Source organism: Henriciella algicola (assembly GCF_003576245.1).
GTDB lineage: Bacteria > Pseudomonadota > Alphaproteobacteria > Caulobacterales > Hyphomonadaceae > Henriciella > Henriciella algicola.
In genome coordinates, this window is the sequence record NZ_QWGA01000008.1 from 1 (window position 1) to 112578 (window position 112578).

A 112578-nucleotide genomic window follows, 5' to 3' on the forward strand; every position below is an offset into this window, starting at 1 on the left:
ATCACCTCGCAGTTTTCCTGCTCCAGACGGCGCACGGTTGCGGCGCCGACCATCCCGCGATGGCCGGCAACCCACACCCGTTTTCCAGCGAGGTCATACATGATCAGGCGTCCTTCCAGACCGGGTCGCGCTGCATGACTTTGAGGTCCGACTGGACCATCTCACGAGCGAGATCGCGCGGTGAGGTCTCGTGGCTCCAGCCGAGCTGCTTCTTCGCCTTGGCCGGATCGCCGAGCAGGAGCTCAACCTCGGTCGGGCGGAAGTAGCGTGGATCGACCTCGACGAGGCATTTGCCGGTCTCCGAGCAGTAGCCTTTCTCGTCGACGCCCTTGCCCTTCCATTCGAGCTTGATGCCGACATCTTCGAAGGCCCACTCGACGAACTGGCGCACATGGGTCGTCTCACCGGTGGCGAGAACATAGTCGTCCGCCTTGTCCTGCTGCAGCATGAGCCACATGCCGCGGACATATTCACGGGCATGGCCCCAGTCGCGCTGGGCGTCGAGGTTGCCGAGATAGAGCTTTTCCTGACGGCCAAGCTTGATGGCGGCAGCCGCGCGCGTGATCTTGCGGGTCACGAAGGTCTCGCCGCGCAGCGGGCTCTCGTGGTTGAAGAGGATGCCGTTGGAGGCGTGCATGCCATAGGCTTCGCGGTAGTTCACCACGATCCAGTAAGCGTAGAGCTTGGCGGCAGCGTAAGGGCTGCGCGGATAGAAGGGGGTGGTTTCCTTCTGTGGCACTTCCTGAACGAGGCCATAAAGCTCCGAGGTAGACGCTTGGTAGAAGCGGGTCTTGTCTTCCATGCCGAGGATACGGATCGCCTCGAGCAGGCGAAGCGCGCCCACGGCGTCGGCGTTCGCGGTGTACTCAGGCGTCTCGAAGGAGACCTGGACGTGGCTCTGTGCGGCGAGGTTGTAGATCTCGTCTGGCTGGGACTCCTGGACGATCCGGATGAGGTTCGTCGAATCGGTCATGTCGCCATAGTGGAGGATCAGGCGCGGGTCATCGACATGCGGGTCCTGATAGAGATGCTCGATACGTCCGGTGTTGAACGAGGAAGACCGGCGTTTCACGCCATGGACCGTATAGCCCTTCTCCAGCAGGAGTTCGACCAGATACGCCCCATCCTGTCCCGTCACGCCAGTGACCAGCGCTGTCTTGTTTTTCGATGTCATTGAGTCAGTCCCGTAACTAAACTTTTGGGCACAGAATGTGCGCCGCCCCAAAGTCCATTAGCGAAGGGCTCGCGCAGGCTCAACTGCTTCACCCACAAAGTGCATGTTTATTGAGGTTTGGCGCTCTTTTGCCACGCCAGAAGAGGCCTGATCGGGCCCGGGAAGGGCGACTTCCAGTCACCAGCGGCTGATGGCTGGTCCGAAGATGGAGGAACTATCTCTGCCGTGACCAGCGACTCGCTAATATCCCAGCGCTGGACCGGATCGGGATCGCAGAGCGATGCCTCCAGCTCGTACTGGCTGATGTTCAGAAGATGCGGTGGAATGACCGCCGAGACAGTGTGCGTGCCTTCCGCAAATCTGTCAGACCCGTCTCCAGGGGTGTAGCCGACCGTGAAGACGGTTTGCTCATTCCAGCACACTCTGAAGGCGGGCTGGACGCGTTGAGACGCATCGTGGACTGTAAAGGTGAGGTGCAAGTGCAGGGGTTTGTCACAAGCGAAGGGACCGCTGAAATTGCTGGCTCCGTCGGACACGTAGAATTCATCAATGAAGGCAACGGCGGTTTCCTTCTTGCCGATGGAAGTCGGCGGGTTCGCAGTCTTGGCGGCGATGTCGCGGAATTGATCAGCACCTTTCCAGACAAGTGGCGCTTCGCCGGATATAGATCTGCGCACACGGTCAAAGATCTTCCTGTCGAGCGCGAACTTCTTTTCCAGCATTTCAAGTTCAGCGTCCGACAAAGTCGTGACCTGCTCGTCGCGAATCCCAACACGTTCTTTCGGAACCGCTAGCGGCGGCTTGCCGACGCGTTCGGCCAGCAGCGCAATGCTGCTTTCAATATCCTCCGTGAGGCCGACAAAGAAGAAGTTCGACAGGCGCTCCTCAATCTCCTCCTCGTGTTTGATATTCAGCGTCTTTGACAGGCTGAATTCGAATGCGCGTTGAGAAAATTCCGCGAGACTCAGCGTCAGATTGCTGTGACGCATTTGATGATAATAGTAGGAGATGAAGTGACTGACTGGGTCTCTGACGAAGGTGAAGACCTTGACGTCCGGATTGCCTACGACCCTGGAATCTCTGGAAAGCAGCGAGGCATTGGTGCCAGCCAGCCTGCCGCCATAGTGACCGGTCATGCATACGGTTCCAGGACGGGATTTGACCGGCCTGGCTAACTCTCTTTCCAGCACGAACCATTTGTTCAGAACGCGCTTTACGCTCGTTCCCGCAGTTTTGGGGATATGATAGAAAATATACGCCAAACTGACCTGCACTCCCTACATTTCTAGGACAACCCGTGATTGACGGTGCCCGAGGGGTGTTAGCTATTCAGGTGTATTGAGTGAACAAGCTTTGCGCAGTCATACGCTGTGTGTGCGATACTGACAGGCCACTCTAGCGGGCCTGCAGCGGCTTCCACCACCACTCATTCTCGATGAACCAGTCGATGGTTCGGGCTAGCCCTTCCTCAAATGTGACCGAGGATTTCCAAGCGAGCTCGTTCTCAATCTTGCTGGCATCAATGGCGTAGCGAAGATCGTGGCCGGGGCGGTCGGTTACAAATTCGATAAGGTCGCGGCGCGGCTTTTCTGCGGGGCGGCGCGCATCGATGAGGTCGCAGATTGCCTCGACGACCTGAAGGTTCGTGCGTTCTGAATTGCTGCCGATATTATAGGTCTCGCCCGGCGCGCCCTTCAGTGCCACGGTGGCGAGCGCATTGGCGTGATCTTCCACGAAGAGCCAGTCGCGGACGTTCTCGCCCTTGCCGTAGACGGGCAGCGGCTTCATCGCGAGCGCGTTCAGGACGACAAGCGGGATCAGCTTTTCAGGAAAGTGGTAGGGCCCGTAATTGTTCGAGCAGTTCGTCACGATGACCGGCAGGCCATAGGTGCGGCCCCAGGCGCGGGCGAGGTGATCGGATGAGGCTTTCGAAGCCGCATAGGGCGAGGACGGCTCGTAGCGGGAGTCTTCGGTAAAGATGCCCGAATCGAGCGGCAGGTCGCCATAGACTTCATCGGTCGACACATGGACGAAGCGGAAGCTGTCTGACTTGTCCAGGTCTTCGTCCCAATAGCGACGCGCCGCTTGCAGCATGGTGCTGGTGCCGACAATATTGGTCTGGATGAACTCACCCGGCCCTGTGATCGAGCGGTCGACATGGCTTTCGGCGGCAAGGTGAAGGACCGCATCAATCCTGTTCTCGACCAGCAAACGGTAGACGAGCGCCTCGTCGCAGATGTCGCCCTGAACGAAGCGGTAGTTTTCGAGGTCCTCGATTGTCTTCAGCGAGCTGAGATTCGCGGCATAGGTGAGCTTGTCCAGATTGGTCACATCGTGACCGAGGTCGCCAGCCAGATGCCGGCAGACAGCTGAACCAATAAAGCCAGCGCCGCCCGTTACGAGAAAGTTCATGTCGCGTCCGTGTGCAGTCTATCCTCATCGCGCAGGGCTGGCGCCCGGTGGCCAGCTTGACGATGCTCAACGCCCGATGTCATAGAACGCCCCTCAAGTCGAGGCCAGTGCGGCCACAGATGATTGGTAGAGCAGGGGAATTGGTATGAAGGGCATCGTTCTGGCCGGGGGCACCGGGTCTCGCCTGTTCCCGATGACGATGGCAGCCTCTAAACAGCTGCTGCCTGTGTTCGACAAACCAATGGTCTTCTACCCAATCAGCGTCCTCATGCTGGCTGGGATCAAGGACATCATCATCATCACGACACCGCATGACCAGCCCGCCTTCGAGCGGCTGCTGGGTGATGGAAGCCGCTTTGGCGTCAACTTTACCTTCCGCGTCCAGCCAGAACCGAAAGGCATCGCACAGGCCTTCACGATCGCCGAAGACATCATTGATGGTGAGCCGTGCGCCCTCGTTCTGGGTGATAACATCTTCTATGGTGGCGGCCTTGGCGGCCTTCTGCTCAAGGCGGCGGCGATTTCCGATGGCGCGACGGTCTTCTCCTATCCGGTCAGTGATCCGGAACGCTATGGCGTTGTCGAATTTGGCGCTGACGGCCGCGCTGTGTCCATTGAAGAGAAGCCGGAGCAGCCAAAGTCGAACCATGCGGTCACCGGCCTTTATTTCTATGACGCCAGCGTGTGCGAGCGGGCCAAGGCCCTGAAGCCATCGAAGCGCGGCGAGCTCGAGATCACCGACCTCAACCGGACCTATATGGAAGAGGGCAAACTGTCCGTTCAGCCGCTGGGACGCGGCTTTGCCTGGCTCGATACGGGCACGCCTGACAGTCTGCTGGATGCGAGCCAATTTGTGGCGGCCATCGAGAAGCGGCAGGGCATGAAGGTTTGCTGTCCTGAAGAGATCGCCTTGCACCGCGGCTTCATCACGCGGGCTGAGCTGGAGAAGAATGCGGACTTCTACGGCAAGTCTGAATATGCCGCCTATCTGCGCAAGCTGCTTACCCAGAAGGGCTAGGCACTAGGCTGTTCCGAGAAAATTTCGCACGACGCTGGCGCTCATCGGTTGCCATTCGGGCATGGGGCCGAGCAGGCCGTCGGCAAGAGTGACGTCCAGCACCAGACCTCTCGCCCGTTCTGCCGGGGTCGGAAAGGTGCTGCCGGGTACGGGCGTCATCTCAGGCGCTGGGCCGCCGTATTCATCAGACACGTCGAATATCTCGCGGGCCCATCCGTAGCGGCTGACAGGATCGGGCGGGCCAAGGTGGAGGAGTGGCGGCACATTCTCGTTCGCGACCATCAGATCGCTCAGCTTCAGGAGGTGGGCGGCCAGCGCATCAACATGGGTCGGACGGCCATATTCATCATCGACGAGCCGAAGATGATCGCGTTGCGCGGCGACGGCGAGGATCTTGGTGATGAAGTTTTCGCCTTCGCCAGAGAAGAGCCAGCTGACGCGCGCGATAGAGTGGCGTCCGCCTGCTGCGCGGACCGCGAGTTCCCCATCGAGCTTGCTTTGTCCGTAGACAGAGTTGGGCGCAGGCTTTGCCTGTTCGGTCACGGGCTGACCGGGATCGCCTTCGCTGAACACCATGTCCGTCGAGATGTGGATGAGGGGGATGTCTTCTTCGGCGCAGACCTCAGCGATGAGGCCAGCACCTGTCGCATTGATCTCGTGGGCGCGATCAGCCTCAGCCTCTGCACCGTCGACATTGGTATAGGCCGCCGCATTGATGACGAGCACGGGACGCGCTTCTCGAATGGCCTGTGCGATCGAGACCTGGTTCGTTATGTCGAGCAATTCTCGGCCCGGCGCACTGCAGCCGAGGCGGCCAAGCGCCCGGCCCAGCCGCCCTGAGCCGCCCGTGACGAGGATGGCGTTCGCGTCCATCAGTCTGCTTGCGTGAATGGGGATTTCAGCGCGCCGAGGTCTGGCCAGTCATGGTCGCGCTTCGAGAGGGTGACGTGTTCTCTGATCGGCCAGTCGATGGCTGAGCGTTCTCCGTTCCAGAGGAGGCCGCCCTCGGTCTCCGGTGCGTAGTGATCGGTAACCTTGTAGTAGACGAGCGTATCAGGATCGAGCGTCTGGTAGCCATGGGCGAAACCAGCCGGGATGTAGAAGACTTGCGGCTGGTCACTGTTCAACACCAGGCACACCGATTGGCCGTAGGTGGGCGAGCCAGTGCGGATGTCGACGATCGCGTCGAAGATCCTGCCGCGAACGACCTGGATTAGCTTGGCCTGCGCATGGGGAGGGGCCTGAAAATGCAGCCCGCGCGTCGTGCCGATCTCGGCGGAGAAGGCATAATTGTCCTGAACCCAGTTTTCCTGCGGCAGGCCCGCTTCTTTCCAGTCGCGGGCATTCCATGTTTCGCAGAACCAGCCGCGCTCATCGCCTGCGCGTTTCAGGCTAAGCAGCGCTGGCCCGGATATGGAAAAAGTCTCGACAGACGTGATTGGCATGGCGCTTGATTGCCTTCACCGCAGCGAAGGTCAAGCCATCGCTGGTTGCAATCTGGGGTGTGTCACGCCTAAAGGCTTGGGATGCTTGTGGAGGGAAAAGCGTAGATGACGATCTCTATCAAACCGGTGGTGTTGTGCGGGGGGAATGGGACGCGGCTGTGGCCGCTGTCGACGCCGCAACATCCAAAGCAGTTTCTCAACCTGCTCGGTGCCTCATCAATGCTGGAAGTCACGCTGGCGCGGGTTCAGGGGAACCCTGTCGACGGCCTGTCCTTCAGCCAGCCCATGGTGATCGGGGCAGAGCGTCATGGGCAGCTGATGGGCGGTCTTGCTGGCAACGCCGACATCCTGATGGAGCCTGTCGGGAAGAACTCAGCTGCGCCCGTGGCAGCAGCGGCACTTTCAGCAGATGCCGATGATCTCGTCCTCATCCTGCCCGCCGATCATGACATTGCAGATCTCGGCGCATTTCATCGCGCAATCCTTGCCGGTGCGAAAGCCGCTATGGCGGGCAGTGTCGTGACCTTCGGGATTATCGCGGAAACGCCTGCGACCGGCTATGGCTATATCGAAGCAGCCAGTAAGTCCGGCGAGGTTATCGATGTGGTTCGCTTCGTTGAGAAGCCGGACCTTGAGACGGCTAAATCCTATATTGCTTCCGGAAATTTCTTCTGGAATGCCGGTATCTTCCTGTTCCGTGCAGGTGACATGATCGAAGCGTTCAAGGCGCACGCGCCGGACATTCTCGAGGCGGTCAGCGCCGCCATGCCGAAATCGAGGCAGGGCACGGCCGCAAGCTTTGATACGGCCGCCTTCGAGGCCTGCCGCTCTCAGTCGATCGACTATGCCATCATCGAGCATCATGACGATCTGAAAGTCGTGCCCGTCGATATGGGGTGGAGCGATATTGGCGACTTCCAGGCGCTGTGGGAGCGCTCGGAGAAGGATGAGAATGGCAATGTTCTTATCGGCAATGTCAGGGCCATCGACTGCAAGAACTGCTATATCCGCGCGGCGGATACCTCGATTTCGGTGGCTGGCCGCGAGAATACGGTGATTGTTGCAGCGGGCGGCGAGATGCTTGTCTGCGATATGCACACAGTCCAGTCGGTCAAGGAACTGGCGAAGGCCTGAGGTTTAGGCGCCGGCTGTTGGAATGACAAAAGGCGGACCCGTAGGGCCCGCCTTTTTCAATTCTGGTTCTGGAAGATATCAGCGCGTCGGCTGAGAGACTTCCGGATTGATCTCGATCAGATTGACCACATAGACCAGCGACGCGTCTGGCGGCACGAGGTCATCAAGGCCAGCATCGCCATAGGCGAGCGGCGGCGGGAGGTGACCGATCAGGACGTCGCCTTCCTTCATCAGGCTGAGAAGCTGTGCAAAGCCCGGGATGAGGTCGCCTGCGCGAACGACGAGCGGCGTTTGACGGCCCCAGGTCGAGGCGACGAGGGCGCCGTTTTCTGCAAGGCGGGCTTCATAGTCGATGGCGACGAGGTCGTCAGCGCGCGGGTTCGGCCCGTCGCTTTCGCCATCCTCGATCTGGAAATAGGTGAGGCCCGATGGCTGGCGCTGAATGCCTTCGCGCGAGCGGTCCCAAGGCAGGAAGTCTTCCCAGACGGCCGCCGACACGCCTGATGGCGGTGGGAGGCTTGCGACTTCCTCGGCGTTCAGGAAGCCGTCGAGGCGGATCTTGAAGACGAGGTCGGAATTTGGCGGGATGGCCGCGCTTGGTGACGCGCCGCCATAGGCAAGTTCTGCCGGGATGTAGGTCATCCACTCATCGCCGGGCGTCATGCGCTTCAGGATTTCGGTCCAGCCTGCAATGACCTGGTCGATCACGAAGATTGCCGCTTCACCGCGATCATAGGAGCTGTCGAACTTGGCGCCGGTCTCTTCGAGATAGCCTTCATAGGCGACGATGACCGTTGCGCCATCGAGAGGGGGCTCACGATCTTCGGGGCCCTGTGCGATCTCGATCCAGCGAAGGCCTTCTTCAGTGGTCTGCAGGCCTGCGCAATTGGTCGGGAAGGGCGGCTGGAAGGTGCCGGAGCCGCGACCAAAATCAGGGCAGGGCGCGCTGGCCTTGGCGGCGCGCTTTGCGGCAAGAGCCGCTTCGCTGTCAGCCGCTGCGGCCATAGGTGTATCAGTCTGGGACGCCGGGGCGGCGGTCTCACAGGCGGTCAGTACAAAGGCTGCGGCCGCGAGTCCGGTGAGAACTCTGGCAAACTGCCCATGCTTGCGTTGCGGTTGAGCCATTGTGACGCCCCCCTCCAAGTCTATCCGCAGTCTGCCTAGCAAGATTTATTCCGTTGGCAGAACATCAATCAGGTTGACCTCAAAGTTGAGGTCGGAATTTGATGGGATCGCGCCGGGATAGCCGCGCTCACCATAGGCGAGGTCCGAAGGCACATGGATCAGCCAGCGATCGCCCGGCTTCATCAGGGATAGCGCTTCCTGCCAGCCGGGAATGACGCCATTCGCCTGGAACATGATGGGCTGGCCGCGCTGATAGGCGCTGTCGAACACTTCGCCGCTTTCAGCAAACCGGCCTTCGTAAAGGACGACGACCGTATCATTCGGCTCCGGACTGACGCCATTCTCGGCGCCGCTTTCGAGAACAACGTATTCGAGGCCGGAACCGGTCGACTGCACCGCTTCGTTAGATGAGTCCCACGGTGTGTAGGTGCTCCAGGCTTCTTCATCGGCGGGGGTCGGCGCGAAGACCTGCTCCAGCGAAACGCGGAAGATGAGGTCGTCGCCCGGCTTTATGATGCTGTTTGGACGCGGCGTCTGGCCATAGGCGAGCTCGGCCGGGATGTAGAAGACGTATTCGTCGCCTTCCGACATCAGCTGCAGACCCTGCGTCCAGCCGGGGATGACCTGACCCACGCCAAAAATGGCAGGGCGGCCTTCATCAAAATTACCGTCGAAGGTCGTGCCGTCAGTCAGGCGGCCCTCATAGAACACCTGAACGGTCGAGCTGATGGTCGGCGAAGCGCCGTCTTCAGGCCCCTCACGGACGACCACATATTGAAGCCCGGACTCGGTTTCCTGAACGTTTTCTGCCTCTGGGTCCCATGGGAAGAACTCATCAAAGCTCTGCTCCTGTGCATTGCAGGCGGTCAGAAGGACCGCGCAAACGAGGCCAGAGAGAGGTTTCAACATATGGGCAGTCTCCGTCAGAGGCTTTTATCTGTTTGAGTTGAGGAACTTAGGCAAGCTTTGCCTGCCTGTCACCTGCGGCTTGATGGAGCGTTCGCCTGGACCGGTTTCGCTTTCAGCGAAATCGGTCGTCGGTTTGTTTGCGCTCACGCCAGCCCGCTGACGCGGGCGGCTCCGCGGGGGCGGCGCATTCGCGCCGGGCTCGCCTTGCTCGCCTCCGCGTTTCCGCCGGAGTCGGAAACGCTTTAGCTGGAACGGGGCGGATAACCTGCCCGGTCAAGCGCGTCGATAATGTCCTGCGTGTGCTGGGCATCGCGCGTTTCCATCAGGATATCGAACTCTGCGCCCTTGGCTGGCACATCGAGCGCGATCCGATTGTGCGAGACTTCCATGATGTTCGCGCCATTGTCGCCGATGATCTTGGAGACAAGCGCCAGAAGGCCCGGGCGGTCATCCCCGATGATGCGGATACGCGCGAGGCGCTTTTCACGCACAAGCGCCCGCGTCAGCACGGAGGCGAGGAGCCGCGTATCGATATTACCGCCGCAGAGAATGAGGCCGACCTTGCGGCCAGCGAACTTTTCAGGGTGGGCCAGCAGCGCGGCGAGGCCTGCGGCGCCCGCGCCTTCGGCGATCGTCTTCTCGACATCGGCAAACAGGGTGATGGCACGTTCGATATGCGCTTCCTCAACGAGGAGGATTTCATCCACCAGCGCTTCGACGACCTCTTTTGTGAGGTTGCCGGGCGTCTTGACCGAGATGCCTTCAGCAATGGACGCGCCGCCTGTCTTGGCTTCGCGGCCCTGAATGGCAGCCAGCATGCTGGGGTACATGGACGCCTGGACGCCGACGATCCTGGTGTCTGGTGTCAGCGCCTTGGAGACGGTCGCCATGCCGGAGATCAGGCCGCCGCCGCCGATCGGCACGACGAGCACATCAAAGTCCGGACCATCTTCAAGCATTTCAAGTGCAGCTGTGCCCTGGCCCGCCATGATAAGCGGATCATCGAAGGGATGAATCCAGGTCAGCCCTTCGCGTTCACGGACCGTTTCGGCAAAGGCTTTTGCTTCGTCGAAAGTCTGGCCCTCGAGCAGGACGCGGGCGCCAAAGTCGCGGGTATGCTGGACCTTGTTGAAGGGGGTGGTCGTCGGCATCGCAATGGTGACGGGGATGCCAAGGCGGCGGCCATGATAAGCGACGCCCTGTGCATGGTTGCCAGCAGATGCGGCGATCACGCCGGCCTGCTTTTCCTCTTCGCTGAGACGGGCGAGCTTGTTGAGCGCGCCGCGCTCCTTGAAGGCGGCGGTGAATTGCTGGTTCTCAAACTTCACCCAGACTTCCGCGCCCGTAATCGCGCTGAGCGTTTTCGACAGACGCATGGGGGTGCGCTCAATCTGTCCTTCAAGGACGCGGGCGGCGTCGCGTACATCGTCGAGGCTGATCGGAAGTTTCTTGCTCATGGCGTAATGTCCAGTGTCAAACGCGGCGCACCCTATTGAGGGGACTTTGGCCGCGCAAGCTGCCAGAGCCGCTGTGTGTACTTGCCTGTAAATTCCCGTTTGTTTAAGCGCGAGCGCAGACAGAGTGAGGAGCGCCAGAATGAAAACGCTTTCCCTTCCGGGTCATGACATAACCATTGGAGAGGGCCACCCTCTTACCGTCATGGCTGGCATGAATGTTCTCGAGAGCCGGGATCTGGCGATGCGGATCTGCGAGCATCTGAAGACCGTCTGTGAGCGGCTGGAGCTTCCCTACGTCTTCAAGGCGAGCTTCGACAAGGCGAACCGCTCTTCCATCAAGTCCTATCGTGGGCCGGGCCTCGATGAAGGCCTGCGCATCCTGTCCGACGTGAAAGAGGCTTTCGGCGTCCCGGTTGTCACTGATTACCATACGCCAGAGCAGGCCGCCCCCGTGGCAGAGGTCGCTGAGATTATCCAGATCCCGGCTTTCCTCTGCCGTCAGACCGACCTCGTCGTTGCTGGCGCAGAAGCGGTGATGGCAAGCGGCGGCTGGCTGCACGTGAAGAAGGCGCAATTCCTGGCGCCATGGGACTGCAAGAACATCATTACCAAGATCGGCGAAGTGACGGGTGAGGCCCGCAATCCAACCATTCTGTGTGAGCGCGGATCTAGCTTTGGCTACAATAACCTTGTCGTCGACATGCTGGGCATTCCGGCGATGAAGGCGCTGGGTGTGCCAGTCACGATTGATGCGACCCATGCTGTTCAACTGCCGGGGGCTGATCCACGTACATCTGGCGGGTCAACCGGTGGACGCCGCGAAGGCGTCGCGATCATTGCGCAGTCTGCCATTGCAGCGGGTGCGGACGGTGTCTTCCTCGAGTTTCACGAAGACCCTGACAAGGCGCTCTGCGACGGGCCCAGCTGTCTGGATCTGGCCGAGGCCGAAACTCTCCTGTCGAAACTGAAGGCGATCCATTCCATCGCTGCGGGTTCGTAGACTAACTCGTCCCTGACGGAACGAATACAATATTCTTGATAATATAGAGAATATGCACGAACGGTTAGGACTCACCGACTAAGGCTGCCTGCAATTATATTCGGGTGACCTCATGTACCGTGTCCTTTCCTGCCTTCAGGATGACCATGCATTCTTCTATGTCGTGATGGCCGTGCTTGTCTGCACGATGGCGGCTGTCTGCGCGCTGATAGTGTTTCATCGCGGCATGGAGAGCGAAAAACAATCGACGCGGCGCCTGTGGGCCGCGGCGTCAGGTGTTGTGACCGGGCTGGGCGTGTGGGGAACACACTTCGTTGCGATGCTTGGATACCGCCCCGGTTTCGAGGTCGCCTTTGACGGTGTGGTGACAATCGTCTCTGCGCTTGTGGCCGTGTCGGGTTTTGTCGCGACATCGCAGCTTCTCATTACTTCCCTGGACCCGATCCGCCGCGCTCTGAGCGGTTTCATGGCGACGGCCACACTGGCAATCATGCACTTCTACGGTCAGAGCTCTCTCAAGGCGTCGGCGCTATTTGAATATGATGCCGGGTACGTCGCCGCTGCTGTGGCGCTTTGTGGCCTGTTTTTCTCCATCGCTTACTCATACGGGATCAGCGAACACAAGAAATGGCGCAATGTGCTCGGCGTCGTGTCTACGCTACTCGCCGTCGCGTCGGTGCATTTCGTCGGAATGGCAGGCATGACCGTGTATCCGATACGCGGCCTGCAGGAAGTCTCCTGGTCTCTTGCGCCTGGCGAACTGGCGCTGGCGATCGTTTTTGGCGTCGTCGCCATTCTCGTCTTCGCCATGATGGCGGCAGGCTTCGACAGGACGATTGCTGGCCTGCGAAACCGGGAGTCGCGCCGGATTTCCATGCTCGCAAATTCTGCGTCTGAAGGCATCGTGATCGCTGATGCGAAGGGCCAGATTGTCGAAGTGAACCGCGCTGCCGAGGATATGCTGGGCGCTGACCGCAGCTTCCTGGTTGGCGCCGAGGTGCTCCCGATCCTGAGTATGACTGGCCTCGCCTCGAACGCTGAAAGCTATCGCGAGACTGAGATCGTCAGCACTGATGGTGTGTCTATTCCTGTCGAAGTTCGAACGAGGAAGCTGGATAGCGGCACAGACGCCAATGCAGCAGGTGCGACGATCTACTCGATCCGCGACCTGCGTGAACGCCTGCGCCGGGAAGCGGAGATCCGCGAACTGGCCTTCAATGACCAGCTGAGCGGTCTTGCCAACCGTGAATCCTTCCAGCGCGAACTGCTTGCCAGCCTGGCGCGCGGCGGCGGCGAACATACCGCTGTCATCCTGTTCGATCTGGATGAATTCAAAGATGTGAATGACCAGTTCGGCCATGGGGCCGGCGACACTGTGATTGTCGAAACGGCGAAAAGGCTGAAAGCCCTCGCGCCGAAAGGCGGTCTTGCAGCTCGTCTTGGCGGGGATGAATTTGCCTTGCTGACGGGGCCGACCCTGCCAGCGGACCGAATTTTTGAGTTCGCGAGCGAATGCGTGCGCGCGCTTTCCCTGCCTATTCAGCATGATGAGATTGCCATCCGGTGCGGCGCGAGTGCCGGCGCAACCCGTATCACCGAGCAGACTGATGACGCTGGCGAATTGCTCAAGACGGCTGACCGCGCGCTTTACGCCGCCAAATCAGACGGCCGCGGCCGTGCCCGGCTTTACGATAGCGAGCTGCACGAGCGCTTCGAAGCGCGCCGCGATGTCGAAATCGCGCTCTCTCGCGCCGTCGAGAATGACGAGTTTGTCCTTCACTACCAGCCCAAGGTCTGCGCGCAGACGCGGAAGGTACTGTCGTACGAAGCATTGATCCGCTGGGAACGCCCGGGCCACGGCCTCGTCATGCCGAATGATTTTATCGAGATCGCCGAACAGAGCATGATCGTGACCGAGATCGGTCGCTGGTGCATCCGCGAAGCGTGTGAAGCAGCTTCGCGCTGGGAGTCGCATGTCGGCGTGTCGGTGAACCTGTCAGCGCGCCAGTTCCTCGATCCGAAACTCTATGGGGATGTGCGTGAGGCGCTGCGCCGGACCGGTCTTACGCCGAACCGGCTCGAGCTTGAAATCACCGAGACGGCAATCATCCACAATGTGCAGGTTGCGGCAAACCTGCTGGAGAAATTCAAGAAGCTTGGCGTCCAGATCGCACTCGATGATTTCGGGACGGGTTACTCATCCATGCGGTTCGTGCAGCAATTGCCGTTCGACCGTATCAAGATCGATAAGTCATTCGTGCTGGCCATGGAAACTGACCCGAAATCCTTCGCCATTGTCGATGCGATCCTGCGACTGGGCCATAGCCTGTCCATCCCGGTCGTCGCCGAAGGTGTCGAGACAGAAGCGCAAGCGCTGCGTCTGCTGGAAGCAAACTGTCATGAGTTTCAGGGCTTCCTCATCAGCCGTCCGCTGCCGATGCCGGCCTCCCTCAAGGAAATCATCGAAGACAAGACGCGCGGCGCAGCCTGATCGTTCGGCTCAGGCCGCTTCAGTCTTCTTCGCGTAGAGCCCTTCAACGCCCTGATAGGGGTCGTGCTCTGCCACCAGGTGGCCCGGCGCGACTTCGATGAGCTGCGGGTTGTACTGGTCCGCATCCGGATCATCGATCAGGGCCGACTTCATAAAGCGCAGAGGCGCACGGCTATCTAGCGGTGATGGCAGGTCTCCGCGCAGCTTGATGCGCTCCTTGCTGCGCTCAAACTCAGGGTCAGGCGTCGGCACGGCTGAGATAAGCGCCTTGGTGTAGGGGTGGCGCGCGTCTTCATAGATCGCCGTGCGGCCCGCAACTTCGACCACCTTGCCGAGATAGAGCACCATGACGCGGTGGCTGATCTCACGCACGACCGAGAGGTCATGACTGATGAAGATCATGGCGAGGCCGAACTCCTTCTGGAGATCGATGAGCAGGTCGACGACCTGCGCCTGTACCGACACATCGAGTGCAGACACAGCCTCGTCGCAGATGAGCAGCTTTGGACGCAGGATCATGGCGCGGGCAATGCCGACGCGCTGGTTCTGGCCGCCGGACAGCTCATGCGGGTAGCGGTTGATGAGATGGGGCTCCAGCCCGACGCGGGGCAGGAACTCACGCACCATCTTCTCGCGCTCTGCCTTTGACAGCTGCGGCTTGTGAACGGTCAGCGGCTCAGCGATGGACTGACCAATCGTCATGCGCGGGTCGAGCGAGGCGAGCGGGTCCTGGAAGACGATCTGCAGGTCTTCGCGCAAGGCGTTCATTTCCTTGCGGCCAGCCTGAGTGATGTCGCGGCCCATCCAGGCGACCGTTCCGGCAGACTGCGGCACGAGTTTCAGGACAGCGCGGGCAAGGGTAGACTTGCCGCAACCGGACTCGCCGACCACGCCGAGCGTTTCGCCGGCATGCAGGTCGAACGAGACCCCGTCGACAGCTTTCAGCATCTTCGTCTTGCCGAAGAGGCCACCGCCAACATTGACCGGGAATTGGACCTTCAGGTCGCGCGCTTTCACGATCGGCTCTTCAGTCTGTGCAGGTGGCTCACCGAGTTTCGGGCGACCTTCGCGGTTTGGCTGGTCGATGCGGGGCACGGCGTTGAGCAGCATCTTCGTGTATTCGTGCTGCGGCTTGTAGAAGATGTCGTCGCTGGTGCCGGTCTCAACGATTTCGCCGTGGCGCATGACGATGACGCGGTCACACATGCGGGCAACGACGCCCATATCGTGGGTGATGAGCACGATGCCTGTGCCGGTGTCCTTCTTCAGGTCGTACATCAGGTCGAGCACCTGCGCCTGCACCGTCACGTCGAGCGCGGTGGTCGGCTCGTCTGCGAGCAGGAGCTTTGGATTGCACAGCATGGCGATGGCGACCATTACGCGCTGGCGCATGCCGCCGGAAAGCTCATGCGGGAACTGGTCGAGGCGGCGGCGGGCTTCAGGGATGCGGACCTGCTCCAGCCATTCGACACAGCGCTTTGTGGCTTCTTCACCCTTCATGTTCATGTGCAGGGCCAGCACTTCGCGCATCTGTGCGCCCACGGTGAGGTGCGGGGTGAGCGAAGTCAGCGGATCCTGGAAGATCATTGACATCTGCGCGCCGCGGATCTTGCGCAGGGTCTTCGCCTTCGCGCCGACCATTTCCGTACCCTGAAAGTTGATCGAACCGGTGACGGTGCCGTTATCTGCGATCAGGCCCATGGCAGCGAGGGCGGACTGGCTTTTACCGGAGCCGGACTCACCGACAATGCCGAGACATTCGCCCGGCGCGACATCGAAACTGGTGCCTTTCACGGCATGAACAGTGCCATCCGGCGTGTCGAAATCGATTTTCAGGTCGCGAACGGAAAGGATGGGGTTGGTCACGTGGGGGGCAATCCTTCGGGTGGCAGGCGTCTTCGTTTCTCAACGGGCCCGACAGGCGGGTCCAAGTCAACAGGTTGCACCAGTTGGCGGGCGTGTTCCGGGCGCAAAAGCGCGGCGCAGGGGCAGATTGCCGCGAGACTTCTGCTTGCGTGACCGCGCCGGTCCGTCCTACCAGTGGCCGGGACCATACCAGGACAAGAAACTCCGGAGAAAACGCCATGCCCGTAATGACATTCCTGAACACCTGTATTTTCGACCATGGGGCGATCCAGAAGCTCCCCGGCGTCCTGAAGGGCCATGGCGTTTCGAAGCCGTTCATCATCACTGATCCGGGTATCAAGGCGGCTGGCCTGCTGGATACGGTGCTCGGCGCACTTGGCACTGAGCCGGGCGGTATCTTCTCCGACACGGTCGCGAACCCGACTGAAAATCAGGCCATTGAGGTCACTGAGCTTTACAAGTCGGCTGGCGCGGATGGCATCATCGCGCTTGGCGGCGGCTCTTCCATGGACCTCTCCAAGGCGGTTGGCCTGCTGGCGGCGCATGGCGGCCCGCTAGAGAAGTATGCTGCGATGTCGGGTGGGTCGAAACATATCGGCAAGCTTGATCCGCTGATCGCCATTCCGACGACGGCAGGCACCGGCTCAGAGGTTTCCGTCGGCATGATCACGACGTTGAATAATGGCCGCAAGGAAACCTTCGCCTCGCCGAACCTCATTCCACCTGTCGCGATCTGTGACCCGGATCTGACGCTTGGCCTGCCGAAGATGATGACGGCTGCGACCGGCATGGACGCTGTCACGCACTGCATTGAGGCGATCCTCGTGCCAGCCTCAAACCCGCCAGCTGAAGGCATCGGTTATGATGGCCTGACGCGCGCTGTCGGTGATGGCTGGTTGCGCCGCGCGGTGCAGGACGGCTCTGACAAGGAAGCACGCTGGCACATGATGATGGCGTCCTATGAAGGCGCGCTTGCCTTCGTGAAGGGCCTTGGCTCTGTGCACGCTCTGTCGCATGCCGCTGGGCGCCTGCATGAGAAGAAGCTGCACCATGGTACGCTGAACGCGATCTTCCTGCCGCACCTCTTGCGCTTCAATAACGGCTCGGCCGACGGCAAGTATGAGCGCCTGCGCTTTGCGATGGGGCTCAAGCCAGGCGCTGACCTCGCCGAGGCCATTGAGAAGCTGAACGAGGATATCGGCATTCCGTCGACGCTGAAGGAAATTGGCCTTGATGCGTCCGATGGCCCGGGTGTCGTCGAGTATGCGCTGGCTGACCTTGCCCACCGCGGCAATGCGAAGACGGCCACGCAGGCCGATTACGAAAAGATATACGAACTCGCCCTTGGCTAGTCGCTGCGCCTAGCGCTGGCAGTGGCCACAATAGAAGCTTGAACGCCCCGACTGGACGATCCGTCTGATCGGGGCGTCGCAATTCTTGCAGGGCTCACCCTCGCGGTCATAGACGGCGAAAGTGTGCTGGAAATAGCCAAGCTCTCCGCTGGCCGCCTTGAAGTCAGAAATGGATGACCCGCCTGCGGCGATGGCTTCGCGGATGACGTCATTGATGGCGATGGCGAGCCGCCCGCCACGCACGCCCGAGACGGTCGACGCCTTGCGCCGGGGGCTGATGCCTGCCCGCCAGAGTGCCTCGCAGACATAGATATTCCCAAGCCCCGCAATCACGCGCTGATCCAGCAGGACAGACTTGATCGGCCCGGACTTGTTCTTCAGCGCCTCGCTCAGCCAGGCATGTGAAAAGCCATTGGAGAGCGGCTCAGGCCCAAACCCGGCAAGGCGTGGATAGACATCGAGCTGCGAGAGCGGCCAAAGCTCCATGAAGCCAAAGCGGCGCGGATCATTGTAGGTAACCGTCTCGCCGCCCTCCATCTGGAAGACGACATGGTCGTGCTTGGCGTCTGGCGTAATCTCGTGATGGAAGCTGCCCGGGCAGCCTGCACCCGTGATCGTGAAACGGCCTGACATGCCAAGGTGCATGATCAGTGCGTCGCCTGTCTCCAGCTCTGCCACCAGGTATTTGGCGCGCCGTCCCAGCCGCTCGATCCGCTTACCTTGCGTGCGCTCGATAAAGTCGCTCGCAAACGGGAAGCGCAGGTCAGGGCGGCGGAGCTCTGACGTGATGATGCGCCTGCCATCCATGACGGGGGCAAGGCCGCGGCGAACTGTCTCTACTTCGGGCAATTCAGGCATGGAAAGCCGATATAGCGTTTCAGGGATGCTGCAACTATGGTCGCCGCGCATGACAGATGATTTGAAGACAGACAAGACGGTAAGCTTCGGCTTTGAAGAGGTCTCGCCCGAGGAAAAAGTCTCGCGCGTGAAAGGCGTCTTCGCGTCGGTCGCAAGCCGCTATGACGTGATGAATGACCTCATGTCAGCGGGCGTGCACCGGCTATGGAAGCATGACACGATTGCCAAGCTGAACCCGCAGCCGGGTGAGAAGCTGCTCGATGTGGCGGGTGGGACCGGCGATCTCGCAAAGGCCTTTGTCGACCGCGCCGACAAGGCGGGGCGTCGTCGCCAGAATGACGCGCAAGCCAGCGCAATCGTCTGCGATATCAATGAAGCCATGCTGAATGCCGGCCGGGCGCGCCGCGATATGGCGGCTTATCACGATCGCCTCGACTGGGTGTGCGGCGACGCGCAGGCGCTGCCATTCGAGGCACGCAGTTTTGACGCGCTGACCATCGCTTTTGGGATCCGCAATGTTGCTGACCGGGCAGCTGCGCTGTCGGAGTTTCGCCGCGTCCTGAAACCGGGTGGGCGTCTCGCCGTGCTGGAGTTCAGCCACATGACCGCGCCATCGCTGCAGAAGATGTATGACGCCTACAGTTTCAGCGTCATTCCGAAGCTTGGCGAAGTCGTCGCGAGCGATCGGGAGTCCTACCAGTATCTGGTTGAGTCCATCCGCCGCTTTCCAAAGCAGGAAGAGTTCAGAAAAGAATTGGACACAGCCGGTTTCTCGGCTGTGTCCGTGACCAACTTTTCAGGTGGTATCGCCGCACTCCATTATGGATGGGCGGTTTGATAGATCTACTCGTCCGGCGTATCGACGGACATGCCGTCTTCACTGACCGAGATCGACAGGTCGGCATCGCCGCCCGCTGCGCTCGGCTGGCCAGCGAAGTACCAGACGCCGAAACCGATGACGGCCACCAGAAGTGCGCCGACCAGGAAGTAGAGAAAACCGTTACTGGATTGAGTATTATCAGCCATTTGCCAACTCCTTGTTGTGGCGATCAAAACGCCAGTGCACTGAATGCGTTCCCAAATATTGGAGAGACGAGTTGCTGAAAGCACTTGCTGATTATGGCCGGCTGATGCGTGCAGGCACGGCGCTGGTGCGCCATGACGTGATCCTTCCGGGCGAATACCAGACGCGGCTGCCACTGCCTGCACGGATGGCGGGGCGCGTGCTGCGGACGTTTGGAGGGCGCGCGAAGGGGCGTCCGGGTGAGCGGCTGGCGAGCGCACTGGAGAAGCTTGGGCCTGCCTATATCAAGCTCGGCCAGTTTCTGGCCACGCGGCCGGATGTGTTTGGCGCTGAAACGGCGCAGGACCTGTCTCGCCTGAAGGACAAGCTGGAGCCTTTCAGCATGGCGGAGGCGCGCCGTATTCTGGCAGAAGAGTTTGGCCAGGAAGAAGCTGAAAGCCTGTTCGCAGGCCTTGGTGAGCCTGTCGCTGCTGCGTCGCTCGCGCAGGTCCACAGACTGGAGACGTCTGACGGGCCGAAGGCAGTGAAGATCCTGCGGCCGGGCGTCGAGCAGATGATCTATCAGGAATTGCGGGCCATCCGACGCGCGGCGCGAACGGTTGAGCGCGCATCGGTCGAGAGCCGCCGTCTTGAACCGGTCAAGTTTACCGAAACGGTCGCGACCTCGATGGAGAAGGAGCTCGACTTCCGTCTGGAAGCAGGCGGCGCCGACCAGATGCGCGCAATCTCCGAGAAGGAAGACTGGTTTCGCGTGCCAGCCGTCGACTGGGACCGTACCGCCCAGCGCGTGCTGACGATTGACTGGGTTGAGGGTATCCCGCTGACGCGTCCAGAAGCGCTGGAACAGCCGGGTCTGGAGCGGGTGGCACTCGCCAACAAGATCACGCGCGGCTTTCTCTCCCACGCCATTGGGCACGGTGTCTTTCATGCCGACATGCATGAAGGCAACATATTGATCCTGCCGGACAATGAGGTCGGTCTGGTCGATTTCGGCCTGATTGGGCGGATTGGCTTCAATGAGCGCCGCTTCCTTGCTGAAATCCTATGGGGCTTTATCCGGCGCGACTATCAGCGCGTCGCCGAAGTTCACTTCGAGGCGGGCTATGTTCCGGCGAACCAGTCTGTCGGTGAGTTTGCGCAGGCACTGCGCTCCATCGGTGAGCCGATCCACGGCAAGCCCGCTGAAGACGTCTATATGGGCCGCATCCTGCTCCAGCTGATGGACTATACGCGTACCTTTGGCATGCGACTGCGGCCTGAGCTTGTCCTGCTTCAGAAAACCATGGTGCAGGTCGAAGGGGTCGCGCGTTCGATCGACCCGAAGCATGACATCTGGAAAGCGGCAGAGCCGATCGTGAAGGGCTGGATCGCGCAGAATTTCGGGCCCGCCGGGGCGACGAAACTGGCAGCGCGCCAGGCCCGCGAGGTCACTGACAGGTTGAAACGGCTGCCGCACGTCATGGATGCCTTCGAAGACTTTCTGGAGGCCGAACGGGCACGCGGCAAGGAGCCAGTGCGCGGCACGGGGCCGTCTTTCTGGTCTCTCGCAAGTCTCATTGGAATGGCTGTCATCGCAGGGTTCGCGCTCGCGCAATTCGCGTAAAGCGAGAATGTCCTGTGCGGTTGCCGGGTGCGTGATAGGTTAACGGGTACTTAACCTTAACACTGCCCGGACGACCCTGGAGGGCCACCCCATGAAGTATATTGCCGCGACCGCCGCCATCTGTCTTTTCCCTGCATGGCAGGCTGCCTCCGCGCAGGGCTATGGCTGCGCTGAACTGACCGGGGCCAGCTATGCGCACACGTGTGGCGGCTCTACCTCTGCGACGAAGATCATCCGGGTCGAGCGTCAGGCCTATGGCCAGCCGCCATCGCCGAGCAGCCATCACGGGTCGAGCGGCCATGTGAGCGGTGCGCGGGTCGGGCATCATCCGGGCGGGTATGCGCACCATTCCAGCGGCTATTACGGTCATGGCGGATTCCCGGTGCGCCATGCCGACCGCGCGGCTACGAGCTATGGTTTCGAATGGTGGACCTCAGACCGGTATTACGGCCACGGCTATCGCCCGACGACCAGCTATGAGACCCACTATCCCACCCATCACGGGCGCAATATCGGCGTCCATAGCGGCACCCGCAGCTATGTGACGACGCCAGTGAGCCCATGTGGCTACACCGCGCCGCGTGTCACAACGACCTATACCGGCTGTGGTGGCACCGTGTATTCGTCCGCCCCGCGCGTGACGACGTATACAGCGCCAACGACCTATACAGCGCCGGTCACCTATTCCAGCCGGACCAGTTACGACACCTATGACGCACGTAGTGACGCATATGCCTATGAAGAGGCGTATGACTATGACTACACGCCGGTCGTGGCGCGTGCCTCTGGCTATTGCGCGCAGGAAATCACGCCGCTTGGCGAGGATCGCCGCGGGCGTAAGCTCTATGAAGTCTGCTACCGCGACCTCTCGCCGGTGAACGACGCCCAGGCCATCGAAATCCTTTATTCGCGTATTGCGCGAGCGGCTGACGCGGCCTGCGACGCCAATCGCGGCTCGCTTTCCTATCAGCGTGAAGAGCGCCGTTGCGAGGCGAATGCCATCGAGCGGGCAGTCTACGATACGGGCATCGATGCGCTGCAGCGCCATCACCTGATCAGTACGGGGCAGGGCGCGCCGCGCGTCACGGTCGGGCCGCTGCAACGCTACTAGGCGAGGCAGATCGACAGGCGGGCCTCGCATCGCGCAGGCTTGCCGTCGATTTGTAAACCAAATCCGTGCTAGGGAGGGACCGGGCAACCGGACACCCTGTCATGAGCAGCAAGCGTATTCTTCTCATCATTGGCGGCGGCATCGCGGCATACAAGTCGCTGGAGCTGATCCGCACGCTGGCCAAGCGCGGTATTTCCAGCCGCTGTATCCTGACGTCGGGCGGCGCGAATTTTGTGACCCCGCTTTCTGTGTCAGCCCTGTCCGGAGACAAATGCTATAGCGACCTCTTCAGCCTCGATGATGAGGCAGAGATGGGCCATATCGAGCTGTCGCGCTCGGCTGACCTGCTGGTGGTCTGCCCTGCGACGGCGGACCTGCTGGCCAAGGCGGCGAACGGCCATGCCAATGACCTTGCCTCGACCACGCTGCTCGCCACCGACAAGCCGGTCCTGATGGTGCCCGCCATGAATGTGCGCATGTGGGAGCATGCTGCGACGAAGCGCAATGTGGAGACGCTGCGCGGTGACGGTGTCGAGGTGATGGAGCCTGATACGGGCGCCATGGCGTGCGGTGAATTCGGACCGGGACGCCTGCCAGACGTCGAGGCGATTGCCGACCGGATTGACAGCGCACTGGCGCGCCAGTCCGGACCAAAGCCACTTGATGGCAGGCATGTCCTTCTCACGGCAGGGCCGACGCGGGAGCCGCTGGACCCTGTGCGCTATCTCTCCAATCATTCCTCCGGCAAGCAGGGCTATGAGATCGCAGGCGCGCTGGCAGAGCTCGGCGCGCGGGTGACGCTGGTGTCTGGCCCGGTCGCGCTTGCGCCGCCGCGCGGCGTTGATCTTGTTCGCGTCGAAACGGCGGTGGAGATGATGAAGGCCTGTGAGACCGCGCTGCCTGCAGACGTGTTCGTATCGGTGGCAGCGGTGGCAGACTGGCGCCCGTCCACCCCGGCTGACCGCAAGCTGAAGCTCAAGGATGAGGGCAAGGGCCCGCCCGCGCTCGCCCTGTCTGAGAATCCGGACATTCTCGCGGCCATCTCGCGCCTTGAGAAAGGCCGCCCGCAACTTGTCGTCGGCTTCGCAGCCGAGACAGACGCGGTGGAAGAGAATGCCCTTCGCAAGCGGGCAAGGAAGGGCTGCGACTGGATCGTCGCCAATGATGTGTCTGGCGATGTGATGGGCGGCGCAGAAAATGAGATCGCGCTTGTCACAGATGGCGGGGTCGAGAACTGGCCGCGTATGGACAAGGCGGCTGTGGCGCGCCGTTTGGCAGAGCGCATCGCTGATCATCTGTCCGGCAAGGACAAACCGCGCGTCGCTGCCGAATAATTTGTTGCGCCTGCGAAATAGGCACATGCATTGCATCGTGACCGGTTGATTCAACCAGAGAAATCAAATCTCAGCCAACTGCGCACGTGCGGAACGAAATGCATTGACTCTTGTTAGCTAACCGACGTGATAATGAATTGTTGGTGATTGCGTCTCTAAGCTAAAGCGTACAGTAACCCGGACAGGACCATGAAGCTCATTATCGGCTATTTCACTTTGATCGTCGTCCTCCTTGCAGGTCTGTCCATCTTTGCGAATGCGCATGCCGCGAGCGAGGCGAAAGCCGAGGATGTGCCGCCGGCAGCCGAGCTTCAGCAGACGAATGGCGCCCTCCAGCCTGCCGCCTCGTTCGGTGAAGATGTGACCGCCTACGTCATCTAGGCCTTTTCAAGTTGACTCTTGCGGGCGACTCCGTCGCTTTGCCTCTCATGCAAGAGATCAAAGTCGCCATCCGCACGCTGCCCCATTTCGAGGGCCTGCCATATCCTAAATATGAGACCGAAGGTGCTGCGGGCATGGATGTGCGCGCTGCCTATGATGAGGGCGACGCATTCGAGCTGAAGCCTGGTGAGCGCACCATGGTGCCGACCGGCATCAGCGTGGCGATCCCGGAGGGGTATGAGATCCAGATGCGCCCGCGCTCAGGGCTCGCAGCAAAGCATGGCCTGACCTGCCTCAACAGCCCCGGCACGATCGACAGCGATTATCGCGGCGAGCTGAAAGTCATCCTGATCAATCATGGCAGCGAGACGTTCACGATCGCGCGCGGCGAGCGGATCGGCCAGATGGTGCTGGCGCCGGTCACGCGTCTTGTCTGGGAGGAGGTGGACAGCCTGCCTGAGACGATGCGCGGTGAAGGCGGCTTCGGGTCGACCGGGCGCTAGACGCCTGCTCGATAATCGGACCGGGCTGGCCGATTTTTCTTGAATTACGCTCTGGCAATCCTTATTATCGAATTACGATAAGAAAGGAACGCCACATGGAAATCACCAGCCCCTTCACGATGATCGTATTCATTGTGCTCGTTTGCGTCGGTGCCGGCGTGATCAACAATTACATCAAGATGAAGGCTGACCGCGAGAATGGCGCCGCTAATCAGGATGAGCTGGAATCGATGCGCCGTGATATTGCGCGGCTGACAGAGCGGGTACGCGTGCTCGAGACGATCGCGACCGACAAGGATGAACGCCTGCGCGATGAGATCCGCCGTCTGGCCTAATCGCCGGACCTAGATCAGGACGCCGTCTTCCTTGGCGAATTTTGCCAGAAGATAGGCGTCCGTTTCCTCGACCGTCTCGAGCTTGCCAAAGGCGAACGCATTGCGGTCGATGACCATGTCGCGTGGCCGAAGCGTGCGCGATATCTCCAGACCCTCGAGCGTGCGGGCCCGTGAGAAGGCGACATAGGCCTGACCATGGGCGAACATGCCCCTGTCAAAATCGATAAACACCTTGTCCAGCGTCAGGCCCTGCGCCTTATGGATGGTCACGGCGTAGGCGAGGCGCAGCGGCACCTGTTTGAATGTGCCGACAACCTCGCGTGAGACTTTCTTCGTCTCCGGGTCGAGCGTGTATTTGTATTTTTCCCAGGCGGCGGGCTCTATCTCATGGATGTGGCCATCCAGCTCCACCCAGACATTGTCGCCCTTGAAGCCCTCGACCGTGGCGAGTGAGCCGTTCACCCAGCGCCCTTCAGGGTCATTCTTGATGAGCATGACCCGCGCGCCCTTCTTGAGCTCCAGGTCAGCTTCTGTCGGGAAGGACTTCTCGTCGAACTGGCCCTGAACGTTCGCCTCGAACTCATGCGACTTGCCCGGCAGGTCAGCCAGGCGCGCCTGATTGATGCGGAAGGCGTTCGCGTTGTTTGGCGTCAGCACGACATGGGTTTCGCTGGCTTCAACAGCTGTGCGACCGGAAACAGCGCCCTGTAGCAGGCGCTCATCCGTTGGTGCGAGCCGCCCCTGTCGCATCGCGCCGAGCAGCGCGAGGAAACGCGGGTCCTCCTGCCTGAACACATGTTTCAGCGCCAGCAGGGCGAACTCTGCCTGTTTGAAGCCGGGGGCGTTGAAGAAATAGTGCCCGCCATAGCGTTCATTCAGGATTTCGGCTTCTTCACCACGCGCAACGGGCGGCAGCTGGTGCAGGTCGCCGGACAGGATCATACGGACCCCGCCAAACGGGCGCTTGTTGCCGCGATTGAGCTGAAGGCTCTTGTCGATCGCGTCCAGCATGTCGGCGCGGACCATCGAGATCTCGTCGATGATCATCGTCTCGATCGCCTTGATGAGACGTGCACCGCGCAGGCGCTTGATGTCGGCTTCCTCGATCAGGCGCGGCGGGAATTTGAAGAAGGAATGGATGGTCTGGCCGCCAGCATTCATGGCAGCAACGCCCGTCGGCGCGAGCACGACCGTATTCTCGCCAGCTTCGGCCAGGAAACGGCGCAGCATGGTGGTCTTGCCCGTGCCCGCCCGTCCCGTCAGGAAGAGATTGCCCTGCGCACCCGCGCCCCGCGCGACCCATTCGGCGGGCGCGGCATAGACCGTATCAGGCAGGGTATTTGTGTCAGACGTTTGCATTTCACGTAGCCTTAGACGCATCCGCCCTGCTAAGCGAGGGCATGGCACTCACTCCGCAGCAGCTCGACCGTCACAAGCGCCATATCCTGCTCAAGGAGATTGGTGGGCCGGGTGTGCAGAAGCTTATGAATGCGAAAGTGTCCATTATCGGCGCGGGTGCCCTTGGTGGGCCTTGCGCCATGTATCTCGCCGCTGCTGGCGTAGGTGAGATAGAGCTTTGGGACGCCGATACGGTGGACCGGTCGAACCTGCAGAGGCAGGTCCAGTTCACGGAAGACGATATCGGAGAGGCAAAGGTGCGCAGCCTCGCCGCGCGGCTGAAGGCGGCCAATGCCGATTGCCGCGTTAATGCCCAGCCCCGCCGCTGGAGCGTCGCGCAGAAGCTGTCAGGCGATATCCTGATCGATGCGACTGATAATTTCGAGACCCGGTTCGAGCTGAACAGGGCCGCACATGCGAGCGGACGCGTCCTCGTGTCCGGCGCGGCCACACGCTGGTCGGGGCAGGTGTCTGTGTTCGCGTCTGGCGTTAAGGCAGGCACGCCGTGCTATCAGTGTTTTGTGCCTGAAGCGCCGCCTGAGGCAGAAGCCTGCGAAGATGTCGGCGTCGTTGGCCCGGTGACTGGCATCGTCGCCTCGCACATGGCACTTGAGACGCTGAAGCTCGTCACCGGCGCCGGCCAGCCGCTGATTGGCAAGATCATCGTGCTGGACGGATTGGGCGGGGTCACGCGCCAGATTGGATTGCCGCGCGACCCGGCCTGTCCGGTATGTGGAATTGAATCCGGCGCCTAGCTGGAAAGGTCGGTGTAGATGAGCGCGGTAAAACGCTCAGCGTTGATGAAGCCCCAGTCCCATTCGCCTGCCCAGGGCGCGAGCGGATTGGCGGCCTGAACAGCCTCAAGCGACGCACCGCCCGACATTTCCTCTTCCACCGCAGCCACGGCAGCGATCATCATGTCACGCAGCTTCTTGATATCCTCACGCGTCGACTCCGGGCCATGGCCCGGGATGATGCGGGTCTCGTCATTGGTCATGTCGTAGAGCGTCGAGAGCGCCTTGATGTAACCAGCAAAGGTGCCGCCGCTCCACACATCCACGAATGGGAAGCGGCCGGAGAACATGACATCACCCGTGTGCAGCACATTGGCTTCTTCGAAATAGACAGCCGAGTCGCCGTCGGTATGGGCATCAGGAAGGTGGATGATGTGGATCGTCTGGCCGTTCAAATGAACGCGCATCTCTTCCGAATAGGTGAGTAGTGGCCATGCGGCTTCAGGCGCAGGTGGGGTGACGCGTGTTTCGCCGCCCATCTGGCTTGAATTCTCGGTGGTGAGGCGCGTGCGGACCCCGTCATGCGCGAGGATGGTCGCGCCGGTGTCTGCCATGGGCACGTTACCGCCCGTATGGTCGCCGTGCCAGTGCGTGTTCAGAAGGAAGCGCACTTCGGCTTCGCCAGAGATATCCTCGATAGCCGATAGCAGGGCAGGGGCCATGTCGGCATACTGGCTATCGATCACGAACGTGCCATCCTCGCCGGAGAGGACACCGATATTCCCGCCGCGGCCTGTCAGCATATAGATGCCATCGCCAAGGTCGTTGGTCTCGACAGTCGTGGGCGAGGCGGTCTGCGCCGTATGGGTGTGCGACCCGTGCGCCAATGCGGGCGCAGCACCTGCAAGTGCGAGCACAGCCAGCGCCGCGGTGGGTTGGGTAAAAGTCTTGAATGTCATTTGATGCCTCCCTCAGCTTTCGGGAGACAAGATGAGCCGGGCTCGGCGTTCGTCAATGGCGCGCGAGGCGGCCTTACGATCAGGCGGCGGAGGCCTTGGCGGCTTCCGGGCAAAGGATCTTGCGGATGTCCGACTTGTCCTTCGCCTTACGAAGCGCCTCACGGACGCTCGGCTGGCGAAGTGTACGGCTGACCTGTGCGAGGGCGCGGAGGTGATCAGCGCCCGACCCGACAGGCGCGATCAGCATGAAGACGAGGTCGCAAGGACGCTCGTCGACAGCATCAAAATCGACACCCGATTCCAGACGTACAAAGCCGCCAATCGGGTGTGGCAGACGGTCAATCCGGGCATGCGGAATGGCGACCCCTTCGCCGACACCCGTAGAGCCAAGACGTTCGCGCTCCATCACGGCATCGAAGATGTCGCGTGCATCGAGCTTCGTCCTGGCCGCAAGCGCCTGGCTGAGCAGCGTCAGCGCCTGTTTGCGGCTGTCTGCCGAAGAAGGTTCAAGAATTACGCCTTCAGCGAGAAGGCTCGTCAAATCAGTCGCCATAACGCGTCCGGATATTCTGTCAGGATTTGCTGTCTGCGGCCGGGTCGACCCAACCGATATTACCATCTGCACGCCTGTACACCATGTTGAGACCAGAGTGTTTAGCATTCCGGAACATGAGTGCGGGGGCGTCGGCAAGTTCAAGCTGAAGGACAGCGGCCGAGACCGTCATAGTGCGAATTTGTGCGGCAGCTTCTGCCACAATTACAGGCGCATTGCCGTCTTCGCCGGTTTCTGCGGGATCTTCATCCTCACCTTCAGGCGTGCCTTTCAGCACGAAGGCGGATGCAGGCTCGCTCGGGAAAGGCGACTGGCCGTTCTTGTGGTGATCCTTCAGGCGGCGCTTGTAGCGGCGCACGCGCTTTTCGATCTTGTTCAGCGCCTCATCGAGCGCGACATAAGGGTCTTCGGCCTTGCCGGTCGACTGCAGAATAATGCCGGATGGCAAATGAATGTTGCAATCGATTTCGGTCTCGTGACCGTTCGGACTGACGGTGACGTGACCATCAAAATCCCTGTCGAAGTATTTAGTGACGGCTGCTTCCAGGCCCGTTTCGATACGAGTCTTGAGCGACTCGCCGAGGTCCATCTTCCGTCCTGCTATTTGTATCTGCACGGAACTCTCCGGTTATGGGTCCCTAGTATAACGCCCAAAATCTGGGATTACGAGGCGTCGCCTCCATAATTTCGTGACACGTTGAGTCAATGCGCCCGGCGCAGGGCGTCTGACGTCAAGCGCTGGCGCGTATCTGGCGCCGTCGCTGCACACTGGAAGGAATATTGAGGCTTTCGCGATACTTCGCGACTGTGCGGCGGGCGATCTCGATGCCGAATTCTGTGAGAATCTCGACGATCTTGTCGTCTGACAGCACCTTTTTACCTTCATCGTCGATGAGCTGCTTGATGCGATAGCGGACCGCTTCTGCAGAGTGTGCATCGCCGCCAGCCGTGCCGGGAATGGCGGCAGAGAAGAAGTATTTCAGCTCAAACAGGCCGCGCGGTGTGCCCATATATTTGTTCGAGGTCACGCGGCTGACGGTGGACTCATGCATGTCGATTGCGTCAGCCACCTGTTTCAGGTTCAAAGGGCGCAGATGCGCGACGCCGTGCGCGAAGAAGGCGTCCTGCTGGCGCACGATCTCGCTCGCGACCTTAAGAATGGTGCGGGCGCGCTGGTCGAGTGACTTGATCAGCCAGGAAGCGTTCTGCGCGCACTCGGAAATGAATTCCTTCTCGCGCTCGCGCATTGGCAGGGCGCTGACCTCGGCATAGTAGGCCTTGTCCATAAGGACGCGAGGCAGCGTGTCTGAATTGAGCTCCACGGCAAACATGCCGTTTGGCATCTCGCGGACGAAAACGTCTGGGGCGACGGCGATCGTGGTGCCGCTGGCAAAAGCGGAGCCCGGGCGCGGTGTGAGCGATCGCAGTTCGGCGATCATGTCGAACACGTCTTCCTTGTCGACACCGCAGATGTCGCAAAGGCCCTTGATGTCGTGCTTGGCGACGAGGTCGAGATTCCTGACGAGCGCGTGCATGGCCGGGTCGAGCCGGTCACGATCTTTCAGCTGCAGGGCAAGGCATTCGCTGACGTCGCGGGCCATGACACCCACCGGTTCGAACCCCTGGCAGACTTCGAGGACGGCCTCGACATTCGCGGGATCCGCGCCAAGCGCGCTCGCCACTTCTTCAAGGTCGGTCTTGCAATAGCCTGCCTCGTCCGTCTCATCGACGAGACGTGCGGCGATCAGCTGGTCAGCCTGCGAGAGGCCAGACATGGAAATCTGCTTGTGAAGATGTTCATGCAGCGTGGTTTCAGAGCTGAGCGAGCCTTCAAAATCATAATCGTCGCCAGAGAAGCTGCCGCCTGATCCTGCCTGCGACCAGTCGGTGCGGGCGGACGGGCCGGACATTTCATTTGCCGTCGTCGCACTGTCTGACGTGGTGCCGCCGTCATAGAGGTCTTCCTTGGGCGCATCCATCGCTTCACGCGCTTCATTCAGCGCGGAGTTGTCATCGAGGTTGAGCTCTTCGCGCTTGGATGCGCGTTCTGGCAATTCGCGGTCGCTATCATCGCGTTCGCTGCTTTCGCCGTGTTCGAGCAGGGGATTGCGCTCGATCTCCGCCTCAACGAACTCAGCGAGTTCGATATTTGAGAGCTGCAGCAGCTTGATCGCTTGCTGCAATTGCGGGGTCATCACCAGGGACTGGCCCTGGCGCATGTCGAGACGTTGTGAAATGGCCATTGGCGTTACGCAGCAAACCGCTCGCCGAGATAGACCCTGCGCACATCCTCGTTCGACAGGACATCCTGAGGCGTACCTTCAAACAGCACACCACCATCATAGATGATCGATGCCCGGTCCACGATCTGAAGCGTCTCTCGCACCTGGTGGTCAGTGATCAGAACGCCTAGTCCGCGTTGCTTGAGATAACCGACCAGATCGGAAATGTCCGACACGGCGAGGGGGTCGATACCGGTAAACGGTTCGTCCAGAAGCATGAAACTCGGTCTGGAGGCGAGTGCACGTGCGATCTCCACGCGGCGCCGTTCACCCCCCGAAAGGGAGGTCGCAGGCTGTTCGCGAAGATGTGTGATGTGCAGCTCTTCCAGAAGGGCTTCGACTTCCCGCTTTCGAGCGGCCTTATCCTTTTCGACGAGCTCAACGACCGAGAGGATATTCTCCTCGACGCTCATCCCGCGAAAGATAGAGGCTTCCTGTGGCAGGTAACCGACACCCAGGCGTGCGCGCTGATACATAGGGAGGGTGGTTACATCCGCCCCGTCAATCTCGATCGTCCCGGCATCAGCGCCGATCAGACCCATGATCATGTAGAAACACGTTGTCTTGCCCGCGCCGTTCGGCCCGAGAAGACCAACAATCTCACCGCGTTGCAGGGAAAGGGACACGTTTCTGACGACCGTGCGCTTGCCAAAAGACTTGGCCAGCCCGTGTGCTACGAGACCAGTAGCTTCTGTCGTCATAAAACCCATTCCCTTGCCCGGCGCGGAAGTTTGCCGCCCGGATAAATGCTTATGCCATCAGGCTTAATATCCGTTTAGACCGGTCCGTTCAATTTGATGCATCTTCCGCAGGCGCTTCGCCCGCCGGGCGCTCATTCGGTGAGATGTTGAACTGGACCTGACCATCACCGCCATCAAGCGTCGTGCGGCCTTCTTCCAGGCGCATCACAAGGCGGCGGCCGGTTGCCACGTCTTCGCCGCGCACGAGGACAACTTCACCGGTCAGTGTAATCGTATCAGCCTTCGCGTCATAGGTGCCGACATCGCCGGTCGCCTTGAGGTCTGGCGTCACATAGAAAACCTCGCCTTCAGCGACCATGGACTCGATGTCGCCAAAGCCGCTCATGCCGGCGGTCTGGGTTGCACCCGTGCCACCGTAATAGATGGTGACCTTATCGGCGCGCAGGCGAGCATTGCCTTGCATGATATCGACATTGTCGATCAGCACGACCTGGCGCTGGCGTTCCATGACTTCGCTGGTATCGGCATTGACCCGGATTGGCCCGCCTTCGCCGGAAATCTGCGCAAGGGCCGCCGGTGCAGCGATTGCAGCCATGGCCAGTATCGTGGTCAGACGTCTCATCATTTCAGTACTTACTCCTCATCGACGGCCGGTGTCGCCGTATTTGCGGCCGATGCGTTGCCATGTGCATCGCGTCCGCCAGGAAAGATCATCATATTGACGTTACCGCGGCAACGCAGCCGATCGCCATCTTCAACAATTTCATACGTGTCGCAGGTCACATCGCCAAGGGGACCTGAGCCGACAAGTGGATCGATTCCGTCCACGCGTCCTTCGCTAATGAACATTTTCGCTGAAGTAGAACGGAAATCGTAGCCTTGGGCATCAATCAGCCGGACGTCTTCAAACAGGGCGAGTGTCTGCGCGGCCTGATCGTAAAGGCCTGAGGGCGCATCAATCTCGGTGCCGTCCTCCGTCACCAGCCGGGGGTTCTGCAGGGCGATCTGCTCTGGATTGTCGCGCTGGCGCTGGGCTGTGTCAGCCGTGATCACAATCGTGCTGCCGGTTTCGTCGCGGCCGGTGAACCTTGCATTCACCATGGTGACGACCTCTTCCGAAGTCAGCTGTTCGATCTTTCCGGGGCCGCTTGTAACAGCATTTGCCGCAAGGTGGCCGACCATGATACCAGCGGCAATAGCGGCGCCCGCCGTGAAGGCGAGCCTCAGCATGCCGACAAGCGAAGACCGTTTGCGCGCCTGCGCAAGCGTCATCTGCCGCCGAGGCTCCCAGAGGCTGAGGGCGCTATTTGAGTCTACAGCCAATAGCCTTGCTTTCCATTGCTACATGCCGTGTTCACGGCGCCCCTTACCCTCAGCCTATCAACGCCAATTGCGGCAATAGTCTGTCCCTAGCTGTGCGCGAAAATGTCTGTATCGCCCCAGCCTTCAAGGTCAAGTTGTGCCCGGACAGGCAGGAAGTCAAAACATGCCTGCGCGAGGGTCAGTCGGCCCTCTCTTTTGAGCATCTCTTCCAGGCCCGCCTTGATGGCATGGAGGTGCAACACGTCATTGGCGCAATACTGAAGCTGCGCGTCTGTGAGCTCTGGCGCGCCCCAGTCCGAAGACTGCTGGGCTTTCGACATGTCGACGCCTGCAATCTCACGCGCGACATCCTTCAGGCCGTGACGGTCTGTATAGGTGCGGCACAGTTTGGAGGCGATCTTCGTGCACCAGACCGGCGCGCAGTCGATGCCGAGCCACTGCTTCATCATGGCAACATCAAAACGGGCAAAGTGAAAGAGCTTCAGGCTGGAGGTGTCCGCCATCATTGCTTTCAGGTTCGGGCAATCGAAGCTGCGGTCCAGCTGGACGACATGCGCCGTCCCGTCGCCGCTCGAAAGCTGGACGACGCAAAGCGCATCACGGAACGGGTTGAGGCCCATCGCTTCGGTATCGACGGCAATTTCCCGGCCAAGATCAAGATCGCCGGGCAAATCGCCTTTATGCAAGGTGATTTTGTTCATGGACTGACGCCTTAGAGATTCTATTGGCGGACGCAAACGGTAAGTCGCAGAAAAGCCTTATGGAGCGCGGCTCGCAGAGCGGATATCGCGGTTTCGATTGGCCATCTGAACGCTCACCACATAGGCCTTGTCAGACTGCATGCTTGCGAGGATCAGGCCGGCCTGGTCGCTGTCCATCAGGCGCAGGAAACCGGCAGCGAAATTCGGGTCCATCTGGTTGAAGATGGGCGCAGCCTGATCAGGCTTCATCGCGCTATACATTCGGGTGAGATGCTCGAGGTCAGCTTCAGCGTTCACCGTCATCTCTTCCCAGCGCGACTCGACAGCCTGCTGAAGGGCGGAAAGCTCTTCAGCCTTCCGGCGAAGATCTGCCTCGCGGGCGCGAAGGTCGATCTCGCGTTGCTGGAAGTCGGCAGAGCGGGCCTGAAGCACACTCTGGTCGCTGGCAAGCGCGGCTGCGGCTTCTCCGGTGAGGCAGAATTCAGACGGAAGACCTTCCATCGGCTCAGTCGATACGGTCGAGGTAGCTGGTTCGCCATTCGACGCTGCAGCCGGCTGCGAAACGGGTGTGGCAGGACTTGCGGCGGCTTCGACCGCTGCGGCTGGAGGAGACGTGTTCTCCGCCGATGCCAGCGTGTCAGGCAGGATGCGCACAACGCCGCCCACGGTGAACAGAACACCGAGCGTGATCAGAACATGTGTGTGCGCTTTTCCGGCCATTGAGCGTTCAGGTCCTAATTATGGCTCTGGGTGACCCAGGCTTCTTCATCTTCGAAGAGAAAATCGCCGCTGCGCGCAGCTTTCTTTAGCCGATCCTGGCGCGCGCGCATTTCTTCAATAAGTTGTTCGAGACCGCCTTCGGACCCGGCGGGCATTTTTGCAGGGGCTGTCTCGCGCGCCGGTTCTTCATAGGTCGCGGCAGTGCGTGCGGGGCGGCGCGGGGCGCTATCTTCCGCGCGTTCAATCAGCGCTTCCAGACGATCGCAAGTCGCGTCGGCCTCTTTCATCATCTTGCTGAGCCGGGCGGCAAGCTCACCAGCCTGATTGCGGGTTTCCGTGGTCGCCGAAGAAACGGCCGACACCGATTTGGTCATCGCCATGATGGTGGCGCCGAGGCCGTCCCGGGTGTCCTGAAGCGACTTTAGCCTGCGCGACAGCTGCACGCAGTAGATGCACGCTGCGAGCGAGACGAGGAAAAGCGCAAGGTCAGTGATCTGAAATTCTGGCATGCGCTACCTCAACATGAATTCGGTTATCAGGACGCCGCGAGCGCGCTCTGCGCCAAGGACGAGTTCGGCGCGGCGGGAAAGCTGTTCCTTCAGGTCCGGATAGAAGGCTTCGGCTTCGAAGTCGGAAACATCGATGGCGCGCAGATAGGTAAGGAAGGCATCCTGCAGCATGGGAGACGCCGCCTGAACGGCCTCCACTTCGGCAGCTGGCGTCATCACGACAGCGTTGACCTTAACGTATCGCGCATTGGCCCCATCACCGACCGTGATGAGCATGTCTTCAAGCTCGACATAGCCGGTGTCGGCGCTCGCCAGCGGGGGCGGTCCTTCAGCATGTGTCGTGACCGCGCAAGCGGCCGATTCGGACTCACCGGAGGGCGCGAGAAAATAGACAACGCCGAATGCTGCGGCGCCACAAATGACAGCAATAATTGCAGAACTTACAAGGAGGTTGCCGCCGCTTTCGGCGGGCGCGGCATCATCTGCGTTCGGATTGCGGGCGTTATCAGCGGCCATCTGCCCCTCTCGGCAATGCATCATTCCACACCGCTGCTTTAGTAAATCCCCGGTAAAGGAAGCGTTAATGATTTCGCCCGATTTATTAATCATTCCATCTGGAGCGCTTTTCAGAAGCCGGGGCTGATATCCGCTATGAAATTTCTTGAGACCTTGAGATCCTTGCCGCCAAGCCGCCAGCTTGCCCTCGCGGCGGCGGTGCTTGGTGTCATCTTTGCGATGGTGTTCCTCGTCCAGGGCGCGATGAGCGAACCCAAATCGCTTCTCTACTCAAAGCTGGAGCCAGCGACCGCCGGTGAGGTGATCGAAGAACTGGAACAGCGCGGCATCGACTATGAGCTGCGCGGCGACTCGATCTTCATCGCGCAGAGCCAGCGCGACCAGGTTCGCTATGCGCTCGCCCGCCAGGGCCTGCCGCAGCAATCGGTCCAAGGCTATGAGCTGCTCGACGATGTGAACGGCTTTTCGGTAACGTCTGAGATGTACAATGCCGCCTATTGGCGCGCGAAGGAGGGCGAGCTGACGCGCACCATCCTCGCAATAGACGGCGTATCGGCAGCGCGTGTCCATATCGGCGCGAGCCTCGGTTCTGGCTTTGCCCGCTCGCAGACGCCGCAGACGGCATCCGTTACGCTCAGCACGGCCCATGACCTTTCGCCAGGTCAGGCCGAAGCAATCCAGTTTCTCGTCGCACTGGCCGTTGCCGGTCTCGCGCCGGAAGATGTCGCCGTGATCGATCCGGTAAAGGGCGTCATTGCCGGTCCGAACGTGGCGAAGGCCTCCCAGCCGTCGATTGCCGCCGACAATCAGGCGACCATGCTGGAAGACAAGATCATGCGGCTGATTGAAGCCCGCGTTGGCGCAGGCAATGCGCGCGTTTCGGTCAGCGTCGATGTGAACCGCCAGCGCCAGACCATTTCTGAACGTACCGTCGACCCGGAATCGCGGATCGTCCGCAGCCGTACGACAAATGATGTCAGCGAAACCAGCGCAGGAACGAGCGGGGCGCTCAGCGCGGCCAGCAACCTTCCACAGGGCACGGCTGGCGGCGAGGGCAATTCCAGCACGATGCGCAACTCGACCGAGAGCATCAATTACGAATTCAATGAGCGGCGCACCGAAACTGAACTCTTGCCCGGACAGGTGGAGCGTATCTCTATTGCGGTGCTGCTCAATGAAGATGCGCTGGTTCAGGAAGGGCTCGACCCAGCGGCTGCTCAAGCGGCTGCGCAGGAAATCCTGAGCGACTTCGAGCAACTTATCCTGTCAGGTGCCGGTCTCAACACTGCGCGCGGTGACACGCTGACCGTAGAGCTCATGCCTTTCCAGGTGGCCGAGGTCGCCGAGATGATGTCGGCACCAAGCATGGTTGAGACGCTGGTGCAGAACTATTTCTGGTCCGGTCTGCAGGCGGTGCTGCTTGGTCTGGTCGTCATCGTTCTTGGCCTCGGCGTGGTTCGCCCGCTCCTGTCTCAGAAGAAGCTGGAAACCGCTGCGCTCGAAGGGCCAGTGCCGGGTGACGCCGACACTGCGAGTGAGGAGTCGCCGGACCCATTCGTCTATCTCTCCGACTATACACGTGAGCGCCCGGACGAGGCTGTTGCCCTGCTGCAGTCCTGGCTGAGCGAGGACAGAAAGGCCGCGGTAAATGAGTAGAGCTGTCTTTGCCAGATTCCCCAATTTCGATTCCGTGCATGCGGGGGCGCCCGTCGCAACGGCAGCGCCAGCCCCCAATCCGCGTGACCGACTTGTGGAGCTTGAGCAAGCCCATGAGCGCGAAATGGAAAAGCGCAGGCGCGAGCAGGATACCCAGTTCAGCCGCCAGATGGGCGAAGTTCAGCTCATTCTCGACTCGCTCGCCGGCAAGGTCGAGAAGATCGAAGCGGATGCACGCCGTCAGACAGCAGCGTCGATTGCGGCCATCGCAGAGCGACTTTTCCCGAAACTCGCCCGGCGGTTCCTCGCTGAGGAGATTGCCCTCCACCTGGAAAAGATGATCCCGCCCGGTGAGGTCTGCATTGACATAAAGGCCGAACCACATCTGGCTGAGCAGCTGTACGAAACAATCCAGCGTTCCGCCCAGCTGGCCGACATCTGCAACGTGATACCGCAGGAAGATGCCTGCGGAAGCCGGGTCGATGTCAGCTGGAAAAGCGGCGGTCTGGATTTCGACTTTGATGGTCTGCTGGAGGCCTGCATTGGCCACCTGCGCAGCGAGCGGCCGAGTGAACAGGAGAGTGGGTGATGGCAAATCCTGAGGTTCAGCCAACTAGTGACGAGAGTGAAGACCGGCGAGATACCTCTCCGGTCAATCAGTTTCGCCGCGCGATCTATGGCGTCCCCGTTACCCTGACCGTATCCGTCGGCCAGCGCCGCCTCAGCGTACAGGAAGTGCTGGACCTCACGCCTGACTCTGTCATCGCGCTCGACTCGCGCATTGAAGACCCGGTCCGCCTGATGGTCGATGACAAGCTCATCGCACGGGGTGAACTGGTCGAGACCGACAATGGCGGCATTGCCGTCAAGATCACTGAAATTGCGGAAGAGGCTGATGCTTCTGAAGGCTAGGGATAGCGGACTGATCCTGCGTCTTGCCAGCCTGATTGCCTTTGCCCTGATCCTTGGCTTTGCAGCGCACGCGCAGGAAGCTGGCGAGGCGGGCGCGGCGCTGGATGCGGTGCTGGGTCAGGACGGCGAAGGCGGGCTGAGCGGCACCGTCATTATCCTGTTCCTTGTCGTGACGGTGCTCAGCCTCGTGCCGGGCCTCGCCATGATGGTGACCTGCCTGCCATTCCTGGTCATCGTGTTTTCATTCATCCGGCAGGCGCTTGGCGTTCAGCAGGCCCCGCCGAACATGATGCTGATGGCGCTCGCCATCTTCCTGACCTTCTTCATCATGGAGCCGACCTTCACGCAGGCCTGGGCCGATGGTGTCTCGCCCTATATTGACGGCGCCATCGATGAAGAAACGGCCTGGCAGCTGACCACAGATCCGTTCCGCACCTTCATGACCGCACGCGTTGAGCCGGGCACGATCACCGTTCTGGGCGATGCGCTCAACCGGCCTGTGGTCGAAGGCGAAGAGCCAGCCTTCTCGATGCTGGCGACGGGGTTCATGCTTTCTGAAATAAAACATGCATTTCAGATCGGATTTGTAATCTTTCTTCCATTTCTTGTTATTGATCTCGTCGTAGCGTCAGTCCTCATGGCCGTCGGCATGATGATGGTTCCGCCAACCGTCGTGTCGCTGCCGTTCAAGATCGGATTTTTCGTGCTGGCCGATGGCTGGCTGAAGATCACCGAGGCACTGGTAAGAGGATACGCCGGATGAGCGAGGCTGCGACGAGGCCCGGATCGAACGTTACCCAGATGCGCGCCCGTGCAGGCGCTGCACCGGGTAAGGCTGGCGCGATTCCGCCGGCACGGCGGGCGGCTGTCGTTATTGCGATGCTTGGCGAGCAGGCTGCGCGTCCAATCGTCGAGAAGCTGGACAATGCCTCGCTCGCGCAGGTCGCCAATGAGCTAGAGGCCGTTTCCTATCTCGGCCGCGAAGAGCTGACCGAAATCGTCATGGACTTCCTGCAGGCGCTACGCGCCACCAATGGCTCATTCCGGGGTGGGCGTGAACGCGCGCGTGAGATCGTTTCAAGCTTCCTCGATGAAAATCGCGCTGACATTGTTTTCGGCAATGTCGAAATGCCGAAACCTCAGCCCGTTTCCAAGTCCAGCGATGTCTGGACGCGCCTTGAAGCGCGAAAGCCAGCCGTCGTGGCTGCCTATCTTTCGCGGCTCACAGCGAACATCAGCGCGATTATCCTGCGCAAGCTGGACGTGGCCTTTGCGTCGGAAGTTGTTGGTCATCTTCAGGAGCCGATGCTGGACAGCACGATTGGCTATCTGGTTGGCGGCGAAGATGTCGATAGCGAGATCGAGGATGTCGTTGCCCAGATGGTTGAGATCGAATTTCTCAATCAGGTTCAGACGACGGAGAGCGAAGGAAACGCCAACGCCGAGTCGGTTGGCGAGCTCCTCAGCCTGCTGCCGAACCATACGCGGGCGCGTATCATGTCCTTCATCCGCACTGAGCATGAAGACAAATTCGAGAGCATCGAGAAAGTCATGTTCACGATCGAAGGCCTGCCAGAAATCCTGGCGCGCCAGTCGGTGCCTGTCGTGTTCAAGGAGCTGGGCGAGGATACGCTTGTGCCGGTTCTCGCGACCCTGACCGGCCCTGCGCAACGCGTGCAGGACTACCTGCTGGAGAACATCTCTTCACGCCTTGCGGTACAGTATCGCGACTCGCTGTCAGACCCGAACCGCACGCCGGTCGAAGACCCGGATGCGACGCAGCGCACCTTCCTGACGACTCTGATGTCGATGAAGCGCCGCGGGCTTATCACGCTGGAAAAGGCGCCGGCGAAGGCAGGCTAGGGCAGCAACGGGCGAACCATCACCCGGGCGTCTCTCGTCTGACCGAGTTGTTTACTGGACAATCAGGTCAGCGTGCAGGGCGCCTGCCGCTTTCATCGTCCGGATGATGTCGCCCATTTCCTGTGGGGACACGCCGAGCGCATTGAGGCCTGCGATCAGCTGCGAGAGCGTCACATTAGCGTCGAGCGTTGCGATGTTGCGCGTGCCGGTCTGACCGATTTCGATCTGCGAACGGGGCAGGACGATCGACTCGCCATCGGCAAACGGGTTTGGCTGCGAGACAACAGGTGTTTCGGTCACTTTGATCGAAATATCGCCTTGAGCGATGGCCACACGCGAAATGGTGACATCCTTGCCAAGGACGATGGTGCCGGACTGCTCATCAATCACGATGCGGGCAGGCACAGCGACTTCAATTGGCAGGTTCTCGATGCTGGCGAGGACGCGAGAGGGTGAACCTTGGAGACTGCGCAGGTCGATATCGACGGTGCCCGGGTCGCGCGTGTAGGCGACGGGAGAGCCAATCGCGGCATTGATCGTATCTTCGATGCGGGCCGCCGTGGTGAAGTCTGGTTCGCGAAGGGCCAGGACCAGCGAGTTGCGGTCATTGAACTGGTAGGGGATCTCGCGCTCAACGCGCGCGCCGTTCGGGATGGCGCCCTGCGTTGGCGTGCCGCGACGGGCACGTGCGCCGTCTGCCTTCACGTCGATGCCAGAGACCACGATGCTGCCCTGAGCGACGGCGTAGACTTCATTGTCAGCGCCCTTGAGGGGCGTGAGCACCAGCGTGCCGCCTTCAAGGCTTTCGGCATCGCCGATGGAAGCCACTGAAATGTCCAGCGTCGAGCCGTTGCGGGCAAAGGATGGCAGTGTCGCGGTGACGAGCACAGCAGCGACATTGTCCGGCTTGATGTCCTCGCCCTGCACGTTCACGCCGAGGCGCTCAAGCATGTAGGTGAGCGAATCCTCGGTGAAGGGGGAGTTTCGCACCGAGTCGCCAGTGCCGTTGAGGCCGACCACGATGCCGTAGCCGATCAGGTCGTTCTGACGTACGCCTTCGACGTCGACCACATCGCGGATCCGGGTCTGCGCGTCGGCTTGCAGGGCAGGCGGAGAGGTAATGGCGAGCGCTGCGAGGGCGAGAAGAGCGAGGATCGGCTTCATCAGATCACCTTAGGAAGTTCATGAGGCTGAGCTGCGAAAGTCTTGCGGTCAGCATGTAAGAGGCTTCGAGGCTCGCCTCGAGGGCTTTAAGTTCTGCGGCGGCTTCATACTGGTCGCGGGACGTCATTCCCTCCAGCAGACTGTTCACGACCAGCCGCTCCTTGGCCAGGCTGTCGAGACCTGTTGCAACGCGCTCCTGAAGGATGCCGTTAGCGGCGCGCAACTGGGTCAGTGCAGCATCAGCCTGCACCAGGCTGTCAGCCGATGCGGAGATGACGTCAAGGGTTTCGGAGGTTGCGAGATTGTCGAGGCCATCGCCTGGGCCGGCCATCGCTAGCACGCCGAGATTGCGAAGCGTCTGTAGGATGGCGGGGTCAAGGCCTGTGACAGCGTCGCCGTCAGAGCTGGTCTTCGCGCCGCGATAGAAGCTGTTTGCGAAGTCGCCCGTATCCAGATCAAAATAGGCGTCGAGCCGCGTGTTGAAGTCCGCCTTGTCGGTGGCTGCGTCCGCGATCGCGCGCAGGTCCGCCATGAAGTCATCAGGTGACCCGAAGGGTGCCTTGTCGGTCGCATCCCCGGAAAACAGGAAGCGTTCGCCGTGGCGTGAATTGAGAGCAATCAGGGCCCCGTCGAGTTGAGCGCGCGCATCCTGTGCAAGTGCTGTTCGTTCTACGGGTGAACCTGCGCTCAGGCTGTCGAGCGCGCGCACTGAAATCTCGGCGAGGCCTTCCTGCATGCGCGAAAGGCTTTGCTGTGTGATATCGAGGCGGCTTTCGCGCAGTTGCAGCAGGCTCGTGTCGCGGTCAATCTTGTTGAGCGCGTCATTCGCGACCATCGCTCTGCCGATCTGTCCAGAGAGGTGGGCGGTCGGGTCGGCGGTACGCCCAGTGACAGCTTCGCTCGATGTCCGGTCGATCCGGTCACGAATTGACTGAATGTCACGGCTGAGCTGCGTCGTGATCGAGTTCGCAAGATAGGACTTGTTGATCATCCTAGAGCTCCATCAGCCTGAGCAACATCTGATTGGCGACTTCAATGACGCGTGCATTCGCGGCATAGGCCTGCTCAATCTGAAGAAGCAGCTGCATCTGTTCGTCTACATCGACGCCGGTCTGTTTCTGTTCGGCTTCGACCATGATGGAGTGTTGGGCGGCAGTTGAGGCCTCAACGGCTTCGCTTGAAACGCGCATCTGGCCTGTGCGTGAGGCGAAACCTGCGACAAGGCCTGTCGCGGTATAACTTCCCTGAAAGCCGCCATCGGCAAGCGTGCGGTTCGCGGTCATCGCGTCCAGCATCGCGTTGAAAAGGCTGCCATCCCCGGCGTCGCCAGGTGCAACGGCGTCGAGGCCATCGCGAAGCAATGAGAGTTGGCCGCCCTGAAGCGGATCGATCAGCGGGTTGATCGAAATTCGGGCTGCGACACCTGCGCCAGCGCCTGGATCTGTATCGATCAGAAGGCTCGTATTTGCGCCGCCGGCAAGATCGGCATTGTCGAGGCGCGCCATGATATCGCTCGCCACGGTGTCGAGCTGGTCCTGAAATCCGGGTAGGTCTGTGTCGCGCAACGTGAAAAGCGCGCCAAACAGGCCACTTGAGATGGCGCCATAAGAGGCCGCGCCGGGTGTGATTTCCACGTCGCCGACCTTGAGGCCGGAGAGGGCGCCCGTATCGATACCGTCGCCGGGGCCGACAGCTGTGCCGGGGGTAAACTCCAACTCGCGAGCGCCGCCTGCCAGAAGGAACACGCCTTCCTTGGTGACGATGTCGATCGTGCCCCCATTCCGCGCAACAGTCTGCACGGGCAAAAATTCGGAGATTGTGTCTACGTAGCGCTGGCGCTCATCCATCAGCGCGGCAGCCTTTGCAGAGCTTCTATCAGTACCGGCAAGTTGCGCATTCAGCGCCTGCACCTGCTTCAGCGCATCATTGACGGTATCCACGCCGTTCGCGATTTCGCGGTCGGCCTCAATACGTTCAGAGGCAATGAAGTCTGACAGGCTGTTGAATTCAGATGCAAGCGCGCGGACGGAGTCGACGATAGCATTCAGATTGGCCTGCGACTCGGGCGTCGCCGCTGCGTTGGCAAGCGCGGACTCGAAGTTCGACATCATCGAGAAGAGACCTGTGCCATCGACACTGTCGCCCAGTCGCGCAGACAGGGATGCCCAGGTAGATGACATGACGCTCGCCTGCGCCAGATCGCTGCCTGAATTCATCCGCTGCGCCGTCAGCGGATCACTCGTTGCGCGCCCCACGCCATCCACCCGTACGCCGGATGGATTGGTGGAGGTCATCTGCTCACTGACAAGCACCGAACGCCGGACATAGCCCGGCGTTGTCGCGTTCGATACGTTCGTTGCGACCATATCCGCCCGCAGACCGGTCACTTGCAGACCGGTGCGGGCGGTATTGATGGCGTTTGACAGACTCAAGGCTTAGCCCTCGCGCTCAGCGACTGGTCTAGCGTTTCAGGTTGGTGGTTTCCTGAAGCATCTCATCGACGGTCTGCACGATCTTCGCATTCGACGAATAAGCGCGCTGTGTTTCGATGAGGTCGGTCAGCTCAGCTGCGATGTCCGTCGTCGACTCCATCAGCGAGTAGCCTGCGACTTCACCGACTGGGCCCGTACCGGCATCCCAGAGATACAGGTTGCCACTTTCAGCGGAGACCGAGAATGCCTGACCGTCCTTGGCGCGAAGACCATTCATGTTCGGCACATCGCCGACAGGTATCTGGTAGAGCGCGCGGCGGTAGCCAGAGTTATAGACGGCTTGCAGGAAACCTTTCTCGTCGACTTCAACCGACTGAAGGTCGCCGATTGGGGCGCCGTCCTTGGTCACATTGGTCGGTGAGAACGGGGCAGACAGCTGGGTCACGCCCGTCGTGCCGCCCGGCTTGCCGACCATCACGTCAACGTCGCCATGAGGAAGGGTGAGGGTCATGATGCCCGTATCTTCGTCATAAACGGTGCCGACAGCAGGGGTGACGTCGTCAAGGCGGCCGCCTTGGTCGACAGCATCGGTAAAGTCGAGGGTCAGTTCTGCAATCGGGTCTGTGCCATCTGTCGCGCTATCAAAGACCTGCACGGTCCACTGATTGGTTGCGCCGTCAGCGGGTACGTTCGGGACGAAAGACAGCGACAGGGTCTGGGCGCGGCCGATATTGTCGAAGTATTCGATCGGAAGATCATATGGCTGGCCAGAGGCGCCTGCGAGCGTCGCATCGGCTGGCAGGTTGATACCGAGATCGATACGGGACGTCGGCGAGGCCACATATTGAGAGGCGGAGATGTTCACCGGCTGAAGGTTCGCGCCGCTATTGCGGCTGACGGTACCAATGCCGCCATCGCTATCCACGGCCCAGCCCAGAAGGAACATGCCGCTTTGGGTGCGAAGGTTACCGGACTCATCTGCATAGAAGGAGCCGGTCGGAAGGAGCATGAGTTCACGTTCAGACGCGAGAGAGCCCACACCAGCGCCATCCGTCACCGGAAGGAGGCCGCGGCCGCCAACGGCGATATCGGTCGAGTTACCCGTATTGATGAGTGACCCGGTCTGCTGAATATCCTTGAAGGTGTTCACGGTCACACCGCCAGCCGCGTAAGCGGAGGCCTGCTTCTGGATCACCATGCTGGAAAAGTCAGCGACGCTGCGCTTGTAGCCGTAAGTCGAAGAGTTCGCGATATTGTCGGAGATCGTGGACAAACGGCTCGCGTTTGAATTCAGCCCCATTACTCCTGCATTCAGGGACGACGAGATACTCATTGACAACTCCTTTGTCAGATTTCCTCTGAAATTGGAGCTGAATGTTTAATAGACGGATAATTAGCTCGCGGCGGGGTCTGGCGCGTCCGTCATGATGGTGATCGAGATGCGGCGATTACGCGCTGCGGAAGGGTCACCAGGCACCAGGGGATCAGTATCGGCCCGACCAGAAACCTCGCGGACACGGCTGACCGGGAAGCCATTGGCGGCAAGAAGCTGGCGGGCTGTATTGGCCCGATCCGAAGACAGGCGCCAGTTGTCATAGCCAGCCGCGCCCCGGAACGGGCGGTTGTCAGTGTGGCCGACAATCTTCACGTCATTCTCAAAGGCGTTCAGCGAGTTGGAGACTGCGTCCAGAAGGTCTGTCATCAGTGCTGTCGGCTCACTGCGGCCAAGTTCAAACAGGGGGCGGCTTTCGGAATCGACGATCTCGAGCACGATGCCTTCTGGCGTCATCTTCACCATGAGATGCTCGGAAAGGCGTTCTGGATCATCGCCCAGTTCCTCGCGCATCTCTTCAAGATCGCGCTGGATGTCCGTGTGGCGCATCTGCTCGAGCGAATGGCCGTCACCAATGCCTGTTGCGCCGGTACCGACCTTGGCAGCGGAATCGTCTGCCATGAGAGAGCTGCCATTGAGTCCGTCAGCGCCGCCGCCGGACACACGGCTGACAGGAATGGACGGGTTGAAGTAGTCAGCGATGCCCTTGCGCTGGTCTTCCGTCGTCGCATTCAGCAGCCACATCAGCAGAAAGAACGCCATCATGGCGGTCACAAAGTCCGCATAAGCAACTTTCCAGGCACCGCCATGGTGCCCGTCGCCTTTGACAACTTTTTTTCTCTTTATGATCGTGACGTGATCGTGATGCGCGTTTGACGGCGATTGTGCCATGAGATGGACCCGCTTTCTGCAGTTTCAGCATCCCCAATAACAGAGAGTGGCTGACACATCGTCTAAGCGGCAGGCGCGATTGGCGCCGTATCCCTAACGAAACATTTACCAAATCCACCGACACCGGACTGTGGAGAAATAGCCAATCAGCTGAGGGGCTGGCGTGTCGGAAACATTGCTCAAAATGATGAGGTCAGCGGGCGGATTACCCCCGTCCCTCCTGCAATGTGAGCCACTTTGGGCAACCATGTCCAAAGCGTGCGAGACATGGCTGAAAGAGGCCCTCGGCTTCGAGATGAAGGCCCAGATCGGTGCGCGCCAGCTTTGTAACCATGAACAGGCCAAGCTGCGTATTCGTGAAAAATTCGGCTATATTTGTTTACCTCGAGGTACTGGCGGCCTTCACGGTATTTCGCTCGGCGCCTCGCTTGCCGAACGGTTCGTTGCCCGCCGTCTCAAGGAAGACCTTTCACACGTCGAGATCGCGCCGCCGCTCTTCCTTCGCCTGATGTGCGACAAGCCAGTGCGCAGACTGATGAGCGATCTGTCGCGTGCTGTTCCTGCCGGTCTCGCCCTTCCGGACGACTATATGGTGGCTGACCCGGCAGGCCTGCCCGAAGTGTTTCCCGAAGGACCCAAGCTCGTCGCCATAACTTTCAATCTGTTCGGACGCGGCGATGTTGAACCTACGGCCCGGCTGGACTTCTATTATGACGTCGAGAGCCTGACAGCTCATGCCGAACGGCTGGATCGTGCAGCCGCCGCGAGCGTGAAGCCGAAACCTGCGATCGACAAATCCAATCTGATCAAGTCGATCCGCCGGTCGAGTGTCGGTCTTGATGCGGTGCTGGCCAAGCTACCAATCACGGTTGCCGATTGCTCTCGTCTGAAGGTTGGGCAGGTGCTGCCACTGACGGATGCAGATGACGGCAAACTTTACCTGCACGCGGAGACCCTGACCGGACCTGTGGAAATCGGTGAGGCCGAATTAGGCAACTGGAAAGACAGACGCGCCATAAAGCTGACTTCGCCCCTGCTGGAGAGTTTCGTTCAGGAGCTATCGGGCGCCTGAACGAGGGAATTATCCGCGCCCCAAACGGCGCGATGGAGGATGAGTTGAACGCAATTCTGGGCATCTTGGTGACGGTCGGCATGGTCTTCGGCGGCTATATGCTGGCCGGCGGTCATATGGACATCATTACACACGCGCTTCCGTTTGAAGGCATGATGATCGGCGGCGCAGCCATCGGCGCGCTTCTGGCGGCAAACGACTTTGGTACGATCAAGCAGACCGGTGCCGACGTCCTCGCCGCCTTCACGGGTTCGAAGTGGAAAAAGAGCGACTATCAGGACCTTCTTTGCCTGATGTCGGAGCTCCTCAACGTCCTTCGCAACAACCCGGTCGACATCGAACAGCACATTGAAGATCCCGAGCAGTCATCGATCTTTCAGCGCTATCCGAAGATCCTGAAGGACGAAGACGCGATCAACATGATCTGCGACACGATCCGCTCCATGCTGATGAACTTCGACAATGTTCATCAGGTTGAAGAGCTGCTCGAGAAGCATCTGGAGAGCCTGCACGAAGACAAGCTCGCAGGCTCCCACGCCCTTCAGACCATGGCAGACGCGCTTCCTGCGCTCGGCATCGTTGCCGCTGTGCTTGGCGTCATCAAGACCATGTCGTCCATCGACAAGCCGCCTGAAGTTCTTGGCGGCATGATCGGCGGCGCGCTCGTTGGCACATTCCTCGGCGTATTCCTCGCCTATGGTCTGGTTGGTCCGTTCGCCTCGCGCGTCAAAGCCATCCGGACAGAGGAACACTTCTTCTATTCGATGATCGGCGAAATGCTGGTTTCGAACCTCCACAAGAACCCAGTCAATATCTGCGTCGAGGTCGCAAGACGTCATGCGCCGGCGCGGGTACGTCCATCTTTTAACGAAATCGAAGAAGCGCTGAGGGGGCTGAAGCAGGCAGCTTGAGGAAGTTCACGGGCATATGTCTTGGCGCTGCATTGCTGGCGCAGGCGGCTTCTGCACAGCAGGAGCCGCCGATTGTGTCTGGTCAGGCAGACGAGATCGAGCGTCTTCCCGGAGAGCTCGACAGCTTCGTTCAGGAAGCAATCAATGAGGGCCTCTTGAGGCCAGCAAGACCGCAGTCTGCAGAAGCATCTACCTCACCTGTGGCAGACAGGCCTGCCGAAAGCCCGAGCCCTCAGGACATCCGCCCGCAAGTGACTGAGGCGGCGGTCGAGCACGCGCCAGAGCAGCCAGCTGCGGCTGCGCAAATCAAGGTCGAGTATCTCTGCCCTGAAACTTCTCCCTACGACTTTTCGGAGTTCTCCGATTTCGCGTCCTATAGCGATCTCGCCCAGTGGCGTGGTTTCCTCGAAGGTGAAGAACGCACGACCGCACTCGGCCGTCTGATGGCGAAAGCCTATCTGTCGCTCGGCATGATCGCCGAAGCGCGCGCAGAAATCGCCGGAGATCAGGGGCAGGGCGGTGTCGCACTTCGCCTGCTGACCGATCTTCTGGAGCGTGATGGCCGGCCTAACCTGGCATTCTTTCGTGACGTCGCGAGTTGTTCAGGCGCGGACAATGTCTGGCTGGCCGTCGGGCAACTGAAGTTGAATGATGCAAATGGCGCTGATCTTCTGGCGCAGCACTTTGCAGACTTCCGCGCGCTGCCCCTTCGCCTCCGCGCGGACGCGGCGCTGATCATTATTCCGGCGCTCGACCGCCTCGACCGGCCGATCCTTTCGGAACGCCTGATGACCAGCTTCACGGCAGAGGAAATCGCGCAGAGCCGCGAGCTTCAATTCGTGAAGGCGCTCCAGCGTCTGTCTATGGGATCTCCGAGCGCGGCTGAAGACATTCGCGGATATCTCCGCCGCGCGCAGTATCGCAACGAAGCGGCTGCGGCTCTGCGCCGTCACGGCAAGGCAATTTCCAGCGATCTCGAACGGGAAATTGTCGACTACTATATCAATGAGCTTGGCAATCTGCCGGCTGAAGCCTCCGTCTCTGAAAATCTCGACTTGATCCTGCACGACCTCAACAGTGCGGTTGGATACGATCTCACGCTGCGTCTTGCCGACGTGCCCGCGGCGGCGAACCCGCAGGCGCGCCAGCGCCTTGCCGGACATTTCGAGGCGATGCTGGACGAAGACCTCCATAGCGACACCTTTCTCGTGAATCTGAAAGCCATGGACGCGCTTTTGAAAGGCGAAGAGCTTCTCGCGGACCGGGAAGGCACCGAAGCACGATTTGCACGCGCAGCGGCGATAGCTGCCAATCTTGGCCTTCCCTCCATGTCCGCAAAGCTTTCTGAACGCCTGACCCACGACGCGGCTCTGGCGCTGGCCCAGGCAGAGCTGGCATTCCGGCTGAAGGATGAAGCCGCGCTCGCCCGTCTCCTCGCAGACAACCCGGGCAGTGTCGCAATTCGCAAGATTGCGCTGATTGATGCGATCAATCGCGGCGATCGCCAGGCCTTCAATCGTCTTGCTCGCGGCATTCCTGAAGATGTCGACACTGCCCTCATGTTGATCGAGGCAGACGCTGCCGCAGGCCACTGGGTCGTGCCGCAGCGCTATTACACGATCGCCGCCAGAAGCGGTGATGAAGAAACCCAGACCCGCGCTCTTCGCGTCTCCGACGCACGGCCTGCTCCGGAAACTCCGGATGAAGGCGAGATTGCGCTGACCGATGTGTCCTCAAGGCTCGAGCGCCTGCGCGAGTCACTCGGGCCAATTCCGACGGAGGTTCGCTGATGTCGAACGCAATTTACGCCGCTCTCGCCCGCCAGTCCGGCCTGATGACTGAAATGCAGGTGGTCGCGAACAATCTCGCAAACTCGAGCACCACCGGGTACAAGTCTGACCGCGCCATCTTTGCTGAGTTTGTTGCCGGCACGCGCAATAATCTGGCTGACCTGTCCATGGGCACGCTGGCAGGCCATGAATTCGACCTGGAGCAAGGCGGTCTTCGCTTTACCAATGGCACGTTCGACCTCGCCATTCAGGGCGAAGGCTATTTCCTCATCGAAACGCCGCAGGGTGAACGCCTGACCCGCGCAGGCCATTTCCAGCTGAACGCTGAAGCAGAGCTCATCACCGATACTGGTTACCGCGTGCTCAATGCTGGCGGCGGCGCCATCCAGATCCCGGAAGAAGCGACGAATGTCAGCATCGCGGGTGACGGCACGATCTCCTTCGATGGTCAGATCATCGACCAGGTTGGCGTCGTCCAGCCAGAGGGCCAGCTCAGCCGCGCAGGCGACGCCATGTTTGCGGCCGAAGAAGGCTTCCAGCCAATCGAGGAGCCCCGCGTCGTGCAGGGTGCCCTCGAACAGTCAAACGTCTCGCCGGTGCTTGAGATTGCGCGCATGATCGAAGTGCAGCGCGCCTACGAAGCCGGGCAGGCGCTCATCGAACGTGAAGACGACCGGATTGCGAAATTCATCAGCACTTTACGACAGCTCTAACGCACAGGACGTGGATCGAGGGAGGACCCTATGAAATCACTGCAGATCGCAGCCACGGGCATGGCGGCACAACAGTTACGTGTCGACGTCATCTCGAACAACATCGCCAACATGAGCACGGCCGCATACCGGCCGCGCACGGCAGAGTTCGCCGATCTCATGTACCAGCAATACCTGACGCCCGGGACGATTTCTTCCCAGGTTGGTACGGTTGTCCCAGCGGGCGTCCAGCTCGGCACCGGGGTGAAGCCATCGTCGGTCTCGATGGAGATCACCCAAGGCTCGCTTCGTCAGACCGGCTCAGAGCTCGATATCGCCATCGACGGGACCGGCTTCTTCGAAGTCCAGCTGCCTTCCGGAGAGTCTGCCTATACCCGTGACGGCAAGCTGAACCGCAGCGCTGAAGGCCAGATCGTGACCAAGGATGGTTTCGAACTCGCCGACGGAATCACAATCCCGGAAGATGCTCGCCGCATTTCCATCAGCAGCGATGGTGAGGTGGTCGCCTATTTCGCGAACGAAGCACAGGGCCAAGCGATCGGCACGATCTCTCTGGTCCGCTTCGTCAACGAAAAGGGCCTTGAGGCCATGGGCGACAACATGTTCCGCGAGACCGAAGCCTCCGGCGCGCCGAACAGGCTAGTTCCTGCAACTGAGGGCGTTGGCATCCTGCGCCAGGGCTATCTGGAAGATTCAGGCGTCGACGTTGTCCAGGAAATCTCTGAGCTGATCGAGGCGCAGCGTGGATATGAGCTGAACTCCAAAGTCATCACGGCGGCAGATGAAATGCTCGCCGCCACGACGAGAGTGAGGTAGTCCGATGAGCATCGTCGCTACACTCGCAAGCGGTTTCATGCTTGCGCTCACCGCTTCCGGTTCAATCGTTGCAGAAGACGTCATCCGCTCCGGCGAGGTCATCACGCCGGGCATGCTGGTTACAGAGGATGGCACGCCGGTGTTCGACAGCCCGCTGATCGGCCGCGAAGTTCGCCGCACCGTCTATGCCGGGCGCGAGGTTTCCATGGAGAACACGCAGTCGCCTCGCCTGGTGACTCGCAATCAGATCGTCACCGTGAAGTATATTCGCGGCGGCCTTGAAATCTCGACCACCGCGCGCGCGATGGAAGAGGGCGGTCTTCATGACACGGTTTCGCTGCTCAACACCAATTCCCGCAAGATGGTGTCTGGCGTCGTCCAGTCGGGTGGATGGGTGCTGGCACAATGAAAACGACATTCCTTCTTTCGCTAATTGCGCTCGGATGCGCAGCATGCGCGTCTTCGCCCTCCAGCCAGCAGGCCATGATGGCGGCCCCACCAGCGAGCCCACCGCCAGTCCAGTCCATGGCAGCGTTCCCGCAGGCGCCGCTACACAATGACACCAACTCGCTCTGGACCACGTCAGCAAACTCTCTGCTCAGCATGCGCCGGGCAAAGTCAGTTGGTGATCTTCTGACGGTCGTCGTCGAAATGGACGATCAGGCCAGCATGCAGAACTCACTGCAGAGCACGCGAGGCACCAATCAGGACTTCAATCTTGATGCGCTCTTCGGCCTGCCAGAGTGGGCAAACGGCGTTCTGCCGGGCGGGGCGAGCGTCTCGCCGGGCATCGACTACAGCCGGAACTCTGCCCTCAATGGCAGCGGTGCCATCAACCGGGCTGAGCAGGTGACTTTCCGTCTCGCTGCTCGCGTGATCGGGCTGGAGCCAAATGGAAACCTTGTCATTCAGGGTTATCAGCGCACCCGCGTCAGCAATGAAGTCCGCGTGCTCACCGTTACAGGTGTCATCCGCTCGCAGGACATCACTCGCATGAATACGGTGACCTATGAAAAGATCGCCGACGCCCAGCTTTCCTATGTAAGTTCAGGGCAGGCGACAGAGCCTGTACGTGCAGGCCTCGTGCCCAAACTCCTCGACACTATCGTTCCATTCTAGAGCCAGCCTGACATGAAGCAGATTATTCCCGCAATCATTGCTGCCATTTTCGTCGTACTTGGTGCAGGCGGCGCCCTCTTCATGAAGGGGGCGTTCTCCTCAGGCGGCAACGCTTCAGCTGGCGCCGAAAGCCACGAGGCCAAGGCGTCTGGGCATGGCGAGGAAAAAGGCGGTGGTCATGGCGGCGGTCACGGCGCGAAGTCTGGCGGGGGCATGTCCGGCGACGTGGAATACTACAAGTTCAGCCGTGAGTTCGTGGTGCCCATCACAGAGGGGGAGCGGGTCGACAGCCTCGTCATCATCAACCTCAACCTGGAGATCGACAAGTCCGTCTCCGATCAGGTTTATGGGATGGAGCCGAAGCTGCGCGACAATATCATGAGCACGCTCATCCGCCTTTCGAATGAAGGCGTGGCACTTGGTGATCTCACCAATCCTGAAAACTATGAGACGATCCGCTCCATGATCCTCGCAAACCTTCGCGAGGTTCTGCCGACAGGCCTGGAGAATGTGCTCATTCTGGACATGGCAAAGCAGCACATCTAGCGCGCTGCCTTACCGGCCAGTTCCTGCAATTCGTTAGAGTTTACTGGGTGACGCGGCGAACCTGGCCAAGGTCGCCCGACAGGCTGGACGATGTGCCAATGCGCAATTCGCCGTTCTCCGTGCCGACATCGGTCACTGTGGTCAGCACTTGAGGTGCGACCGTGCCAAGGAAGGTGTCGCCAGCATAGAGGTCGATGCCAAACTGGTAGATCTCTCCGGATGCGGCAGCACCACCATTGGAAAAGCGGCCATCCCAACTTTTGCTCTCGTCATCGATTTTGAGGCGGTCGCTATAGACTGCTTCACCGGATGAGTTTGCAATCGTCAGTACGGCGGCTGTTGCTTCGTTTGGTGCGTCGAACGCAAACTCAACCGGATCGCCGGAATAAGGCACCCAGGACGACTCGACAGTCACGGTCTCCCCCAGCCATTCGCTGGCGAACATGGAATGCAGATCACCGATCATGCTCGCCATGCTCTTCAGGCTCGTATTCGATTGCACCTGCTGTTCCAGCGTCGAGAAGGATGCGAGCTGTTCAACGAATTGCGTCGAGTCGAGCGGCGAAAGCGGGTCCTGATGGCGCAGCTGCGCGGTCAGAAGCTTGAGGAAGTTATTGAACTCCTCACCGACAAACTGGGTGCTCGCGCTCTCATTGGTCTGCGAGCCCGTCGCCTGACCAGACTGTGTGTTCTGCGCGGATTGTGCGATCTGGGTCGCCTGCGCTGCGTTAATAACGCTCATTTCCGAAACTCCTTCCTAGAGTTTGATGTTCAGGCCGCTCGCTCCGAGGGTGATCGGTGCGCGGCGTGTCTGTGGCATTGCAGGTGCCGCCAGGAATTCGGCGTCATCATCTGCGGCAGCGGTGTAGTCGATAAAGTCAGCCGGCTGGTGATACTGCGACCCGTCTGTTGAGCCTTCGCTGAAGGTCATGTCACGCGCCGAAAGACCGTGCTGTTCCAGCGACTGGACGAGATCGAAGTGAAGCAGGCGAAGCTGCTTCATGGCTTCTGGCGTGTCCGCTCTCACTGCGACCTGCTGGAGGCCTTGCGCGTCGAACTTGAACTCGATCGAGACGCGGCCAAGCTCCGGCGGGTCCAGCTGCACCATGATGCGATCAGGCTTGTCGCCGCCAGCGAGCTTGTTGCTGACGATGTCCACGATCTCCTGCGGCGCGGCGACGACGGTCGCCTGCGTTGCGACCATCACTGGGCCCATGCCGGCTGCACCACTGGCGGGCGCTTGCGCCGTCATGGGGGCTGATGCCGGAGCGCTAGCAGCGAGTGAAAGCGTGGGGGTCTGCTGACCGTTATCGCCTGTCCCGGTGGCCTGCGCGCTCACGTCCAGACCGCCGTTCATAAAGGCCGCGTTTTCGATTGGGGTGTCAGCAGCTGGCTGCGCAACGGTGATGGCGGACGGCGTATCCGCGCGATCAAGACGCGGCGCGTCTACGGGGATCGTGCTGGCGGGCACAGCTGCTGCTCGAAGTGGTGTTGCGGACACATCCTTCAGGCGGCCGGTACCTTTATCAGTCGTTTGCGCCGTGGGGTTGAGCGTTGCCATCACGAGATCTGGACGCCCCGGCGCTTCATTGCCTCTTATCAATGCGTTCGCATTGGAGCTGGCGTCTGCTGCCAGGACCTTATCAGTCTTTATCTCACTAACATTGGACGCGTCTGCTTCTGATCCATCAGCGTGCTGCGATGAGGCTTTGGCCACCAAGCTGACATCAGTCGTATCTGGAGTAGCTGCCACGTTACGAACCGGCTCATCGGAAGCCTTTTCGCCGCTCAGGACTTCCGTCTCTGCGAGGGGGCGGCCAGTGTCTACGGAAACGGGGTCAGCCTTGGAGCGGGCGACTTCAAGTTTGGCATCTGGGTCAGTATCGGCGGCGCTCGCGATATCAATGATATCGGCTTCCTGCTTCGAGGTAGCGTCGACCTTTACCTCACCCGATGGTCTCACTTGCTCAGTAGATAGCAATTCTGGCGCGGCCAGTTCGTCGGATGCTGGGGACACAGGTGCAACGTCGGTATCGCCCGCCGGCGCAGCCACGACTTGTGGTGCCCGATCAGGCGCGACCGCAACGAGGTCAGACTTTGCATCAACCTTCTCCGAGCGCAGTTCGGTCTCGGTTGTCGTATCTTCGGTCGGTGCGTGTGCTTGAGATGAGAACGCCAGGACAGCTGCGCTGCCCGCGCCATCTGAGCGCTCGCCATCTTTTTCCGGCGAAGCCTGGTCGCTTTGACCTTCAGTTTCGAGAATTCTAGCGAACGCCGACCCGCGCCCTGACGAAGAAGGCTCACTGCGCGCTTGCGCCGGATCGGCCAGAAGCGGGCCCAAAGGTCCAATGGCTGCGGGCATTCAGTGTCCTTGGTTAACTCTGATTAGCGCTCTCTTAACCAAATCTGCCCCACCACAGGTAAAAGCGGATTTAACGCTGGCCCAAAAAAACGCGTCAATCGCGCTGGCCAGCCAGATGCAGGGAGGCAGAACTTGATCCCTCTAAAAGTATTGACGCCAAACGCCGATCAACTCGCGCCAGCAAGACGCAATGCGGTCGCACCGCCGCCGCTGCCATCCTCGCGCTCGCCAGAAAATGCACAGTCTGCAGCGCCTTCGCGCGCGCAATCTTCCTATGCCCCGCCCGTGCAGCCCGTCCGCGCGCCTGCTGCGCAATCGGCTACCGCGCCAGCCACATCTGAGACCAATTCTGACGTAAATATGCGCTTCGAACAGATGCTCTGGGCCGAAATGCTTCGGCACACGGGGCTCGAGGAAGCTTTCTCCAGTGTTGGTGGTGAGGGCGCTGCGGCTTTTACACAGTTCGCCGTCGAAGCCATTGCGCGTGATCTGGCTGAAAAACATCCGCTTGGTCTGAATGCCGTCGACAGGGCGGTTGAGGCCTATGAGATGTCCAGAACCGTTGGAGACACCTGATGAGTGCGCAGACCAGCCCCGACAGCGTACTCAGCAATCTGCTGGAGCTTCTCGAAGCAGAACACGACGCCTTGAAGGCCGGGCAGGCGAGCAAGGCCAGCAGCCTCCTTCAGCCGAAAATGGAGGCTATGCAGGCCTTCGACCTTCTCGTCGAAGATCCGGCGCGCCTGCGCGGCGTGCCTGATGTAAAGATCCGTATGGAGCGTATCGTGCGCCTTGCTACTGAGAATGCAAACCTGTTCTCGGCTGTCCGCAACGGGGTCGGCCAAGCCGTCACGCGCGTGAGCGATTCATCGGCGCAATCCTATGTCGGCGCTTACACGGCTGCTGGTGAAAAAACAGCGTTTTCCAAGGCAACTGGCGGCTACGCAAAAAAAGCCTGAGCCAGTTAACCGATTGTCCATGAGTGTCGTCTAATCAAGGCTCATAACCAAGATTGGTTCAGGACAAATACCTGCTGTCAGGATGACATGAGTTGGAACTTCGAGGTCGGGTCTCACCGGCTCGATCTGGAACTTAAAAGGGGATAACTGATGTCCAGTATTCTTACGAACAATAGCTCGATGGTTGCGCTCGAAACCCTTCGCAACATCAACCGCAATCTTGAATCCGTTCAGAACGAAATCTCGACGGGTAAGAAAGTTGCGTCTGCCAAGGACAACGCTTCCGTCTGGGCCATCTCGACTGTCATGTCGACCGACGCTGCAAGCTTCGAACAAATCTCGTCTTCGCTCAACAAGGGCTCCGCAACCGTTGGTGTTGCCCGCGCTTCTTCCGAGCAGATCACCAGCCTTCTTCAGGACATGAAGAACCTGATCGTTGACGCCCAGCAGGACCTCAACGACAGCGACCGCGCGAAGATCCAGAAAGACGTTGCTGCTATCCGTTCGACGATCACGAACATTGTCAACGGCGCACAGATGAACGGTCAGAACCTGCTCAAGGGCACCGATGACCTGAAAGTTCTCGCCTCGCTCGACCGCGACGGCACGGGCGCAGTTGCCCCAGCCTTCATCAACGTCTCCCGCGTTGACCTTCAGGCCACGGCTGCTGTTGCTGAGGCTGATAAAGAAGCCACGGATGCAGGTTATGTTTCCACAGCATCGACGACCGGTTCCAGCGATATTGCGAAAGATTCGGGCGATCCAGGCACGATCACGATTACCGGTCTCACGGGCACCAACATTGGTGATGGTGATACGGCCACAGTGACGCTCAAGGGCGGCGTGATCAACGAAGGCGACGTCTTCACGTTCGATCTCGGCGGCGAAACGATTACGGCCACCGCCGACGCTGACGATACGCTCGCAGATATCGCTCAGAAGTTGACAGACGACATCGGCACGAAGACGATCACCAACCTTGGTACGGTCAGCTTCACGGCCGGTACGGATCCAGAGTCTGACGACACGACCATCTCGATCGCTGCGTCTGGCGGTACGGTTGCGCTTGACCCGGCAGATGTCGAGACGACCTATGCGCAGGCCATTATCGAAGACGGGAACGACGTTGTCATTACCTTCAAGGGCGGTGCGATCTCTGAGGGTGACACCTTCACTGTGAACGTCGGCGACACCGATTTCAGCTACACGGCCAAGGCTGACGAAACCATCAACGATGTTCTCAGCGAACTTGCTGGCGACATTGAGGATGCGGGTATTACCAACCTGACGGTTTCAACCACCGCAGCGACCGACCCACTGACCGGCGATGCAACGCTGACCCTGACGGCTGATGGTGGGGATGTGAACATTCTGACCACCTCGCTCGCTTCAACCAACGCAGCTGTCGCAGCTGGCGGCCTCGGTGCCCTCGCTGACATCGATGTGTCTGACTCTGCCGGTGCAACCGCAGCTCTGACCTCGATCGAGACCCTTCTCAACAAGGCGATCACGGCAGCGACCACCTTCGGTTCGGCCCAGAAGCAGATCGAAGGCCAGACGGAGTTCGTTCAGAACCTGGTCGACTCGATGAAGTCAGGTATCGGCGCCATGGTCGATGCGGATATCGAAGCAGCATCTGCAAAACTGCAGGCTCTGCAGGTTCAGCAACAGCTTGGTGTCCAGGCGCTTTCGATCGCGAACAGCGCACCGCAGACCCTGCTGTCACTGTTCCGTTAAGGACGATGAATTGAGGCCGGGCGTCCCATTGGGCGCCCGGTTTCACCCAGCAATTACAAGTGAGGGCACATGCACAATTTGGCGCACAAGGCATACAGCACTGTCACCAGCCGCACGGCTTCTGACAAGCAGATCGAACTTGCCCTGTTCAGCGAAATTACGAACGCTCTCAAGGATGTGGCGGCGCAGGATGTGCCGCTTCCTGCCGTTTGGGCAGATGCGATCGATCGCAACCTCCAACTCTGGCATCTTCTTTCCGTGGATCTGGTCAGCCCCGAAAACGGGCTGGACGACAGCCTCCGTACCAACCTTCTGACGCTCGCTGAAATGGTGCGCCGCGTCAGCTATCAGGTACTCGCAGGCGACACCGATATTTCCGACCTCGTCGAGATCAACGAAACGATAATGAAGGGGCTCGCTGGCGAAGTTGGCCCCAGCCAGATGGAGACAACGACCTAAATGTCCGGACTGATACTGAAGCTCGCCGCTGGCGAGAAAGTCGTCATCAACGGTGCCCTGCTGGAAAATGGCGATAAACCATCAAGCCTGAGAATTGCTGACGCGAATGCCCGTGTCCTGCGCTGCCGCGATGCGCTGCGCCCGGATGAAGTGGATACGCCGGTCAAACAGGTTTACTATGCCATCCAGCTGCTGATCACAGGCGACCTCGAAGAGGACCGTGTCCTGCCAGCGCTTTTCCGTGAAATCGACAGCCTGGAAGACGTTTTCCGCGGCATCGATCCACAAGCGATCCCACAGCTTCGTCAGATGCTGCGCCGGGGCAATCACTATTCAGCGCTCTGTCACATGCGCAATCTGGTCGAGTTGGAAGCCGAGCTTTTCCGCCATGCTCACCTGAAGAGCACAATGGCCGAGCCACAGCAGGCGAAGGTCGCCTGATACGCCATGGTGCAGCCAGCGATCCCCATGTCGGGCCTGGCCGGCTGGAGTTTTCTCCAGTCCACCTATAACCGTCAGCTTGAAACATTTTCGGACAGCGCGAGCGTCAAGAATGACCGCGCCTATATGACCGAAAAGCTGTCCAAGCCGGTGTCTCTGGACGACTTCATGTCGGACCGGCGGCTCCTGCGTGTGACGATGACCGCCTTCGACCTTGGCGGCGAGGAATGGAAGGGCGGGTTTATCCGTAAGGTTCTGGAAGAAGCGGCTACCCCGGACAGCACCTTCCTCGAGCGCCTGAACAATCCGGCCTATACCAAATTCGCCCAGACCTTTGCCTTCGAAGACGGCACGCTGTCGCTTGATGCCGACAAGATCGAGCAGCTCGGCGAGAACTTCGAAACGGCGGCTTTCCGCATCGCTGTTGGCGACGTCGACGAGAATATGCGCCTTAGCCTCAGCTATCAGCAGAAGATTGTCGATATTGCGGGCACCGGATCGTCAAATGATGCCATCGCTTACCGCATTCTCGGCAGCCCGCCGGTCAAGGCGGTGCTGGAAACGGCGCTGAACCTGCCTTCGGATATTTCGAAACAGCCGATCGAAAAGCAGGCTGAGATCCTGCGCGACAAGCTGCGCTCATCCTTCGGGATTTCTGATCTGTCGCAGCTGACCGATCCGGACAATGTGAATGCAGTCATCCGCCGGTTTCATGTCATGGAAACGGTCAATAATGGCCCGTCGGCGATGACCCCCGGCTATGCGGCCCTTACACTGCTCGGCGGCGGTCAGGGCTTCGGCGCAATCGCCAGTCAGAACCTCTTTTTGAGCCTGCTCTAGCGCGGCTTTATCCCTTTCGAGGGCGCTACGTCTTGTGGCGGCTCTTTCATCAGACCAGCACTTAGCAGTTCAGCTAGCCTCACATAGGCGGCCTGGGTATCACCTTCATGGCGCTCGGACACAAATCCGTCGAGTGAGGGGAACAGGTCGATAGCGCGATCACCCGCCATATCCTTGCCGCGTGCATAGAGGTTAGCCCGAACCATGGGCGCCAGCTCCTCATAGAGCGCCAGATTGCGGCGGTACTCGGCAAGCAGCACATTCTCTTCAGGGGTGGCCGCGCGTGGCAGGGCGCGGGAAACCGATTTCAGCACATCGATCGCCGGATAGCGCCCACGCTCTGCAATATCGCGCGAGAGAACGATGTGACCGTCCAGAATGCCCCGGATCATGTCAGCGACAGGCTCTTCCATGTCAGAGCCAGCGACGAGCACAGAGAAGATCGCCGTAATGTCGCCTTTGCCTTCGGGGCCAGGTCCGGCGCGCTCTGCAAGTTCGGCAATCGTGCGGACCGTCGATGGCGGGAAAGCATGCAGCGCGGGTGCCTCGCCGCCAACCAGCGCGACTTCACGGTGCGCCTCGGCAAAGCGTGTGATGGAATCGAAGAGCAACAGCGTGTGGTGACCCTGATCGCGGAAATGCTCAGCCGCCGCCATGGCGCAATAGGCCGCGCGCTTCTTGGCACCCGGCGGTTCGCTGGCGGTCGCGGTCACGATGACGGATTTGGCACGCGCTTCTGCGGGAAGGGTGACCTTCGCAAACTCATTCAGCTCGCGTGAGCGTTCCCCGATAAGGGCGATAACGATGCGGTCGGCCTGAACGCCGTTTGCCAACGCTCCAAGTAGGGTCGACTTGCCGACGCCCGAACCTGCGAAGAGGCCAAGCCGCTGGCCCTGGCAGAGCGGGATGGCGGTGTCGGTAATCATCAGCCCTGTATTGAGGCGCGGCCCAAGCGCCTTGCGAACATGGCTCGGCGGCGCCTTGGAGATCAGCTTCTTGCGCATCAGGCTGCTGGGCAGCGTTTCGGGCGCGCCATTCTCAGTATCGACGATCTCGCCGCGATAATTGATGATCCGGCCGATCCAGTGGTCACCGGGCGAAACCGACGCTTCCCGGTCGATATAGGCGCGGTCGCCGATGCGCACTTCGTCGGACTCGTCAAAGAGAAGGGCCGTTACGCGGTCTTCGGTAATGTTCAGGATTTCACCGCGCACAGCTACGCCGCTCTGGGTCTGGATTTCGACCTCATTGCCAAGCCCTGCATGGGCGCTGACGCCCGTAATGCCGACATTGCCGGGGCTGACATCGCTGACGCGGCCCCAGATGCGGACGAGTTCATGTGTCTGTGCGCGGGCTGACTGCATTACGTAAACAGAATCTCGCTTTTCATTAACCTTTTATTCAACGTAGCCCGGCACCCTTTGCAAAGAGTTAACCATGATGGGCCTGTGCCATGTTCTCGAATATGGATGTCTTCAAGATGTATAGCGCAATGGCGCGCCACGCCGCCGAAGCGCAGACTCACGCCTCCAAGAATATCGCGCACGCCGACGATCCCGGCTACCGCGCGACCCAGCTGGAATCCTTTGAGGATTTTCTCTCGCGCACCGCGCTCAGCTCCAGCCAGTCGCCCGCCTTCAAGGTGCAGGATGCTGGCACACCGACCTCGCCAAACGGCAACTCGGTCAGCGTCGAGCACGAACTTTACAAATCGGCCGAAGCAATGGACCAGCATCAGATGGCGCTCACGGTTTACACCAAGTCGCTCGACCTTCTGAGAGCGGCGCTTGGCAGACGATAGGGGGCAGGTTGAATGAATTCGATCAAGGCAACAATGATGCAGGCCATGCAGGGGATGCGCGTCCAGTCGGAGCGTATCGACCTGACCTCGCAGAACATCTCCAACGCCGACACGCCGGGCTATCAGCGCAAGATGCTCGTCGTCGACAAGAATGGCGACGCGTTCCGCAATCTGCGGATCCAGCTCGACCAGACAGAAGGCGAGCGCAGCTATGAGCCAGCGCACCCGATGGCGGATGAAGAGGGCTATGTGACGCTCTCCAACGTCCAGGTCGTGACCGAGATGGCGGACATGCGCGAAGCAAACCGGTCCTATGAGGCCAATCTCAACTCATTCCAGCAGGCCCGTACGATGTACAAATCCCTGCTCGATGTTCTCAAACGCTAAGGGAGTCATAGACGATGTCAGGTGTTGGTTTTTCGGCATATGCCGCCCTTAACAATGTCAAAGCTGCGGACGCGGCCAGCCAGGCGGCCAAGCCGCAGGGCGGCTCCAGCGCCGTTTCCGAAGGCTTCGCGAACTTCAAGCAGACGATGGAAGCGGCAGAGCAGACCGCGATGCAGACCGCTGTGTCCGGCGCCGATCCGCATGCGATGGTCGAAGCGCTCGCCAATGCAGAGCTCGCGCTCGATGCGGCCGTGACGATCCGCGACAAGGTCGTTGAGGCGTATCAGGAACTCCTGCGGATGCCGGTTTAGGCGGGCATATATGACTGAGCTTGCGATCTTTGAAATCCTGCGCGGTGCCTTCTGGACGGCAGCCCTGATGGCGTTGCCGATCCTTGCCGTGACGCTGGTGCTGGGTTTCGCTATCGGCCTCCTGCAGGCGCTGACCTCGATCCAGGAAATGACGCTGACCTTCGTGCCGAAGATCATGGCCGTGGTCGTCGTCTTCTTCCTGACGCTTGGCTACATGACGCAGCTTTGTCTCGATTTCTTCAACAACTCCGTTCTGCCCATAATAGCGGGGTAGGCGAGCCATGCCCGCCGCGAGCCTTCTGAACCTGGCAAAACCGACCACGCTGCTGGCGATTGGTCTCATGTTGATCATCCTCGTGATGGTCCTGCCGGTCCCTGCATGGGTCATGGACATTGGCCTGACGCTCTCTTTCGCGTTCGCCATCCTGATCTTCACGACCTCGATCTTCATCGAAAAGCCGCTGGATTTCTCATCCTTCCCAAGCGTGCTTCTGGCCTCGCTTGTCTTGCGGCTGGCGCTTAACGTCTCCTCGACCAAGCTGATCATTTCCGAAGGCCACACAGGCACCGGCGCGGCCGGCAACGTCATTGAGGGCTTCGCCATGTTCATCATGGGCGGCAACCTCTTCGTCGGCCTCGTTGTCTTCGGCGTCCTCATCATCGTGAACTTTATGGTGATCACGAAAGGCGCTGGCCGTATGGCAGAGGTCGGCGCACGCTTCGCCCTCGACGCCATGCCGGGCAAGCAGCTCGCCATCGACAGCGACCTTGCTGTAGGTGCGATCAGCCATGAAGAAGCGAAGATCCGTCGCCAGAAGGAGCAGGAAGAAGCCTCTTTCCTTGGCTCCCTCGACGGTGTGTCGAAATTCGTGAAGGGCGACGCGGTCGCGGGCCTTCTGATTACGGCGCTCAATCTGCTTGCTGGCATTGGCTTCGGCATCGCCGTGCATGGTCTCAGCGTCACTGAAGCGCTGAACAATTATTCGATCCTCACCGTTGGCGATGGTCTCGTCTCCCAGATCCCGGCCGTGATCATCTCTGTTTCTGCCGCGCTTCTTCTTTCCAAGGGCAAGGATGAGGGCGCGATCGATGTTGCGCTTCTCGCCCAGCTCGGCGCGAACGCGTCGGTTCTCTATATCGTCGCGGGGCTGCTTGGCGTTTTCGCCCTCATGCCGGGCCTGCCTTTCCTGCCATTCATCGCAGCGGCCGCCGTCTTCGGCACCTCGGCCTACTTCATCCAGCAGCACGAAAAGCGTAAGGAAGCTGAGAAGGCGCAGGAGAGCGCCTATGATGCGCCGGAGCCTGTCGTAATTGGCGACAGCATCCATTCGGACGAGATCCACCTCGAGGTCGCGCCAGACCTCGTCGCGCTCGTGCTTCAGGGCGCTGACGGGTTCGAGAACCGCGTCGACAAGATCCGCCGCTATATCGCCGAGGAGTATGGCTTCGTCCTTCCGTCGATCCGGATGACGGACAATCCGACGCTGGCCAAGAATTCCTACCGTGTCCGCATTCAGGGCGTGAAGGTGGATGGCGGCACGCTGCGTCCCGGCAATGTGCTTGCGCTTATGGAAGACAAGCAGCTGCCACATCTTCAGGGCGAGCGCGTGAAAGAGCCCGTCTATCAGGCTTCTGCCCGTTGGCTGCCATCCGGCAAGAGCGCAGAGCTCGCCGCTGCTGGCGTTCCGGCGATCGAGGCGACAGAAGTGCTCGCCACGCACATGCTGGAAATCATCCAGAACAATTTCTCGCTGATCTTCTCGCGTCTTGTCATGATGGACACGCTGGACGCGTTGACCCGCCTCACCGACGCAGAGCGCGCGGCCGCCAACAAGCGTTTCCTCGACGAGTACATCCCGGGCAAGGTCACGCCAGAACTGCTGCTCGCCGTGCTGCGCCTCCTCCTCGAAGAGCGAGTCTCTATCCGCAACATGTTCCTCATCATCGAGACGGTCGGCGAAGCCAAAGCCCGCACGTCCAGCCCGCCGCAGCTCGCAGAGCTGGTGCGCCAGCGTCTCGGCTTCCAGATCGTGGACCGCCTGCAGGACGGCGATGGTCGCCTGCCGCTGCTTCAGCTCGGCCCGACCTGGGAAGAACAGTTCTCCGCCCACGAGATTACCAAGGAAGACGGCGCATCTGACATCGCCCTCCCGCCGGATATCTTTGGCGACCTCACCACCTCGATCCAGAAGAAGCTGAACGAGTACGCCCAGAAGGGCGTCACGCCTTCGATTGCGACGACATCCCGTCGCCGCCGCTTCATCCATACGGTCCTGTCGAGCAAAGGCATCCGCAACTCTGTCCTCGCCTATGAGGAGATCGGGTCGAGGAGCAAACCCTACATCGTCGGGGTCGTTTAGTGCCCGATACGCTGCTCGCATCTGGACAGGCCGTCTACTGGATTGGCGCTGTGATGCTGATCATGGCGCGGGTGGGGTTCATCATCTACTTCATGCCAGGCGTTGGCGAGCAGGCCGTGCCGGTTCGCGTGCGGGCGATGATCATCCTTGTCTTCGCCATCTCACTGGCCGCGAGCGGCGTGGTGGAGCTTCCGGTCCTTTCAGGCCTCGGTGAGTTCTTCCGCTACCTCGCGCTGGAAGCGACGATCGGGCTTTTCTTTGGCCTTCTCCTGCGGCTTGCAATCTGGATGCTGTCGATCACCGGCACGATCATCGCGCAGGTCATCGGGCTTGCGCAGATGCTGGGTATCGCACTGGAGACCGAAGCTCAAACCATCACGGCGAACGCACTCGCCATGGCGGGCGCGGCCCTACTGCTCAGCATGGACTATCATGTCACTGTCTTCGCGCGGGTAGTGACGCTGTACGGCGACATTCCAGCTGGTGCGCTGGGGCTGATCGACCCGATGTTCTTCGTTATGCGCGGCTTCGAAGCGTTTGGCATCGCCATCATGCTCGCCTGGCCATTCGTCGCGGTGAACCTGCTCTACAACATTTGCCTTGGCTTCATAAACAAGGCGCTTCCATCGCTCATGGTGGCCTTTGTCGGCGCACCATTCATGATTGGCGCTGGCATCATGCTGCTCGCCTTCTCAATCACAACAATGCTGCTGGTATGGGGCGACCGCGTCCCGTCCATCATCGGCTGGCTATAGGGGGACTGCCGGATGGCTGAAGACCAGAATAGCGGTGGCGGCGAGAAGGAATTCGAGGCCACAGAGCAGAAGAAACGCCAGGCCCGAAAAGAAGGTAATGTCGCCCAGTCCAAAGAGGCGACCAGTTTCTCTCTCATGCTGGGCATGGTCATCGCGTCTGCCGTGTTCGGCACCGTGCTTGCTGGCGGCATCTTCAATGACTTCTCGGCCATGTTCTATCATGCCGACAGCTATGCGCAGGACATCTTCGCCGGTACGGGCGCGCAGTCGCGCCGCTGGCTGACCAGCGTTCTCATGCAGATCCTGCCGCTCTTCGGCATCCTGGTCGTGCTGGTGCTGGCAACCGTCATCGTTCAGGGCGCTGTGGCCTTCTCGACCAAGTCGATCAAGCCGGACATGAACAAGCTCAACCCGGCTGAGAACCTCAAGAAGAAGTACGGTCCGAAAGGCCTGATCGACTTCGGCAAGGACACCGCGAAGATGCTGTTTGCGGGTCTTCTGGCCTCTCTGTTTCTCTATCACTTCGTCGAAAACTATTACGCCAGTAGCGCGGTCCAGCTGTCGCAATTTTTTCAGTTCACCTTCAGCCAGGTGACGGCGATCATCATTATCTTCTGTGTCTTCCAGTTCGCGCTCGGCGGCGCCGACTTCTTCATCCAGCGCCAGCTTCACGCCAACAAGCTGAAGATGACCCGCCAGGAACTGAAGGACGAAATGAAGCGCAGCGAAGGCGACCCGCACCTGAAGCAGCAGCGCCGCGAGAAAGGCCAGAAAATCTCCAAGGGTCAGATGCTGCAGAATGTGAAGGATGCCACGGTCGTTATGGTGAACCCGGAGCACTATGCCGTCGCCCTGAAGTGGGAGCCGGACAGTGATCGCGCGCCAATCGTCGTTGCCAAGGGTGTTGACCATATGGCCGCCCGTATCCGTGAGGTGGCGCACGCCCATGACGTGCCGATCTACCGCGACCCGCCAGCGACGCGCTCCATCTACCGCCTCGTGGAGATCGACGAGGAAATCCACACTGAGCACTTCGCTGCTGTGGCCGCGGCCATCAGCTTCGTCGATCGCCTGCGTCAGCATCTCTAGGGAAGGGGCGCGATGAAACCGATGAAGAAGAAAACGGCGGCGGACTTGAAGAAACTTGTCGGGCTAAAGCGCCAGCGGGCCGAACAGGACATGGCCGAAGCGCAATTCGCGCTGGAGCGTGCGCAGACCGACCTTGCCGCCATGCGCGCCGCGCTGCAGGCACCAGCGGAGCCGATGGATTTTGCCGCGGTCAGCCTGGCGGAGCGGAATGGAAGTTCGCGCCGGCTTGTCGAACAGCTTCGCGCACAGGAAGCGCTTGTCGCAGAGCGCCGCACCGCGCTCGCCGAAGCCACGGACCGCCTGCGCCTCGCCTTCGGCTCGCAGCAGGTTCTTGAACGATCCCTGCGCCAGGGCGGTTAGGCGCGATACACATGGCTTGCCTTTCGTCGCATGGACAATCATGTCACGGCATGATGAAAGGCGCAGATCATTTCAAACAGGCTGCGGAATAGAGGTTCAGCGCTCATGTCGACAGGTCTTGTTACTCTTTTTGGTGGCTCCGGCTTTATCGGTCACTATGCGGCCCGCGCCCTTGTCGAGGCAGGCTACCGCGTCCGCATCGCGGTGCGCCGTCCGCACCTTGCCGGCGATGTCCGTCTCGCAGGCCCTCCAGGCTGGGTCGACATTGCGCAGGCGAACGTCCGCAACCGTCTCTCGGTCGAGCGCGCCATCGAAGGCGCCGACGCGGTCGTAAACCTTGTCGGTATCCTTTATGAGAAAGGCCGTCAGAGCTTTGAGTCCGCCCAGCTTGGCGGTGCACAGACAGTAGCTGAGTGCGCAGCGGCCGCAGGCATCAAGCGCTTCGTCCAGATTTCGGCGATTGGCGCGGATGAGGATTCAGAGTCGGATTATGCTCGCACCAAGGCACTGGCCGAACAGGCCGTGCGTGACGCGATCCCCGAAGCTGTGATCCTGCGCCCGTCCATCGTGTTCGGGCCGGAAGACGACTTCTTCAACAAGTTCGCAGGCATGGCAGCCCATCCGGTATCGAACGTTGCGCCTTTCCTGCCGGCCATCGGCGGCGGGAAAACGAAGCTCCAGCCGGTCTATGCGGGCGATGTCGCCGAAGCTATCGCGGCCGCCGTGAGCCGCGACGATGTTCAGGGCAAGACCTTTGAGCTCGGCGGCCCGCGCACCTATACTTTCAATGAGCTTTACGAATTCATCGGCGAGACGATCGACCGAAAGCGGTATGCGCTGCCGCTGCCATACTTCGTCGCCAAGCCGATGGGCCTGACCTTTGGCGCGATCTGGAAGATCCCGTTCCTGCCGCTTCACACTGTTCTCGGCCCGCCGCCGATTACGGGTGACCAGGTCGATATGCTGAAGACAGACAATGTCGTCGCAGACGATGCACTGACGCTGAAAGACCTCGGCGTTCAGGACATTGAAAGCATCGAAGCCATCGTGCCGACCTATCTGTGGCGCTACCGTGCCTATGGTGAATTCCACCAGAAGGGCGAAGCGTAAGCCTCGCCGTCAACTTGGTCGGTAGCTCTGAATCAGAGGCCGATGAGCGGGATCGCTGCCAGAATGGCGATGCCGAGCAGCACGCGGTAGATCACGAAGGGCAGGAAGCTCATCCGGTTGAGGAGCGCCATCAGCGCCCAGATGGACGCAAAAGCCGTCACGAAGCTGAGGCCTGCCACGATCAGGCCATCAGACAGCGGCACTGTGACTTCGCCTGCATCGGCGGTGGCGAGCTTGAGACAGGCATAGCTACCGGCGATCAGAAGCACCGGCGCACCGCACAGCATGCCAAAGCGAGCTGCTTCCGTCCGCGACAGGCCGAGGGCGCGCGCCGCTGTCATCGTGACGCCTGAGCGGCTGACACCCGGGATCATGGCAAGTGCCTGCGCAAGACCGATCAGAATGCCGTCACGAAGCGTCATGTCGGCTTCGGTGCGGTAACGCGGGCCTTTCACGTCTGCCCACCAGAGAAGCAGGCCGAAGACAATCGTCGTACCGGCAATCACATAGGCGCTGCGCAAGACGTCGAGGCCGGGGACAAGCTCATGGGCCAGTCCGGCCAGCAGAGCAGGCGGCGTTGCCACGAGGATAAGGAGGGCAAGTTTACCGCCATCCGTCAGGCGGCCATTGTCCCGGCCGATTCCGACGAGTTCGAAACTGCCCTTCACGACGCGGCCGGTATCTCTCCAGAAAAAAGCAAACAGCGCGAATAGCGTGCCAAGGTGCGCCATGGCGTTCACCATCAGCTCGTCTTCGCCTGAGACGCCGAAGATGTTTGCTGTCAGCAGGACATGCGCAGACGAAGAGATCGGAAGCCATTCCGATATGCCCTGCACGATAGAAATGATGACAAGCTGGAGAAGCGACATAGTTCTAGTCCCGGCGGTCTGTTGGACGCTCAAACCTATGTCACGCTTCGGTCGCGAAAGCACCCGCGCAAAATGTATATCGTCATGATATGTGTTAAATTTGCCAAACTCGGAGTTTGGCGCTATATTGATGATCAAATCAAATAATAGATATCACCACGATATACGGTGAATGAATCTGCCTTGCAAAGCTGCTGAAAAGCGCCGATAGGGCACAAACTTGCACGAAAAGGATGGGCGCTATGGCCAGCCGCATGCTGAAATTCACGTCGATCAACCCGACAATGCCTGAGAAGCGCGCAGCCGAAGCGCGCCGCAGCGACTTCCAGGAAATCTATGGCGACTACGCCCAGACGGTTGCCGAAGATCAGGCTGCCCGCTGTTCACAGTGCGGCGTCCCGTTCTGTCAGCAGGGCTGCCCGCTCTCCAACAACATTCCGGACTGGCTGAAGCTCGCCGCCGAGGACCGGATGGAAGAGGCCTACCAGGTCTCGTCCGCCACCAATAACATGCCCGAAATCTGCGGACGCATCTGTCCGCAGGATCGCCTCTGCGAAGGTATCTGTACCGTTGAGCAGTCCGGCCACGGCACGGTCACGATTGGCGCGATGGAACGCTACATCACCGACAATGCGTGGGAGCAGGGCTATGTCACACCGATCAAACCCCCGCGTGAACGTGAGCAATCCGCCGGTATCATTGGCGCAGGTCCGGGCGGCCTCGCCGCAGCTGAACAGCTTCGCCGCAAGGGCTATCAGGTCACCGTCTATGACCGCTATGACCGCGGCGGCGGCCTGCTCGTCTATGGCATTCCGGGCTTCAAGCTCGAGAAGCACATCGTTGAGCGCCGCATCAAACGGCTTGAGGAAAGCGGTGTACGCTTTGAGTTCAACGCCTCAATCGGCGAGACACACAAGCTGTCAGACCTTCGCGACGAACATGACACGCTGCTGATCGCGACGGGCGTCTACAAGGCGCGCGACCTGATGGTGCCGGGCGCAGGCTGCGAAGGCGTCCACAAGGCGCTCGACTTCCTGACCACGTCGAACCGCAAGGGCCTCGGCGATGACGTGCCTGAATTCGAGAACGGCACACTCGACGCAAAAAGCCGCAAGGTCGTCGTCATTGGCGGCGGCGACACGGCCATGGACTGCGTGCGCACGGCCATCCGTCAGGGCGCGACATCTGTCTCCTGTCTCTACCGCCGTGACCGCGCCAATATGCCGGGTTCACAGCGCGAAGTCGCAAACGCTGAAGAGGAAGGCGTGGTTTTCGAATGGCTGGCGTCTCCTGAAGCGCTGATCGACGATGAAGGTGGAAAGCTAAAAGCCGTGCGCGCCGCGCGCATGAAACTCGGTGCGCCAGACCCGTCCGGCCGCCAGTCACCGGAAAAGACCGGTGAGACATTCGATATCGAAGCCGACATGGTCATAAAGGCGCTGGGCTTCGATCCTGAGGACCTGCCACAACTCTTCAATGAGCCAGCCCTCACCGTGAACCGGTGGGGTGCCATCAAGGTTGATTTCGCCACGCTGGAAACGAGCCTTCCGGGTGTGTTCGCCGCGGGCGATATCGTTCGCGGTGCCTCGCTCGTCGTCTGGGCCATCAAGGATGGACGCGACGCAGCCGAGAGCATGCACAAACGCATGAAACAGATGGCCCGCACAGCCTCCGCTGCCCCCGTCGCCGCTGAATAGACCGGCCTGACCAACAGCGCTCCAAGACAAACCCTTTCAGGGATACCGACATGACCGACACGATCGAAAAATACCTCAAAGAACGCCAGAAGCTGATCGAGGCGCACGCCTATGATGAAGAGTTCGAGAAAGATGCCTGCGGCGTCGGTCTCGTTGCCTCTCTCGATGGCAAGCCAAAGCGCGAAATCGTTGAGATGGGCATCAAGGCGCTCAAGAATGTCTGGCACCGCGGCGCCGTCGATGCTGACGGCAAGACCGGCGACGGCGCTGGCATCCGTATTGAGGTCCCGCAGGACTTCTTCCGTGAGCAGGCAGAGCGCACCGGTCACAACCCGACAGATGATCCGATCTGCGTCGGCCAGATCTTCCTGCCGCGTACCGATCTCGGCAATCAGGAAGCGGCCCGCGCAATCGTGGAGACCGAAATCCTCCACTTCGGCTTCTACATCTATGGCTGGCGCCAGCCTCCGGTCGACATCTCGGTCATCGGCCAGAAGGCAGCTGATACCCGCCCTGAAATCGAGCAGGTCATGTTCCGCGACAGCCGCGGGCGTACCTCTGATGAGCTGGAGCGCGCGCTCTATCTCTGCCGCCGCCGCATTGAGCGGAAGGCACGCGAAGCCGGTATCCCGAGCTTCTACATCTGCTCGCTCAGCCATAAATCGCTGATCTATAAGGGCATGTTCCTCGCCCAGGACATCGACAACTTCTATCTCGATCTGAAGGATGAGCGTTTCGTTTCGCCGATCGCCATCTATCACCAGCGCTATTCGACCAACACTTTCCCGCGCTGGGAGCTGGCACAGCCTTTCCGGATGCTCGCCCACAATGGCGAGATCAACACGCTGCGCGGTAACCTGAACTGGATGAAGAGCCACGAGATCAAGATGGTCTCCGGCGCGTTCGGTGATGATGTCGAAGACGTGAAACCTGTCGTGCCGAAAGGTCTCTCGGACTCGGGCGCGCTCGATTCCGTCTTCGAAATCCTCTGCAAGGCCGGACGCACCGCGCCGATGACCAAGGCGCTCCTCATCCCGGAAGCCTGGTCCAAGCGCGCGTCGATCATCCCGGACGAGCATGCTGCGCTCTACGCCTACTGTAACTCCGTGATGGAGCCGTGGGACGGGCCTGCCGCCATCTGCGCCTATGACGGTCGCTGGGCTGTTGCTGGTCTTGACCGCAACGGTCTTCGCCCGCTCCGCTATGCGCTGACCTCCGATGGCATTCTCGCTGTCGGCTCCGAGACCGGCATGTGCCCGCTTAGCGGTCACGATGTTGTCCGCCGCGGCCATGTGCGCGCTGGCGGCATGATCGCGGCCAACCTCGAAGAGGGCCGCTTCTATGAGCATGACGAGATCATCGATGAGCTGGCTGGCGAACACCCGTATTCGGACTGGCTGAAAAACGTCAAAGAGCTTGAAGTCGACATCATGAATGGCGAAGAGCCGCGCCTCTTCGACAAGGAGGCGCTGCTGCGCCGCCAGATGGTCGCGGGCTTCACGCTGGAATCCTCAGAACTGATCCTCGCGCCGATGGCAGAGGACGGCAAGGAAGCCATCGGCTCGATGGGCGACGATACGCCAGTCGCGGTCCTCTCTCAGGAATGCCGCCCGCTCTCGCACTTCTTCCGTCAGAACTTCAGTCAGGTGACAAACCCGCCTGTCGACCCACTGCGCGAAGATCGCGTCATGTCGTTAAAAACGCGGTTCAAGAACCTCGGCAACATCCTCACCACGGATGAGACCCAACAGAACGTCTTCGTTCTGGAAAGCCCGTTCCTCTCGACCGGCATGTATCACCGTCTGATGGACGTGCTTGATGAAGGCGTCGAGCATATCGACTGCACCTTCCCGATTTCCAGCGTGAAACATGACGGCCGCGCCCTGAAAGAGGCCCTGTCGCGCATCCAGCGTGAGGCGGAAGAGGCGGTTCGCGCCGGGCGGGAGCACATCGTCCTGTCTGACGAGAACCAGGACCCTGAGAACGTCGCGATCCCGATGATTCTCGCGACCGGCGCGGTGCACAGCCACCTCGTCGCCCAAGGCCTCCGCACCTTCTGCTCGCTCACCGTGCGGTCGGCTGAATGTCTCGACACGCATTACTTCGCCGTGCTCGTCGGTGTGGGCGCAACCTGCGTCAACGCCTACCTCGCACAGGAAGCCATTGCAGATCGCCATGCACGCGGCCTGCTCGGTGACGAGCCGCTCAACTACTATGTCCAGAACTACAAGAAGGCGATCGAGGCGGGTCTTCTGAAGATCATGTCCAAGATGGGCATCTCGGTAATTTCCTCCTATCGCGGCGGCTACAACTTCGAGGCGCTCGGCCTCTCGCGTGCGCTGGTTGCTGACTACTTCCCGGGCATGACCAGCCGTATCTCCGGCATTGGTCTCGCTGGTCTTGAGGACAATGCTGTCGAACGCCACGAACTGGCCTTCGACGAGGACGTCATCTCGCTTCCGGTCGGCGGTTTCTATCGCCTGCGCGCATCGGGTGAGCCGCATGCCCTTGATGGCAATCTTATCCACATGCTGCAGGCGGCCTGCGACCGCGGCGACTACGCGCTTTATGAGCGTTATGTCGACGCGCTGAGCGGACGCGCGCCTATCCAGCTGCGCGACCTTATCGACTTCAAGACCCGCAGCCAGACCTCGATCCCGCTCGAACAAGTCCAGTCGGTCAATGAGATCCGCAAGCGGTTCGTGACGCCAGGCATGTCGCTTGGCGCGCTCTCACCCGAGGCGCATGGCACGCTCAACGTCGCCATGAACCGGATCGGCGCGAAATCCGTGTCCGGTGAGGGTGGTGAAATCCGTGAGCGTTACCGCCCGCTTCCGAATGGCGACAATATGAACTCGGCTGTCAAACAGGTGGCCTCTGGCCGCTTCGGCGTGACTGCGGAATACCTCAATGAGTGCCGTGAAATCGAGATCAAGATCGCTCAGGGCGCAAAGCCCGGCGAGGGCGGCCAGCTGCCCGGCTTCAAGGTGACAGAGCTGATTGCGAAGAACCGTCACGCCACGCCGGGTGTGACGCTTATCTCGCCGCCGCCGCACCACGACATCTACTCGATCGAGGATCTGGCCCAGCTCATCTATGACCTGAAGCAGATCAACCCTGAATGCCGAGTCTGCGTGAAGCTCGTCGCGCAGTCAGGCGTCGGTACGGTGGCCGCAGGCGTTGCGAAAGCAAAGGCCGACGTGATCCTCATTGCTGGCGGCGTTGGCGGTACGGGCGCAAGCCCGCAGACCTCCATCAAATATGCCGGCCTTCCATGGGAAATGGGCCTCGCAGAAGCCCATCAGGTGCTCTCGCTCAACAATCTTCGCGACAAGGTCACCCTGCGGACCGATGGCGGCCTTCGCACTGGCCGCGACATCGTCATCGCGGCGATGCTGGGCGCAGAGGAATACGGTATCGGCACGGCATCGCTTGTCGCCATGGGCTGTATCATGGTGCGTCAGTGCCACTCCAACACCTGTCCGGTCGGCGTCTGCGTACAGGACGAAGCCCTTCGCAAGAAGTTCACGGGCACGGCCGAGAAGGTCGTGAACCTCATGTCCTTCCTTGCCGAAGATGTCCGCCACATCCTCGCAAGCCTTGGCCTCTCATCTCTCGATGAAGCCGTCGGCCGCACCGATCTTCTGGCGCAGGTCAGCCGCGGTGCCTCGCACCTTGATGACCTCGACCTCAACCCGCTTCTGGTGAAGGTCGAGACCACCAAGCCGGTCGTCTACCGTCCTGACCACCGCACCGAAGTTGTCGAAACGCTCGATGCGCAGATCCTGCGCGATGGTGAGCCCTTCTTCACGCGCGGTGAGAAGATGCAGCTCGAATATGACGTGCAGAACGTGCAGCGCTCCATCGGTGCACGCTGTTCGTCGGCCATCGTTCGCAAGTTCGGTGAGCGCGCCCTGCCTGAGGGGCGCCTCCGTATCCGTCTGACGGGCAGCGCCGGTCAGTCACTCGGTGCCTTTTCGGTGCAGGGCCTCCTGCTCGACGTTTATGGCGATGCCAATGACTATGTCGGCAAGGGCCTGTCTGGTGCAACGATCCAGCTACGCCCGCGCCGTGATGCGCAGCTCGAGGCGTCCGAGAACACCATTATCGGCAATACCTGCCTCTATGGTGCCACCAATGGCCGTCTCTTTGCGGCGGGTCAGGCGGGCGTGCGCTTCGCTGTACGTAACTCAGGTGCAGAGGCAGTCGTCGAGGGCTGCGGCGCGAATGGCTGTGAGTATATGACGGGTGGCCGCGTCGCGATCCTCGGTCCGGTCGGCGACAATTTCGGCGCTGGCATGACGGGCGGCATGGCCTGGATCTGGGATCCGAAAGGCAACTTTGCCCGCGTCGCAAATCCTGACTCCATCGACTGGTATCCGCTCGCCGACATGTCGGAAGAACATATCGGGCGCTATCAGACGCTGCTCGAAATGCATGCCGAACGCACCGGTTCAAAGCGCGCGAAAGAACTCTTGGAGAACTGGGACAAGACGCTGGAACAGACGCACTTCATCGTCCCGAAAGAGGTCGCTGACCGCATCCTTGGCAGTAAGCAACCACAGCTTCAGGCAGTCTGATATCCCGCAACGACATTGAATCAGGTGCGCGCGCAGGCCAGCACTTGCGCAGCGCGCGCACCGCGCCCACCTGTCACCGCAATGCCAGACAGAGAAACCAGTTGATCGCCTGACATGAGTAAACAGGATTATTACGAAGTATTGGGCGTCTCGAAAGACGTCGACGCAAAGGCCCTCAAGAGCGCCTATCGCAAGCTTGCGCTGAAATATCACCCTGACCAGAACCCCGGCGACGATGCCGCCGAGGCGAAGTTCAAGGAAGTCGGCGAAGCCTATGCGATCCTCTCCGATCCGGAAAAGCGCGCTGCCTATGACCGTTTCGGCCACGCAGCCTTTGAAGGCGGCGGTGCAGGCCCCGGTGGCGGCAACCCCTTTGGCCAAGGCGATCCCGGCGACATCTTCGAGAATATCTTCAGCCAGGTTTTCGGTGGCGGTTTTGGCGGCGGTGGTCGTCGCCGCAATGGTCCCGCTCGCGGCAATGACCTTCGCTATGATCTGGAAATCTCGCTCGAGGACGCCTTCACCGGCAAGGATACCGAGATCACGCTGCCAACGGCGGTCGATTGCGGCACGTGCGATGGCAGCGGCGCGGAGCCCGGCACCAGCCCGGAAACCTGCCCGACCTGTCAGGGTGCAGGCCGCGTACGTGCCCAACAGGGCTTCTTCACCATGGAACGTACCTGCGCGCGCTGTTCAGGCCGCGGCAAGGTCATTCCGAACCCATGCAAGACGTGTGGCGGTGCCGGTCAGGTACGCGAAGAGCGCACCCTTCAGGTCAAGATCCCCGCAGGCGTCGAGAGCGGCATGCGTATCCGCCTCGCGGGTGAGGGTGAGCCAGGCCTCAATGGCGGGCCAAAGGGCGACCTCTACATCTTTATCGACGTGTCAGAGCACGACATCTTCGAGCGTGATGGGCCGAACCTCTATTGCCCGGCACCTGTGCCGATGGTGACTGCGGCCCTTGGCGGCGAGATCGAGATCCCGACCATCGATGGTGGCCGCGCCCGCGTCACCGTGCCGGAAGGCGCGCAGACAGGCCGCAAGCTGCGCCTGCGCGGCAAGGGCATGCCATCGCTTCGTGGTTCCGGCCATGGCGGTGACCTCTTTGTCGAGATGATCGTGGAAACCCCGCGCAACCTGTCTGCCCGCCAGAAAGAGCTGCTGCGTGAGTTCTGCGAATGCTCAGGCGCTGACTGCAATCCGGAAAGCGAAGGCTTTCTAGGTCGCGTTAAGAAGTTCTGGGACGGCATGACCGGCGAGGACGGCCAGCGCCCGAACTAGGCGCTGGGTTTAACAGCCTCGGCGATTTCCGCACAGGTCGCCTTCAGCCTCGCAATATCCTGCGGGCGTGACAGGCGATGATCACCATCCTTGATGAGGTGGAAGACCAGGTCTTCGCTTGTCATGGCGCTCACCAACCGCTCGGCATGCTTCCACGGCACATCCGGGTCCTGCATCCCCTGCAGGATGCGCACAGGCCCGTTAAAATTGATCGCTTCGTCCAGTATCGACCAGGTCTTGCCGTCCTCGATCAGAGCACGCGTAATCGGGTAGGGATCGCCATAGTCCGACGGCCGAAGGTGCAACCCCTTTTCCATGATCTCAGCCTGCGCCTCGCTTGAGAATTCAGGCCACATCAGTTTTTCGGTGAAGTCTGGCGCAGGCGCGATGAGGACCAGGCCGTTTACGCGCTCTGGCAGCGCCATCAGCGACAACAGCGCCATCCAGCCGCCCATGCTGGAGCCGACAAGGATGAGGTCGCCGTCTGTTTGCGCTGTGATCGCCGCGAGCGCGTCTTCGCGCCATGCGCTGATTGTGCCGTCCTCGAAGGCGCCGCCAGACTGGCCATGCCCGGAATAGTCAAAAGCGAGGAAGCTATGGCCCTGCGCAGCTGCCCATGTTTCCAGCTCGGTGACCTTGCCGCCCATCATGTCGGACTTGAAACCGGACAGCCACACAAAGGTGAGGCCCGTCTTTCCATGACTGCGGCGGAAGGCGATACGGCGGCTTTGCGGCGTTTCGAAATACTGTGTCGTCATGGCAGGAAGGCGTTGCGCGGGCTGCAGGTCTTGTCAACCAAGTCCCTTGGCGAACACCTTGCTTACGCGCTAGAGCGGCTGTGAATTGCTGCATTCACGCCAGAACGGGTGCGAGAGAAAGATCCTGTGCGCATGACAGAGACGGCGCTGCCAGACCTTGGCGGCAAGACCATACTCCAGGTGATCCCCGAAATGTCGGCCGGCGGGGCTGAGCGCACGACGCTGGAAGTCGCTGAAGCCATCATCGAAGCGGGCGGGCGCGCCATTGTCGCTAGTGAGGCTGGCCGGCTTGTCAGCGCGCTGGAGGCAGCAGGCGGCGAACATGTGCCCTTCGCCCTGAAGACAAAGAACCCGCTCAGCATCTATTCCAATGCAGGCAAGCTGGCAGACTTGATCGAGGCGTGCGGCATCGATCTCGTCCATGCACGCTCACGCGCCCCGGCATGGAGCGCGCTATGGGCCGCGCGCCGGACAGGCCGGGCATTCGTGACGACCTATCACGGGGCCTATTCCGGCAAGTCCGCGCTCAAAAAGGTCTACAATTCGGTGATGGCGCGCGGCGACGTCGTTATCGCCAATTCCGAATGGACCGCCAATCATGTCCAGTCCGTCCACAGCACACCGGGTGAGCGCCTCGTCACCATCCCGCGCGGGGTGGACTTCGACGTGTTCGATGAGGCCGCCGTCAGCCCGGACCGGATCGAGGCGATCCGTAACAACTGGCAGATTGAAGCGGCAAAGCCGACCATTCTGCTGCTGCCGGGTCGCCTGACGAGCTGGAAGGGCCAGCTTGTGGCGATTGAGGCTTTTTCCAGGCTGGATGAGAGCCTTCGGGCGGGCACCATCCTGATCCTCGCTGGTGACGCGCAGGGGCGCGACAAATACCAGGAAGAGCTGGAGCAGGCGATCGAGACCTACGGGCTCGGCCATGCCGTGCGAATCGTCGGTCATACCGATGACATGGCCGCGGCCTATGCTGCCTCAGATATCGTCCTTGCGCCTTCCACGCGTCCTGAAGCATTTGGCCGGGTTGCCGCCGAGGCATCTGCCATGGGCAAACCCGTCATTGCTGCAGATCATGGCGGGCAGCGGGAGATCGTTGAGGACAGGCGCACTGGACTACGGGTTGAGCCGGGTAACCCTGCGTCATTGGCCACCGCAATCGGCGCGCTCCTTGCATTGGACGGGCCAGAAAGACACGCGATTGGGGCAGCTGGCCGTGCCCATGTGCGTGAGCGGTTTTCCAAACGGGGTCTGCAGGTCGCGACCCTGTCGGTATACAAACGCGTCTTCGAAGCGCGTGAGGAGCAGTCGAATTGAGCAGAAGCGCTAATCCTGGAGAGAAAGCCAGGCGCGTCCTCGTCATCAAACTCAGCGCTCTGGGCGATTTCGTCCTGGCGCTCGGGGCCATGCGCGCCATCCGCGCAGCCCATCCAAAGGCGAGCATCACGCTCCTGACGACGCCGCCCTATGAAGGTCTCGCCAAGGCGACCGGCTTTTTCCAGAAGATCGAGACCGATGGACGCCCTGAAGGCCTGAAGGCCACACGCGCGCTCCTCAAACGCATCCGCGAGCAGAAATACGACATCGTCTACGACCTCCAAACGTCGGGCCGTACGGCGAACTATTTCAAGGCGCTGAACATGCCGATGCGCAAGCCGCCGCTCTGGTCGGGTCACGCTGCCGGTGCTGCATTTGAACACAAGGGGCCTGAGCGCGAGCGCATGCACAGTATCGACCGGTTCGGCGCACAGCTCGAAATCGCTGGTCTCGGGCCAGAGACGACCGGGGGCCAATGGCCGCCCATGCCGGACATGTCCTTCGTGCGCCGTGCACTCGGCGACTCGCCGTCGCTCCTGCCGGAATATTTCTCGATTTACGGCCCCTATGCGCTGATCATCCCCGGCGCTTCCAGCCATCGCAGCGCCAAGCGCTGGCCACCTGAACGCTATGCCGCGCTTGCCTCACGCATCGCAGAAGCAGGCGTCACGCCCGTCCTGATCGGCTCCAAGGCCGAAGCAGAAATCGGGCAGACGATCTGTCAGGCCGAGCCGCGCACCAAGAACCTCGTCAATCGCACCAGCCTCTTCCAGATCGTGACGCTGGCTGATCAGGCGCTTTTCGCTGTTGGCAATGACACCGGGCCCATGCATATGGCGGCACTTTCCCGGTGTCCGGGCGTTGCCCTTTTTGCCACAAGCGAGAGCGACCCATCCAAGGCCGCGCCGCGCGGCGCACAGATGATTATCTGTCAGGCGCCGACGCTCGATGAGCTCAGCGTGCGTGATGTCTGGCAGGCCGTTCAGATGCTTGGTGCAATTCCCGGGCGCGATAAAGTCGCCCAAACTTGAAAATTCGGCCGGAAATCGGCATATTCCGGTTCGCTTTAATTTGCTCAAAGGAGAAGAGCCATAGCACGTAGACCGCATGCGGCACCGCCATCCAAAAGAAACACTGGGCCGCGCATCAATCGGGACATCAAGGCAGATAAGGTTCTGCTGATCGACGAAGAAGGCGAAAAGCAGGGTGTAATGCCGCTCATGGCTGCACTGGATGCCGCCGCTGAGGCGGGCCTCGACCTTGTCGAAGTGTCGCCTAACCAGGAAGTCCCGGTCTGCAAGATCATCGACTATGGTAAGCTCCGCTACGAAGAGCAGAAAAAGAAGGCGGCTGCCAAGAAGAAGCAGAAGTCAGCTGAGCTCAAAGAAATCAAGATGCGTCCGAACATCGACACCCATGACTATGAGGTGAAGACTAAATCGATGACTCGCTTCTTCGAAGACGGCGACAAGGTGAAAGTCACGCTCCGCTTCCGCGGCCGCGAAATGGCGCACCAGCATCTCGGCATGGAACTCCTCCAGAAGGTGAAGGAAGAGTTCGCAGAGACTGCCAAGGTCGAGCTGGAGCCAAAGCTCGAAGGCCGTCAGATGACCATGGTGATGGCACCGCGCTAGGGCGACGAATGCCCCCTCCGCCTGCCGGCACCTCCCCCGTGAACGGGGGAGGACATCCAACACTTTGAAGTCTTGTTCTTCCTTCCCCCGCTTGCGGGGGAAGTGGCCCGCGAATGCGGGTCGATGGGGGCACTGGAACTCAGCGTATTAGCGGTCAGTCAGAACTGCGTATTCTGCCAAGCTGCGCCTTGATTTAGGCGCGTCTTTCCGTCATAAGCCCCCTCTTTCGAGCACTGCGGGCCAAAACGGCATGCCTGCGGGCTCATGAACGACTAGACAGTGGTCGCCACGTGCGTCCCGACAGGAGATCGAAATGCCGAAGATGAAGACCAAGAAGGCCGCTGCGAAGCGGTTCAAGTTCACGGCCACAGGCAAGCTCAAGCACGGCGTCGCCGGCAAGCGGCACCGCCTGATCAGCCACAACGCGAAGTACATCCGTCAGAACCGCGGCACCAAGCCGGTTGCTGATGCGGATGTCGCACGCGTCAAGAAGTACCTGCCCTACGGCCTCTAGGCCGGACGCAGATCGAACTCGAACCGTATTTGAACTAGCAGGAGGCCAAGATGCCCCGTTCACGTAACAAAGTGCCGGCACACGCCCGCCACAAGAAGATCATCAAGGCAGCCAAAGGTTATTATGGCCGCCGCAAGAATACTTTCCGCACGGCAAATGCTGCTGTCTGGAAAGCTGGCCAGTACGCCTATATCGGCCGCAAGCAGAAGAAGCGCACCTTCCGTTCGCTCTGGATCCAGCGCATCAATGCTGCTGTCCGCATCCATGACGAAGAGCTGACCTATTCGCGCTTCATCGACGGCCTCACCAAGGCTGGCGTCGAAGTTGACCGTAAGGTCATGGCTGACCTTGCCGTCCACGAGCCAGAAGCTTTTGGCGCACTGGTGGAGAAGGCCAAGGGCGCGCTCGCAGCTTAAGCGTTCCGCTTTTCGCATTTCTCCGCTATTTCCGACCGCCAAGGCGGGGCGGAAAAGCCCCGTTCGGCCTTAAACCCAACGGGGCTTTTTCATGTCTGAACTCGATAAGATCGAAAAAGAAGCGCTCGACGCGCTGGCTGCAGCAGGCGACCTTGCTGCGCTCGACGCGGTACGCGTGGCCGAGCTCGGCAAGAAGGGCCGCATCTCCGGCCTGATGAAGACGCTTGGTGGGATGAGCCCGGAAGAGCGCCAGGACATGGGCCCGAAGCTCAATGGCCTGCGCAATCGCGTTCAGGACGCCGTAGAGGCGCGCAAGTCAGAGCTCGAAGAAGCCGAGCTGGAGAAGAAACTCCAGACCGAGCGGATCGACATGACCCTGCCGCCGGTTGCCGCGCCTGAGGGCAAGCTGCACCCGGTCATGCAGGTCTTCGAAGAGATTGCTGCCATCTTCGGCGATATGGGCTTCACCGTCGCTGAGGGCCCGGACATTGAAGATGATTGGCATAACTTCACGGCGCTGAACTTCCCTGAAGGCCACCCCGCGCGTGAAACCCACGACACCTTCTTCTTCCACCCGCAGGAAGGCGCGGCGCCGAAAGTGCTGCGTACCCATACCAGCCCCGTCCAGGTGCGCGTGATGGAGGCCCAGAAGCCGCCAATCCGCATCCTCGTGCCGGGCCGTGTCTACCGCAATGACTGGGATGCGACCCACACGCCGATGTTCCACCAGGTCGAAGGCCTGGTCATCGAAAAGAACATCCATATGGGTCACCTCAAGGGGTGCCTCATCGACTTCGTGCGTGAGTTCTTCGAGGTCGATAATGTCGAGGCACGCTTCCGCCCGCACTTCTTCCCGTTCACCGAGCCGTCGGCCGAGATGGACGTGAAATACACCAAGGTCGGTGACTCGATCGAGATCGGGGCAGGCGACAGCTGGATGGAAATCCTCGGGTCCGGCATGGTCCACCCGAACGTGCTGCGTAATTGCGGCATCGACCCGGACGAGTATCAGGGCTTCGCCTTCGGTATGGGCGTCGACAGGCTCGCCATGCTGAAATACGGCATGCCGGACCTTCGCCCCTATTTCGAAGCCGATGCAGGCTGGAGCCGTCACTATGGCTTCCGGCCATGGGCAACGCCCAGCGTTTCCGGCGGGCTGAGCTAGAAGGCGGGACAGGCCATGGGTAACGGCAACAAGGCAGAGATGCTGATTGCGATCTGCGCGGTGATCACCAGCGCGATTGCGGTCTTCATTGCCTGGGACCAGGGACGCGTCATGCGCGCCCAGCAGCATGGCGCCGTCTTCCCTGTCGTCCAGATCGAAGGCTTCGTTTCGGAGACGCCCACGACTTCAGCAATGGGTATCCGCCTCACCAATAGCGGTGTCGGCCCGGCCCTGATCGAGCGGGTCGAGATGCTGAAGGATGGTGAGATCGTCGAGGACCTGACGCCCTACGCGGAAACATTCCCGCCCGGCTATCAGCAATCCTGGTCAAGCCTGATCGGACGCGCCGTCGCGCCCGGCGACACCATCATGCCCCTGCGTGTCGACTGGCCGCGCGGGCAGGTGACGCTGGAAGAACGCAATGCTGCCGCTGCAGCGTGGAGCGAGCTTGATGTGGAAATCTGCTACTGCTCTGTCTTCGACCGCTGCTGGACGGCACGCGGTCTTGGTATGGGCGTCAGCATGAGCCGCGCCGAGCCTGTCAAACGCTGCCAGCGCAGCGAAAAAGATATTTTCGAGGACCTCGCGGACGATGTGCGCGCCCCTCAAACCGAACCGACCCCGGAAGTGGAATAGACGATGAAGTTCACACTCTCATGGCTGCAGGACTATCTCGCGACCAAGGCGCCGCTGGATGATATCCTTGCGACGATGCTGAAGGCCGGCCTCGAGGTCGAGTATGTCGAGGATCCGGGCGAGAAACTGTCCGAGTTCACCGTCGCTCACGTCACCGCGGCTGAGCCTCATCCGGATGCGGACCGCCTGCGTGTCTGCACGGTAGAGACGAAAGACGGCACCAAGCAGATCGTCTGCGGGGCGCCGAATGCCCGCGCCGGTATGACCGCCATCTACGCGCCGCTCGGCACCTATATTCCGGGTCTTGACTTCGCACTCGACAAAAAGCCGCGCAAGATCCGCGGCATCGAGAGCCATGGCATGCTCTGCTCCACCAAGGAGATTGAGGCAGGCGAGGACCATGACGGCATCGCCGACCTGAAGGGCGACTGGAAAGTCGGCACGCCCGCCGCCGAAGCCCTCGGCCTGACCGACAAGGTCATCGATTTCGAAGTCACCCCGAACCGTCCTGACTGGCTCGGTGTGCAGGGCATCGCCCGCGACCTCGCCGCAGCCGGGGCAGGGCGTTTCCTCGAAAACCCGATCAAGAAGGTCGAAGGCAGCTATGACTGCCCTGTCGATATCCAGCTTGAAGCCCCGCAGGCCTGCCCGGTCTTCGCCGGTGCGCTCGTGCGCGGTGTCACCAACGGCCCGTCGCCGGACTGGATGCAGCAGCGCCTCAAAGCGCTCGGCATCACACCGCGTTCGCTGCTCGTCGACATCACCAACTACATCTCCTTCGACCGCGCCCGCCCGCTGCATGCCTATGATGCGGCCAAGCTCAAGGGCGCCGTCGTCGCCCGTCTTGGCCGCGAGGGTGAGAAGCTGGAAGCCATCGACGGCAAGACCTATGAGATCGGCACAGAAATGTGCGTCATCGCTGACGATAGCGGCCCGATCGGCCTCGGGGGCGTGATGGGCGGCCAGTCCACCGCCGTCAGTGCAGAAACGATCGACGTCTTCATCGAAAGCGCCTGGTTCGACCCGCTTCGCACCGCCCGTACGGGCCGCGACACCGGCATCATCTCCGACGCCCGCTACCGCTTCGAGCGCGGTGTAGACCCGCAAAGCTGCGTCGATGGCCTCAACTTCGCGCTCATGCTCATCAAGGAGTATGGCGGCGGCGACGTCTCGGTCAGCCGGATTGCGGGCCAGCCTCCTGCGCCGCACGCCAAGGTCCTGTTCGACAAGCGCGACGTTGCCCGCCTCACAGGTCTCGAAATCAAGCCAGCCGATCTCAAAAAGATGCTGAAGGATCTCGGCTTCGGTCTCGAGGATACTGGCGAGGCCTGGTACCTCACGGTGCCAAGCTGGCGCTTCGATATCGAGCAGTCCGCCGACATCGTCGAGGAAGTCGCCCGCCTCACCGGCTACGACAAGCTGCCGACCCAGTCGCTGCCACCGCTCGAAGGTGGACGCACTGCCGTTATCACGCCGACGCAGGCCCGCATTCGTGCGGCGCGCCGTGTCATGGCGGCTCGCGGCTACCTTGAGACGGTGACCTGGTCCTTCATGCCGAAGGAGCAGGCCAAGCTGTTCGGCGGCGGCAGCGATGCGCTGACCCTGTCGAACCCGGTCGCGAGCGAGCTAAACCAGATGCGCCCGAGCATCCTCGCCAACCTCGCCGTTGCCGCCCAACGCGGCGCAGACCGCGGTGAGCGGGAGATGCGCCTGTTCGAAGCTGGCCCTGTCTATCTCGGTGATGGCCCGAAGGATCAGCGCAATGTCGTCGCCGCGCTCGTGCGTCCCGTGACCGCCCGCCACTGGAGCGGCGCGCTCGCGCCTTATGACGCCATCGCTGCCAAGGCTGACCTCTTCGCCCTTCTGGCAGAGCTCGATCAGCCGCCAGAGCGTTTCCAGATCGAAGCCCCGCGTCAGGGTCACTGGCATCCGGGCCAGTCGGCCTGCCTGAAGCTCGGGCCCAAGGTCACGATCGCGCATTTCGGCGCGCTGCACCCGCGCGTCCTGAAAGAGCTTGATGTCGACGGCCCTGTCTATGGCTTTGAGCTTAATCTCAACGCCCTGCCGATGATGAAGGCGAAAGCCACGAAGACGCGACCGGTGCTGAAACGCGCTGACCTGACGCCGATCCGCCGCGACTTTGCCTTCGTTGTTGATGAAAGTGTACCAGCTGGCGACATCGTCCGTCAGGCCCGTGCAGGCGACAAGAAGCTTATCACGGCGGTTGATGTTTTCGACGTCTATCAGGGCAAGGGCATCGACCCGGGCAAGAAGTCCGTCGCCATCGAAGTCACGATCCAGCCGGAAGGCGAAACGCTGAAGGACAAGGAGATCGACAAGATCGCCGAAGCCATCATCGCGAACGTGGCCAAGGCCACCGGCGGCGTGTTGCGGGGATAGGCGTATCGCGCTTAAGCTTGCCCTCTAAGGCGGGGGGCAAGCAGCCATGGCGATGCATCACATCATGACGCAGATAGGGCTGCGCAAGCGTCTCTATACGCAGATGGAGCCGACGGCGCGTGACAAGACGGGCCTGTCGCCCTTCAACCTCTTTATCGTCATCCTTGTTCTGCTCAGCTTCCTCGCGCTCGCGCTAGAAACAGAGCCGACCATGGGTGATGGCTGGATGCGCGCCATCGACGTGTTCAACGTCGCGATCATCATCATCTTTGCGCTGGAATACCTCCTTCGGCTCTGGGTGGCAGGCGAAAACCCCGAATATCGCGGTGTTCGCGGGCGCGTTCGCTATGTCTGCTCTGGCTACGCCCTTGCCGACCTTGTCGCCTTCCTGCCAGAGCTCTTGTGGATCCTGCTCGCGCCGGATGATGCCAGCGCGCAGATCGTCATGGTGTTGCGCGTTCTGCGGCTGGCGCGCCTTGCCAAGATTTCGCGCTTCATCCCGGCTTTCGACGTCCTCGGCGCGACCCTCTCGCGCGCAGGACAGCAACTTTTCACCACGCTCGCCATGGCCATGGCGCTCGTCTACATCTCGGCAGTGCTGCTCTATTTTGTCGAGGGCGTCGGCGGCCAGCAGCAGGAAAGCTTTGCGTCCATTCCGCGTGCCATCTGGTGGGCCATCGCAACGCTCACCACGGTTGGATATGGCGACGTCTATCCTGTCACGCCGCTTGGACGGTTCTTCGCGTCCGTCATCGCGATTGCCGGCATAGGCATGGTCGCCCTGCCTGCCGGTGTGTTCGCTAGCGCCTTCTCAGATGAGATAAGAGAACGGGAAAACGCCAAGCAGGAGCGCCGCGAACGCGCCCTTGAGCGGCGCGTCGCGCGGATCGAGGCTGCCGAACTGGATGAAGAGAGCGACGACGATCTTCGCTGACTACTCGCCATCCTCCGGCGTATCCATGGCCATCACGATCTGCGCATAGCTGCGTGACAGGTGTCCCATATTCTCGACGCTGAGGCGCTCATTCGTGCCGTGGAAGCCTGCAAGGTCCGCCGGGCCAACGATACTCGGCGCGAAGCGATAGACGCTGTCCGTAATGGCGCTGGCATAGCGTGCATCGGTCGCCCCGATAACGAGGGCCGGCGTGACAGGCGCGCCGCCGCCAACTTCGGTCGCTACAGCGTGCAGCACGCCGTAAGCCCGGTTATCGGTCGCGCTGACGCCAGACGCTTCGCTGCCAATGCCGCCGTCGACTGGCGCATACTCAAGCCCCTCAATGTCGGATGTCACCTCACCAATATGGTCCAGGATATCCTGCACCGTATTGTTCGGATGGACGCGGAAGTTGACGATCGCGGTTGCCCGCTGCGCCAGTACGTTTTCCTTGGCAGATCCTGCCAGCATGGTCGGCGCAGTCGTCGTGCGGATCATCGCGTTGCCTTGTGGTGACGCCGCAAAGCCGCTCTCGACCATGCCGCCCAGCAGCCACTGGTTTGCAAGCGCCATGCGCTGGACAAAGCCCATCTCGCCCGCAACGACCTGCATCATGTCTGAGGTTGGCGACGCAGAAAGGTCAGCATCCATCTGTGTCTCGTCCAGCGCGATCAGCGCCCGTGACAGGCGCACGGTCGCACTGTCGCGCGGCGGCGCTGAAGAGTGCCCGCCCTCTGCCGTGACGGTGATCTGGACGGTGACATAGCCCTTCTCGGCCACACCGATCAGGCCCAGCGTGCCACCTGTGACAGGGTTATCCTGAACGACCATGAAGCCCTCATCAAGCGCCATAACTGGCGACACACCGCGCTCTTTCAGAAGTGCAATGCCTGCCTCTGCGCCAGAGCCGGACACCTCTTCATCATGGCCAAGCTGAACAAGGATCGTGCGCTGCGGCTCAAACCCATCGCGGGCGAGTGCATCGAGGCCTTCCATGATAGCAACGAGCGAGCCCTTATCGTCCATCGCGCCGCGTCCATAGACATAGCCATCGACGATCTCGCCAGCGAACGGCGCGCCGGTCCAGTCGCCTTCGGTGCCGATATTCACAGGCACAACATCCTGATGCGCCATCAGGAGAAGCGGGTCGAGCGCGGGGTCAGACCCTTCCCATGTGTAGAGGACTGTGTAGCCGCCAGGCACGGTCTCCTTTGATGCGGCGGCATGGAAAGCTGGATAGGTCTCTTCAAGCCAGGCTTGCAGCTCAAGCCATGGGCCTTCCTGACCGGGCCGCGGGTCGCCGGATGCCAGCGTGATCGTGCGGAACTGGATGGCTTCGGAAAGATGCCGGGCGGCTGTATCGGCAGAGATCGCCGGCGGCTCTGGCAGCTCGACTTGCTGCACTGTGTCGGGCACGCCGCCATAATTAAGCGTGCGAATGACCAGAACGGCGATCAGGGCCAGAAAGGCAATGCCCACCCCAAGCAGGATTTTCTTGAACATACCGGCCCTCCCTCAATCGCCGTGGCTTTACCGGCCACTCTGGTGCGCGCGGCGCGCGCGGGCAAGGGGGCGCGCCAGCCTCAGTTCACGAGCTGGCAGTAATAGACCTTGTCTGCCCCATCGCCGCGATTTTCGCTGAGGCGCAGTATATCGCCTTCCCGCCTCAGATGAACAAGAAAGCGCTCAAGTGTCGAGGTGTTTGTAAATTCAGCGAGATGGTCTTCACCGCTGAAGACGTAGCTGCGATCAGTCAGCGTGAGGCGCCCAGAGAAGAAGACCTTGCCCGTCCCGCTTGCGATGAAGTCATTGATGTCTTCGCGGGTGGGCGAAACTTCCGCTTCACCCAACGCCACCGTGTCATACTCGGCTTCGAGACGGCCGACAGACCCATCGAGATCGCAGGACCAGGCGACCTGTGTGCGCTCACGCGGCGAGGCTGGCAGAGCCAGGGCCAATGTGAAGGCGAGCGAAAGAAGCTGCATTATGGGGATGTCTCCGCTGGCAAAGCGCCAGCGGAGACAGTCATACACCATTTAGGTGTGTTTACCTAATCAATTGCGTCTTTTGCGTGCGTCACGCCTGCCCGGAGACAGCGAGAACGTCCTCGACCGTGCGCAGGCCCGGCTTCGGCGACGTCACCAGAACCGCCATGTTGCCCGGAAGGTGCTTGTTATCGAGCATCTTCTCATGCGCTGCCGGGATGTCTGCCCACGGGAAGACTTCCGACATGCACGGGTCGATGCGGCGGTCGATGACCAGCTGGTTCGCTGCCGAGGCCTGGGCGAGGTTCGCAAAGTGTGAGCCCTGTACCCGCTTCTGACGCATCCAGAGGAACCGCGCATCCATGGTCAGGTTGAACCCCGTCGTGCCCGCACAGATGACGACCATACCGCCGCGCTTCACGACGAAGACAGAGACCGGGAAAGTGCTTTCGCCCGGATGCTCGAAAACGATATCGACATCCTTCTTGCCGGTGATCTCCCAGATCGCCTTACCGAACTTGCGGTTCTCGCGCATATAGTCGGAGAATTCAGGCCCGTTGACCTTGGGCAGCTGGCCCCAGCAATTGAAGTCCTTGCGGTTCAGCACGCCCTTGGCGCCCATCGAATAGACAAAGTCGAACTTGTCATTGTCGGACACGACGCCGATCGCGTGCGCACCGGTGACGGCGCAGAGCTGGACGCCGAAGCTGCCAAGACCGCCGGACGCGCCCCAGACGAGGACATTATTGCCCGGCTTCACGATGTGCGGACGGTGGCCAAACAGCATGCGGTAGGCGGTGGCGAGCGTCAGCGTGTAGCAGGCGCTTTCTTCCCAGGTGAGGTGCTTCGGACGCGGCATGCACTGGCGCGCCTGAACGCGGCAGAACTGCGCGAACGAGCCGTCCGGCGTCTCGTAGCCCCAGATGCGCTGGGACGGGGAGAACATCGGGTCGCCGCCATTACATTCCTCGTCGTCGCCATCATCCTGGTTACAGTGAATGACGACCTCGTCGCCCGGCTTTACACGGGTAACCTTGCGGCCAACAGCCCAGACAATGCCCGACGCGTCAGAGCCTGCGACATGGAAATCGGCCTTGTGCACGTCGAAGGGCGAGATCGGCTCGCCGAGGCCAGCCCAGATGCCATTATAATTGACGCCTGCCGCCATGACGAGGACGAGCACTTCGTCGGAATCGATCTCCGGCACCGGCACCTGCTCGACCTGCATGGCTGTATTCGGGCGCCCATGGCGCTCACGGCGAATCGCCCAGGCATGCATGAATTTCGGCACGTGAAACTCGGGCGGAATCTCGCCGACTTCGTAAATATCTTTCTTCTCACGCGAGATTGTCGCAACACTCATTCTACAAATCCTCCGATAGTCCTCTTGTGAGCAATATTTTTGTTTTGCTTCACAAATCTCCTCAATGGCGGGACACTGACCAAATCATTGACGCTAAGGCAAGGAAAAATTTGCTGCAGCGCAACATCCCGGACCGCAAGAATGAGAGTTTTCCTGCCATGCAGCCTGCTGAAATCGTCTATCTGAACGGTGAATTCGTGAAGAAGAATGAGGCCTGCCTGTCGCCGTTCGACCGGGGCTTTCTTTTCTCGCACGCCGCTTATGAAGTGACCGCCGTCTTCGATGGAAAGCTCATCGACTTCGACGCGCACATGGCGCGCCTTGATCGCACGCTGGACGGCATCGATATCCCGCGCGATGGCCTCGCTGAGCGTTTGAAAAGCCTGCACGAAGAGCTGATAGCTAGAAACGGCGTCACCGAAGGCTTCGTCTATCTTCAGGTCACAGGCGGGGCCTATGGACGCCGGGACTTTGGCGGCCCAGAAACGCTCACGCCGGGCCTCTTCATGTTCTGCGAGACACGCAACCTGATCGGGGAGAAGGCCCAGCATGGCGTCTCCGCTATCACAGTCGAGGATCAACGCTGGAAGCGCCGCGACTACAAGACGACGCAGCTGCTGTCACAGGCACTCGCCTATCGTGAGGCTGAACGCGGCGGCGCGTTCGGCGCCATTCTCCACGAAGACGGCATGGTGACTGAAGGCGCTTCAGCGAATCTCTGGGTGGTGCTGGACGCAGATACGCTTGTGACCCGGAATCTCGGCCGCCAGATCCTGCCAGGCATTACGCGCCAGTCCGTCCTCGACCATCTCGCCCGCGAAGGCATCACGGTGGAGGAGCGCGCGATCAGCCTCGAAGAACTTTTGGGCGCGCGCGAAGTGTTCACCACGTCCGCGACAGGTCTCATCCTTCCCGTGGTGCAGCTGGATGGAAAACCGGTTGGCACGGGCAAGCCCGGGCCGGTCACGCGCCGGGTGCAGGGCCAGTATTATCGCGGGATTGGCGCAGATCTCGATGCCCGCGCACCGTGGCTCAACGCGACCGGATAATCGCCCGCCTGGCAGACATCGTATTCATCAGTTTCACGGTCAGGATCATGGAGGCGAGCACCACCGTGATCAGATTGGCGATGATGATGGGCAGGCTTTCGATCAGCACGCCATAGACCAGCCAGAAGGCAACACCGGTCGTGAATAGCAGGTACATATAAAGCGACAGACCATCGGTGTTGCGCGTCCGAAGCACGAGGATCGCTTGCGGCACAAAGCTCGCCGTTGTCAGGCACGCCGCCACCAGTCCCAGAAAATCAGCCATTCCCATCCCCGTCTGCGGCGAAGGACCGGGAAATACCACGTTCTCGAACGCGCTGTCTCCGGTTTAATCGCGCCCGTCAGGCTTGCGCGGGTCGCGCCCGATCACTTCGCCTTCGATAATCTCACCGCCTTCATCACCGGGCGATGTCCCGTCCGGACTGATCGAAAACGGGCCGACCCGCAGGCCTGCGCCCGACGTGTCGATCACGCCGTCGAGGAGCTTCACCGGAATGGCGAGGCAGATTGCCGCAAATGCGCCCCAGAAGCCCAGGATGGCCGCATCGGTCGCCGTCAGCCGGCTCTCTAGATCGACTTCTGTAAACAGCGCCGCAATCCCGGCAAACGCAACGAACAGGATGCCGCCCAGAACGACCATGCCAACGAACTTCGGAGCAAGTTTCTGAAGCCCGGGCCATGGCGGCGGATTCTTTTTGACGGCGCGCAGCACGACGGGGCGCACCGCCGTCATCACCGCAGCGATCAACACGACCATGATGGCGCTGCGCTCCATCGCCACAGCTGTCAGGATGGCGAGCGGCAGGGCAAGCAGGGCCGCAAGCCGCAGGGCAAGGCTCAGTCGGATAAGGCCGGTCATGTGTTCTGCTCCAGACTGCGCCGCACCGCGCCAGTGCGCCTCGGCTCTTGCGCGCGGCGGCTTGCCTGCCCGTGTGAGCAGACGCGCCCGCCGGGCGCCTTCTCAGCGCAAGATTGTTTTGCGAGCGGCGTGATGCAATCCCCCAACTGGTAGAACTTGCCCTGACGCTACGTTCGGTACATGTTGCGCCGCAATATAAGGAGGAGCGTATAAATGAGTGAACGCGATTACCAGCACGATGCCGACAGGCCGTGGATTTTCCGTACCTATGCGGGCCATTCCACCGCAGCGAAGTCCAACGCGCTCTACCGCTCCAACCTTGCGCGCGGCCAGACAGGCCTCTCCATCGCCTTCGATCTGCCGACACAGACCGCCTATGACAGCGACCACGTTCTCTCGCGGGGCGAAGTCGGCAAAGTCGGCGTGCCGGTCAGCCATCTTGGCGATATGCGCACCCTTTTCGAGGGCCTGCCGCTGGAGGAAATGAACACCTCCATGACGATCAATGCGCCGGCTGCCTGGTTGCTCGCCCTCTATGTGGCGCTTGCCGATGAGCGCGGCGATGATCGCAAGAAACTGCGCGGCACCACCCAGAACGATATCATCAAGGAATACCTCTCGCGCGGCACCTATGTGTTCCCGCCAGAGCCATCCATGCGCCTCATCGCTGACATGGTCAGCTGGTGCTACACCGAAGTGCCAAAGTGGAATCCGCTGAACGTCTGCTCCTACCACCTGCAGGAAGCCGGCGCGACGCCAGAGCAGGAGCTTGCCTACGCCCTCGCGACCGCCTGCGCCGTGCTCGACAAGGTAAAGGCTGGCGGCCAGGTGCCTGACGAGGATTTCCCGACCGTCTTTGGTCGCATCTCCTTCTTCGTGAACGCAGGCGTGCGCTTCGTGACAGAGCTCTGCAAGATGCGTGCTTTCACGGACCTTTGGGAAGAGATTGGCCGTGAGCGTTACGGCGTCGATGACGAGAAGGCGCTCCGCTTCCGCTATGGCGTACAGGTCAATTCGCTCGGCCTGACAGAGCAGCAGCCGGAGAACAATGTCTACCGCATCCTGCTCGAGGCGCTCGCGGTGACCCTGTCCAAGCGCGCCCGCTGCCGCGCGCTCCAGCTGCCTGCCTGGAATGAGGCCATGGGCCTTCCGCGTGAGTGGGACCAGCAATGGTCGCTGCGCCTCCAGCAGATCCTCGCCTACGAGACAGACCTTCTGGAATTCGAGGACCTGTTCGACGGCAGCCACGTCGTCGATGCGAAGACCAATGAGCTGAAAGAAGGCGCGCGCGCCGAACTTGCCCGCCTCGATGAGATGGGCGGCGCAGTCGATTCTGTGCCCTATATGAAGGAAAGCCTCGTCGGCGCGCATGTTGAGCGCATCCTCGCCATCGAAAGCGGTGCGCAGACCGTCGTTGGTGTGAACCGCTATCAGGAAACGGCCGACAGCCCGCTCAGCGCTGGCGAGAAAATGATCGAGACCGTCGATCCGATGGTTGAGGCAGGTCAGGTAAAAGCCTTGAAGGACTGGCGCAAATCCCGTGATGAGGCGGCTGCTCAAGCTGCGCTCTCTGCCCTTCAGGAAGCCGCTCGGTCCGGTGAAAACATCATGGAGCCGTCCATCGCCGCCGCCAAGGCAGGCGTCACGACGGGCGAATGGGGCGGCGCTCTGCGCGACGTCTTCGGCGAATATCGCGGGCCAACTGGTGTCGCGCTCACCATTGAGACGCGCGGTGACGAGGATATCGAACAGACCCGCGCGCGTGTTGAGAAAGTGTCCGAAGCGCTCGGCCGCAAGCTCACTTATGTGCTCGGCAAGCCCGGCCTTGATGGCCACTCCAATGGCGCCGAACAGATTGCCAGCCGGGCGCGCGCCTGCGGCATGGATGTCGTCTATGAAGGCATCCGCTTCACGCCGGCCGATATCGCCGCGCAGGCTAAGGAAGCCAACGCTCACGTCGTCGGCCTCTCCATCCTGTCGGGCAGCCATCTCGACCTCGTCCGCGACACGATTTCAGAGCTGCGCAAGGCGGGCCTTGAGAATGTGCCCCTCATCGTTGGCGGCATCATCCCGCCAGAGGATGAGCGCGCGCTGAAGCAGATGGGTGTGCGCCGCGTCTACACGCCAAAGGACTTCAAGATCACCTCGATCATGAGTGATGTCGTCGACACGGTAGAGGATGCCTGGCTGGAAAAGGTTTAGGCGCAACAGGCGCTGCATGTTACGCGTTAGGCGCCTAAAGCTATCCCAAATCCAGTCTGCCAGAGGAGACTTTGCAGGCCCTACCGCCTGAAAGCATCATGACCCTACTTCTTGTTTATCTCGCCATTGCGATCGGTGTTTCGTTCTTCTGTTCGGTCGCCGAGGCGGTGCTTCTCTCAGTCAGACCTTCCTATATCGCGACGCTGGAGCAGCAGAAGAAGCCGGGGGGCAAGGTGCTCGCAAAGCTGCGCAACCGGATCGACCGCCCGCTTGCGGCAATCCTGACGGCTAACACGATTGCCCATACCGTGGGCGCGGCGGGCGTTGGTGCTCAATCGGCCGTGGTGTTCGGCAACGCCTATCTCGGCGTGACGTCGGGCGTGCTGACGCTGCTGATCCTCGTCTTCTCTGAGATCATTCCGAAATCCATCGGCGCGGCCTACTGGCAGAAGCTCGCCCCCTTGATGGGCACGCTCATCTGGTGGCTCACCATTTTGCTGACGCCATTCGTCATCATTTTCGAGCAGCTAACCAAGCTTGTCTCTGCTGGCGCCCATGGCCAACCAACCTTCAGCCGCGACGAGTTGCAGGCCATGGCCCGCATTGGCGCTGAAGAAGGAGCAATCAATGCGCGAGAGCACCGCATCCTGTCCAATGTGATGAAGCTCAACCGCCTGTCGGTGCGGGACATCATGACCCCGCGCCCGGTCATCTTCTCGGTCCCCGCGACCATGAATGTCGATGAGTTCTTCCAGAAGCATTCTGAAAAGCCGTTCTCGCGCATCCTCGTCTCGGCTGGCGATACCGATGACATGACGGGCTATGTCCTGAAGAATGATCTTCTCGTGGCGCAGGCCCGTGACGAGTTTGATGCCGCTCTAGGCACCTTCAAGCGCGATATCCTGACCATCCCAGACAGCAAGACGGCATCGGCCACGTTCGGCCTCCTCATGGAAGACAAAAGCCATATTGCCGTTGTCGTGGATGAGTTTGGTACCGTCCTCGGCCTCGTCACGCTTGAAGATATCGTCGAGACGCTGCTCGGTCTCGAAATCATAGATGAGCAGGATGTCGTCGAAGACATGCAGAAGCTCGCCCGCCAGCGCTGGAAAGAGCGTATGGGCAGCATGGGCATCAATGCCGACCTGATTGACGATACATCGAAGAAGTAATTTTCAGCCGGGCTCTCAATCCTCGCCCAGAAAAGTCTTCAGACGGCTGATCGCCTCGTCCCAGTGGCGGGAAACTGATTGTAGATAGTCCGCAAGATCATTCAGCTTGCTTGGATCGAGTGCGAAGCGGCTTTCGCGTCCGATCCTGTCATTGGCAACGAGACCGGCTGTTTCCAGCACCTTCAAATGCTTGGTCACAGCCTGTCGGCTCATCCCCACGCCCGATGCAAGCTCTGATATGGAGCGGCCATGACCATCGCTCAGCGTCTCGACAAGCGCGAGCCGGGTTGGGTCGCCCAGCGCAGCAAATATGGCGGCCTTGTCGCGCGCGGCACTAGCCACCGACAAAGACCTCGATATTGCGCAGCTGTTCTTGCCAGCCGCCTTCATTGCTCTCAAACGCTTGCCTGCCAGCCTCTGGTGGGAAGCTCGCAAATCCGGACTCGATGATGGTGAGCTGCGTGCCCGTGCCCTCTGGCTTCAGCTTGAATTCAACGAGCGTCTGGAGGCGCGGCGTACCCGGCTCGACCTCGATATTGTCGTGATACCAGATGAAGGCGAAGTAGGTCTTCGGCTGGATCGACCGAGTAAGGCTTTCCCACTTGAAATGCTCATAGCCCGGATAGGTGATGTGGCCTGTCGTCACCTCGCCTTCCTCGAACGGCTCATACAGCTTCACCTTGAACCATTCGCCGAATTTTTCGTGGTCGATGATGGCGTCCCAGACCTTGTCGATCGAGGACTTCAGCGTGGTCGTCTTGGTGATGCTATCTTGCATGCGCAACTCCGTGGTTGCGCAATCGGTAGCAAACTGGGCGGGCATTCGCAACCAATAGGTTGCGCGTAAGCCTTAGACCGGCACGTTCGCCCGCAGCATATTGTAATAGTCGCGGATCCGCTCGACGTAGCGCACCGGCTCGTAGCCGCGCGCGTATCCATGATTGACCGAATTATAGTATTTCGGGCGCGTCAGAAGCGGCAGCATCCGCTCAATATTCTGCCAGTCATTTGGGTTGAGACCCTGCCTGCGCGCCAGTGTACGGGCATCATAAACATGGCCCATGCCGACATTGTACGCGGCAAGCGCAAACCAGAGGCGGTCCTCACCCTGAATGGCATCAGGTAGCCTGTTGTAGAGTCGCGCGAGATAGCGAGCGCCGCCATCGACGCTTTGCGCAGGGTCTGTCCTGTCCTGAATACCAACTTCCTTGGCCGTCGGTCTCGTCAGCATCATGATACCACGTACGCCCGTCGGACTGACGGCATTCGGATCCCAATGCGATTCCTGATAGGCCTGCGCTGCCAGAAGTAGCCAGTCAAAGGGCTTCTCTTCTGCAGCCGCTTCGAAATAGGTACGATACAGCGGCAGGCGATCTTCGACGCGCTCGACGAAACGCAGCACTTCAACATAATCGAACTCATCGAGATGCCCGAACCAATGCTCGTCCAGCTGTTCAAGATATCCACTGGCGTGAGCTTCCATGAACCAGCCCGCCAGCGCCTGATCCATGCCAGCGATTTCGGAGTTGTAGACCCAGCCAAGTGGTCTTGCCTCGGTCAGCGTCATCGGGATCACAAGGTCAGGATATAACCGCCGCGCATACTCTGCGAGATGAGAGTCGGCCACGGTGCAATCCAGCCTCTGTTCAGCGACATCGCGCAGCATCGGCAATGCAGAACCGGCAATTTCGGTCTCGTAGGATAGCGCAGGATACTCCTCACTGAGCCCTTTCAGCGTCTCGGCATAGGTCGAGCCCCTCACCACCGACAGACTAACCTCGGATAGCGCCTGCACTGTTTGCGGCGCAGGGCCGCTCTGATGACAGACGACGCTTTCCTCAACATTTCGGTATGCGGGTCCGAAGGAGAGCCGCGATTGTCGTGCTTCGGTTATCGTCAGGTTTGCAGCAGCGATATGCGCCCGGCCGTCTTCCATGGCGTCCAAGATGTCATCGATACTATCCATCTGGATGAATCGAGGGGTCACACCGAGGTCTTCGGCGAAGGCTTTCATAAGGTCTGCTTCATAGCCGATTGCGCCGGCGCGCGACGCACTGAACGTCGTCGGGCCTTCCAGCGTCAAAACGATCAGATCTCCATCTTCCTGGATGGTTTCGACAGACCCGCCCTGTACGACATCGGTCGTCTCTGGCGCGGAGTTACATCTCGTCGTGCTAAGTCCCGCCAGGATCGTCGCGCCAGCTATGAAGCTAATGCGAACTTTCTCATGCATACACACACAATAGGTGAACGCGGCGTCAGTTCAAAATTTCGCCGAGATTCTTTCCTTTAGCGAAAATCCTGCAACCATGGCGTGCGTGGCGGACTCTGATGGGACGGATTTTCGCAAACTCGTCCCGATTCTGCAGGGCTTCAAAAAATCAGTCTTCGTATTCTGGATCGTCGCGGCTGCCGAACAGGCGGCCCTTTTCAGTGAACAGCACGATCAGAAGACAGCCAAGACCCAGCCCGACATAGCCTTCAAGGATAGGCACAACAGAGCCATTGAAGCGGCTCGCCACCAGCCAGCCGAAAAAGCTCGCCACCGTGGTCGTCATGAAGCCATAGGCGGCGCTGCCCGTTCCGGCGATCTTGCCCAGCGGCTCCATCGCGAGCGCCGAGAAGTTCGCGCCGATGAGACCAAAGCAGGCAAAGGTCAGCGCGAAGAGCGGGTAGAAGATGATGAGCCGCTCGCCGAACTGGATCATGGCCAGCGTGTTGACGCCCGCCAGCACGATGAAGCCAAGCAGGACCGTATGGCTCACCCGGCGCATGCCGATCCGCTCGACAATGCGTGAATTCATGAAGTTTGCAATCGAGAGCGCGCCAGCGATGCCAGCGAACCAGAGTACGAACGTTTCCGACTTGTTGAACACGTCGCGGAAAACCTGTTCGGATGAGGCGACATATGAGAACAGCGCACCGAAAATGACGCCGCTGGCGCACATATAGCCGAGCGTCACACGCGTCGTCAGAACCTGCTTATACGCCTTGAATGAGCCGCCGATATTGAGGGGAGGGCGGTTTTCTGCCGGAAGCGTTTCGGGCAGGCGCAGCGTGATCCAACCCATCATCAGCAGCCCGGCAATGCCAAGGATGCCAAAGGTCCACTGCCACGGGGCAAACAGCATGACGCCCTGGCCCAGCGATGGGGCCAGGATCGGCACCACCATGAACACGGTCATCACCAGTGACATGAGCCTTGCCATCGCCCGCCCGCCCATAAGGTCGCGCACGACGGAGACGGCGATCACGCGAATGCCGGAGGCTGCGATGCCCTGTAGGAAGCGGATGACGAGCAGCATGGAGAAGCTGGTCGCCGCCATGCAGGCGAAACCTGTAATCGTGTAAAAAGCGATGCAGCCAAGGACGATCTTCTTACGCCCGACACTGTCAGAGATCGGTCCGAAGACCAGCTGCGGCGCCCCAAAGCCGAGCACATAGGCAAAGATCACCAGCTGCTGGTCATTGGCTTCCTGCAGGCCGTAGGACTGCGCAATGTCGTGCAGCGCGGGCAGCATCGTGTCGATGGCCAGCGCGTTCAGCGCCATCATCGCGGCAATCATGCCAACGAATTCCCACAGTGGCATCGGAAGGGCAGGGCGGACGGCCGGTGCGATTGTTTCTACTGTTTCACTCTGCATCGGGCCACTCGTCCATCGTCCAGCACGGCTATCTGGCCCGCCAGGTTTCAATTGCAACCACCGCTCGTGCATAGCTGCAAGTCTGACTTAAGGGGAGGGGTGCCTGCCTGGGTGCCTAGAAGCCTGCGCCCGGCTGGGCGAGATACTTCTCTTCGGCAGGGGTAGAGGTACGTTGAAGCAGCTCATTCCTGTGCGGAAAACGCCCGAACCGCTCGATCACTTCGCGATGCTTATAGGCATAATCGAGCGTCGTCTTGCAGAACTCTTTATAGTCCGGGCGGGCGTCTTCGCTCAGCTTTTCAAACAGCGCGACAGAGCGGTTCTGGTCCGCCATTTTCTCTGAATGCTCGGCAGGCAGATAGAAAAAGACGCGTTCGGTTTCCGACAGCGTCCTGTCCTGGCCAAGGTCGAGGCCGACCTGCATCAGGTGGCGGCTCAATGGATCATGCATGAAGCTGTAGCGGTGACCGCGAAAGATGTTCCGGCTGAACTGGTCCAATGCGATGATGGCCGCCAGCCGCCCGCGCGCGCCGCGATTTGCCCAGTCGGCGGCAAGGCCAGCCGAAAGCGCGCCGATCACATCGGTAAACCGCCGGGCAATTTCCTCATCCGTCTCGAAGCTCTTGGTGAACCAGAGCTTGTTCATTTCCTGCAGGCGTCCGGTCGATGTGGCCGTATCGCCAATCCAGTAGGACAGGACATCTTCAGGTGTGATCATTAACCGCCTCCAGGCGATACAGGCCGCCGCGCGACGAGCATGTAGTTGACCTTCGTGTCATCCGAAAGCCGCCAACTGTCTGAAACCGGATTGTAGGACACACCTTGCGGGCGGTCCGTTTCAAGCCCTGCCATCTGCAGCGGTGCAGCGACCTCCGCAGGCGTCAGGAACTTCGAAAATTCATGCGTGCCGGGCGGCAGCCAGCGCAGCACATATTCAGCGCCGACGATGGCCAGTGCAAACGCTTTCGGCGTCCGGTTCAGCGTCGCTGCAATCATCAGCCCGCCAGGACGTAGCAGCGCGGCTGTGTCCTTCATGAACTGCGCAGGGTCAGCGACATGCTCGACGACTTCGAGGTTCAGCACGATGTCGAAGGGTTCGACGCCTGCCTCCAGCAAGCCTTCCGCCGTGCCCGCGCGATAATCGATGTCGAGACCGCCCTCGCGCGCATGGGTCAGCGCTGTCTTGATATTTGCTTCGCTCGCATCGACGCCGGTCACACTCGCGCCAAGCCGTGCCATCGGCTCGCTGACGAGACCCCCGCCGCAGCCAATATCAAGCACCCGCAGCCCCTCAAGCGGCTTTCGCGCCGTCCCATCCAGTGCGAAATGGGCGCAGGCCGTATCGCGGATGAAACCAAGGCGCACCGGATTGAACTTATGCAGCGGTTTGAACTTGCCCTTCGGGTCCCACCACTCTGCTGCCATGGCAGAGAATTTGGCGACCTCATCGGGATCGATGCTCGGCTGGCGGGGTTCCGCTACGGTATTTTCTGAGAATTCATCCATCTCTTTAGCAATCCTGTTTGCGCTCGCATCCTGACACGACTAAAGCTGCGCCCGGGACATCCGGGGATATCCTGATGACCCCGATCATATGATCGGTCTTATCTCTATTTGGGAGGGCCAGGCGGCGAGGCAATGCAGCGCACGGTTCTGAAATTTGGCGGTACGTCGGTGGGCGATCTCGATCGGATCGCGCATGTCGCCGATCTTGTGTCCTGGCGGGCAAGCCAGGGCGAGAAGCTCGCAGTGATCGTCTCTGCCATGGCTGGTGAGACAAACAAGCTCGTCGGGTTTGCGCGCGGCGCGGCTGGCGACAATCTCAGCGGTCCGTCTTTTGATGACGAATATGACGTCGTCGTTTCGTCTGGGGAGCAGGTCACCAGCGGCCTTCTGGCGCTCGCCCTTCGCAAGCGCGGCCTCAAGGCACGCAGCTGGCTCGGCTGGCAGCTCGCCATGAAAACCAGCTCCGCCCACGGCAAGGCGCGGATCATGGGCTTTGAGAATTCAGGCCTTCTGGACGCTGTCGATGGCGGTGAGATCGCTGTCATCGCCGGTTTCCAGGGTGTGACCGATGAGGGCCGTGTCTCGACGCTGGGCCGGGGCGGCTCTGACACCAGCGCTGTGGCCGTCGCTGCTGCGCTCGGCGCAGAAAGCTGCGATATCTATACCGATGTGGACGGGGTCTACACGACCGACCCGCGCATCGTTCCGCAGGCGCGCCGGCTCGACAAGATTTCCTATGAAGAGATGCTCGAAATGGCATCGCTTGGCGCAAAGGTCCTCCAGACCCGCTCGGTCGAGCTCGCCATGAACCACCAGGTGCGCGTGCGTGTGCTGTCGAGCTTCGCGCAGCCCGGGGAAGACAATCCAGGCACCTATGTCTGCAGTGAGGATGAAATCGTGGAAAAACAGATCGTCAACGGCGTCACCTATTCGCGCGATGAAGCCAAGGTCACTCTCTACGGCGTAGAGGACAAGCCGGGCGTCTCGGCCCGTATCTTCTCCATGCTGGCAGATGCAGGCGTGAATGTGGACATGATCGTGCAGGCAAATGCGCGTGGCCCTGAACGCGCCAACATGGTTTTCACCTGCACCAGCGCCGACAGCGAAAACGCCGAGAAACTGCTGCTCAATTCCAAGGCAGATATTGGTTTTGAATCGCTCAGCGTGTCGCGCGATGTCGCCAAGGTTTCCGTGATCGGCGTCGGCATGAAAAGCCATACCGGTGTTGCTGGCACAATGTTCGATGCCCTCTACAGGAAGGGGATCAATATCGACGTGATCTCCACCTCCGAAATCAAGATTTCGGTTCTGATCGATGCGGCCTACACCGAACTCGCAGTACGTGCACTTCACACTGCCTTTGGACTTGACGCTACGTAGCTGAGCAAGCCAAGAGCGGCTTGTCATGCCTCAAAGTTTTTCGGTCCCTCGACTTCTGATTAATCGCCTGCGCGACGTCATGGCGGGCGACATGGAGGCTGACACCCGCCTTCAGAAGGTGGTGACCCTCATTGCGGGCACGATGGTCGCCGATGTGTGCTCAATCTATAAGCGCACCGACACGGATGAGCTTGAGCTCGTTGCAACCGAAGGTTTGGCCGCGACCGCTGTCCACCAGACCCGTATGGCCTTCGATGAGGGGCTTGTCGGTCAGATCGCCCTGTCGGGAGAGCCGCTCTCCATTCAGGATGCGCCGCGCCACCCCGCCTTCTCCTACAGGCCGGAAACGGGCGAGGACCCCTATCACGCCTTCCTCGGGGTGCCGATCCTGCGCGGCGGACGGGTCATTGGTGTGCTCACCGTACAGAACCGGACAGAGCGGCTTTACGACGAAGACGAAGTCGACAGCCTGCAGACCATTGCCATGGTGCTGGCTGAGGTCGTCGCCTCCGATGTGCCGACGCAGCCATCTTCGGCTGACCCGCGCGAAAGTCGGCCCATCACGCTCAGGGGCCGTATCCTGGGTGAGGGCCTCGGCCTCGGCGCGGCACGGCTACATGACCCCATCGTCTCGCCTGCGCGATACTTCACGGATGACCCTGACGCCGAAGCGCGCCGCCTCAGCACGGCCCTGCGCCAGCTGCAAGCCTCCCTCGATCGGATGCTCACCAATGATGTGAGCGCGATCTTTGGCGAGCCGCGTGAAGTTCTTGAAGCCTACAAGATGCTGGCCAGCGACCCGATGTGGGCCGCCCGTCTCGAAGAGACCGTCCGCTCTGGTCTTTCCGCAGAAGCCGCCGTCGATCGCTCGCGGCGTGAGCACAGGATAAAGCTCGAAAACGCCGCCGACCCGTATCTGCGCGAACGCCTGCATGACCTTGAAGACCTCGACAATCGGCTCCTGCGTGTCCTTGCGGGCAGTGATGGCTCGGCCGTCGGCGCGGACGGGGCAGAAGCGGGTGCAGCAAGCGAAGTCCTGATCGCGCGCCGCCTCGGCCCGGCTGAGCTGCTCGAATACCGCAATTCCGGCCTCGCAGCGATCATCCTTGAGGAGGTTGCCCCCTCCAGCCATGCTGCGATTGTCGCCCGCGCCCTCGGCATACCGACCCTTGGCGGCGTTGCCGGGATCAGCAATGCGGTCGCGCAGGGCGATCAGGTCATTGTCGATGCGGAGCAGGGCACGCTCCATGTGCGGCCAGACCAGGACCTGCTGACCGCCTACGAAACCCGCCGTCTCATGCGCACAGAGCGCCAGGCCGCGTTTCAGGCCCTGAAGGACCAGCCATCCCGCACGCGCGACGGCGTCGATATCAAGCTGATGCTGAATGCCGGCCTCGCCCTCGACATGGATGCGATGGAGAAGACGGGCGCTGAAGGTATCGGTCTCTTCCGTACCGAATTTCAGTTCCTCGTCTCCGACACGCTGCCAAAGATGGAATCCCAGATCGGCCTTTACCGGCAGATCCTCGATTATGCTGGCAACCGCCCGGTCCATTTCCGCACGCTCGACCTTGGCGGCGATAAGATGTTGCCGAATGCGAACAAGGGCGAGGAGGAGAACCCCGCCCTCGGCTGGCGGTCCATCCGTTTCGCGCTGGACCGTCCCGGCCTCTTCCGGCGCCAGCTGCGCGCGCTTGTCAGGGCAGCCGATGGCGGCCCGCTCAGCGTCATGTTCCCCATGGTCACCAAGGCCGAAGAGTTCTTCGAGGCCAAGGCGCTGCTCATGGAGGAGATTGAGTGGAGCGTGGCGCGTGGTTTTCAGGCGCCGTGCGAGGTGCGCACTGGCGCCATGTTGGAAGCGCCTGCGCTGGCTTTTTCGCTCGGTGAGCTTGCTTCAGAGGCTGACTTCATATCGGTCGGTACGAATGATCTCCTGCAGTTCTTCTTTGCCGCAGACCGGATGGTGCCGTCTGTTTCAGAACGGTACGATTTCATCAGCAGGCCTGCGCTCCGGTTTCTCGATATGGTCCGCCAGGAATGTGAGCGTCATCAACTCCCAGTGTCTGTATGCGGAGAAATTGCCTCACACCCGCTGGAGGCGCTCTGCCTGATCGGGCTGGGATACCACACGCTTTCCATGCCCGCATCGGGCGTCGGCCCCGTGAAGCGGATGCTGCGCAGCGTGGACCTTTCAACCTTCGGTCCCGAATTTCGCGCCGCAATTTATGATTCAAACGCTGATCTTCGTAACGAAGTATTATCCATTGCGGACATACAGAAAATTGCCTTGAAAGATCATGGATAGGCGGCGTATACCATAAGTGCTGCATGGCATGGGGTATGCAGTTCCCACAATTCATCTGCCAGTCACCGATTGGATAATCGCGTCATGAACGACGACGAGCGTAAAGCACAAGTTGCGTCTTCCGAAGCCGAACAAATTTCGGATCAACCAGTTCAGTCTGGCGATGAAAGTCCTGTTTCCCATACTTCTGATAACCATGATGATACGCCCGTCATCGAGGACGCGGCCGTCGCGCCATCTGGCCGCGACAGTCTGATCGACAATTTTACCGCTGGCGGCATCCTTCGCGCCGCGCGTGAGCGCCAGGAACTGAGCATCGCGGCTGTCTCCAGCGCCCTGCACATGAACCAGCGCGCAATTGATTGCCTGGAGCGCACGACCCAGCCGCCCGGCTACGATATGAGCCGCACGCGCATCGCCGCGAAAAGCTACGCCAAATATCTCGGTATTCCGCCAGAGAACGTCCTTGCGGATTTCCCGATGGACGACAATCCAAAGCTGGCGACCGCTGTCCCGCGTTCGTCTGTTGTCGAAGTTCAGCCGCGCCGCGGCAGCCGTGTCGCGATCCCGGCGGCCGTCATGGCCTGTGTCGTGGCTGCGGGTGTCGGCATCGCCTTCCTGATGGCGCCCGGTGACAGCGTGACAGGCCGTTCTGCGCCTTCCGTCGCTGAACGCGTCGTTGCCGTAAATACCGCTCAGGAAAGCCTGTTTGCCCGCTCGCCGCTGGCCGCCGGTCAGATCGATGCGCCGGAGCTTTCGATTATCGCGACGCGTCCTGAATGGATTGAGGTGCGCGGACCAGACGGCACAATTTTCCGTAGCCGGACGATGGCACGCGGTGAGATCTATTACCCACGTGTCGGTGCAGACTGGACCGTCACCGTGCGCGACGGCACCGCTTTTGAATGGCGTGTTGACGGCCGCCCGATCGGCAATCTGTCTGAAATTGCCGCGCCGGTTTATTCCGCAAGCATCGACGAAGCGGCGGCGGTCGCAGCGGCTCAGAGCCAGCCAACCCTGGCCGCGACGAGCAATAGCCGTCCAAGCCGCTAAGCTCTTGCCATTAAGGTAAATCAAAAAAGCCAGCCCCGAACCGAGGCTGGCTTTCGTTTATCCCGTTGAGAAATGCGCGCGGCCTTAATTGTCCGTCAGACGCTTCAGCTGCTCTGCCTGGTCCAGTGACCGAGAGAAGTGGTCTTCATTGTCGCCCAGAACCGGGGCATCGCGGCATTCGCCTGCGCAATCATATGTATAGGAGCTGCCGCCACGATTGATGGTGACCAGATTGGCTGCGTTCGTCGTTACCACGACATCGGTCTCGATGATGATGTTGTTGTTGGCGTCCAGAACGACGAGGTTCGTGGTGCCAAAGCTCTTGCCCGTCAGAAAGATCATATGCGGGTCGGCGACTGCCACGTCCGCAATGTTCTGATTGCCAATCACCACATTCGCAGCGGCGCGCGACAGGCGCAGCGGCTTTGTCGTCCCGGTTTCAACGGTCATCTGCTGTGCGGCGGCGGTCATGGTCATTGTGCCGGCCATGAGACAAGCGGCGGCGAGCCTGGAAATCAGTTTCATTTCAGACGCTCCTATAGGGCATACGGTCTTTGATAATATTTAGCGTGTAGAAGGTTTCGCGAAGCCTAACAGGAATGGGCGGCACCCGAATGATAGCCGTCTCAGTCTTGGTTAACGCGGCCGTTCAAAGTGTTCAGAAATTTCATCGACCGATTTACGTGATATTTATTTGCACCCTGTAGAAGCATCCCTGTTCCGGCAAAAACAAATGCAATTCGGAACGTCATAAATGCATGATGATGGAGCCTCCAAATGCAAAAGCTTGTACGTTTTTTCAAGAATGAGTCGGGTGCAACCGCTATCGAGTATGGTCTCATTGCTGCCCTGATCGCCGTCGCGATCATCAGCGCTGTTTCCGCTCTCGGCACCAGCACCTCTGACACCTTCAACACGGTTGCCAACGCCCTCTAAGGCAGGCCCGTGAAGGGACGTCCGGCCAGGCTGGACGCATGATTGAAGAGCCGCCCGGGCGCCCGGGCGGCTCTTTTCATTAGCGGGGTGTCAAACTTTTCCCGCTACACCAATTGGCAACACCAGATCCCAGCGGGAGCGAACGCCCATGATTGCCGCGCTTTTTGCCGTTCTATTCCTTTTGCTCTGCGTCTACGCGGCGATCCGCGATATCGAGACGCTGACCATCTCGAACGGCCTCAACGCGATCATAGCCTTCCTGTTTGTCCCGGCGATGATCATCTCTGCGCCGGGCTGGGACGTTGCGGGTGCTCACCTGCTTGCGGGCGTGGCAGCCTTCGTCATTTCAGTGCTTCTCTTCACCTTCGGCATCTTTGGCGGCGGTGATGCAAAGATGATCCCGGGCGTCATGCTCTGGCTCGGGCCGGAAGCGGCCATGCCATTCGTGACCGCAATGGCCGTCGTCGGCGGTCTGCTTGCCGCGACAGTCATCATTGCGCGAAAACTTGTGCCTGCACACGCTGCCCCCGGCTTTGCGCGCGGAACGATGGAGCAGGGCGCAGGCGTGCCGTATGGCGTCGCAATCGCGGGCGGTGCCTTCTACGCCATTCCCTATTCGCCTCTGCTTTCGCTATTGGGCGCATAGCGATTTTGGCAAGTTAACTATGCCTTAGTCTGTGGATGCAAAATTGACGGTTGTGGGGCTCCATATTGCGGGGCTGTTTCGAGCCGGAAAGGTATCCGATGTCTCCCATTCGTCTGATCATCCTTGTCGTTGCCGCAATCGCGGCGATCGGCGCGGCTTTCCTCGTGCGTGGCATGTCCAGCGCGCCCGTCCAGCAAGTCCAGATGGAGCCGCAGGTCATTGAGCGCGAAGTGGAAGTCTCTTCCACCAAGGTGCTCGTCGCCCGCAGCAGCATGCGCACCGGCGCACTGCTCACGCCCGATGATTTCCGCTGGGCCGATTGGCCAGAGCGCGCCCTCAACCCAGCCTACTTCATTCAGGACGCGTCGCCTGACGCGATCGAAGAGCTTTCCGGCAGTGTCGTGAAGACCCCGCTTCTGGAAGGCGAGCCAATCGTCGACCAGAAAATCGTCAAGAAAGGCGAGACCGGCTTCATGGCCGCGCTTCTGGCGCCTGGCATGCGCGCCATCGCCGTTGAGATTTCACCAGAGTCCGCATCCGCCGGCTTCATCCTTCCGGATGACCGCGTCGATGTGATCCTGACCTACGACGTGGAAGTCATGAGTGACCGCGGCATGAGCGACACCACGCTCACCAAGACGGTTATCCGCAATGCCCGCGTTCTCGCCATCGACCAGATGTTCGGTGAGATGGACGGCGTTCCGACGCTGACCGGCTCGACCGCAACGCTTGAGCTTGAGCCACGTCAGGCCGAGCTGCTCGCACATTCCAGCCGCCTCGGTTCCATCGCGCTGTCCCTGCGCAGTGTTGCCGATGCCGACGAAAACCAGGGTGTTCCGGTCGCCAATACGAGCCTTCTCGACGGCGACAGCGGGGCAGGGGGCAGCGGTGTGCGAGTCTTCAAGAACGGTAATGTGAGCGGGGGAAGCTGATGAGCGCGATCTTGCGCAGCCTTGGAGCGGTGTGTTCGCTGGCGCTCCTCACTGCTCCGGTCCCGGCCGGGGCACAGGATATTTCCGGCGTCTCCATTATGGAGCCGGGCGAGACCAGCGTTTCGCAGACGATCCGCCTTGGCCTCAACAAATCCACCGTGATCGAGCTTGAACGCCCGGTCGCTGATGTGGTCATCACCAACCCGTCCATCGCTGACGCCGTCGTGCAGACCGCCCAGCGTCTGATCTTCCGCGGCATCGAAGTCGGCGAAACCAACGCCTTCCTGTTCGATCGTCACGGCCGTCCGATCCTGAACCTCGAAATCGTCGTGAACGCCGACACCGCCGCGCTGGAGCGTCTGGTCGAGCGTTATGTGCCCGGTGCGCGCGTCGCGATCGAGAGCATTGGCGGCAACATGGTCGTCAGCGGCAATGTCGACAGCATCCTTCAGTCCGACCAGATCATGCGCCTCATCAAGGCCTATTCCGGCGATGAAGAGTTTGAGCCCGTCAACATGTTGAGCGTCGCCGCAAAAGATCAGGTGATGCTCGAGGTGCGCATCGTCGAGATGCAGCGCTCGGTCGTCAAACAGCTCGGTATCGATATCGCCGGCAGCTCCATTGGCAGCCTCGAAGATGTCCTCAACTTCGACATCGCATCTGCGACGGGTCTTGCCGTGCAGGGCGCCTCGCTCGGTGGTCTGACCTTCAACCCGCGCTATTCCACCTTCGACGCGAATGGCCGCGAAACGACCATCGGTGCAGGGATTGATGCGCTGGAGCGTATCGGCATCGTGCGCACGCTGGCTGAACCGAACATCTCTGCCATCTCCGGTGAGAGCGCAAAATTCCTCGCAGGTGGTGAGTTCCCGGTCCCGGTTGGCCAGGATGACAATGGCCGTGTCACGATCGAGTTCAAGCCATACGGTGTTGGCCTCGCCTTCACCCCGGTCGTCCTTTCCGAAGGCCGCATCTCGCTCAAGGTCTCGACCGAGGTTTCCGAACTCACCAATCAGGGTGCCTTCCAGGGCCAGTCGGTTGCTGGCGTCGATGGCGATGGCAATGTTGTCACCACCGAAGCGCTGACCATTCCAGCCCTGACCGTTCGCCGCGCCGAAAGCACGGTTGAGCTGCCAAGCGGTGGCTCGATGATGCTTGCCGGTCTGATCCAGAGCCGCTCACGCCAGTCGCTCGACCAGCTTCCGGGCCTCAAGCGTCTGCCGGTCCTCGGCGCGCTGTTCCAGTCGCGCGACTTCCTCAATGAGGAAACCGAACTGGTCGTGATCATCACGCCGTATCTGATCGACCCGACCAATAAGGGCAATCTGCGCACGCCTGCGGACGGCTATGTGAATGCCACCGATGCCCAGTCGGTCTTCTTCGGCGCGCTGAACGCTGTCTATGCCCGCGATGGCGAGGGCCTCAGCCGCGAAAACTACAACGCGCCTGTTGGCTTCATAGAGGAATAGGAGAGCTCAGGATGCATCATCTCAAGACCTCTGGCCTGATCGGCGCACTCGCCGCGGCGACCATGATCGGCGCCTGCACAACCAGCCCCAATAATCTTGTGCCCGCAGACTACCAGACTGGCACGACGCTGGACCGCAACCAGATCGGCGTTGGCGAAACCAGCCAGCGTCTCGAACTTGCTATCGACAGCCGCAGCGCCTGGCTGCGCGCCGGACAGGAAGATCGCGCCCGCGCCTTCATCTCTAATTATCGCCGCAGCGGCCATGGCCTTCTCATCGTTGCTGTGCCGTCCACCTACGGCGCTGACCCTTATGCTGTCGCTGCTGTCTCAGAGGCGCGCGACATCGCCTGGGCTGAAGGCGTTGCTTTCGACGATGTCCGTGCCCGCGCCTATGATGCAGGCGGACGCCGCGATGCCCCGCTTATCCTGACCTATCAGTCCTATGTCGCCATCGCGCCATACTGCCCTGAGAAGTCGCAGGTCCGTTTCTCCGACATCCGCAGCAATAACGATATGCCAGCTCTTGGGTGCTCGGTCCGCGTCAACCAGGCGGCGATGATCGCTGACCCGTCGGACCTCTTCGGCAACCGCCCGCTGGATGAAGGCGACGCCCTGCGTCGTCAGGCCCAGCTGGAGCTCTTCCGTGAGGGCCAGCCAACAGGTGCAGAACGCGGCGAAGCTGAGACAAGCGCTGTTTCGACAGCAGTGAACTGATTTTGAGTGACGATCGAAGGTCTTGAACGACAATGAGCAGAGAAAACGCACTTTTCGATGACGACTTCGACTTTGGCGACGGCGCCGAGGAGCCGAATGATCTTGTTGATCAGCTGACCGGCACCCGCGACGAGGGCGACCTGGCACCGCAAGTGAATATTCCTCAGATGCAGGCGTTTGAGGGCGGCGACCGCGCAATTCCTGCCATTTCGGTTCTGGCTTTCTGCGAAACCAAGCGCGTCTCCTCGATCATCGACCGCGTGAAGAGCGACCGGCGCATGGCCAATGCCTCGGTAAGCATTATTCCGGGCGGCATTCCTGCCGCGATCGAACACCTGTCCAGCAACCCGACCCCGAACCTCATCATCGTCGAGTCCTCGGCCCCGTCCAGCGAGATGATCGCGCAGATCGACCAGCTTGCCGGTCATTGCGATGAAGGTGTTGAGGTCATGGTGGTTGGCGCGACCAATGACATTGCGCTCTATCGCCAACTCGTGGCCCGCGGCGTCAGCGAATATCTCGTCCCACCGATTGAACCGGTCCAGATGGTTCGCTCCATCGGCAACATCTTCACCGACCCTGAAGCGCCATTCGTTGGCAAATCCATCTCGGTTGTCGGTGCGAAGGGCGGCGTTGGTTCGTCGACGATCGCGCACAACCTGGCTTGGTCGCTGGCAGAGAACGCCCGGGTGAACACCTCGCTCGTGGATCTTGACCTCTCCTTCGGCACCACGTCACTCGACTTCAACCATGAGACGCCGCAGACCGTCGCCGACGCGCTACTGGCACCAGACCGCGCCGACGATGCCGTCATCTCGCGCCTTCTGGCAAAGGCGACCGACCGGCTCTCGCTGTTCACGGCGCCTGCCACTGTCAGCCAGCTGATGGACATCGACGCCTCTGCCTATTCGACGGTGATTGAGGGCGTGCGCCGCCTGATGCCCTATGTCGTCCTCGACCTGCCACATGGCTGGTCGCAGTGGATCTACAATACGCTGATCAGCTCTGACGAAGTGATCCTTGTCTGCCAGCCGGACCTTGCCTCGCTGCGCAACGGCAAGAACATGCTCGACAAGCTCAGAAGCCAGCGCCCGAATGACCGCGCGCCCCGCCTCGTCATCAACATGATGGGCGTACCAAAGCGCCCTGAGATCCCGGTGAAGGATTTCGCCGCCGCCATCGAGGCAGAGCCGGAAATCGTCCTGCCATTCGATCCGCAGCTTTTCGGCACCGCGTCGAATAAGGGCCAGATGATCTCTGAGGCAGACCCGCAGTCAAAACCTGCTGTCGCCATCGATGAGCTCGCAAGCAAGCTTTCGGGCCGCGAGACCGTTCAGCCGGAGAAGTCCCTGCTCAAGAAACTTCTCGGAAAGTAAACGGCGCTAGAACAATTCCATGTCCTTCGGCAAACGCTCAGCAAACGCTCTAAAGCCAGCTCCTTCTTCGGCGCCAGCACCGAAGCCGTCTGCGGCTACGCCGCCGCCTGCGCAAAAGCCTGCCGCCGCACCGCCGCCATCTGGTGGCGCACCCAAGCCGCCGCAGAAGCCAGTCGCGCTAAAGCCTCCGCCAGACATGGAAAGAGAGCGCGTCCACCGCGTCGACACCCGCTCTGAAGAATATTACGCGACCAAGACGACGATCTTCAATGCGCTGATCGACACGATCGACCTGGGCCAGCTTGCCCAGCTCGACGCCGAAAGTGCGCGCGAGGAGATTCGCGACATCGTCGTTGAAATCATCAGTATCAAGAATGTCGTGATGTCGATCTCCGAGCAGGAACATCTGCTCGACGATATCTGTAACGATGTGCTGGGCTATGGTCCGCTGGAGCCGCTTCTGGCGCGCGACGACATCGCCGATATCATGGTGAACGGCGCCGACACGACCTACATCGAAGTCAACGGCAAGATTGAGCGGACCAATATCCGCTTCCGCGACAATGCCCAGCTGATGAACATCTGTCAGCGGATCGTCAGCCAGGTCGGCCGTCGCGTCGATGAAAGCTCGCCGATCTGTGACGCGCGCCTGCTGGACGGCTCTCGTGTGAACGTCATTGCCCCGCCGCTGGCAATCGATGGCCCGACGCTCACCATTCGTAAGTTCAAGAAGGACAAGCTGCGCCTCGCTGACCTCGTGAAATTCGGGTCCATCTCCGAGGCAGGCGCCGAAATCCTCCGCATAATTGGTCACTCTCGGTGTAACGTGCTGATCTCGGGCGGTACCGGTTCTGGTAAAACGACGCTGCTCAACTGTCTGACCGGTTTCATCGACCCGACAGAGCGCGTCATTACCTGCGAAGACTCCGCAGAACTTCAGCTGCAACAGCCGCACGTCGTGCGCCTCGAAACGCGCCCGCCCAACATTGAAGGCTCTGGCGAGATCTCGATGCGGGACCTCGTGAAGAACTGTCTGCGTATGCGTCCTGAGCGTATCATCGTGGGTGAGGTTCGCGGGCCTGAAGCATTTGACCTTCTTCAGGCCATGAACACCGGCCATGACGGCTCCATGGGCACGCTGCACGCCAACACGCCGCGCGAAGCTCTCAGCCGGGTGGAATCCATGATCACCATGGGCGGCTTCTCGCTGCCTGCGAAAACGATCCGTGAAATGATCGTCGGCTCGATTGATGTCGTCGTGCAGGCCTCGCGCCTTCGCGACGGGTCTCGCCGCATCATGCAGATCACCGAAGTCATGGGCCTCGAAGGCGATACGATCATCCTTCAGGACATCATGAAGTTCGAGGTCGAGGGTGAAGATGATGATGGCCGCGTAAAGGGCCGTCACCGCGGCACCGGTATTGGCCGCCCACGGTTCTGGGATCGTGCGTCCTACTTCAACATGGAGCGCGACCTCGCCAAGGCGATCGATGCGCTGGACACCTGATGCTCGGCGGCGATCTTCTCATCTTCCTCGTTGCAGGCCTGGCTTTCGTGGCGCTGGCCGGGATCGGGCTTGCGCTCACCGGCGGTGACAACGACAACCCCGCACGTCGCGCGCGCCAGCTGGCGGAAGGCAAGACGGGCAATAAGGGAAACCAGAAGCAGGATGCCGCCTCGCAGCGTCGTCGCCAGACGCAGCAGATGCTGGCAAAGCTTCGTGAGCAGGATGAAGCGCGCCGCAAGTCGCTCGTTCCGCAGGATATCCGTGGCAAGCTTCTTCAGGCAGGCCTCGAAATCAAACCCGAAACCTTCTGGGCCCTGTCTGCAGCGCTCGGCGTTGCGCTGGCGATTGTGACCTTCATCTCCGGCGCGGAAGGCCCGCCGCCGATCGCAGGTATCGAAATCAAGTCGCGCCCGGCCATGATCATTGCAGCAGCGGTTGCGGGCTTCCTTGGGATTCCGCGCTGGATCATCGGATTCCTGACCAAGCGGCGCTACAAGAAGATGACGGCGCAGTTTGCCGATGCGATCGACATCATTGTGCGCGGTGTGAAGTCCGGCCTGCCGCTGACCGAATGTCTGCGCATCATCGCCAAGGAAAGCCCGGCACCTCTCGGCACAGAATTCAAGACCCTCACCGACAACATCCAGATGGGCATGACGACAGAGCGCGCGCTGCAGCAGCTCTACAAGCGTGTTCCCCTGCCTGAAGTGAACTTCTTCGTCATCGTGCTGACAATCCAGGCCAAGTCTGGCGGTAACCTCTCTGAGGCACTCGGCAACCTTTCCAAGGTGATCCGTGAGCGCAAGATGATGCGCGAAAAGATCAAGGCCATGTCGTCAGAAGCCAAGGCGTCTGCCGGCATCATCGCCTGTCTTCCCTTCGCCGTTGGCTTCATGGTTTTCATGACAACGCCCAGCTACATCATGGAGCTGTTCCTCAAGCCGACCGGTCACACCATCCTGTTCATGGGCGCAGGCCTGATGATCACCGGCGTGACCGTGATGCGCAAAATGATCAGCTTCGACATCTAGGGGGGGAGGGCACATGGTCGACTTCATCTCTTCCCTGACCCAGCCGGCCACGCTGGCATCGGTATTGGCGGCCGTCGCCATGTTCGCGACGATCCTCTCTGTCGGCATGCCATTGCTGAAGGGCGA

At 60.5% G+C, this 112578-nt stretch carries 113 protein-coding genes and 1 pseudogene (1 of these 114 only partly in view); 68 read left to right on the forward strand and 46 right to left on the reverse strand.

The features are described from left to right. The 4 genes and pseudogenes from D1222_RS15990 to rfbB form a co-directional block, all read right to left on the reverse strand. Window positions 1–104 (reverse strand): annotated as a pseudogene (locus tag D1222_RS15990) (GDP-L-fucose synthase); the annotation flags it as partial. Continuing rightward, window positions 104–1174 (reverse strand): GDP-mannose 4,6-dehydratase, encoded by a 1071-nt coding sequence (gene gmd, locus D1222_RS12780; protein ID WP_119453664.1) that lies wholly within the window; start codon window positions 1172–1174, stop codon window positions 104–106. The gene gmd and the pseudogene D1222_RS15990, both read right to left, overlap by 1 nt. A 107-nt stretch (window positions 1175–1281) precedes the next feature. Continuing rightward, on the reverse strand, window positions 1282–2436 hold the full coding sequence (locus D1222_RS12785) for a sulfotransferase family 2 domain-containing protein (RefSeq protein WP_182481981.1): 1155 nt from the start codon (window positions 2434–2436) through the stop codon (window positions 1282–1284). A gap of 133 nt (window positions 2437–2569) precedes the next feature. After that, window positions 2570–3586 carry a dTDP-glucose 4,6-dehydratase gene (gene rfbB, locus D1222_RS12790; protein ID WP_119454661.1) on the reverse strand — a complete coding sequence of 339 codons (1017 nt, stop codon included), beginning with the start codon at window positions 3584–3586 and terminating at the stop codon, window positions 2570–2572. A gap of 145 nt (window positions 3587–3731) precedes the next feature. Here rfbB and rfbA point away from each other — a divergent pair, with 145 nt between their 5' ends. Beyond that, entirely contained in the window at window positions 3732–4604 is an 873-nt protein-coding gene (rfbA, locus tag D1222_RS12795) for a glucose-1-phosphate thymidylyltransferase RfbA (RefSeq protein WP_119454662.1), read from the forward strand. Between the two features lie 3 nt (window positions 4605–4607). Here the strand turns inward: rfbA and rfbD are convergent, their stop codons facing one another. Next, window positions 4608–5477, reverse strand: coding sequence for a dTDP-4-dehydrorhamnose reductase (gene rfbD, locus D1222_RS12800; protein ID WP_119454663.1), 870 nt, complete (start codon window positions 5475–5477; stop codon window positions 4608–4610). Then, on the reverse strand, window positions 5477–6049 hold the full coding sequence (gene rfbC / locus D1222_RS12805) for a dTDP-4-dehydrorhamnose 3,5-epimerase (RefSeq protein WP_119454664.1): 573 nt from the start codon (window positions 6047–6049) through the stop codon (window positions 5477–5479). The genes rfbD and rfbC overlap by 1 nt, the downstream gene beginning before the upstream one ends. A 105-nt stretch (window positions 6050–6154) precedes the next feature. On the opposite strand from rfbC, the gene D1222_RS12810 reads away from it, so the two are divergent. Then, the gene (locus tag D1222_RS12810) at window positions 6155–7183 is read left to right on the forward strand and encodes a mannose-1-phosphate guanylyltransferase (protein ID WP_119454665.1); all 1029 of its coding nucleotides are present in this window, start codon (window positions 6155–6157) and stop codon (window positions 7181–7183) included. A 78-nt stretch (window positions 7184–7261) separates the two neighbouring features. Here the strand turns inward: D1222_RS12810 and D1222_RS12815 are convergent, their stop codons facing one another. The 3 genes from D1222_RS12815 to D1222_RS12825 all read right to left on the reverse strand — a co-directional run bounded on the left by D1222_RS12815 (window position 7262) and on the right by D1222_RS12825 (window position 10674). Next, window positions 7262–8308, reverse strand: coding sequence for an FKBP-type peptidyl-prolyl cis-trans isomerase (locus D1222_RS12815; protein ID WP_119454666.1), 1047 nt, complete (start codon window positions 8306–8308; stop codon window positions 7262–7264). A gap of 45 nt (window positions 8309–8353) precedes the next feature. Next, window positions 8354–9217, reverse strand: a complete 864-nt coding sequence (locus D1222_RS12820) for an FKBP-type peptidyl-prolyl cis-trans isomerase (RefSeq protein ID WP_119454667.1) — start codon at window positions 9215–9217, stop codon at window positions 8354–8356. A 242-nt stretch (window positions 9218–9459) separates the two neighbouring features. Next, window positions 9460–10674 (reverse strand): threonine ammonia-lyase, encoded by a 1215-nt coding sequence (locus D1222_RS12825; protein WP_119454668.1) that lies wholly within the window; start codon window positions 10672–10674, stop codon window positions 9460–9462. A gap of 139 nt (window positions 10675–10813) precedes the next feature. Between D1222_RS12825 and kdsA the strand changes: the two genes are divergently transcribed. Both kdsA and D1222_RS12835 read left to right on the forward strand, forming a co-directional pair. Beyond that, entirely contained in the window at window positions 10814–11674 is an 861-nt protein-coding gene (kdsA, locus tag D1222_RS12830; protein WP_119454669.1) for a 3-deoxy-8-phosphooctulonate synthase, read from the forward strand. A gap of 112 nt (window positions 11675–11786) precedes the next feature. After that, complete coding sequence (locus tag D1222_RS12835; RefSeq protein WP_119454670.1) at window positions 11787–14165, forward strand: EAL domain-containing protein; 2379 nt, start codon at window positions 11787–11789, stop codon at window positions 14163–14165. Window positions 14166–14174: 9 nt separating this feature from the next. On the opposite strand, the gene D1222_RS12840 is transcribed toward D1222_RS12835, so the two are convergent. Next, window positions 14175–16031 (reverse strand): ABC transporter ATP-binding protein, encoded by a 1857-nt coding sequence (locus tag D1222_RS12840; protein ID WP_119454671.1) that lies wholly within the window; start codon window positions 16029–16031, stop codon window positions 14175–14177. A 218-nt stretch (window positions 16032–16249) separates the two neighbouring features. Between D1222_RS12840 and D1222_RS12845 the strand changes: the two genes are divergently transcribed. Next, window positions 16250–17383 (forward strand): iron-containing alcohol dehydrogenase, encoded by a 1134-nt coding sequence (locus D1222_RS12845; protein WP_233348750.1) that lies wholly within the window; start codon window positions 16250–16252, stop codon window positions 17381–17383. Window positions 17384–17392: 9 nt separating this feature from the next. Here D1222_RS12845 and mutM read toward each other — a convergent pair whose 3' ends face one another. Further along, window positions 17393–18241 (reverse strand): bifunctional DNA-formamidopyrimidine glycosylase/DNA-(apurinic or apyrimidinic site) lyase, encoded by an 849-nt coding sequence (mutM, locus tag D1222_RS12850; RefSeq protein ID WP_182481982.1) that lies wholly within the window; start codon window positions 18239–18241, stop codon window positions 17393–17395. A gap of 49 nt (window positions 18242–18290) precedes the next feature. On the opposite strand from mutM, the gene ubiE reads away from it, so the two are divergent. After that, window positions 18291–19079: a bifunctional demethylmenaquinone methyltransferase/2-methoxy-6-polyprenyl-1,4-benzoquinol methylase UbiE gene (ubiE, locus tag D1222_RS12855; protein WP_233348752.1), complete on the forward strand. Its 789-nt coding sequence runs from the start codon at window positions 18291–18293 to the stop codon at window positions 19077–19079. Window positions 19080–19084: 5 nt separating this feature from the next. Here the strand turns inward: ubiE and D1222_RS12860 are convergent, their stop codons facing one another. Beyond that, on the reverse strand, window positions 19085–19267 hold the full coding sequence (locus D1222_RS12860) for a hypothetical protein (RefSeq protein WP_119454675.1): 183 nt from the start codon (window positions 19265–19267) through the stop codon (window positions 19085–19087). Window positions 19268–19338: 71 nt separating this feature from the next. Here D1222_RS12860 and ubiB point away from each other — a divergent pair, with 71 nt between their 5' ends. The 6 genes from ubiB to D1222_RS12890 all read left to right on the forward strand — a co-directional run bounded on the left by ubiB (window position 19339) and on the right by D1222_RS12890 (window position 24532). Beyond that, window positions 19339–20868, forward strand: a complete 1530-nt coding sequence (ubiB, locus tag D1222_RS12865) for a 2-polyprenylphenol 6-hydroxylase (RefSeq protein ID WP_119454676.1) — start codon at window positions 19339–19341, stop codon at window positions 20866–20868. A gap of 91 nt (window positions 20869–20959) precedes the next feature. Further along, entirely contained in the window at window positions 20960–21979 is a 1020-nt protein-coding gene (locus D1222_RS12870; RefSeq protein WP_119454677.1) for a UrcA family protein, read from the forward strand. A gap of 101 nt (window positions 21980–22080) precedes the next feature. Next, entirely contained in the window at window positions 22081–23313 is a 1233-nt protein-coding gene (gene coaBC / locus D1222_RS12875; protein ID WP_119454678.1) for a bifunctional phosphopantothenoylcysteine decarboxylase/phosphopantothenate--cysteine ligase CoaBC, read from the forward strand. Between the two features lie 189 nt (window positions 23314–23502). After that, window positions 23503–23694 (forward strand): hypothetical protein, encoded by a 192-nt coding sequence (locus tag D1222_RS12880; RefSeq protein WP_119454679.1) that lies wholly within the window; start codon window positions 23503–23505, stop codon window positions 23692–23694. A gap of 47 nt (window positions 23695–23741) precedes the next feature. Then, window positions 23742–24197 carry a dUTP diphosphatase gene (gene dut / locus D1222_RS12885; RefSeq protein ID WP_119454680.1) on the forward strand — a complete coding sequence of 152 codons (456 nt, stop codon included), beginning with the start codon at window positions 23742–23744 and terminating at the stop codon, window positions 24195–24197. A 95-nt stretch (window positions 24198–24292) separates the two neighbouring features. Next, a complete protein-coding gene (locus tag D1222_RS12890; RefSeq protein WP_233348754.1) occupies window positions 24293–24532 on the forward strand; it encodes a hypothetical protein in 240 nt (79 codons plus the stop codon). Window positions 24533–24541: 9 nt separating this feature from the next. On the opposite strand, the gene D1222_RS12895 is transcribed toward D1222_RS12890, so the two are convergent. Further along, window positions 24542–25891 carry an ATP-dependent DNA helicase gene (locus D1222_RS12895; RefSeq protein WP_119454681.1) on the reverse strand — a complete coding sequence of 450 codons (1350 nt, stop codon included), beginning with the start codon at window positions 25889–25891 and terminating at the stop codon, window positions 24542–24544. Between the two features lie 41 nt (window positions 25892–25932). Between D1222_RS12895 and D1222_RS12900 the strand changes: the two genes are divergently transcribed. Continuing rightward, complete coding sequence (locus D1222_RS12900) at window positions 25933–26685, forward strand: HesA/MoeB/ThiF family protein (RefSeq protein WP_119454682.1); 753 nt, start codon at window positions 25933–25935, stop codon at window positions 26683–26685. On the opposite strand, the gene D1222_RS12905 is transcribed toward D1222_RS12900, so the two are convergent. The 11 genes from D1222_RS12905 to D1222_RS12955 form a co-directional block, all read right to left on the reverse strand. Continuing rightward, complete coding sequence (locus D1222_RS12905) at window positions 26682–27623, reverse strand: MBL fold metallo-hydrolase (protein WP_119454683.1); 942 nt, start codon at window positions 27621–27623, stop codon at window positions 26682–26684. The two genes, D1222_RS12900 and D1222_RS12905, sit on opposite strands and share 4 nt — an antisense overlap. Window positions 27624–27702: 79 nt before the next feature. Next, the gene (locus tag D1222_RS12910) at window positions 27703–28176 is read right to left on the reverse strand and encodes a PTS sugar transporter subunit IIA (RefSeq protein WP_119454684.1); all 474 of its coding nucleotides are present in this window, start codon (window positions 28174–28176) and stop codon (window positions 27703–27705) included. Between the two features lie 19 nt (window positions 28177–28195). After that, a complete protein-coding gene (gene hpf, locus D1222_RS12915) occupies window positions 28196–28792 on the reverse strand; it encodes a ribosome hibernation-promoting factor, HPF/YfiA family (protein WP_119454685.1) in 597 nt (198 codons plus the stop codon). A 115-nt stretch (window positions 28793–28907) separates the two neighbouring features. Beyond that, on the reverse strand, window positions 28908–30419 hold the full coding sequence (rpoN, locus tag D1222_RS12920) for an RNA polymerase factor sigma-54 (protein ID WP_119454686.1): 1512 nt from the start codon (window positions 30417–30419) through the stop codon (window positions 28908–28910). Between the two features lie 5 nt (window positions 30420–30424). Beyond that, window positions 30425–31159 (reverse strand): LPS export ABC transporter ATP-binding protein, encoded by a 735-nt coding sequence (gene lptB, locus D1222_RS12925; RefSeq protein WP_119379905.1) that lies wholly within the window; start codon window positions 31157–31159, stop codon window positions 30425–30427. Between the two features lie 88 nt (window positions 31160–31247). Next, complete coding sequence (locus D1222_RS12930) at window positions 31248–31784, reverse strand: LptA/OstA family protein (RefSeq protein WP_119454687.1); 537 nt, start codon at window positions 31782–31784, stop codon at window positions 31248–31250. 8 nt (window positions 31785–31792) lie between these two features. Further along, on the reverse strand, window positions 31793–32431 hold the full coding sequence (gene lptC, locus D1222_RS12935; protein ID WP_119454688.1) for an LPS export ABC transporter periplasmic protein LptC: 639 nt from the start codon (window positions 32429–32431) through the stop codon (window positions 31793–31795). Window positions 32432–32568: 137 nt separating this feature from the next. Then, the gene (locus D1222_RS12940) at window positions 32569–33183 is read right to left on the reverse strand and encodes a ribonuclease D (RefSeq protein WP_119454689.1); all 615 of its coding nucleotides are present in this window, start codon (window positions 33181–33183) and stop codon (window positions 32569–32571) included. A gap of 57 nt (window positions 33184–33240) precedes the next feature. Then, the gene (locus tag D1222_RS12945) at window positions 33241–33903 is read right to left on the reverse strand and encodes a MotE family protein (RefSeq protein WP_119454690.1); all 663 of its coding nucleotides are present in this window, start codon (window positions 33901–33903) and stop codon (window positions 33241–33243) included. A 14-nt stretch (window positions 33904–33917) separates the two neighbouring features. Then, window positions 33918–34412, reverse strand: a complete 495-nt coding sequence (locus tag D1222_RS12950) for a DUF6468 domain-containing protein (RefSeq protein WP_119454691.1) — start codon at window positions 34410–34412, stop codon at window positions 33918–33920. A 3-nt stretch (window positions 34413–34415) separates the two neighbouring features. Further along, window positions 34416–34928: a flagellar basal body-associated FliL family protein gene (locus D1222_RS12955; protein WP_182481983.1), complete on the reverse strand. Its 513-nt coding sequence runs from the start codon at window positions 34926–34928 to the stop codon at window positions 34416–34418. A 135-nt stretch (window positions 34929–35063) separates the two neighbouring features. Here D1222_RS12955 and fliF point away from each other — a divergent pair, with 135 nt between their 5' ends. Genes fliF through D1222_RS12980 form a run of 5 tightly spaced genes read left to right on the forward strand, consistent with a single transcriptional unit; the run spans window position 35064 to window position 39359 of the window. Beyond that, a complete protein-coding gene (gene fliF / locus D1222_RS12960) occupies window positions 35064–36584 on the forward strand; it encodes a flagellar basal-body MS-ring/collar protein FliF (protein WP_119454693.1) in 1521 nt (506 codons plus the stop codon). Next, window positions 36577–37173 (forward strand): hypothetical protein, encoded by a 597-nt coding sequence (locus tag D1222_RS12965; RefSeq protein WP_147371874.1) that lies wholly within the window; start codon window positions 36577–36579, stop codon window positions 37171–37173. The genes fliF and D1222_RS12965 overlap by 8 nt, the downstream gene beginning before the upstream one ends. Next, window positions 37173–37496, forward strand: coding sequence for a FliM/FliN family flagellar motor switch protein (locus D1222_RS12970; RefSeq protein ID WP_119454695.1), 324 nt, complete (start codon window positions 37173–37175; stop codon window positions 37494–37496). The genes D1222_RS12965 and D1222_RS12970 overlap by 1 nt, the downstream gene beginning before the upstream one ends. Next, window positions 37480–38259 (forward strand): flagellar type III secretion system pore protein FliP, encoded by a 780-nt coding sequence (fliP, locus tag D1222_RS12975; protein WP_119454696.1) that lies wholly within the window; start codon window positions 37480–37482, stop codon window positions 38257–38259. The genes D1222_RS12970 and fliP overlap by 17 nt, the downstream gene beginning before the upstream one ends. Continuing rightward, window positions 38256–39359, forward strand: coding sequence for a FliG C-terminal domain-containing protein (locus tag D1222_RS12980; protein ID WP_119454697.1), 1104 nt, complete (start codon window positions 38256–38258; stop codon window positions 39357–39359). The genes fliP and D1222_RS12980 overlap by 4 nt, the downstream gene beginning before the upstream one ends. A gap of 51 nt (window positions 39360–39410) precedes the next feature. Here the strand turns inward: D1222_RS12980 and D1222_RS12985 are convergent, their stop codons facing one another. From D1222_RS12985 to D1222_RS13005, 5 genes are read right to left on the reverse strand one after another with little or no spacing between them, the layout of a single operon-like run. Continuing rightward, window positions 39411–40523 (reverse strand): flagellar basal body P-ring protein FlgI, encoded by a 1113-nt coding sequence (locus D1222_RS12985; protein ID WP_119454698.1) that lies wholly within the window; start codon window positions 40521–40523, stop codon window positions 39411–39413. Window positions 40524–40527: 4 nt separating this feature from the next. Beyond that, window positions 40528–41514, reverse strand: coding sequence for a flagellin (locus tag D1222_RS12990; RefSeq protein ID WP_119454699.1), 987 nt, complete (start codon window positions 41512–41514; stop codon window positions 40528–40530). Window position 41515: 1 nt separating this feature from the next. Further along, window positions 41516–42955: a flagellar hook-associated protein FlgK gene (gene flgK, locus D1222_RS12995; protein ID WP_119454700.1), complete on the reverse strand. Its 1440-nt coding sequence runs from the start codon at window positions 42953–42955 to the stop codon at window positions 41516–41518. Between the two features lie 28 nt (window positions 42956–42983). Next, window positions 42984–44288: a flagellar hook protein FlgE gene (locus tag D1222_RS13000; protein WP_182481984.1), complete on the reverse strand. Its 1305-nt coding sequence runs from the start codon at window positions 44286–44288 to the stop codon at window positions 42984–42986. A 60-nt stretch (window positions 44289–44348) separates the two neighbouring features. Beyond that, window positions 44349–45179, reverse strand: a complete 831-nt coding sequence (locus D1222_RS13005) for a flagellar motor protein MotB (protein WP_119454702.1) — start codon at window positions 45177–45179, stop codon at window positions 44349–44351. Window positions 45180–45426: 247 nt separating this feature from the next. On the opposite strand from D1222_RS13005, the gene D1222_RS13010 reads away from it, so the two are divergent. Genes D1222_RS13010 through D1222_RS13045 form a run of 8 tightly spaced genes read left to right on the forward strand, consistent with a single transcriptional unit; the run spans window position 45427 to window position 52146 of the window. Further along, window positions 45427–46251, forward strand: a complete 825-nt coding sequence (locus tag D1222_RS13010) for a FliM/FliN family flagellar motor switch protein (RefSeq protein ID WP_182481985.1) — start codon at window positions 45427–45429, stop codon at window positions 46249–46251. A 44-nt stretch (window positions 46252–46295) separates the two neighbouring features. Further along, the gene (gene motA, locus D1222_RS13015) at window positions 46296–47162 is read left to right on the forward strand and encodes a flagellar motor stator protein MotA (protein ID WP_119455171.1); all 867 of its coding nucleotides are present in this window, start codon (window positions 46296–46298) and stop codon (window positions 47160–47162) included. Continuing rightward, window positions 47159–48952: a hypothetical protein gene (locus D1222_RS13020; RefSeq protein WP_147371875.1), complete on the forward strand. Its 1794-nt coding sequence runs from the start codon at window positions 47159–47161 to the stop codon at window positions 48950–48952. Before motA ends, D1222_RS13020 begins: the two co-directional genes overlap by 4 nt. Beyond that, window positions 48952–49665, forward strand: coding sequence for a flagellar hook-basal body complex protein (locus D1222_RS13025; protein ID WP_119454705.1), 714 nt, complete (start codon window positions 48952–48954; stop codon window positions 49663–49665). Before D1222_RS13020 ends, D1222_RS13025 begins: the two co-directional genes overlap by 1 nt. 30 nt (window positions 49666–49695) lie before the next feature. Continuing rightward, entirely contained in the window at window positions 49696–50481 is a 786-nt protein-coding gene (gene flgG, locus D1222_RS13030; protein WP_119454706.1) for a flagellar basal-body rod protein FlgG, read from the forward strand. A 4-nt stretch (window positions 50482–50485) separates the two neighbouring features. After that, window positions 50486–50890: a flagellar basal body P-ring formation chaperone FlgA gene (gene flgA / locus D1222_RS13035; RefSeq protein WP_119454707.1), complete on the forward strand. Its 405-nt coding sequence runs from the start codon at window positions 50486–50488 to the stop codon at window positions 50888–50890. Next, the gene (locus D1222_RS13040; protein WP_233348758.1) at window positions 50887–51600 is read left to right on the forward strand and encodes a flagellar basal body L-ring protein FlgH; all 714 of its coding nucleotides are present in this window, start codon (window positions 50887–50889) and stop codon (window positions 51598–51600) included. The genes flgA and D1222_RS13040 overlap by 4 nt, the downstream gene beginning before the upstream one ends. A gap of 12 nt (window positions 51601–51612) precedes the next feature. Further along, on the forward strand, window positions 51613–52146 hold the full coding sequence (locus D1222_RS13045) for a flagellar basal body-associated FliL family protein (protein WP_119454709.1): 534 nt from the start codon (window positions 51613–51615) through the stop codon (window positions 52144–52146). A gap of 40 nt (window positions 52147–52186) precedes the next feature. Here the strand turns inward: D1222_RS13045 and D1222_RS13050 are convergent, their stop codons facing one another. Together D1222_RS13050 and D1222_RS13055 are read right to left on the reverse strand one after the other, a co-directional pair. Beyond that, window positions 52187–52888: a flagellar hook assembly protein FlgD gene (locus D1222_RS13050; RefSeq protein ID WP_119454710.1), complete on the reverse strand. Its 702-nt coding sequence runs from the start codon at window positions 52886–52888 to the stop codon at window positions 52187–52189. 15 nt (window positions 52889–52903) lie between these two features. Next, entirely contained in the window at window positions 52904–54508 is a 1605-nt protein-coding gene (locus tag D1222_RS13055) for a flagellar hook-length control protein FliK (RefSeq protein ID WP_119454711.1), read from the reverse strand. A gap of 132 nt (window positions 54509–54640) precedes the next feature. Here D1222_RS13055 and D1222_RS13060 point away from each other — a divergent pair, with 132 nt between their 5' ends. The 6 genes from D1222_RS13060 (at window position 54641) to D1222_RS13085 (ending at window position 58944) form a co-directional block, all read left to right on the forward strand. Continuing rightward, complete coding sequence (locus D1222_RS13060) at window positions 54641–55084, forward strand: hypothetical protein (protein ID WP_147371876.1); 444 nt, start codon at window positions 54641–54643, stop codon at window positions 55082–55084. Beyond that, entirely contained in the window at window positions 55084–55467 is a 384-nt protein-coding gene (locus D1222_RS13065) for a hypothetical protein (protein ID WP_119454713.1), read from the forward strand. Before D1222_RS13060 ends, D1222_RS13065 begins: the two co-directional genes overlap by 1 nt. Window positions 55468–55617: 150 nt before the next feature. Then, entirely contained in the window at window positions 55618–57204 is a 1587-nt protein-coding gene (locus D1222_RS13070; RefSeq protein WP_119454714.1) for a flagellin, read from the forward strand. Between the two features lie 69 nt (window positions 57205–57273). After that, entirely contained in the window at window positions 57274–57663 is a 390-nt protein-coding gene (locus D1222_RS13075; protein ID WP_119454715.1) for a flagellar biosynthesis regulator FlaF, read from the forward strand. Next, the gene (locus D1222_RS13080; RefSeq protein WP_119454716.1) at window positions 57664–58104 is read left to right on the forward strand and encodes a flagellar biosynthesis repressor FlbT; all 441 of its coding nucleotides are present in this window, start codon (window positions 57664–57666) and stop codon (window positions 58102–58104) included. A gap of 27 nt (window positions 58105–58131) precedes the next feature. Next, window positions 58132–58944 (forward strand): DUF1217 domain-containing protein, encoded by an 813-nt coding sequence (locus tag D1222_RS13085; protein WP_233348760.1) that lies wholly within the window; start codon window positions 58132–58134, stop codon window positions 58942–58944. Here D1222_RS13085 and D1222_RS13090 read toward each other — a convergent pair. After that, window positions 58941–60308 carry a FliI/YscN family ATPase gene (locus D1222_RS13090; protein ID WP_119454718.1) on the reverse strand — a complete coding sequence of 456 codons (1368 nt, stop codon included), beginning with the start codon at window positions 60306–60308 and terminating at the stop codon, window positions 58941–58943. The genes D1222_RS13085 and D1222_RS13090 overlap by 4 nt on opposite strands. An 89-nt stretch (window positions 60309–60397) precedes the next feature. Between D1222_RS13090 and D1222_RS13095 the strand changes: the two genes are divergently transcribed. From D1222_RS13095 to D1222_RS13135, 9 genes are all read left to right on the forward strand, one after another. Then, window positions 60398–60745, forward strand: a complete 348-nt coding sequence (locus D1222_RS13095) for a flagellar biosynthesis protein FlgB (protein WP_233348762.1) — start codon at window positions 60398–60400, stop codon at window positions 60743–60745. Between the two features lie 12 nt (window positions 60746–60757). Further along, window positions 60758–61132 carry a flagellar basal body rod C-terminal domain-containing protein gene (locus D1222_RS13100; RefSeq protein ID WP_119454719.1) on the forward strand — a complete coding sequence of 125 codons (375 nt, stop codon included), beginning with the start codon at window positions 60758–60760 and terminating at the stop codon, window positions 61130–61132. A 14-nt stretch (window positions 61133–61146) separates the two neighbouring features. Continuing rightward, complete coding sequence (locus D1222_RS13105; RefSeq protein WP_119454720.1) at window positions 61147–61443, forward strand: flagellar hook-basal body complex protein FliE; 297 nt, start codon at window positions 61147–61149, stop codon at window positions 61441–61443. A gap of 10 nt (window positions 61444–61453) precedes the next feature. Beyond that, entirely contained in the window at window positions 61454–61717 is a 264-nt protein-coding gene (locus D1222_RS13110; protein ID WP_119378881.1) for a flagellar biosynthetic protein FliQ, read from the forward strand. 7 nt (window positions 61718–61724) lie between these two features. Continuing rightward, complete coding sequence (locus tag D1222_RS13115) at window positions 61725–63803, forward strand: flagellar biosynthesis protein FlhA (RefSeq protein WP_119454721.1); 2079 nt, start codon at window positions 61725–61727, stop codon at window positions 63801–63803. Next, window positions 63803–64558, forward strand: a complete 756-nt coding sequence (locus D1222_RS13120) for a flagellar biosynthetic protein FliR (RefSeq protein ID WP_119454722.1) — start codon at window positions 63803–63805, stop codon at window positions 64556–64558. Before D1222_RS13115 ends, D1222_RS13120 begins: the two co-directional genes overlap by 1 nt. A gap of 12 nt (window positions 64559–64570) precedes the next feature. Continuing rightward, window positions 64571–65647 carry an EscU/YscU/HrcU family type III secretion system export apparatus switch protein gene (locus tag D1222_RS13125; protein WP_119454723.1) on the forward strand — a complete coding sequence of 359 codons (1077 nt, stop codon included), beginning with the start codon at window positions 64571–64573 and terminating at the stop codon, window positions 65645–65647. A gap of 12 nt (window positions 65648–65659) precedes the next feature. Further along, window positions 65660–66007 (forward strand): hypothetical protein, encoded by a 348-nt coding sequence (locus tag D1222_RS13130; protein ID WP_147371877.1) that lies wholly within the window; start codon window positions 65660–65662, stop codon window positions 66005–66007. A gap of 105 nt (window positions 66008–66112) precedes the next feature. Continuing rightward, window positions 66113–67117, forward strand: coding sequence for a complex I NDUFA9 subunit family protein (locus D1222_RS13135; protein WP_119454725.1), 1005 nt, complete (start codon window positions 66113–66115; stop codon window positions 67115–67117). Between the two features lie 32 nt (window positions 67118–67149). Here D1222_RS13135 and D1222_RS13140 read toward each other — a convergent pair whose 3' ends face one another. Further along, the gene (locus D1222_RS13140) at window positions 67150–67986 is read right to left on the reverse strand and encodes an undecaprenyl-diphosphate phosphatase (protein WP_119454726.1); all 837 of its coding nucleotides are present in this window, start codon (window positions 67984–67986) and stop codon (window positions 67150–67152) included. A gap of 242 nt (window positions 67987–68228) precedes the next feature. Here D1222_RS13140 and D1222_RS13145 point away from each other — a divergent pair, with 242 nt between their 5' ends. The 3 genes from D1222_RS13145 to dnaJ all read left to right on the forward strand — a co-directional run bounded on the left by D1222_RS13145 (window position 68229) and on the right by dnaJ (window position 75544). Further along, a complete protein-coding gene (locus D1222_RS13145) occupies window positions 68229–69683 on the forward strand; it encodes an NAD(P)-dependent oxidoreductase (RefSeq protein WP_119455173.1) in 1455 nt (484 codons plus the stop codon). Window positions 69684–69733: 50 nt separating this feature from the next. Beyond that, entirely contained in the window at window positions 69734–74263 is a 4530-nt protein-coding gene (gene gltB / locus D1222_RS13150; RefSeq protein ID WP_119454727.1) for a glutamate synthase large subunit, read from the forward strand. A gap of 114 nt (window positions 74264–74377) precedes the next feature. Continuing rightward, window positions 74378–75544 carry a molecular chaperone DnaJ gene (dnaJ, locus tag D1222_RS13155; RefSeq protein ID WP_119454728.1) on the forward strand — a complete coding sequence of 389 codons (1167 nt, stop codon included), beginning with the start codon at window positions 74378–74380 and terminating at the stop codon, window positions 75542–75544. Here dnaJ and D1222_RS13160 read toward each other — a convergent pair. Further along, complete coding sequence (locus tag D1222_RS13160) at window positions 75541–76302, reverse strand: alpha/beta fold hydrolase (RefSeq protein ID WP_119454729.1); 762 nt, start codon at window positions 76300–76302, stop codon at window positions 75541–75543. The genes dnaJ and D1222_RS13160 overlap by 4 nt on opposite strands. A 132-nt stretch (window positions 76303–76434) precedes the next feature. Between D1222_RS13160 and D1222_RS13165 the strand changes: the two genes are divergently transcribed. The 9 genes from D1222_RS13165 (at window position 76435) to D1222_RS13205 (ending at window position 85321) form a co-directional block, all read left to right on the forward strand. After that, window positions 76435–77622: a glycosyltransferase family 4 protein gene (locus D1222_RS13165; RefSeq protein ID WP_119454730.1), complete on the forward strand. Its 1188-nt coding sequence runs from the start codon at window positions 76435–76437 to the stop codon at window positions 77620–77622. Continuing rightward, window positions 77619–78653, forward strand: coding sequence for a glycosyltransferase family 9 protein (locus D1222_RS13170; RefSeq protein ID WP_119454731.1), 1035 nt, complete (start codon window positions 77619–77621; stop codon window positions 78651–78653). Before D1222_RS13165 ends, D1222_RS13170 begins: the two co-directional genes overlap by 4 nt. Window positions 78654–78713: 60 nt before the next feature. After that, window positions 78714–79256 (forward strand): translation initiation factor IF-3, encoded by a 543-nt coding sequence (infC, locus tag D1222_RS13175; RefSeq protein WP_119454732.1) that lies wholly within the window; start codon window positions 78714–78716, stop codon window positions 79254–79256. 313 nt (window positions 79257–79569) lie between these two features. Further along, a complete protein-coding gene (gene rpmI, locus D1222_RS13180) occupies window positions 79570–79770 on the forward strand; it encodes a 50S ribosomal protein L35 (protein WP_119454733.1) in 201 nt (66 codons plus the stop codon). 50 nt (window positions 79771–79820) lie between these two features. Further along, complete coding sequence (rplT, locus tag D1222_RS13185) at window positions 79821–80186, forward strand: 50S ribosomal protein L20 (protein WP_119454734.1); 366 nt, start codon at window positions 79821–79823, stop codon at window positions 80184–80186. A 91-nt stretch (window positions 80187–80277) separates the two neighbouring features. Next, window positions 80278–81351: a phenylalanine--tRNA ligase subunit alpha gene (pheS, locus tag D1222_RS13190; protein WP_119454735.1), complete on the forward strand. Its 1074-nt coding sequence runs from the start codon at window positions 80278–80280 to the stop codon at window positions 81349–81351. A gap of 15 nt (window positions 81352–81366) precedes the next feature. Beyond that, window positions 81367–81987, forward strand: coding sequence for a hypothetical protein (locus D1222_RS13195; RefSeq protein WP_119454736.1), 621 nt, complete (start codon window positions 81367–81369; stop codon window positions 81985–81987). A 3-nt stretch (window positions 81988–81990) separates the two neighbouring features. Beyond that, the gene (gene pheT / locus D1222_RS13200) at window positions 81991–84387 is read left to right on the forward strand and encodes a phenylalanine--tRNA ligase subunit beta (RefSeq protein WP_119454737.1); all 2397 of its coding nucleotides are present in this window, start codon (window positions 81991–81993) and stop codon (window positions 84385–84387) included. A 46-nt stretch (window positions 84388–84433) separates the two neighbouring features. After that, entirely contained in the window at window positions 84434–85321 is an 888-nt protein-coding gene (locus tag D1222_RS13205) for an ion transporter (protein WP_325049239.1), read from the forward strand. Here D1222_RS13205 and D1222_RS13210 read toward each other — a convergent pair whose 3' ends face one another. The 3 genes from D1222_RS13210 to ccrA all read right to left on the reverse strand — a co-directional run bounded on the left by D1222_RS13210 (window position 85322) and on the right by ccrA (window position 88669). Further along, window positions 85322–86824: a M20 family peptidase gene (locus tag D1222_RS13210; RefSeq protein ID WP_119454738.1), complete on the reverse strand. Its 1503-nt coding sequence runs from the start codon at window positions 86822–86824 to the stop codon at window positions 85322–85324. 80 nt (window positions 86825–86904) lie between these two features. Further along, window positions 86905–87306 (reverse strand): hypothetical protein, encoded by a 402-nt coding sequence (locus D1222_RS13215; RefSeq protein WP_119454739.1) that lies wholly within the window; start codon window positions 87304–87306, stop codon window positions 86905–86907. A gap of 91 nt (window positions 87307–87397) precedes the next feature. Continuing rightward, window positions 87398–88669 carry a crotonyl-CoA carboxylase/reductase gene (ccrA, locus tag D1222_RS13220; RefSeq protein ID WP_119454740.1) on the reverse strand — a complete coding sequence of 424 codons (1272 nt, stop codon included), beginning with the start codon at window positions 88667–88669 and terminating at the stop codon, window positions 87398–87400. Between the two features lie 158 nt (window positions 88670–88827). Between ccrA and D1222_RS13225 the strand changes: the two genes are divergently transcribed. Next, window positions 88828–89718 (forward strand): aminotransferase class IV, encoded by an 891-nt coding sequence (locus D1222_RS13225; RefSeq protein WP_119455175.1) that lies wholly within the window; start codon window positions 88828–88830, stop codon window positions 89716–89718. Here D1222_RS13225 and D1222_RS13230 read toward each other — a convergent pair. Both D1222_RS13230 and D1222_RS13235 read right to left on the reverse strand, forming a co-directional pair. Beyond that, complete coding sequence (locus tag D1222_RS13230) at window positions 89702–89983, reverse strand: SemiSWEET transporter (protein ID WP_119454741.1); 282 nt, start codon at window positions 89981–89983, stop codon at window positions 89702–89704. The two genes, D1222_RS13225 and D1222_RS13230, sit on opposite strands and share 17 nt — an antisense overlap. A 63-nt stretch (window positions 89984–90046) precedes the next feature. Beyond that, window positions 90047–90577 (reverse strand): hypothetical protein, encoded by a 531-nt coding sequence (locus D1222_RS13235; RefSeq protein WP_119454742.1) that lies wholly within the window; start codon window positions 90575–90577, stop codon window positions 90047–90049. A 213-nt stretch (window positions 90578–90790) separates the two neighbouring features. Here D1222_RS13235 and D1222_RS13240 point away from each other — a divergent pair, with 213 nt between their 5' ends. Continuing rightward, entirely contained in the window at window positions 90791–92779 is a 1989-nt protein-coding gene (locus D1222_RS13240) for a protein meaA (protein ID WP_119454743.1), read from the forward strand. A 98-nt stretch (window positions 92780–92877) separates the two neighbouring features. Beyond that, window positions 92878–93951, forward strand: a complete 1074-nt coding sequence (locus D1222_RS13245; protein WP_119455176.1) for a hemolysin family protein — start codon at window positions 92878–92880, stop codon at window positions 93949–93951. 15 nt (window positions 93952–93966) lie between these two features. Here the strand turns inward: D1222_RS13245 and D1222_RS13250 are convergent, their stop codons facing one another. From D1222_RS13250 to ubiG, 6 genes are all read right to left on the reverse strand, one after another. Next, entirely contained in the window at window positions 93967–94293 is a 327-nt protein-coding gene (locus D1222_RS13250; RefSeq protein ID WP_233348763.1) for an ArsR/SmtB family transcription factor, read from the reverse strand. Further along, entirely contained in the window at window positions 94286–94729 is a 444-nt protein-coding gene (locus tag D1222_RS13255) for an SRPBCC family protein (protein WP_119454745.1), read from the reverse strand. Before D1222_RS13255 ends, D1222_RS13250 begins: the two co-directional genes overlap by 8 nt. Window positions 94730–94801: 72 nt before the next feature. Then, window positions 94802–96184: a membrane-bound lytic murein transglycosylase MltF gene (mltF, locus tag D1222_RS13260; RefSeq protein ID WP_119454746.1), complete on the reverse strand. Its 1383-nt coding sequence runs from the start codon at window positions 96182–96184 to the stop codon at window positions 94802–94804. 148 nt (window positions 96185–96332) lie between these two features. Further along, a complete protein-coding gene (locus D1222_RS13265; RefSeq protein ID WP_119454747.1) occupies window positions 96333–97595 on the reverse strand; it encodes a multidrug effflux MFS transporter in 1263 nt (420 codons plus the stop codon). Window positions 97596–97710: 115 nt separating this feature from the next. After that, a complete protein-coding gene (locus D1222_RS13270) occupies window positions 97711–98313 on the reverse strand; it encodes a DUF924 family protein (protein ID WP_119454748.1) in 603 nt (200 codons plus the stop codon). Beyond that, window positions 98313–99101 (reverse strand): bifunctional 2-polyprenyl-6-hydroxyphenol methylase/3-demethylubiquinol 3-O-methyltransferase UbiG, encoded by a 789-nt coding sequence (gene ubiG / locus D1222_RS13275; RefSeq protein ID WP_119454749.1) that lies wholly within the window; start codon window positions 99099–99101, stop codon window positions 98313–98315. The genes D1222_RS13270 and ubiG overlap by 1 nt, the downstream gene beginning before the upstream one ends. A 132-nt stretch (window positions 99102–99233) precedes the next feature. Here ubiG and D1222_RS13280 point away from each other — a divergent pair, with 132 nt between their 5' ends. From D1222_RS13280 to D1222_RS13290, 3 genes are all read left to right on the forward strand, one after another. Continuing rightward, the gene (locus tag D1222_RS13280; RefSeq protein ID WP_119454750.1) at window positions 99234–100481 is read left to right on the forward strand and encodes an aspartate kinase; all 1248 of its coding nucleotides are present in this window, start codon (window positions 99234–99236) and stop codon (window positions 100479–100481) included. A 25-nt stretch (window positions 100482–100506) separates the two neighbouring features. Next, window positions 100507–102786: a phosphoenolpyruvate--protein phosphotransferase gene (ptsP, locus tag D1222_RS13285; RefSeq protein ID WP_119454751.1), complete on the forward strand. Its 2280-nt coding sequence runs from the start codon at window positions 100507–100509 to the stop codon at window positions 102784–102786. A gap of 84 nt (window positions 102787–102870) precedes the next feature. Next, window positions 102871–103839 (forward strand): helix-turn-helix domain-containing protein, encoded by a 969-nt coding sequence (locus D1222_RS13290; RefSeq protein WP_147371878.1) that lies wholly within the window; start codon window positions 102871–102873, stop codon window positions 103837–103839. 84 nt (window positions 103840–103923) lie between these two features. Here D1222_RS13290 and D1222_RS13295 read toward each other — a convergent pair whose 3' ends face one another. After that, a complete protein-coding gene (locus tag D1222_RS13295; RefSeq protein ID WP_119454753.1) occupies window positions 103924–104364 on the reverse strand; it encodes a pilus assembly protein N-terminal domain-containing protein in 441 nt (146 codons plus the stop codon). A 252-nt stretch (window positions 104365–104616) separates the two neighbouring features. On the opposite strand from D1222_RS13295, the gene D1222_RS13300 reads away from it, so the two are divergent. The 9 genes from D1222_RS13300 to D1222_RS13340 form a co-directional block, all read left to right on the forward strand. Further along, the gene (locus D1222_RS13300; RefSeq protein WP_119378845.1) at window positions 104617–104775 is read left to right on the forward strand and encodes a Flp family type IVb pilin; all 159 of its coding nucleotides are present in this window, start codon (window positions 104617–104619) and stop codon (window positions 104773–104775) included. Window positions 104776–104923: 148 nt separating this feature from the next. Continuing rightward, a complete protein-coding gene (locus D1222_RS13305) occupies window positions 104924–105421 on the forward strand; it encodes an A24 family peptidase (protein ID WP_119454754.1) in 498 nt (165 codons plus the stop codon). 98 nt (window positions 105422–105519) lie between these two features. Further along, window positions 105520–106353 carry a Flp pilus assembly protein CpaB gene (gene cpaB, locus D1222_RS13310; protein WP_119454755.1) on the forward strand — a complete coding sequence of 278 codons (834 nt, stop codon included), beginning with the start codon at window positions 105520–105522 and terminating at the stop codon, window positions 106351–106353. Then, window positions 106353–107822, forward strand: coding sequence for a type II and III secretion system protein family protein (locus D1222_RS13315; protein ID WP_119454756.1), 1470 nt, complete (start codon window positions 106353–106355; stop codon window positions 107820–107822). The genes cpaB and D1222_RS13315 overlap by 1 nt, the downstream gene beginning before the upstream one ends. 11 nt (window positions 107823–107833) lie before the next feature. After that, on the forward strand, window positions 107834–108538 hold the full coding sequence (locus D1222_RS13320) for a CpaD family pilus assembly protein (RefSeq protein WP_119454757.1): 705 nt from the start codon (window positions 107834–107836) through the stop codon (window positions 108536–108538). 32 nt (window positions 108539–108570) lie between these two features. Continuing rightward, window positions 108571–109914, forward strand: a complete 1344-nt coding sequence (locus D1222_RS13325) for an AAA family ATPase (RefSeq protein ID WP_119454758.1) — start codon at window positions 108571–108573, stop codon at window positions 109912–109914. Between the two features lie 19 nt (window positions 109915–109933). Next, complete coding sequence (locus tag D1222_RS13330; RefSeq protein WP_119454759.1) at window positions 109934–111421, forward strand: CpaF family protein; 1488 nt, start codon at window positions 109934–109936, stop codon at window positions 111419–111421. Then, window positions 111421–112452: a type II secretion system F family protein gene (locus D1222_RS13335; protein WP_119454760.1), complete on the forward strand. Its 1032-nt coding sequence runs from the start codon at window positions 111421–111423 to the stop codon at window positions 112450–112452. Before D1222_RS13330 ends, D1222_RS13335 begins: the two co-directional genes overlap by 1 nt. A 13-nt stretch (window positions 112453–112465) precedes the next feature. After that, window positions 112466–112578: the 5' end (the start) of a type II secretion system F family protein gene (locus D1222_RS13340; RefSeq protein WP_119454761.1), read on the forward strand. Its footprint extends 880 nt past the window's final position; 113 of the gene's 993 nt are visible here — the first part of the coding sequence; it begins with the start codon at window positions 112466–112468; its stop codon lies off the right edge, out of view.

Excerpts from the sequence above, each read along its gene's own strand:
- rpmI (WP_119454733.1), top strand. The coding sequence starts at position 79,570 with ATGCCGAAGATGAAGACCAAGAAGGCCGCTGCGAAGCGGTTCAAGTTC.
- D1222_RS13205 (WP_325049239.1), top strand. The coding sequence starts at position 84,434 with ATGGCGATGCATCACATCATGACGCAGATAGGGCTGCGCAAGCGTCTC.
- D1222_RS13195 (WP_119454736.1), top strand. The coding sequence starts at position 81,367 with ATGGGTAACGGCAACAAGGCAGAGATGCTGATTGCGATCTGCGCGGTG.
- D1222_RS13125 (WP_119454723.1), top strand. The coding sequence starts at position 64,571 with ATGGCTGAAGACCAGAATAGCGGTGGCGGCGAGAAGGAATTCGAGGCC.
- kdsA (WP_119454669.1), top strand. The coding sequence starts at position 10,814 with ATGAAAACGCTTTCCCTTCCGGGTCATGACATAACCATTGGAGAGGGC.
- D1222_RS12930 (WP_119454687.1), bottom strand. The coding sequence starts at position 31,784 with ATGATGAGACGTCTGACCACGATACTGGCCATGGCTGCAATCGCTGCA.
- D1222_RS12845 (WP_233348750.1), top strand. The coding sequence starts at position 16,250 with ATGCCCGTAATGACATTCCTGAACACCTGTATTTTCGACCATGGGGCG.
- D1222_RS13290 (WP_147371878.1), top strand. The coding sequence starts at position 102,871 with ATGAACGACGACGAGCGTAAAGCACAAGTTGCGTCTTCCGAAGCCGAA.
- D1222_RS12910 (WP_119454684.1), bottom strand. The coding sequence starts at position 28,176 with ATGGCGACTGATTTGACGAGCCTTCTCGCTGAAGGCGTAATTCTTGAA.
- D1222_RS12880 (WP_119454679.1), top strand. The coding sequence starts at position 23,503 with ATGAAGCTCATTATCGGCTATTTCACTTTGATCGTCGTCCTCCTTGCA.
- coaBC (WP_119454678.1), top strand. The coding sequence starts at position 22,081 with ATGAGCAGCAAGCGTATTCTTCTCATCATTGGCGGCGGCATCGCGGCA.
- D1222_RS13335 (WP_119454760.1), top strand. The coding sequence starts at position 111,421 with ATGCTCGGCGGCGATCTTCTCATCTTCCTCGTTGCAGGCCTGGCTTTC.
- D1222_RS13045 (WP_119454709.1), top strand. The coding sequence starts at position 51,613 with ATGAAGCAGATTATTCCCGCAATCATTGCTGCCATTTTCGTCGTACTT.
- D1222_RS13320 (WP_119454757.1), top strand. The coding sequence starts at position 107,834 with ATGCATCATCTCAAGACCTCTGGCCTGATCGGCGCACTCGCCGCGGCG.
- mutM (WP_182481982.1), bottom strand. The coding sequence starts at position 18,241 with ATGCCTGAATTGCCCGAAGTAGAGACAGTTCGCCGCGGCCTTGCCCCC.
- D1222_RS12945 (WP_119454690.1), bottom strand. The coding sequence starts at position 33,903 with ATGGCCGGAAAAGCGCACACACATGTTCTGATCACGCTCGGTGTTCTG.
- D1222_RS13075 (WP_119454715.1), top strand. The coding sequence starts at position 57,274 with ATGCACAATTTGGCGCACAAGGCATACAGCACTGTCACCAGCCGCACG.
- D1222_RS13005 (WP_119454702.1), bottom strand. The coding sequence starts at position 45,179 with ATGGCACAATCGCCGTCAAACGCGCATCACGATCACGTCACGATCATA.
- rfbC (WP_119454664.1), bottom strand. The coding sequence starts at position 6,049 with ATGCCAATCACGTCTGTCGAGACTTTTTCCATATCCGGGCCAGCGCTG.
- D1222_RS13110 (WP_119378881.1), top strand. The coding sequence starts at position 61,454 with ATGACTGAGCTTGCGATCTTTGAAATCCTGCGCGGTGCCTTCTGGACG.
- mltF (WP_119454746.1), bottom strand. The coding sequence starts at position 96,184 with ATGCATGAGAAAGTTCGCATTAGCTTCATAGCTGGCGCGACGATCCTG.
- rfbB (WP_119454661.1), bottom strand. The coding sequence starts at position 3,586 with ATGAACTTTCTCGTAACGGGCGGCGCTGGCTTTATTGGTTCAGCTGTC.
- D1222_RS13325 (WP_119454758.1), top strand. The coding sequence starts at position 108,571 with ATGAGCAGAGAAAACGCACTTTTCGATGACGACTTCGACTTTGGCGAC.
- D1222_RS12815 (WP_119454666.1), bottom strand. The coding sequence starts at position 8,308 with ATGGCTCAACCGCAACGCAAGCATGGGCAGTTTGCCAGAGTTCTCACC.
- D1222_RS13315 (WP_119454756.1), top strand. The coding sequence starts at position 106,353 with ATGAGCGCGATCTTGCGCAGCCTTGGAGCGGTGTGTTCGCTGGCGCTC.
- rfbA (WP_119454662.1), top strand. The coding sequence starts at position 3,732 with ATGAAGGGCATCGTTCTGGCCGGGGGCACCGGGTCTCGCCTGTTCCCG.
- D1222_RS12985 (WP_119454698.1), bottom strand. The coding sequence starts at position 40,523 with ATGAAGCCGATCCTCGCTCTTCTCGCCCTCGCAGCGCTCGCCATTACC.
- D1222_RS12955 (WP_182481983.1), bottom strand. The coding sequence starts at position 34,928 with ATGGCCGCTGATAACGCCCGCAATCCGAACGCAGATGATGCCGCGCCC.
- D1222_RS13240 (WP_119454743.1), top strand. The coding sequence starts at position 90,791 with ATGAGTGAACGCGATTACCAGCACGATGCCGACAGGCCGTGGATTTTC.
- lptB (WP_119379905.1), bottom strand. The coding sequence starts at position 31,159 with ATGACGACAGAAGCTACTGGTCTCGTAGCACACGGGCTGGCCAAGTCT.
- D1222_RS13090 (WP_119454718.1), bottom strand. The coding sequence starts at position 60,308 with ATGCAGTCAGCCCGCGCACAGACACATGAACTCGTCCGCATCTGGGGC.
- D1222_RS13225 (WP_119455175.1), top strand. The coding sequence starts at position 88,828 with ATGCAGCCTGCTGAAATCGTCTATCTGAACGGTGAATTCGTGAAGAAG.
- D1222_RS13105 (WP_119454720.1), top strand. The coding sequence starts at position 61,147 with ATGTCAGGTGTTGGTTTTTCGGCATATGCCGCCCTTAACAATGTCAAA.
- D1222_RS13230 (WP_119454741.1), bottom strand. The coding sequence starts at position 89,983 with ATGGCTGATTTTCTGGGACTGGTGGCGGCGTGCCTGACAACGGCGAGC.
- dut (WP_119454680.1), top strand. The coding sequence starts at position 23,742 with ATGCAAGAGATCAAAGTCGCCATCCGCACGCTGCCCCATTTCGAGGGC.
- D1222_RS13010 (WP_182481985.1), top strand. The coding sequence starts at position 45,427 with ATGTCCAAAGCGTGCGAGACATGGCTGAAAGAGGCCCTCGGCTTCGAG.
- D1222_RS13300 (WP_119378845.1), top strand. The coding sequence starts at position 104,617 with ATGCAAAAGCTTGTACGTTTTTTCAAGAATGAGTCGGGTGCAACCGCT.
- D1222_RS13025 (WP_119454705.1), top strand. The coding sequence starts at position 48,952 with ATGTCGAACGCAATTTACGCCGCTCTCGCCCGCCAGTCCGGCCTGATG.
- lptC (WP_119454688.1), bottom strand. The coding sequence starts at position 32,431 with ATGACGCTTGCGCAGGCGCGCAAACGGTCTTCGCTTGTCGGCATGCTG.
- dnaJ (WP_119454728.1), top strand. The coding sequence starts at position 74,378 with ATGAGTAAACAGGATTATTACGAAGTATTGGGCGTCTCGAAAGACGTC.
- D1222_RS13165 (WP_119454730.1), top strand. The coding sequence starts at position 76,435 with ATGACAGAGACGGCGCTGCCAGACCTTGGCGGCAAGACCATACTCCAG.
- D1222_RS12895 (WP_119454681.1), bottom strand. The coding sequence starts at position 25,891 with ATGCAAACGTCTGACACAAATACCCTGCCTGATACGGTCTATGCCGCG.
- D1222_RS13305 (WP_119454754.1), top strand. The coding sequence starts at position 104,924 with ATGATTGCCGCGCTTTTTGCCGTTCTATTCCTTTTGCTCTGCGTCTAC.
- D1222_RS13040 (WP_233348758.1), top strand. The coding sequence starts at position 50,887 with ATGAAAACGACATTCCTTCTTTCGCTAATTGCGCTCGGATGCGCAGCA.
- flgG (WP_119454706.1), top strand. The coding sequence starts at position 49,696 with ATGAAATCACTGCAGATCGCAGCCACGGGCATGGCGGCACAACAGTTA.
- fliP (WP_119454696.1), top strand. The coding sequence starts at position 37,480 with ATGCTTCTGAAGGCTAGGGATAGCGGACTGATCCTGCGTCTTGCCAGC.
- flgA (WP_119454707.1), top strand. The coding sequence starts at position 50,486 with ATGAGCATCGTCGCTACACTCGCAAGCGGTTTCATGCTTGCGCTCACC.
- D1222_RS12810 (WP_119454665.1), top strand. The coding sequence starts at position 6,155 with ATGACGATCTCTATCAAACCGGTGGTGTTGTGCGGGGGGAATGGGACG.
- D1222_RS12870 (WP_119454677.1), top strand. The coding sequence starts at position 20,960 with ATGAAGTATATTGCCGCGACCGCCGCCATCTGTCTTTTCCCTGCATGG.
- D1222_RS13085 (WP_233348760.1), top strand. The coding sequence starts at position 58,132 with ATGTCGGGCCTGGCCGGCTGGAGTTTTCTCCAGTCCACCTATAACCGT.
- cpaB (WP_119454755.1), top strand. The coding sequence starts at position 105,520 with ATGTCTCCCATTCGTCTGATCATCCTTGTCGTTGCCGCAATCGCGGCG.
- D1222_RS12835 (WP_119454670.1), top strand. The coding sequence starts at position 11,787 with ATGTACCGTGTCCTTTCCTGCCTTCAGGATGACCATGCATTCTTCTAT.
- D1222_RS12965 (WP_147371874.1), top strand. The coding sequence starts at position 36,577 with ATGAGTAGAGCTGTCTTTGCCAGATTCCCCAATTTCGATTCCGTGCAT.
- D1222_RS13265 (WP_119454747.1), bottom strand. The coding sequence starts at position 97,595 with ATGCAGAGTGAAACAGTAGAAACAATCGCACCGGCCGTCCGCCCTGCC.
- D1222_RS13210 (WP_119454738.1), bottom strand. The coding sequence starts at position 86,824 with ATGTTCAAGAAAATCCTGCTTGGGGTGGGCATTGCCTTTCTGGCCCTG.
- D1222_RS12890 (WP_233348754.1), top strand. The coding sequence starts at position 24,293 with ATGGAAATCACCAGCCCCTTCACGATGATCGTATTCATTGTGCTCGTT.
- D1222_RS13295 (WP_119454753.1), bottom strand. The coding sequence starts at position 104,364 with ATGAAACTGATTTCCAGGCTCGCCGCCGCTTGTCTCATGGCCGGCACA.
- D1222_RS13140 (WP_119454726.1), bottom strand. The coding sequence starts at position 67,986 with ATGTCGCTTCTCCAGCTTGTCATCATTTCTATCGTGCAGGGCATATCG.
- D1222_RS12990 (WP_119454699.1), bottom strand. The coding sequence starts at position 41,514 with ATGATCAACAAGTCCTATCTTGCGAACTCGATCACGACGCAGCTCAGC.
- D1222_RS13115 (WP_119454721.1), top strand. The coding sequence starts at position 61,725 with ATGCCCGCCGCGAGCCTTCTGAACCTGGCAAAACCGACCACGCTGCTG.
- D1222_RS13135 (WP_119454725.1), top strand. The coding sequence starts at position 66,113 with ATGTCGACAGGTCTTGTTACTCTTTTTGGTGGCTCCGGCTTTATCGGT.
- D1222_RS13215 (WP_119454739.1), bottom strand. The coding sequence starts at position 87,306 with ATGCAGCTTCTTTCGCTCGCCTTCACATTGGCCCTGGCTCTGCCAGCC.
- D1222_RS12905 (WP_119454683.1), bottom strand. The coding sequence starts at position 27,623 with ATGACATTCAAGACTTTTACCCAACCCACCGCGGCGCTGGCTGTGCTC.
- ccrA (WP_119454740.1), bottom strand. The coding sequence starts at position 88,669 with ATGAGTGTTGCGACAATCTCGCGTGAGAAGAAAGATATTTACGAAGTC.
- D1222_RS13000 (WP_182481984.1), bottom strand. The coding sequence starts at position 44,288 with ATGAGTATCTCGTCGTCCCTGAATGCAGGAGTAATGGGGCTGAATTCA.
- rfbD (WP_119454663.1), bottom strand. The coding sequence starts at position 5,477 with ATGGACGCGAACGCCATCCTCGTCACGGGCGGCTCAGGGCGGCTGGGC.
- D1222_RS13270 (WP_119454748.1), bottom strand. The coding sequence starts at position 98,313 with ATGATCACACCTGAAGATGTCCTGTCCTACTGGATTGGCGATACGGCC.
- rplT (WP_119454734.1), top strand. The coding sequence starts at position 79,821 with ATGCCCCGTTCACGTAACAAAGTGCCGGCACACGCCCGCCACAAGAAG.
- D1222_RS13100 (WP_119454719.1), top strand. The coding sequence starts at position 60,758 with ATGAATTCGATCAAGGCAACAATGATGCAGGCCATGCAGGGGATGCGC.
- D1222_RS13280 (WP_119454750.1), top strand. The coding sequence starts at position 99,234 with ATGCAGCGCACGGTTCTGAAATTTGGCGGTACGTCGGTGGGCGATCTC.
- D1222_RS13235 (WP_119454742.1), bottom strand. The coding sequence starts at position 90,577 with ATGACCGGCCTTATCCGACTGAGCCTTGCCCTGCGGCTTGCGGCCCTG.
- D1222_RS12900 (WP_119454682.1), top strand. The coding sequence starts at position 25,933 with ATGGCACTCACTCCGCAGCAGCTCGACCGTCACAAGCGCCATATCCTG.
- D1222_RS12970 (WP_119454695.1), top strand. The coding sequence starts at position 37,173 with ATGGCAAATCCTGAGGTTCAGCCAACTAGTGACGAGAGTGAAGACCGG.
- D1222_RS12980 (WP_119454697.1), top strand. The coding sequence starts at position 38,256 with ATGAGCGAGGCTGCGACGAGGCCCGGATCGAACGTTACCCAGATGCGC.
- D1222_RS12950 (WP_119454691.1), bottom strand. The coding sequence starts at position 34,412 with ATGCCAGAATTTCAGATCACTGACCTTGCGCTTTTCCTCGTCTCGCTC.
- D1222_RS13245 (WP_119455176.1), top strand. The coding sequence starts at position 92,878 with ATGACCCTACTTCTTGTTTATCTCGCCATTGCGATCGGTGTTTCGTTC.
- D1222_RS13160 (WP_119454729.1), bottom strand. The coding sequence starts at position 76,302 with ATGACGACACAGTATTTCGAAACGCCGCAAAGCCGCCGTATCGCCTTC.
- pheS (WP_119454735.1), top strand. The coding sequence starts at position 80,278 with ATGTCTGAACTCGATAAGATCGAAAAAGAAGCGCTCGACGCGCTGGCT.
- D1222_RS13130 (WP_147371877.1), top strand. The coding sequence starts at position 65,660 with ATGAAACCGATGAAGAAGAAAACGGCGGCGGACTTGAAGAAACTTGTC.
- D1222_RS12820 (WP_119454667.1), bottom strand. The coding sequence starts at position 9,217 with ATGTTGAAACCTCTCTCTGGCCTCGTTTGCGCGGTCCTTCTGACCGCC.
- ubiG (WP_119454749.1), bottom strand. The coding sequence starts at position 99,101 with ATGGATGAATTCTCAGAAAATACCGTAGCGGAACCCCGCCAGCCGAGC.
- D1222_RS13145 (WP_119455173.1), top strand. The coding sequence starts at position 68,229 with ATGGCCAGCCGCATGCTGAAATTCACGTCGATCAACCCGACAATGCCT.
- D1222_RS13055 (WP_119454711.1), bottom strand. The coding sequence starts at position 54,508 with ATGCCCGCAGCCATTGGACCTTTGGGCCCGCTTCTGGCCGATCCGGCG.
- ptsP (WP_119454751.1), top strand. The coding sequence starts at position 100,507 with ATGCCTCAAAGTTTTTCGGTCCCTCGACTTCTGATTAATCGCCTGCGC.
- D1222_RS13080 (WP_119454716.1), top strand. The coding sequence starts at position 57,664 with ATGTCCGGACTGATACTGAAGCTCGCCGCTGGCGAGAAAGTCGTCATC.
- D1222_RS13070 (WP_119454714.1), top strand. The coding sequence starts at position 55,618 with ATGTCCAGTATTCTTACGAACAATAGCTCGATGGTTGCGCTCGAAACC.
- pheT (WP_119454737.1), top strand. The coding sequence starts at position 81,991 with ATGAAGTTCACACTCTCATGGCTGCAGGACTATCTCGCGACCAAGGCG.
- D1222_RS13065 (WP_119454713.1), top strand. The coding sequence starts at position 55,084 with ATGAGTGCGCAGACCAGCCCCGACAGCGTACTCAGCAATCTGCTGGAG.
- gltB (WP_119454727.1), top strand. The coding sequence starts at position 69,734 with ATGACCGACACGATCGAAAAATACCTCAAAGAACGCCAGAAGCTGATC.
- ubiE (WP_233348752.1), top strand. The coding sequence starts at position 18,291 with ATGACAGATGATTTGAAGACAGACAAGACGGTAAGCTTCGGCTTTGAA.
- D1222_RS13255 (WP_119454745.1), bottom strand. The coding sequence starts at position 94,729 with ATGCAAGATAGCATCACCAAGACGACCACGCTGAAGTCCTCGATCGAC.
- D1222_RS13330 (WP_119454759.1), top strand. The coding sequence starts at position 109,934 with ATGTCCTTCGGCAAACGCTCAGCAAACGCTCTAAAGCCAGCTCCTTCT.
- D1222_RS13050 (WP_119454710.1), bottom strand. The coding sequence starts at position 52,888 with ATGAGCGTTATTAACGCAGCGCAGGCGACCCAGATCGCACAATCCGCG.
- D1222_RS12860 (WP_119454675.1), bottom strand. The coding sequence starts at position 19,267 with ATGGCTGATAATACTCAATCCAGTAACGGTTTTCTCTACTTCCTGGTC.
- rpoN (WP_119454686.1), bottom strand. The coding sequence starts at position 30,419 with ATGGCCATTTCACAACGTCTCGACATGCGCCAGGGCCAGTCCCTGGTG.
- D1222_RS13095 (WP_233348762.1), top strand. The coding sequence starts at position 60,398 with ATGTTCTCGAATATGGATGTCTTCAAGATGTATAGCGCAATGGCGCGC.
- fliF (WP_119454693.1), top strand. The coding sequence starts at position 35,064 with ATGAAATTTCTTGAGACCTTGAGATCCTTGCCGCCAAGCCGCCAGCTT.
- D1222_RS12940 (WP_119454689.1), bottom strand. The coding sequence starts at position 33,183 with ATGAACAAAATCACCTTGCATAAAGGCGATTTGCCCGGCGATCTTGAT.
- D1222_RS12825 (WP_119454668.1), bottom strand. The coding sequence starts at position 10,674 with ATGAGCAAGAAACTTCCGATCAGCCTCGACGATGTACGCGACGCCGCC.
- gmd (WP_119453664.1), bottom strand. The coding sequence starts at position 1,174 with ATGACATCGAAAAACAAGACAGCGCTGGTCACTGGCGTGACGGGACAG.